The sequence below is a fragment of the Microbacterium hydrothermale genome, from assembly GCF_004854025.1.
In the GTDB taxonomy this organism is placed as follows: domain Bacteria; phylum Actinomycetota; class Actinomycetes; order Actinomycetales; family Microbacteriaceae; genus Microbacterium; species Microbacterium hydrothermale.
In genome coordinates this window covers 343906-454898 of record NZ_STGM01000003.1, presented here as the reverse complement: position 1 = coordinate 454898, position 110993 = coordinate 343906, and the positions used below count along the sequence as shown (strand labels likewise).

At 72.0% G+C, this 110993-nt stretch carries 111 protein-coding genes and 1 tRNA gene (2 of these 112 only partly in view); 61 read left to right on the top strand and 51 right to left on the bottom strand.

Translation table 11 applies throughout. The features are described 5' to 3' along the window. The 7 genes from nusG to FB047_RS08950 all read left to right on the top strand — a co-directional run. On the top strand, nt 1–1031 hold the 3' portion of the coding sequence (gene nusG / locus FB047_RS08980) for a transcription termination/antitermination protein NusG (protein ID WP_136586816.1). Its footprint begins 91 nt before the window's first position; the window shows 1031 of its 1122 coding nt (coding positions 92–1122); its start codon lies beyond the left edge, outside the window; it ends in the stop codon at nt 1029–1031. A 259-nt stretch (nt 1032–1290) separates the two neighbouring features. Further along, a complete protein-coding gene (rplK, locus tag FB047_RS08975; protein WP_058232721.1) occupies nt 1291–1722 on the top strand; it encodes a 50S ribosomal protein L11 in 432 nt (143 codons plus the stop codon). A gap of 11 nt (nt 1723–1733) precedes the next feature. Continuing rightward, nucleotides 1734–2426, top strand: a complete 693-nt coding sequence (rplA, locus tag FB047_RS08970) for a 50S ribosomal protein L1 (RefSeq protein WP_136586815.1) — start codon at nt 1734–1736, stop codon at nt 2424–2426. A 196-nt stretch (nt 2427–2622) separates the two neighbouring features. Then, nucleotides 2623–3429, top strand: coding sequence for an amino acid ABC transporter substrate-binding protein (locus tag FB047_RS08965; protein ID WP_136586814.1), 807 nt, complete (start codon nt 2623–2625; stop codon nt 3427–3429). Nucleotides 3430–3563: 134 nt separating this feature from the next. Then, nucleotides 3564–4229: an amino acid ABC transporter permease gene (locus tag FB047_RS08960; RefSeq protein WP_136586813.1), complete on the top strand. Its 666-nt coding sequence runs from the start codon at nt 3564–3566 to the stop codon at nt 4227–4229. Then, nucleotides 4216–5001 carry an amino acid ABC transporter ATP-binding protein gene (locus FB047_RS08955; RefSeq protein ID WP_136586812.1) on the top strand — a complete coding sequence of 262 codons (786 nt, stop codon included), beginning with the start codon at nt 4216–4218 and terminating at the stop codon, nt 4999–5001. Before FB047_RS08960 ends, FB047_RS08955 begins: the two co-directional genes overlap by 14 nt. 94 nt (nt 5002–5095) lie before the next feature. Continuing rightward, on the top strand, nt 5096–6136 hold the full coding sequence (locus FB047_RS08950; protein WP_136586811.1) for an NAD(P)H-dependent flavin oxidoreductase: 1041 nt from the start codon (nt 5096–5098) through the stop codon (nt 6134–6136). Here the strand turns inward: FB047_RS08950 and FB047_RS08945 are convergent. Both FB047_RS08945 and FB047_RS08940 read right to left on the bottom strand, forming a co-directional pair. Then, the gene (locus tag FB047_RS08945; protein WP_136586810.1) at nt 6133–6414 is read right to left on the bottom strand and encodes an acylphosphatase; all 282 of its coding nucleotides are present in this window, start codon (nt 6412–6414) and stop codon (nt 6133–6135) included. The two genes, FB047_RS08950 and FB047_RS08945, sit on opposite strands and share 4 nt — an antisense overlap. A 165-nt stretch (nt 6415–6579) precedes the next feature. After that, nucleotides 6580–7230, bottom strand: a complete 651-nt coding sequence (locus tag FB047_RS08940; RefSeq protein ID WP_136586809.1) for a LysE/ArgO family amino acid transporter — start codon at nt 7228–7230, stop codon at nt 6580–6582. A gap of 69 nt (nt 7231–7299) precedes the next feature. Here FB047_RS08940 and FB047_RS08935 point away from each other — a divergent pair, with 69 nt between their 5' ends. Next, nucleotides 7300–8187, top strand: coding sequence for a LysR family transcriptional regulator ArgP (locus tag FB047_RS08935; RefSeq protein ID WP_136586808.1), 888 nt, complete (start codon nt 7300–7302; stop codon nt 8185–8187). A gap of 39 nt (nt 8188–8226) precedes the next feature. Here the strand turns inward: FB047_RS08935 and FB047_RS08930 are convergent, their stop codons facing one another. The 4 genes from FB047_RS08930 to FB047_RS08915 all read right to left on the bottom strand — a co-directional run bounded on the left by FB047_RS08930 (nt 8227) and on the right by FB047_RS08915 (nt 12461). Next, the gene (locus FB047_RS08930) at nt 8227–9246 is read right to left on the bottom strand and encodes an NADP-dependent oxidoreductase (RefSeq protein WP_136586807.1); all 1020 of its coding nucleotides are present in this window, start codon (nt 9244–9246) and stop codon (nt 8227–8229) included. 280 nt (nt 9247–9526) lie between these two features. Continuing rightward, a complete protein-coding gene (locus FB047_RS08925; protein ID WP_319801380.1) occupies nt 9527–9988 on the bottom strand; it encodes a MarR family winged helix-turn-helix transcriptional regulator in 462 nt (153 codons plus the stop codon). Between the two features lie 4 nt (nt 9989–9992). Beyond that, nucleotides 9993–11687: an MDR family MFS transporter gene (locus tag FB047_RS08920; RefSeq protein WP_136586805.1), complete on the bottom strand. Its 1695-nt coding sequence runs from the start codon at nt 11685–11687 to the stop codon at nt 9993–9995. A gap of 99 nt (nt 11688–11786) precedes the next feature. Further along, nucleotides 11787–12461 (bottom strand): YqaJ viral recombinase family protein, encoded by a 675-nt coding sequence (locus FB047_RS08915; RefSeq protein WP_136586804.1) that lies wholly within the window; start codon nt 12459–12461, stop codon nt 11787–11789. A gap of 102 nt (nt 12462–12563) precedes the next feature. Between FB047_RS08915 and FB047_RS08910 the strand changes: the two genes are divergently transcribed. The 4 genes from FB047_RS08910 to FB047_RS08895 all read left to right on the top strand — a co-directional run bounded on the left by FB047_RS08910 (nt 12564) and on the right by FB047_RS08895 (nt 19122). Then, the gene (locus FB047_RS08910; RefSeq protein WP_136586803.1) at nt 12564–12965 is read left to right on the top strand and encodes an SIP domain-containing protein; all 402 of its coding nucleotides are present in this window, start codon (nt 12564–12566) and stop codon (nt 12963–12965) included. A 298-nt stretch (nt 12966–13263) separates the two neighbouring features. Then, nucleotides 13264–13779, top strand: a complete 516-nt coding sequence (gene rplJ, locus FB047_RS08905) for a 50S ribosomal protein L10 (protein WP_058232707.1) — start codon at nt 13264–13266, stop codon at nt 13777–13779. 38 nt (nt 13780–13817) lie between these two features. After that, a complete protein-coding gene (rplL, locus tag FB047_RS08900; protein ID WP_136586802.1) occupies nt 13818–14204 on the top strand; it encodes a 50S ribosomal protein L7/L12 in 387 nt (128 codons plus the stop codon). A 298-nt stretch (nt 14205–14502) separates the two neighbouring features. Beyond that, a complete protein-coding gene (locus tag FB047_RS08895) occupies nt 14503–19122 on the top strand; it encodes an ExeM/NucH family extracellular endonuclease (protein ID WP_136586801.1) in 4620 nt (1539 codons plus the stop codon). Nucleotides 19123–19221: 99 nt separating this feature from the next. On the opposite strand, the gene FB047_RS08890 is transcribed toward FB047_RS08895, so the two are convergent. Further along, complete coding sequence (locus FB047_RS08890; RefSeq protein WP_136586800.1) at nt 19222–20232, bottom strand: LacI family DNA-binding transcriptional regulator; 1011 nt, start codon at nt 20230–20232, stop codon at nt 19222–19224. 239 nt (nt 20233–20471) lie between these two features. On the opposite strand from FB047_RS08890, the gene FB047_RS08885 reads away from it, so the two are divergent. The 3 genes from FB047_RS08885 (at nt 20472) to FB047_RS08875 (ending at nt 24256) form a co-directional block, all read left to right on the top strand. Further along, nucleotides 20472–21803: an ABC transporter substrate-binding protein gene (locus FB047_RS08885; protein WP_136586799.1), complete on the top strand. Its 1332-nt coding sequence runs from the start codon at nt 20472–20474 to the stop codon at nt 21801–21803. 126 nt (nt 21804–21929) lie between these two features. Then, nucleotides 21930–23282 (top strand): carbohydrate ABC transporter permease, encoded by a 1353-nt coding sequence (locus tag FB047_RS08880; protein WP_420812649.1) that lies wholly within the window; start codon nt 21930–21932, stop codon nt 23280–23282. Further along, entirely contained in the window at nt 23279–24256 is a 978-nt protein-coding gene (locus FB047_RS08875; protein WP_136586798.1) for a carbohydrate ABC transporter permease, read from the top strand. The genes FB047_RS08880 and FB047_RS08875 overlap by 4 nt, the downstream gene beginning before the upstream one ends. Before the next feature lie 222 nt (nt 24257–24478). On the opposite strand, the gene FB047_RS08870 is transcribed toward FB047_RS08875, so the two are convergent. After that, entirely contained in the window at nt 24479–25150 is a 672-nt protein-coding gene (locus FB047_RS08870; protein ID WP_136586797.1) for a DUF305 domain-containing protein, read from the bottom strand. 1 nt (nt 25151) lies between these two features. Next, nucleotides 25152–25859 carry a DUF3105 domain-containing protein gene (locus FB047_RS08865; protein ID WP_136586796.1) on the bottom strand — a complete coding sequence of 236 codons (708 nt, stop codon included), beginning with the start codon at nt 25857–25859 and terminating at the stop codon, nt 25152–25154. Between the two features lie 230 nt (nt 25860–26089). Here FB047_RS08865 and FB047_RS08860 point away from each other — a divergent pair, with 230 nt between their 5' ends. From FB047_RS08860 to FB047_RS08850, 3 genes are all read left to right on the top strand, one after another. Continuing rightward, nucleotides 26090–27427, top strand: a complete 1338-nt coding sequence (locus tag FB047_RS08860) for a multidrug effflux MFS transporter (protein ID WP_205822813.1) — start codon at nt 26090–26092, stop codon at nt 27425–27427. A 116-nt stretch (nt 27428–27543) separates the two neighbouring features. Beyond that, nucleotides 27544–28242 (top strand): phosphatase PAP2 family protein, encoded by a 699-nt coding sequence (locus FB047_RS08855; RefSeq protein ID WP_136586794.1) that lies wholly within the window; start codon nt 27544–27546, stop codon nt 28240–28242. A gap of 10 nt (nt 28243–28252) precedes the next feature. Next, nucleotides 28253–30283, top strand: coding sequence for a helicase HerA-like domain-containing protein (locus FB047_RS08850; RefSeq protein WP_205822811.1), 2031 nt, complete (start codon nt 28253–28255; stop codon nt 30281–30283). Between the two features lie 372 nt (nt 30284–30655). Here the strand turns inward: FB047_RS08850 and FB047_RS08845 are convergent, their stop codons facing one another. Together FB047_RS08845 and FB047_RS08840 are read right to left on the bottom strand one after the other, a co-directional pair. After that, on the bottom strand, nt 30656–32125 hold the full coding sequence (locus tag FB047_RS08845; protein WP_136586793.1) for an MFS transporter: 1470 nt from the start codon (nt 32123–32125) through the stop codon (nt 30656–30658). Between the two features lie 62 nt (nt 32126–32187). Next, on the bottom strand, nt 32188–33762 hold the full coding sequence (locus tag FB047_RS08840; protein ID WP_136586792.1) for a carboxylesterase/lipase family protein: 1575 nt from the start codon (nt 33760–33762) through the stop codon (nt 32188–32190). Nucleotides 33763–33976: 214 nt separating this feature from the next. Between FB047_RS08840 and FB047_RS08835 the strand changes: the two genes are divergently transcribed. The 3 genes from FB047_RS08835 to FB047_RS08825 are packed head-to-tail and all read left to right on the top strand — an operon-like array spanning nt 33977 to nt 36556. Continuing rightward, complete coding sequence (locus FB047_RS08835; protein ID WP_136586791.1) at nt 33977–35590, top strand: SDR family oxidoreductase; 1614 nt, start codon at nt 33977–33979, stop codon at nt 35588–35590. Nucleotides 35591–35648: 58 nt separating this feature from the next. Beyond that, entirely contained in the window at nt 35649–36131 is a 483-nt protein-coding gene (locus FB047_RS08830) for a MogA/MoaB family molybdenum cofactor biosynthesis protein (protein ID WP_136586790.1), read from the top strand. Then, nucleotides 36128–36556, top strand: a complete 429-nt coding sequence (locus FB047_RS08825) for a molybdenum cofactor biosynthesis protein MoaE (RefSeq protein WP_136586789.1) — start codon at nt 36128–36130, stop codon at nt 36554–36556. The genes FB047_RS08830 and FB047_RS08825 overlap by 4 nt, the downstream gene beginning before the upstream one ends. Before the next feature lie 129 nt (nt 36557–36685). Here the strand turns inward: FB047_RS08825 and FB047_RS08820 are convergent, their stop codons facing one another. The 6 genes from FB047_RS08820 to moaA all read right to left on the bottom strand — a co-directional run bounded on the left by FB047_RS08820 (nt 36686) and on the right by moaA (nt 41815). Further along, a complete protein-coding gene (locus FB047_RS08820) occupies nt 36686–37684 on the bottom strand; it encodes an endonuclease/exonuclease/phosphatase family protein (protein ID WP_136586788.1) in 999 nt (332 codons plus the stop codon). Between the two features lie 140 nt (nt 37685–37824). Next, on the bottom strand, nt 37825–38061 hold the full coding sequence (locus tag FB047_RS08815) for a MoaD/ThiS family protein (RefSeq protein WP_136586787.1): 237 nt from the start codon (nt 38059–38061) through the stop codon (nt 37825–37827). After that, on the bottom strand, nt 38058–38546 hold the full coding sequence (gene moaC / locus FB047_RS08810; protein WP_136586786.1) for a cyclic pyranopterin monophosphate synthase MoaC: 489 nt from the start codon (nt 38544–38546) through the stop codon (nt 38058–38060). Before moaC ends, FB047_RS08815 begins: the two co-directional genes overlap by 4 nt. Further along, nucleotides 38543–39766: a molybdopterin molybdotransferase MoeA gene (locus tag FB047_RS08805; protein WP_136586785.1), complete on the bottom strand. Its 1224-nt coding sequence runs from the start codon at nt 39764–39766 to the stop codon at nt 38543–38545. Before FB047_RS08805 ends, moaC begins: the two co-directional genes overlap by 4 nt. A gap of 61 nt (nt 39767–39827) precedes the next feature. Further along, nucleotides 39828–40610, bottom strand: coding sequence for a HesA/MoeB/ThiF family protein (locus FB047_RS08800; protein ID WP_136586784.1), 783 nt, complete (start codon nt 40608–40610; stop codon nt 39828–39830). Continuing rightward, complete coding sequence (gene moaA, locus FB047_RS08795; RefSeq protein WP_240752686.1) at nt 40607–41815, bottom strand: GTP 3',8-cyclase MoaA; 1209 nt, start codon at nt 41813–41815, stop codon at nt 40607–40609. Before moaA ends, FB047_RS08800 begins: the two co-directional genes overlap by 4 nt. Nucleotides 41816–42114: 299 nt before the next feature. Between moaA and FB047_RS08790 the strand changes: the two genes are divergently transcribed. Continuing rightward, nucleotides 42115–42510 (top strand): TOBE domain-containing protein, encoded by a 396-nt coding sequence (locus FB047_RS08790; protein WP_136586783.1) that lies wholly within the window; start codon nt 42115–42117, stop codon nt 42508–42510. Between the two features lie 70 nt (nt 42511–42580). Here FB047_RS08790 and FB047_RS08785 read toward each other — a convergent pair whose 3' ends face one another. Both FB047_RS08785 and FB047_RS08780 read right to left on the bottom strand, forming a co-directional pair. Further along, the gene (locus FB047_RS08785; RefSeq protein WP_136586782.1) at nt 42581–43495 is read right to left on the bottom strand and encodes an SDR family oxidoreductase; all 915 of its coding nucleotides are present in this window, start codon (nt 43493–43495) and stop codon (nt 42581–42583) included. A gap of 89 nt (nt 43496–43584) precedes the next feature. After that, nucleotides 43585–44424, bottom strand: a complete 840-nt coding sequence (locus tag FB047_RS08780) for a helix-turn-helix transcriptional regulator (RefSeq protein ID WP_136586781.1) — start codon at nt 44422–44424, stop codon at nt 43585–43587. A gap of 210 nt (nt 44425–44634) precedes the next feature. Between FB047_RS08780 and modA the strand changes: the two genes are divergently transcribed. From modA to FB047_RS08765, 3 genes are read left to right on the top strand one after another with little or no spacing between them, the layout of a single operon-like run. Beyond that, nucleotides 44635–45405, top strand: a complete 771-nt coding sequence (gene modA / locus FB047_RS08775; protein ID WP_136586780.1) for a molybdate ABC transporter substrate-binding protein — start codon at nt 44635–44637, stop codon at nt 45403–45405. Beyond that, entirely contained in the window at nt 45402–46178 is a 777-nt protein-coding gene (gene modB, locus FB047_RS08770) for a molybdate ABC transporter permease subunit (protein ID WP_136586779.1), read from the top strand. Before modA ends, modB begins: the two co-directional genes overlap by 4 nt. After that, the gene (locus FB047_RS08765; RefSeq protein ID WP_338095125.1) at nt 46175–47335 is read left to right on the top strand and encodes a sulfate/molybdate ABC transporter ATP-binding protein; all 1161 of its coding nucleotides are present in this window, start codon (nt 46175–46177) and stop codon (nt 47333–47335) included. Before modB ends, FB047_RS08765 begins: the two co-directional genes overlap by 4 nt. Nucleotides 47336–47492: 157 nt before the next feature. Here the strand turns inward: FB047_RS08765 and cydC are convergent, their stop codons facing one another. Genes cydC through FB047_RS08745 form a run of 4 tightly spaced genes read right to left on the bottom strand, consistent with a single transcriptional unit; the run spans nt 47493 to nt 53340 of the window. Then, nucleotides 47493–49178, bottom strand: coding sequence for a thiol reductant ABC exporter subunit CydC (gene cydC / locus FB047_RS08760; protein ID WP_276606274.1), 1686 nt, complete (start codon nt 49176–49178; stop codon nt 47493–47495). After that, complete coding sequence (cydD, locus tag FB047_RS08755) at nt 49175–50857, bottom strand: thiol reductant ABC exporter subunit CydD (RefSeq protein ID WP_136586778.1); 1683 nt, start codon at nt 50855–50857, stop codon at nt 49175–49177. Before cydD ends, cydC begins: the two co-directional genes overlap by 4 nt. 4 nt (nt 50858–50861) lie before the next feature. Then, nucleotides 50862–51887, bottom strand: coding sequence for a cytochrome d ubiquinol oxidase subunit II (cydB, locus tag FB047_RS08750; protein WP_136586777.1), 1026 nt, complete (start codon nt 51885–51887; stop codon nt 50862–50864). 13 nt (nt 51888–51900) lie between these two features. Beyond that, nucleotides 51901–53340, bottom strand: a complete 1440-nt coding sequence (locus FB047_RS08745) for a cytochrome ubiquinol oxidase subunit I (protein WP_136586776.1) — start codon at nt 53338–53340, stop codon at nt 51901–51903. 156 nt (nt 53341–53496) lie between these two features. On the opposite strand from FB047_RS08745, the gene FB047_RS08740 reads away from it, so the two are divergent. After that, a complete protein-coding gene (locus FB047_RS08740) occupies nt 53497–54048 on the top strand; it encodes a PadR family transcriptional regulator (RefSeq protein WP_136586775.1) in 552 nt (183 codons plus the stop codon). A gap of 155 nt (nt 54049–54203) precedes the next feature. Continuing rightward, entirely contained in the window at nt 54204–54467 is a 264-nt protein-coding gene (locus tag FB047_RS08735) for a hypothetical protein (RefSeq protein WP_136586774.1), read from the top strand. Here FB047_RS08735 and FB047_RS08730 read toward each other — a convergent pair. After that, nucleotides 54457–54786: a heavy-metal-associated domain-containing protein gene (locus FB047_RS08730; RefSeq protein ID WP_136586773.1), complete on the bottom strand. Its 330-nt coding sequence runs from the start codon at nt 54784–54786 to the stop codon at nt 54457–54459. The genes FB047_RS08735 and FB047_RS08730 overlap by 11 nt on opposite strands. Nucleotides 54787–54795: 9 nt before the next feature. Next, the gene (locus FB047_RS08725) at nt 54796–55086 is read right to left on the bottom strand and encodes a metal-sensitive transcriptional regulator (RefSeq protein WP_240752685.1); all 291 of its coding nucleotides are present in this window, start codon (nt 55084–55086) and stop codon (nt 54796–54798) included. 222 nt (nt 55087–55308) lie between these two features. Between FB047_RS08725 and FB047_RS08720 the strand changes: the two genes are divergently transcribed. Continuing rightward, on the top strand, nt 55309–55671 hold the full coding sequence (locus tag FB047_RS08720) for a hypothetical protein (RefSeq protein ID WP_240752684.1): 363 nt from the start codon (nt 55309–55311) through the stop codon (nt 55669–55671). Nucleotides 55672–55680: 9 nt separating this feature from the next. Here FB047_RS08720 and FB047_RS08715 read toward each other — a convergent pair whose 3' ends face one another. Together FB047_RS08715 and FB047_RS08710 are read right to left on the bottom strand one after the other, a co-directional pair. Continuing rightward, nucleotides 55681–56373 (bottom strand): ABC transporter ATP-binding protein, encoded by a 693-nt coding sequence (locus tag FB047_RS08715; protein ID WP_136586772.1) that lies wholly within the window; start codon nt 56371–56373, stop codon nt 55681–55683. Next, nucleotides 56370–57431 (bottom strand): ABC transporter permease, encoded by a 1062-nt coding sequence (locus FB047_RS08710; RefSeq protein WP_136586771.1) that lies wholly within the window; start codon nt 57429–57431, stop codon nt 56370–56372. The genes FB047_RS08715 and FB047_RS08710 overlap by 4 nt, the downstream gene beginning before the upstream one ends. A gap of 145 nt (nt 57432–57576) precedes the next feature. Between FB047_RS08710 and FB047_RS08705 the strand changes: the two genes are divergently transcribed. The 5 genes from FB047_RS08705 to FB047_RS08685 all read left to right on the top strand — a co-directional run bounded on the left by FB047_RS08705 (nt 57577) and on the right by FB047_RS08685 (nt 61767). Continuing rightward, on the top strand, nt 57577–58740 hold the full coding sequence (locus tag FB047_RS08705) for a sensor histidine kinase (RefSeq protein ID WP_136586770.1): 1164 nt from the start codon (nt 57577–57579) through the stop codon (nt 58738–58740). Then, nucleotides 58737–59357 (top strand): response regulator, encoded by a 621-nt coding sequence (locus FB047_RS08700; protein WP_136586769.1) that lies wholly within the window; start codon nt 58737–58739, stop codon nt 59355–59357. Before FB047_RS08705 ends, FB047_RS08700 begins: the two co-directional genes overlap by 4 nt. A 59-nt stretch (nt 59358–59416) precedes the next feature. Continuing rightward, nucleotides 59417–59917: a bifunctional nuclease family protein gene (locus FB047_RS08695; RefSeq protein ID WP_136586768.1), complete on the top strand. Its 501-nt coding sequence runs from the start codon at nt 59417–59419 to the stop codon at nt 59915–59917. Between the two features lie 87 nt (nt 59918–60004). Continuing rightward, nucleotides 60005–61066 (top strand): phosphogluconate dehydrogenase (NAD(+)-dependent, decarboxylating), encoded by a 1062-nt coding sequence (gene gnd, locus FB047_RS08690; RefSeq protein ID WP_136586767.1) that lies wholly within the window; start codon nt 60005–60007, stop codon nt 61064–61066. A 137-nt stretch (nt 61067–61203) separates the two neighbouring features. Continuing rightward, entirely contained in the window at nt 61204–61767 is a 564-nt protein-coding gene (locus FB047_RS08685) for a ribonuclease H family protein (RefSeq protein ID WP_136586766.1), read from the top strand. Between the two features lie 10 nt (nt 61768–61777). On the opposite strand, the gene FB047_RS08680 is transcribed toward FB047_RS08685, so the two are convergent. Continuing rightward, a complete protein-coding gene (locus FB047_RS08680; protein WP_167494189.1) occupies nt 61778–62935 on the bottom strand; it encodes an acyltransferase family protein in 1158 nt (385 codons plus the stop codon). A gap of 102 nt (nt 62936–63037) precedes the next feature. After that, on the bottom strand, nt 63038–63994 hold the full coding sequence (locus tag FB047_RS08675; RefSeq protein WP_136586904.1) for an NAD-dependent epimerase/dehydratase family protein: 957 nt from the start codon (nt 63992–63994) through the stop codon (nt 63038–63040). 181 nt (nt 63995–64175) lie between these two features. On the opposite strand from FB047_RS08675, the gene FB047_RS08670 reads away from it, so the two are divergent. Further along, nucleotides 64176–64388 (top strand): hypothetical protein, encoded by a 213-nt coding sequence (locus FB047_RS08670; protein WP_136586764.1) that lies wholly within the window; start codon nt 64176–64178, stop codon nt 64386–64388. A 42-nt stretch (nt 64389–64430) separates the two neighbouring features. Here FB047_RS08670 and FB047_RS17410 read toward each other — a convergent pair whose 3' ends face one another. Both FB047_RS17410 and FB047_RS08660 read right to left on the bottom strand, forming a co-directional pair. After that, nucleotides 64431–65105, bottom strand: a complete 675-nt coding sequence (locus tag FB047_RS17410) for a DUF4440 domain-containing protein (RefSeq protein WP_205822803.1) — start codon at nt 65103–65105, stop codon at nt 64431–64433. Nucleotides 65106–65164: 59 nt separating this feature from the next. Continuing rightward, nucleotides 65165–66568 carry a glycoside hydrolase family 113 gene (locus FB047_RS08660; protein ID WP_136586763.1) on the bottom strand — a complete coding sequence of 468 codons (1404 nt, stop codon included), beginning with the start codon at nt 66566–66568 and terminating at the stop codon, nt 65165–65167. Between the two features lie 231 nt (nt 66569–66799). On the opposite strand from FB047_RS08660, the gene FB047_RS08655 reads away from it, so the two are divergent. Continuing rightward, nucleotides 66800–67168, top strand: a complete 369-nt coding sequence (locus FB047_RS08655) for a hypothetical protein (protein ID WP_136586762.1) — start codon at nt 66800–66802, stop codon at nt 67166–67168. Continuing rightward, entirely contained in the window at nt 67165–67689 is a 525-nt protein-coding gene (locus FB047_RS08650) for a hypothetical protein (protein ID WP_136586761.1), read from the top strand. The genes FB047_RS08655 and FB047_RS08650 overlap by 4 nt, the downstream gene beginning before the upstream one ends. 92 nt (nt 67690–67781) lie before the next feature. Here the strand turns inward: FB047_RS08650 and FB047_RS08645 are convergent, their stop codons facing one another. After that, a complete protein-coding gene (locus FB047_RS08645; protein ID WP_136586902.1) occupies nt 67782–68816 on the bottom strand; it encodes an LLM class flavin-dependent oxidoreductase in 1035 nt (344 codons plus the stop codon). An 89-nt stretch (nt 68817–68905) separates the two neighbouring features. On the opposite strand from FB047_RS08645, the gene FB047_RS08640 reads away from it, so the two are divergent. The 3 genes from FB047_RS08640 (at nt 68906) to FB047_RS08630 (ending at nt 73001) form a co-directional block, all read left to right on the top strand. Then, nucleotides 68906–69685: a hypothetical protein gene (locus tag FB047_RS08640; protein WP_136586760.1), complete on the top strand. Its 780-nt coding sequence runs from the start codon at nt 68906–68908 to the stop codon at nt 69683–69685. A 128-nt stretch (nt 69686–69813) separates the two neighbouring features. Further along, nucleotides 69814–72405, top strand: coding sequence for a DEAD/DEAH box helicase (locus FB047_RS08635; protein WP_136586759.1), 2592 nt, complete (start codon nt 69814–69816; stop codon nt 72403–72405). 116 nt (nt 72406–72521) lie between these two features. Further along, complete coding sequence (locus FB047_RS08630; RefSeq protein WP_136586758.1) at nt 72522–73001, top strand: hypothetical protein; 480 nt, start codon at nt 72522–72524, stop codon at nt 72999–73001. A gap of 101 nt (nt 73002–73102) precedes the next feature. Here FB047_RS08630 and FB047_RS08625 read toward each other — a convergent pair whose 3' ends face one another. Beyond that, a complete protein-coding gene (locus tag FB047_RS08625) occupies nt 73103–73663 on the bottom strand; it encodes a Dps family protein (protein ID WP_116536354.1) in 561 nt (186 codons plus the stop codon). 169 nt (nt 73664–73832) lie between these two features. Here FB047_RS08625 and FB047_RS08620 point away from each other — a divergent pair, with 169 nt between their 5' ends. Together FB047_RS08620 and FB047_RS08615 are read left to right on the top strand one after the other, a co-directional pair. Next, on the top strand, nt 73833–75641 hold the full coding sequence (locus tag FB047_RS08620; RefSeq protein ID WP_205822801.1) for a glycoside hydrolase family 15 protein: 1809 nt from the start codon (nt 73833–73835) through the stop codon (nt 75639–75641). A gap of 53 nt (nt 75642–75694) precedes the next feature. Beyond that, entirely contained in the window at nt 75695–76588 is an 894-nt protein-coding gene (locus FB047_RS08615; RefSeq protein WP_136586757.1) for an SDR family oxidoreductase, read from the top strand. 127 nt (nt 76589–76715) lie between these two features. Here the strand turns inward: FB047_RS08615 and FB047_RS08610 are convergent, their stop codons facing one another. Beyond that, complete coding sequence (locus tag FB047_RS08610) at nt 76716–77180, bottom strand: GNAT family N-acetyltransferase (RefSeq protein WP_136586756.1); 465 nt, start codon at nt 77178–77180, stop codon at nt 76716–76718. 86 nt (nt 77181–77266) lie between these two features. Between FB047_RS08610 and FB047_RS08605 the strand changes: the two genes are divergently transcribed. Next, on the top strand, nt 77267–78196 hold the full coding sequence (locus tag FB047_RS08605; protein WP_136586755.1) for a helix-turn-helix transcriptional regulator: 930 nt from the start codon (nt 77267–77269) through the stop codon (nt 78194–78196). A gap of 1 nt (nt 78197) precedes the next feature. On the opposite strand, the gene FB047_RS08600 is transcribed toward FB047_RS08605, so the two are convergent. Beyond that, on the bottom strand, nt 78198–78458 hold the full coding sequence (locus FB047_RS08600; RefSeq protein WP_136586754.1) for a hypothetical protein: 261 nt from the start codon (nt 78456–78458) through the stop codon (nt 78198–78200). 142 nt (nt 78459–78600) lie between these two features. Between FB047_RS08600 and FB047_RS16895 the strand changes: the two genes are divergently transcribed. After that, a complete protein-coding gene (locus tag FB047_RS16895) occupies nt 78601–78759 on the top strand; it encodes a hypothetical protein (RefSeq protein ID WP_167494188.1) in 159 nt (52 codons plus the stop codon). A gap of 102 nt (nt 78760–78861) precedes the next feature. On the opposite strand, the gene FB047_RS08595 is transcribed toward FB047_RS16895, so the two are convergent. After that, nucleotides 78862–79884 carry an epimerase gene (locus FB047_RS08595; protein ID WP_136586753.1) on the bottom strand — a complete coding sequence of 341 codons (1023 nt, stop codon included), beginning with the start codon at nt 79882–79884 and terminating at the stop codon, nt 78862–78864. Nucleotides 79885–80003: 119 nt separating this feature from the next. On the opposite strand from FB047_RS08595, the gene FB047_RS08590 reads away from it, so the two are divergent. The 6 genes from FB047_RS08590 to FB047_RS08565 all read left to right on the top strand — a co-directional run bounded on the left by FB047_RS08590 (nt 80004) and on the right by FB047_RS08565 (nt 86329). Next, nucleotides 80004–80606 (top strand): hypothetical protein, encoded by a 603-nt coding sequence (locus tag FB047_RS08590; protein ID WP_136586752.1) that lies wholly within the window; start codon nt 80004–80006, stop codon nt 80604–80606. A gap of 254 nt (nt 80607–80860) precedes the next feature. After that, nucleotides 80861–81415: a copper resistance CopC family protein gene (locus FB047_RS08585; RefSeq protein ID WP_136586751.1), complete on the top strand. Its 555-nt coding sequence runs from the start codon at nt 80861–80863 to the stop codon at nt 81413–81415. Between the two features lie 10 nt (nt 81416–81425). Next, nucleotides 81426–81959 (top strand): copper chaperone PCu(A)C, encoded by a 534-nt coding sequence (locus FB047_RS08580; RefSeq protein ID WP_136586750.1) that lies wholly within the window; start codon nt 81426–81428, stop codon nt 81957–81959. Continuing rightward, entirely contained in the window at nt 81959–83182 is a 1224-nt protein-coding gene (locus FB047_RS08575) for a Dyp-type peroxidase (RefSeq protein ID WP_136586749.1), read from the top strand. Before FB047_RS08580 ends, FB047_RS08575 begins: the two co-directional genes overlap by 1 nt. After that, nucleotides 83140–84648: a PepSY-associated TM helix domain-containing protein gene (locus tag FB047_RS08570; RefSeq protein ID WP_136586748.1), complete on the top strand. Its 1509-nt coding sequence runs from the start codon at nt 83140–83142 to the stop codon at nt 84646–84648. The genes FB047_RS08575 and FB047_RS08570 overlap by 43 nt, the downstream gene beginning before the upstream one ends. 352 nt (nt 84649–85000) lie before the next feature. Further along, nucleotides 85001–86329, top strand: coding sequence for a serine hydrolase (locus FB047_RS08565; protein ID WP_136586747.1), 1329 nt, complete (start codon nt 85001–85003; stop codon nt 86327–86329). A 99-nt stretch (nt 86330–86428) separates the two neighbouring features. On the opposite strand, the gene FB047_RS08560 is transcribed toward FB047_RS08565, so the two are convergent. After that, complete coding sequence (locus tag FB047_RS08560; protein WP_136586746.1) at nt 86429–86878, bottom strand: hypothetical protein; 450 nt, start codon at nt 86876–86878, stop codon at nt 86429–86431. Nucleotides 86879–87030: 152 nt separating this feature from the next. On the opposite strand from FB047_RS08560, the gene FB047_RS08555 reads away from it, so the two are divergent. Continuing rightward, on the top strand, nt 87031–88023 hold the full coding sequence (locus FB047_RS08555) for an aldo/keto reductase (protein ID WP_136586745.1): 993 nt from the start codon (nt 87031–87033) through the stop codon (nt 88021–88023). Nucleotides 88024–88117: 94 nt separating this feature from the next. On the opposite strand, the gene FB047_RS08550 is transcribed toward FB047_RS08555, so the two are convergent. Together FB047_RS08550 and FB047_RS08545 are read right to left on the bottom strand one after the other, a co-directional pair. Then, nucleotides 88118–88570 carry an SRPBCC family protein gene (locus tag FB047_RS08550; protein ID WP_136586744.1) on the bottom strand — a complete coding sequence of 151 codons (453 nt, stop codon included), beginning with the start codon at nt 88568–88570 and terminating at the stop codon, nt 88118–88120. 205 nt (nt 88571–88775) lie between these two features. Beyond that, the gene (locus FB047_RS08545; protein WP_136586743.1) at nt 88776–89984 is read right to left on the bottom strand and encodes an NAD(P)/FAD-dependent oxidoreductase; all 1209 of its coding nucleotides are present in this window, start codon (nt 89982–89984) and stop codon (nt 88776–88778) included. Nucleotides 89985–90189: 205 nt separating this feature from the next. On the opposite strand from FB047_RS08545, the gene FB047_RS08540 reads away from it, so the two are divergent. After that, entirely contained in the window at nt 90190–90549 is a 360-nt protein-coding gene (locus FB047_RS08540; RefSeq protein WP_136586742.1) for a sugar ABC transporter ATPase, read from the top strand. Between the two features lie 150 nt (nt 90550–90699). Here FB047_RS08540 and FB047_RS08535 read toward each other — a convergent pair whose 3' ends face one another. Continuing rightward, nucleotides 90700–91161, bottom strand: coding sequence for an Hsp20/alpha crystallin family protein (locus tag FB047_RS08535; RefSeq protein ID WP_136586741.1), 462 nt, complete (start codon nt 91159–91161; stop codon nt 90700–90702). Between the two features lie 240 nt (nt 91162–91401). Between FB047_RS08535 and FB047_RS08530 the strand changes: the two genes are divergently transcribed. Beyond that, on the top strand, nt 91402–92229 hold the full coding sequence (locus FB047_RS08530) for a UbiA family prenyltransferase (protein WP_136586740.1): 828 nt from the start codon (nt 91402–91404) through the stop codon (nt 92227–92229). 66 nt (nt 92230–92295) lie between these two features. Here FB047_RS08530 and FB047_RS08525 read toward each other — a convergent pair whose 3' ends face one another. From FB047_RS08525 to FB047_RS08505, 5 genes are all read right to left on the bottom strand, one after another. After that, nucleotides 92296–93405: an FAD-dependent oxidoreductase gene (locus FB047_RS08525; protein ID WP_136586739.1), complete on the bottom strand. Its 1110-nt coding sequence runs from the start codon at nt 93403–93405 to the stop codon at nt 92296–92298. Then, nucleotides 93398–94057: a methyltransferase domain-containing protein gene (locus FB047_RS08520; protein ID WP_136586900.1), complete on the bottom strand. Its 660-nt coding sequence runs from the start codon at nt 94055–94057 to the stop codon at nt 93398–93400. Before FB047_RS08520 ends, FB047_RS08525 begins: the two co-directional genes overlap by 8 nt. Before the next feature lie 47 nt (nt 94058–94104). Continuing rightward, entirely contained in the window at nt 94105–95199 is a 1095-nt protein-coding gene (locus FB047_RS08515; protein ID WP_136586738.1) for a type III polyketide synthase, read from the bottom strand. Between the two features lie 79 nt (nt 95200–95278). Continuing rightward, the gene (locus FB047_RS08510; RefSeq protein ID WP_136586737.1) at nt 95279–96475 is read right to left on the bottom strand and encodes a glycosyltransferase; all 1197 of its coding nucleotides are present in this window, start codon (nt 96473–96475) and stop codon (nt 95279–95281) included. Nucleotides 96476–96648: 173 nt separating this feature from the next. Then, nucleotides 96649–96834: a hypothetical protein gene (locus FB047_RS08505; protein WP_136586736.1), complete on the bottom strand. Its 186-nt coding sequence runs from the start codon at nt 96832–96834 to the stop codon at nt 96649–96651. Nucleotides 96835–97041: 207 nt separating this feature from the next. Here FB047_RS08505 and FB047_RS08500 point away from each other — a divergent pair, with 207 nt between their 5' ends. Further along, nucleotides 97042–97494 (top strand): MarR family winged helix-turn-helix transcriptional regulator, encoded by a 453-nt coding sequence (locus tag FB047_RS08500; protein ID WP_240752683.1) that lies wholly within the window; start codon nt 97042–97044, stop codon nt 97492–97494. Nucleotides 97495–97536: 42 nt separating this feature from the next. On the opposite strand, the gene FB047_RS08495 is transcribed toward FB047_RS08500, so the two are convergent. After that, on the bottom strand, nt 97537–97881 hold the full coding sequence (locus FB047_RS08495) for a hypothetical protein (RefSeq protein ID WP_136586735.1): 345 nt from the start codon (nt 97879–97881) through the stop codon (nt 97537–97539). A 442-nt stretch (nt 97882–98323) separates the two neighbouring features. On the opposite strand from FB047_RS08495, the gene FB047_RS08490 reads away from it, so the two are divergent. Continuing rightward, a complete protein-coding gene (locus FB047_RS08490; RefSeq protein ID WP_205822799.1) occupies nt 98324–99259 on the top strand; it encodes an AraC family transcriptional regulator in 936 nt (311 codons plus the stop codon). Between the two features lie 85 nt (nt 99260–99344). Here FB047_RS08490 and FB047_RS08485 read toward each other — a convergent pair whose 3' ends face one another. Next, nucleotides 99345–100838 (bottom strand): SulP family inorganic anion transporter, encoded by a 1494-nt coding sequence (locus FB047_RS08485; RefSeq protein WP_136586734.1) that lies wholly within the window; start codon nt 100836–100838, stop codon nt 99345–99347. 116 nt (nt 100839–100954) lie between these two features. Here FB047_RS08485 and FB047_RS08480 point away from each other — a divergent pair, with 116 nt between their 5' ends. After that, complete coding sequence (locus FB047_RS08480) at nt 100955–101326, top strand: MerR family transcriptional regulator (RefSeq protein ID WP_136586733.1); 372 nt, start codon at nt 100955–100957, stop codon at nt 101324–101326. Then, nucleotides 101323–101892 carry a GNAT family N-acetyltransferase gene (locus tag FB047_RS08475; RefSeq protein ID WP_136586732.1) on the top strand — a complete coding sequence of 190 codons (570 nt, stop codon included), beginning with the start codon at nt 101323–101325 and terminating at the stop codon, nt 101890–101892. The genes FB047_RS08480 and FB047_RS08475 overlap by 4 nt, the downstream gene beginning before the upstream one ends. Before the next feature lie 194 nt (nt 101893–102086). On the opposite strand, the gene FB047_RS08470 is transcribed toward FB047_RS08475, so the two are convergent. Next, complete coding sequence (locus FB047_RS08470) at nt 102087–102827, bottom strand: FadR/GntR family transcriptional regulator (RefSeq protein ID WP_136586731.1); 741 nt, start codon at nt 102825–102827, stop codon at nt 102087–102089. A gap of 78 nt (nt 102828–102905) precedes the next feature. Here FB047_RS08470 and FB047_RS08465 point away from each other — a divergent pair, with 78 nt between their 5' ends. The 5 genes from FB047_RS08465 (at nt 102906) to FB047_RS08445 (ending at nt 106812) form a co-directional block, all read left to right on the top strand. Continuing rightward, on the top strand, nt 102906–103796 hold the full coding sequence (locus tag FB047_RS08465) for a proline iminopeptidase-family hydrolase (protein ID WP_136586730.1): 891 nt from the start codon (nt 102906–102908) through the stop codon (nt 103794–103796). 47 nt (nt 103797–103843) lie between these two features. Further along, nucleotides 103844–105265 (top strand): APC family permease, encoded by a 1422-nt coding sequence (locus tag FB047_RS08460; protein WP_136586729.1) that lies wholly within the window; start codon nt 103844–103846, stop codon nt 105263–105265. Continuing rightward, nucleotides 105262–106191 carry an acetamidase/formamidase family protein gene (locus FB047_RS08455; RefSeq protein WP_136586728.1) on the top strand — a complete coding sequence of 310 codons (930 nt, stop codon included), beginning with the start codon at nt 105262–105264 and terminating at the stop codon, nt 106189–106191. Before FB047_RS08460 ends, FB047_RS08455 begins: the two co-directional genes overlap by 4 nt. Nucleotides 106192–106203: 12 nt before the next feature. Continuing rightward, nucleotides 106204–106671, top strand: coding sequence for an NUDIX hydrolase (locus FB047_RS08450; RefSeq protein WP_136586727.1), 468 nt, complete (start codon nt 106204–106206; stop codon nt 106669–106671). Nucleotides 106672–106720: 49 nt separating this feature from the next. Beyond that, nucleotides 106721–106812, top strand: a tRNA-Ser gene (locus FB047_RS08445). 46 nt (nt 106813–106858) lie between these two features. On the opposite strand, the gene FB047_RS08440 is transcribed toward FB047_RS08445, so the two are convergent. The 3 genes in view from FB047_RS08440 to FB047_RS08430 are tightly spaced (at most 8 nt apart) and all read right to left on the bottom strand, a layout consistent with a single transcriptional unit that may run on beyond the window. Continuing rightward, nucleotides 106859–109168 (bottom strand): transglutaminase TgpA family protein, encoded by a 2310-nt coding sequence (locus FB047_RS08440; protein ID WP_240752682.1) that lies wholly within the window; start codon nt 109166–109168, stop codon nt 106859–106861. Continuing rightward, nucleotides 109155–110393, bottom strand: a complete 1239-nt coding sequence (locus FB047_RS08435; protein WP_136586726.1) for a DUF58 domain-containing protein — start codon at nt 110391–110393, stop codon at nt 109155–109157. Before FB047_RS08435 ends, FB047_RS08440 begins: the two co-directional genes overlap by 14 nt. Nucleotides 110394–110401: 8 nt before the next feature. Next, nucleotides 110402–110993 carry the 3' portion of an AAA family ATPase gene (locus tag FB047_RS08430; RefSeq protein WP_240752681.1) on the bottom strand. It continues 452 nt past the right edge of the window, so 592 of the gene's 1044 nt are visible here — the last part of the coding sequence; its start codon lies beyond the right edge, outside the window; its stop codon occupies nt 110402–110404.

The following is a 110993-nucleotide window of genomic DNA, read 5'->3' as shown; positions in this document are numbered from 1 at the left end:
CGTCGCAGGAGCGCGCCTCCGACTCGGCCGAGCACACCGCCGTCCACATCGTCGACGACGAGACCGACACCGATGACGCCGACCTCGGCGACATCGACATCACCGACCCGGAGGCGGACGCGATCGTGAACGACGCTCTCGAGATCGACGAGACCAGCGAGGCCGAGGCCGCCGCCGAGGTCCTGACCGACTCCCTCGCCGAGGAGCAGGCCGAAGAGGCCGCCGAGGCCGCTGACGAGGTCACCCCCTACGACGGTCCCGACGTGAACGGCGAGCCCGACGCGCCGGTCCTCGACGAGGACTTCGTCGACGAGGTCTCCGCCGCGGCATCCGTGGTCGACGAGGTCGAGGCCGAGGAGTCCCCGGCCGACGCGGCGACCGACGTCGACGCCACCGACGACGAGGATGCCGACCCGTACGAGACGTTCCGCACCGAGCTGCGCATGCTCCCGGGCAAGTGGTACGTCATCCACTCGTACGCCGGTTTCGAGCGCAAGGTGAAGGCCAACATCGAGCAGCGCAAGTCGACGCTCGAGGTCGAGGACGACATCTACCAGGTCGAGGTCCCCATGGAGGACGTCGTCGAGATCAAGAACGGCCAGCGCAAGATGGTCAACCGCGTGCGCATCCCCGGCTACGTGCTGGTGCGCATGGACCTCAACGAAGACACCTGGTCGGTCGTGCGTCACACCCCGGGTGTCACCGGCTTCGTGGGCAACGCCCACAACCCGACCCCGCTGCGCTTCGAAGAGGCCTTCAACATGCTGAAGAGCTTGGTCGAGGTCAAGGAGTCCGCTCCCGCCAAGTCCGGTGCCGCCAAGGGCGCCCCGGCCGCGCAGCGCGTCATCCCCGCCGAGGTCGACTTCGAGGCCGGCGAGACGATCACGATCAAGGAGGGCTCGTTCGCGGGTCTTCCCGGCACGATCAGCGAGATCAAGCCCGAGAGCGGCAAGCTCACCGTGCTCGTCTCCCTCTTCGAGCGCGAGACCCCCGTCGAGCTGTCGTTCGATCAGGTCACCAAGATGATCTGACGCGCGCTCTGTGCGTCTTCGCGAACGCCCCGCCCGGCTCCGTCCGGCGGGGCGTTCGCCGTTCGTGCGCGCTCGACTCGCCACGAAGGACGTTCGGCGAGCGGGCATCGGGGAGCCAGGGCGCGGGATGCCGGGGCGGCCGGCATCGCGTATGATGAGGAGGTTGCGTGCGCCCGCGCGCGCGACGACCGCTGCCCGGAACCGCCGGGTCGCGGGAGAGAGGGACCCGCGAGGATCCCGCTCGAGAGAGGAAAAGGATATGGCACCCAAGAAGAAGGTGACCGGCCTGATCAAGCTCCAGATCAAGGCGGGTGCGGCCAACCCCGCGCCGCCGATCGGTCCGGCGCTCGGTCAGCACGGCGTCAACATCATGGAGTTCTGCAAGGCGTACAACGCGGCGACCGAGGCCCAGCGCGGCAACGTCATCCCCGTCGAGATCACCGTCTACGAGGACCGCAGCTTCACGTTCATCCTGAAGACGCCCCCGGCTGCAGAGCTCATCAAGAAGGCCGCCGGCCTCGCGAAGGGTTCGCCCACCCCGCACACCACCAAGGTCGGCAAGCTGACCAAGGAGCAGGTCCGCGAGATCGCCACCACGAAGCAGCCCGACCTGAACGCGAACGACATCGAGGCCGCCTCGAAGATCATCGCCGGCACCGCCCGCTCCATGGGCATCACGGTCGAGGACTGAGGGAGATAACAATGGCTACCAAGTCCAAGGCATTCCGCGCCGCTGCTGAGAAGATCGCGGCCGACACGTTCTACACCCCCGCCGAGGCCGTCGCCCTGGCGAAGGAGACCGGCTCGAAGAAGTTCGACTCGACCGTCGAGGTCGCGCTGAAGCTCTCGGTCGACCCCCGCAAGGCGGACCAGATGGTCCGCGGCACGGTCATCCTGCCCCACGGCACGGGTAAGACCGCCCGCGTCATCGTCTTCGCCAACGGCCCCGCGGCCGAGGCGGCCCTTGCCGCCGGCGCCGACGAGGTCGGTGGCACCGAGCTCATCGAGAAGGTCGCCGGCGGATACACCGCGTTCGACGCGGCCGTCGCCACCCCCGAGCTCATGGGCCAGGTCGGTCGCCTCGGTAAGGTCCTCGGACCCCGCGGCCTCATGCCGAACCCCAAGACCGGCACCGTGACCCCCAACCCGGCCAAGGCCGTCGAGGAGATCAAGGGCGGAAAGATCGAGTTCCGCGTCGACAAGCACGCCAACGTGCACTTCGTCGTCGGCAAGGCCTCGTTCTCGGCCGAGCAGCTCGACGAGAACCTGAAGGCTGCGCTCGAGGAGATCGTCCGCCTCAAGCCGTCCAGCTCGAAGGGCCGTTACATCCAGAAGGGCGCCGTCTCGACCACCTTCGGTCCCGGCATCCCCCTGGACGTCAACGCCATCGTCTGACGTTCGTCACCGGAAGCCCCGTCGTGTGCGCTCTGCGCCGGCGGGGCTTTCGCGTTCCCCGAGGCGGTGCCCACGGCCCCTCGTCTGCACGGACGTGCAACACAGCGTCATCCGGGAAGACGATCGCGCCCCGACGTGTTGTGCTGGGGGGTCGCGCATCGCGACCCGCCCCCGATCACACATGTCTGGAACAGCTATGCCCCGTCGTCGTCTGACCGTCCTCGCCGCCACCCTGGGCCTGAGCGCCCTCGCGCTGACCGCCTGCAGCGGCGGAGCCACCTCGGGCGCCTCCTCCGACGCCGGTTCGGAGTACGGCCTGGTCTCGGGCGGCACCCTCACCGTCGCCACCGAGGGCACCTACCGTCCCTTCTCGTACCACGAGGGCGCGGGCGAGCTCACCGGCTTCGACGTCGAGATCGCCAAGGCCGTCGCCGACAAGCTCGGTCTGCAGGTGAAGTTCCAGGAGACCCAGTGGGATGCCATCTTCGCGGGCCTCGACGCGGGACGCTTCGACGTCATCGCGAACCAGGTGTCGATCAACCCCGAGCGCCAGGAGAAGTACACCTTCAGCACGCCCTACACTGTCTCGCGCGGCGTCGTCGTGACGACCGAGGGCGATGACTCCATCTCGAGCTTCGCCGACCTGTCGGGAAAGACCACGGCGCAGTCGCTCACGAGCAACTGGTACGAGCTCGCGACCTCCAGCGGCGCTCAGGTCGAGGCCGTCGAGGGCTGGGCTCAGGCGGTCGCTCTCCTCAAGCAGGGCCGCGTGGATGCCACGATCAACGACCAGCTCACCTACCTCGACTATGAGAAGACCAACAGCCCGACGGGCCTGAAGATCGCCGCCGAGACCGAGGACACCTCCGAGAGCGCCTTCGCGTTCAAGAAGGGGCAGGACGCCCTCGCGAATGCCGTGGACTCGGCGCTCGAGGAGCTCCGCGCCGACGGCACCCTGGCCCAGATCAGCGAGAAGTACTTCGGCGCCGACGTCACCCAGTAAGACGTCGCTGTAAAGCCCCGCGGATCGTCCGCCCCGCACCTCTAGCGTGGGGGCGGACGATCCGCGCGTGAGCGGGAGCCTTTCGCGCTCCGCGTCGATCGTGCGGGCGGAGGTCCGCGAAGGAAAGGAGGCCCATGAACGACCTGTGGACGCTGTTGCTCGACTCGTTCTGGCCGATGTTGCTGGCCGGGATCACGGGCACCATCCCGCTGTCGTTGGCCTCGTTCGCGATCGGTCTCGTGATCGCGCTGCTCATGGCTCTGCTGCGCCTGTCGCCGAATGTCGTGCTGTCGGGCTTCGCGCGCTTCTACATCTCGATCATCCGCGGCACGCCGCTGCTGGTGCAGCTGTTCGTGATCTTCTACGGGCTGCCCGCCGTCGGCGTCGTGATCGACCCGTTCCCCGCGGCCGTGATCGCCTTCTCGCTGAACGTCGGGGGATACGCCGCCGAGGTCATCCGCGCCGCGATCCTCTCCGTCCCGCGCGGGCAGTGGGAGGCCGCCCACACCGTCGGGCTCTCGCCGCGCAAGACGCTGACGCGCATCATCCTCCCGCAGGCCGCCCGGGTGTCGGTGCCGCCGCTGTCGAACACGTTCATCTCGCTCGTGAAGGACAGCTCGCTTGCATCCCTCATCCTCGTCTCCGAGCTGTTCCGCCAGGCGCAGAACATCGCGGCGTTCTCGTACGAATTCATGGCCGTCTACCTCGAGGCGGCGCTCATCTACTGGCTCTTCTGCCTCGTGCTGTCGTTCGGGCAGAACGCCCTCGAGAAGAGGTTGGACCGTCATGTCGCCCACTGAGACCCCCCTGCTGCAGGTCACGGGGCTGCAGAAGAGCTTCGGGACGAACCGCGTCCTCGACGGCGTCGATCTCGAGGTGCGCCGCGGCGACGTCCTGGTGCTGATCGGGCCGTCCGGGTCGGGCAAGACGACGGTGCTGCGCTGCCTCAACGGTCTCGAGACACCGGATGCCGGTGTCGTCGCGTTCGCCGACGGTCCGCGCGTCGACTTCGCGGGCAAGGTCGCCAAGACCGACCGGGCGGCGCTGCGCGACCGTTCGGCGATGGTCTTCCAGCACCACAACCTCTTCCCCCACCTGACCGTGATCCAGAACGTCATCGAGGGCCCGGTGCAGGCGCACGGCGTCCCCCGAGCCGAGGCGATCGCCACGGCCGAGCGTCTTCTCGCGCGGGTCGGCCTCGCCGAGAAGCGCGACGCCTACCCGTCGGAGCTATCGGGCGGCCAGCAGCAGCGCGTCGGGATCGTGCGCGCCCTCGCCCTGGAGCCCGACCTTCTGCTCTTCGACGAGCCGACCAGCGCTCTCGACCCCGAGCTGGTCGGCGAGGTGCTGAAGGTGCTGCGCGAGCTCGCGAACGAGGGCTGGACGATGGTCATCGTCACGCACGAGCTCGGCTTCGCGCGAGAGGTCGCCGACGAGGTGCTGTTCTTCGACGAGGGCGTCATCGTCGAGCGCGGGGCTCCCGAGACCCTCTTCACGCGTCCCGAGAAGGAGCGCACGCGTCGCTTCCTCGACCGTCTGCTGCGCCCGCTCGACGGGCCCGACCCGGCCTGAGTCGGCGGCATCCGTCGGATCGTTCCGCGAAGCGCGCGGACCCGCCGGGGGACCCGCAGAGCGACCCGGTGGCCGACCGTGGCACCCTGGGACGATGAACCGCCTGACGCCTCTCCTGGGTATCGAGCTGCCGATCGTCCTCGGTCCCTTCGGCGGCCTGTCATCGATCGCGCTGACGGCGGCGGTGAGCGACGGGGGAGGCCTGGGCTCGTTCGGGCTCTACGGTTACGCCCCCGCGCGCATCGCCGAAACCGTCGCCGCCCTGCGCGCGGCGACGCCGCGACCCGTCGCGGTGAACCTGTGGATGCCGCGCGGAGACGAGATCACCCCCGACGACATCGACCTGGAACCGTACGCGGATGCCGCGCGTCCGCTGTTCGAGGCGGCGGGGGCATCCGTGCCCGCCGCGCCGGAGAGCTTCGTGCCCCCGGTCGAGGCGCAGATCGACGCCGTGCTCGAGGCCCGTCCCGATGTGCTCAGCGTGGTCTTCGGCGTCCCGGACGCCGCGCTGCTCGCGCGCGCCCGTGAGCGGGGGATCGCCGTGATCGGCACGGCCACGTCCGTGGCCGAGGCGCGGGCGCTGGATGAGGCGGGCGTCGATGCGATCGTGGCGACGGGCTCGGAGGCAGGCGGCCACCGCGTCTCGTTCCTCCGTGAGCCGGCCGACTCGCTGGTGGGCACGTTCGCCCTCGTCCCCCAGGTGGTCGATGCCGTGTCGGCTCCGGTCATCGCGGCCGGCGGCATCGCCGATCGCCGCGGCGTCGCGGCGGCGTTCGCGCTCGGCGCGGAGGGCGTGCAGGTCGGCACGGCGTTCTTGCGGACGCGTCAGTCGGCGGCCACGCCCGGGCATCGCGCGGCGATCGCCGGGGCGGCCGACACCGACACGCGCCTCACCCGTGCCATGAGCGGACGGCTCGCTCGCGGCATCCCGAACCGGGCCATGCGCGAGCTCGAGGCGGGGAGGATCGCGCCGTTCCCGGCGCAGAACTGGCTCACGGGCGTCTTCCGCGCGGCCGCGACGGCCGCGGGAGACGCCGACCTGGTGTCGCTGTGGGCGGGGCAGTCCGCCGGCCTCAGTCGTTTCGACGACGCCCGCGAGGTGCTCGACGAGCTGCGGGCGGGACTGCCGGTCTAGACGGTCTCGCGGATGTCGAAGCCGGTGGGGATGCCGTCGGCGACGTTCGATTCGAGCACGTCGACATCGTCCACCCGGGCGGACGGGGGCCCGTCGTGCGCCCAGGCGATGACGGCCTCGACGGCGTCGGGGTCGCCCGCGACGAAGGCCTCCACCGCGCCGTCTCGGCGGTTGCGCACCCAGCCCCGCGTCCCGAGGCGCTGCGCCTCCGCGCGCAGGGCGTAACGGAAGCCGACGCCCTGCACCCGGCCGGTCACGGTGATGGTGACGGTTCGCATGCGTCCATTGTCGTCGGGGATGAGGGGGCGGCGCACTCGCGCGCCGGAGGGAGCCGCGTCCCGTGCCGATCGGCGCGGCACGGCGCAGGAGGCTCAGCGCGCGGCCAGACCCGCCTCCCGTGCCGATCGGCGTGGCACGGTGCGGCATGGTGCGGCACCGCACGCTCAGTGCGGAAGCACCAGCGAGACCGCGATCGCGAGCATCACCACGGCGATCAGCGCGTCGAGGATGCGCCACGCCCGGGGCGTGTCGAGCCGACGTCCGAGGGAGCGCGCGCCGAAACCGAGCGCGGTGAACCACACGAGGCTCGCGAGGCACGCGCCGAGCGCGAACGCCCAGCGCCCCTCCCCGTGCGTCGACGCCACGGATCCGAGCAGGAACACGGTGTCGAGGTACACGTGCGGGTTGAGCCAGGTAAGGGCGAGGCACGTCGCCACGGTGGCGGCGAGGGTGGTGCGCGTGCGCACGGCCGTGCCGGCGGCATCCGGAACCGGGGTGGAGGTCGCGGCGTCGACGCGGAGGGTCTCGCCACTCGGGCGCAGGGCACGGCGCGCGGCGAGCAGGGCGTAAGCCGTGAGGAAGGCCGCTCCCGCCCACCGCACCACCATGAGCAGCCAGGGGATCGCCTGCAGCGCGAGGCCGATCCCCGAGACGCCGACGACGATCAGCACGGCGTCGGAGGCCGCGCACACGGCGACCACGGCCACGAGGTGCTCCCGCCGCATTCCCTGGCGCAGCACGAAGAGGTTCTGTGCACCGATCGCGACGATGAGGGAGAAGCCGAGACCGAGACCGGCGAGAAGAGAGGCGAGCACGCCTCGACGTTAGAGGCCGGCCGACATCAAGACCAGCTCAGGATTCTGCAAGACCATTAGCATTTCTTCATGTCCATCCCCCTCGATCTCGCCCGCACGCTCGCCGTGGTCGTCGAGGAGGGGACCCTGGATGCCGCGGCCCGCCGCCTGCACATCACTCCGTCGGCGGTCAGCCAGCGGCTCCGTGCCCTCGAGGACCGGGTCGGCCGGGTAGTGCTCGTGCGGTCCAAGCCCGTGCGCACGACCGAGGCGGGCGACGCGATCGTGCGGCTCGCTCGTCAGCTCGCCCTGCTCGAACACGACGCCCTGACGGCGATCGGCGCGGAGGAGGGGACCACCGCGTCCCTCCCGCTCGCCGTCAACGCGGACTCGCTCGCCACGTGGTTCCTCCCCCCGCTCGCGCGGGTCGCGGCGCGGCACGCGGTCGTGTTCGACCTGCACCGCGACGATCAGGACTTCACCGCGGGCCTGCTCGAGTCGGGCACGGTGATGGCGGCGGTCACCTCGCGCGCGGCACCGGTTGCGGGATGCCGCGTGCGACCCCTCGGCATCCTGCGCTACGAGCCCGTGGCCACGACGGCGTTCGCCGCCCGCTGGTTCGCCGGGGGAGCGGATGCCGCGGCGCTCGCCCGGGCGCCGCTGGTCGACTTCGACCGGCGCGACGACCTGCAGACGCAGTGGCTCTCGCGTCGAGGCGTGGCGGCGGAAGATCCGCCCCGGCATCGGGTTCCGGCGTCGCAGGATTTCGCCACCGCGATCGAGCTCGGGCTGGGCTGGGGACTTCTCCCCGGGTTCCAGTCGGCGGAGGGGCTCGCCGCGGGGACCCTCGTGCGCCTCGCCGACGACGCGGTGGACGTGCCGCTGTACTGGCAGCAGTGGAACCTCACCTCTCCGCTGCTCGACCTCGTCGCCGACGAGGTGGTGGCCGAGGGACGACGCCGGCTGGCGGGATCCTGAGGGTGCGGCCCGACCCGGCTCCCGCCCGTGGCGCCCGGATCAGTCGTCGCTGACCCGCAGCACGACCTTGCCCCGGGTGTGTCCGCGCTCGATCGCCGCGTGCGCCTCGGGCGCCTCGTCGAGACCGAACACGCGCTCGATGTAGACGCGGACGGCACCGGAATCGAGCAGGCGTCCGATCGTCGAGAGGGCGCCGCCGTCGGGGATCGTCTTGTAGTCGGTCGAGCGGATGCCGCGCGCCGCCGCCGCCTCCCGGAAACCCGGCCAGGCGCCGGTCGGAACCTCGATGAGCAGACCGCCGGGGCGCAGCACGTCGAGCGACCGGGTCCCGGTGTCGTCGGAGACGTTGCCGATCAGGTCGATGACCACGTCGACGGTGTCGACGACGTCTTCGAAGCGCGTGGTGGTGTAGTCGACGACCTCGGCCGCCCCCAGTTCGCGCAGCCAGTCGAGGTTGCGGGGCGAGCCGGTCGCGATCACGTGCGCCCCGAAGTAGGCCGCGAACTGCACGGCGAAGTGTCCGACGCCGCCGCTGCCGGCGTGGATGAGGATGCGCTGCCCCTGGTGGGCGAGAGCGGTCTCGACCACCAGCCCCCACGCGGTGAGGGCGGCGACCGGCACGCCGGCGGCCTCGACGTGCGAGAGCGAGACCGGCTTGCGGGCGAGTGAGAGCGTGGGGACGACGGCGTACTCGGCGTAGGCGCCGGGCGTGCGCGGAACCGCGACCATGCCGTAGACCTCGGTTCCGACCGGGAACGGATGGGCGTCGAACGGGGCGCGCACGACCACGCCGCTGACGTCGAGCCCGAGCACGGCGGGCCACGCCTCGATCGCCGACGACATCCCGCGCCCCGCGCGGGTCTTCGCGTCGATCGGGTTCACCCCCGCGGCCACCACGCGCACGAGCACCTCGCTGAGGACGGGGGTCGGGACCGCCACGCGATCCACGCGCAGCGCCTGGGCCGATCCCGGTTCGTCGAGGACGACGGCATCCATCGTCTCGGGCACCGCGGGGGCGGGCTGGAAGGCGGCCTCGGGACGCGTCGATCGGAATCTCATCGGGCGCTCTCTCTCGCGTGCGGCGTGTCCGCGGCGGCTCCGCCGCGGTCTCCACAGTCAAGCGCGCCATTGTCTCGCCGGTGTTACACCTCGGTCACCGTGTCGCGAAGCCGCGGGCGCCCGTCGGGCGGGGCGGGAACCCGGGCGTTCGCGGCGGCGGGACGGGGCGCGGGGCAGGACCGGTGCGCTCGGCAAGACGGGCCCGCGGCGATCGTTTCCGCGCTCGGCGGGTCGCGTGGCGCGGAACCGTGACGACTGCGAGGCCCGACCGGCCGGGCGCTCAGTCGCGCGCGGGGACCTCTCCGACCGCGAGGGCGTGGAGCAGCGTCGACAGGTGACGGATGTCGTCGATCGACCAGTCCGCGATCGCGTCGAACAGTCGGCTCTCGTGCGGAGCGCGGGCATCGGCCAGACGGCTGTGCCCGAGTTCGGTGACCGCGATGAGCCGGGAGCGGCGGTCGTTCGGGTCGGGCGTGCGGGTCACGAGCCCCAGGTCTTCGAGCTCGGTGATCGACCGGCTGAGGAACCCCTTGTCGGCGGCGAGGCGCTCGGCCAAGCCCGACAGGGTGAGCGGTCCGAAGCGGCTGACCACGGAGAGCGCCTTGAACGTGGCCGGGAGCATTCCGGGACTGACCCGTTCCGCCGCCTCGGAGACGAAGCGGCGGAACACGGTCATGAGTTCCGAGAACGACGACTCCAGGGCCTGCACGGCCTCACGGCGGTCATCGTCCACATCGCTCATCACGTCAGACATCTTCTCCCATCCCGGCGTCTCGGCGTGCGCGGCGCGAGGACGCGGCATCCTGGGTCGGCACGGTTCCGGTCGCGGCCAGGGTGGCCATGCCCTCGGGCACCGACACGGTGGCGAGATCGGCCTCGCTCGCGGCGACCCGCTCGGAGGTCGTCATGCGCGTCAGCGGGCGGTTGGGCAGGAACAGGATCGCGATCAGGCTGACCACGGCGACGGGCACCGCGATGAGGAAGGAGTGCGCGATCGACTGGGCGTAGATGTCCTCGACGATCACGCGCACGCTCTCGGGCAGCGTCGACACCTGCGGGATGGCGCCGGACTGCAGCGACTGGGCGACGGCGGCGCCCTTCTCGCCGAGCCCCATGATCGCGGTCTTGAGGTCGTCGGCCCGGTCGGTGAACAGGCTCGTCGCCATGCTCGCCAGCGCCGCGCCCATGACCGAGACGCCGATGGTGCCGCCGAGGCTGCGGAAGAAGGTCACTCCCGAGCTCGCCGCGCCCATCTGGGCGGGATTCGCGGTGTTCTGCACGACCAGGACGAGGTTTTGCATCGTCATGCCGACGCCGGCGCCCAGCAGCGCCATGTAGACCGAGACGAGAGCGAAGTTCGTGTCGTAGTGGATGGTCGACAGCAGGAACGATCCGGCGATGAGCAGGATGCCGCCGGCGATGAGGAACGGCTTCCACCGACCGAAGCGCGAGATCAGCGCGCCGACGACGATCGACGACACCAGCAGGCCGCCGATCATCGGGATGGTCATGATCCCGGCCTCGGTGGGCGTGGCGCCGCGGGCCATCTGCATGTACTGGCTCAGGAACACCGAGGTGCCGAACATCGCCAGGCCCGTCGCGATCGAGGCGATCGTGGCGAGGGTGAAGGTGGCGTCGCGGAAGAGGGTGAGCGGCACGAGCGGCTCGGACGAGCGCAGCTCGACGATCACGAAGAGGATTGCGGCGATCACGGCACCGCCGACCATCAGCAGCGTCTCGGTGCTGGCCCACTCGAAGGTGCTGCCGGCGTTGGTGACCCAGATGAGCAGCAGCGACACGGCGGCCGACAGCAGCACGATGCCGAGGTAGTCGATCTTGACCGCGCGCTTCGCGCGGACGGGGAGGTGCAGCGTGCGCTGCTGGATGAGCAGGGCTGCGACGGCGAAGGGGAGCGCGACGAAGAAGTTCCAGCGCCACCCGAACGCGTCGGTGATGACACCGCCGAGCAGCGGGCCGCCGACGGTGGCGACCGCCATCACGGCACCGAACAGGCCCATGTACCGGCCGCGTTCGCGCGGGCTGATGATGTCGGCCATGATCACCTGGCTGAGGGCGGCGAGTCCGCCGGCGCCGAGACCCTGCACCGCGCGGAAGGCGATCAGCATGTCGGTGTTCTGCGAGAAGCCGGCGGCGGCGGTGGCGAGCACGAAGACCGCGATCGCGACCTGGATGAGCACCTTGCGGTTGAACAGGTCGGCGAGCTTGCCCCAGATGGGGGTCGAGATCGCGGTGGTGAGCAGGGTCGCGGTGATGACCCAGGTGTAGGCGTTCTGGTCGCCCGACAGGTCGTGCACGATGACGGGCAGCGACGTCGAGACGACGGTCGAGGCGAGCATCGACACGAAGGTGCCGAGCAGCAGGCCGATCAGGGCCGGCAGGACGCGCCGTTGGGCGGGCGCGTCCGAAGAGAGGGCTGTCATGCGGAGCTCCACGGAAAGGGGGACGGATGCCGCGACGACGATGGCGCGATTAGTTGACTGATGTCAACGATACGCCTGATGCTTGACTTCCGTCAACTATTAATCGAGGAGCGCGAGGGCGCGGTACCTCTCCGTGGGTTCCGGTCGGGCGGGGGCGGGCTGACGCGCCTGCATCGTGCGGCGGTACAGCTCGTCGATGAGGGAGGTCGCCAGGCCGACCAGCTTCGAGATCTCGCGCTCGTCGCGCTCGACCCACTGGCAGCGCGGTTCGTCGTGCAGGGGGACGAAGCCGTCGTGCTGCTCCCAGGCGACCAGGGTCCGCTCGGCGCCCAGGACGTGCTGCTGCCACCAGATCTGCCGCATGTAGGTCTTCGGGATGGACTGCCACGCCTTGTTGGTGGTCTTGATCTCGGCGAGGATCACCCGGCCCTCGCTGTCGACGACGACACCGTCGGGTGTCGCGAGGTGCCTCTTCTCGACGACCGCGTGATACAGGGCCGACGAGGGGCGGATGCCGTGCGTCGCCGCGACCCAGGCGGCGATCTCGGGCTCGCGTCGACGGCCGTGCGCCGTGAAGGCGTTGCCCGAGAAGTTCGAGCCCATGAGCTTGGCATCCGCTGCCCGCGCGATGGCGTTCGCACTGGTGAGGGTCGCGACGTCGGTGGCGGTGATTCCGCGACTGCGCGCGCGGATCCAGGCGACGCGATCGCGCGAGTCGGCGACGATCCGGGCGTCGAGGTCGGCGCTGCGGGAGGCGACGAGCTCGGGGGACATGCGTTCGACCCTAACCCCGCCGGCCCGTGCATCGCATGCGAGGCGCGGCGCGTCGGCATCCGGGGTCTTGCGCCCCAGGTAAGGGTGACCTAAGTTGTCCGCATGACTCCGGATGCCGCGCCCCTCCGCCGGCCCGACGGCGGCCGCTGGAGCGACCTCGAGGGCGCGGTGCTTCTCGGTGGCGACGCGAGCAGTGTCCCCCGGATGCGCCGGATCGTCGCGGTCCTGCCTCCCTCCGCGCACGTCACGGTGCTGGTCGAGGTGTGCGGGGCGCACGAGATCGGGGTGATCGACGCGCGGGAGGCGCGCGTGAGCTGGCTCGACAGGTCGATCGACGGCGAGTTGCGCCCGCGGGGCGAGCGCCTCGCGCAGGCGGTCCACGCCTGGTGCGCCGAGTGGGCGTGCGGCGACGACGCGGTGTGCACGGTCTGGCTCGGCGCGCGGACCCCGTCGCGCATCGTCCGCATGACGCAGGCGATGCTCCCCGCGTCGCGGGTGTCGTAGCCGCGCGCGCGCGGCGCGCGGCCCTCGCGGCGATGGGGGAGTGGGGCCGCCGGGCGGGCGGATTGGCGTGGGGAGCGCGGGTCGGGTACAGTGGGGATCAAGCCAAAGACCGTCGGTCATCGTCGTGCTCGCATGTCGATCGAAGCGTCTGCTGAAAAGCAGGGGACCTACGCAGGTAAACGAAACTCTCCCGAGCTCCGTGCGCCTGCGCCGGAGCTCTTCTTTTTTGCCCAGACCCCGGGTGTCTTCGGCCGGCGCCCCGCCTCCGCGGAGCGCCTCGTACACACAAGGAGTGGCCATGGCGCAGAAGGATGCATCGGTCGCCGAGCTCACGAAGAACTTCGAGAACTCGACCGCCGTTCTGCTGACCGAGTACCGCGGTCTGACGGTTGCCCAGCTCAAGCAGCTGCGCAACGACATCCGTCAGGACGCGGATTACGCCGTGGTGAAGAACACGCTGACCAAGATCGCCGCGTCCAACGCGGGGGTCACGGGACTGGACGACGAGCTCAAGGGCCCGTCTGCCATCGCGTTCGTGCACGGCGACCCCGTCGCCGTCGCGAAGAGCCTGCGTGCCTTCGCCAAGGCTAACCCTCAGCTCGTGGTGAAGGGCGGCTACTTCGATGGCGCCCCCCTGACCGCTGCTGAGGTCAACAAGCTCGCCGATCTCGAAAGCCGTGAAGTCCTGCTGGCGAAGCTCGCCGGCGCGATGAAGGCGACGATGACCAAGGCGGCATACGTCTTCCAGGCGCTTCCGTCGAAGGCCGTTCGCACGGTCGACGCGCTGCGCGAGAAGCAGGACACCGCGGCCTGACCCGGCCCGGCTGATTAACCCGATCAAGGAGATACAACATGGCTAAGCTCAGCACCGAAGAGCTGCTCGACGCGTTCAAGGAGCTCACGCTCATCGAGCTGTCCGAGTTCGTCAAGGCGTTCGAGGAGACCTTCGACGTCACCGCCGCCGCCCCCGTGGCCGTGGCCGGCCCCGCCGCCGGTGGCGCCGCCCCCGCCGAAGAGGTCGAGGAGAAGGACTCGTTCGACGTCGTCCTCGAGGCCGCCGGTGACAAGAAGATCCAGGTCATCAAGGTCGTCCGCGAGCTCACCTCGCTCGGCCTCGGCGAGGCCAAGGCCGTCGTCGACGGTGCCCCCAAGGCCGTGCTCGAGGGCGCGAACAAGGAGACCGCCGACAAGGCCAAGGAGGCGCTCGAGGGCGCCGGCGCCACGGTGACCCTGAAGTAATTTCAGCAACACCGTCGCTTCCGCGACACACGAAGACCCCGGATGCCACTGGCATCCGGGGTCTTCGTCGTTTCGGCGTCGCAGGGCGCGCCGAGGCGGGTGACGAACGCCGGAGTGCGCGCGCGATGACACCGGGTCTTCGCCGTCGAGGAACCGGAATTCACCGGATCGAAACGAAAAGATCCTGGGAGAACCGTATGGGCATCGTTTACGGTCGATGAGAACACCCCCCGTCGATCCCCCCATCCGACGTCGTTCTCGTTCACACGCTTGTTCGTGCGTCGGTACTTGGAGACCCATGCCCAACGCTGCATCGCGCGTGCCCGCACGCCGTTTCACGACCGCCCTCAGCGCCGCCCTGGGCGCCGCTCTGCTCGGTTCCGCCCTCGTCCCCCTTCCCGCCTTCGCGGCCGACGGCGCGAGGGTGGTGATCAACGAGGCCTACCTGAAGGGCGGGAGCGCCGGCGCTCCGTACGCGCAGAAGTTCGTCGAGTTGTACAACGCCGGCGACACCGCGCAGGACCTGAGCGGCTGGTCGCTGCAGTACCGCTCCGCCGCCAGCGTCGCCGCTCCCACCGGCGCGAACACGCAGACCCTGAGCGGATCCATCGCCGCGGGCGGCTACTACCTCATCGCGCTCCCCGGCAACGGCAACGGCGACGTCGGTGCACCGCTGCCCACCGCGGACGCCACCAGCACGGGGCTGAACCCGTCGGGGACGACCGGCCAGCTCTTCCTCGCGAACGTCGCGGAGCCGCTCGCCCTGCCGGCCGGCTCCGTCGACGACGACCGCGTGGTCGACTTCCTCGGGTACGGCGCCGGCGTCAGCTTCGAAACGGCCCCCGCCGTCGTCGACGGCCCGAACGGTACGCCGAACGCGCTCGTGCGCACCGACTTCGTCGACACCGACGACAACTCCGCCGACTTCACCAACACCACCACGGTGACGCCGCAGGGATCCGGGGGAGCAACCCCCGAGCCGCAGCCGACCGAGGAGCCGTCGCCCGAGCCGACCACGCCCGTCCCCGGCGAGATCACACCCATCCGCGACATCCAGGGGCCCGGAGCGACCACGCCCCTCGCCGGCACCGTCGTCACCACCCGTGGCGTCGTGACCGCCGCCTACCCCACCGGCGGATACAACGGCTTCTTCCTGCAGACGGAGGGAACCGGGGGCGCCATCGACCAGGCCGCCCACACCGCCTCGGACGCGATCTTCGTCTACGGCACCGCCGCCGCGGCATCCGTCTCCATCGGCGACCACGTCGAGGTGACCGGAACCGCGGGCGAGTACTACGGTCAGACGCAGCTGACCGCCGACGCCGCGAGCGTCCGCATCCTCACCGACGCGGCTGCAGAAGTCGCCCCGGCCGAGATCACCTGGCCCAAGACCGACGAGGAGCGCGAGCGGTTCGAGGGCATGCTGCTCGCCCCGCAGGGCGACTTCACCGTCACCAACACGTACTCCACGAACCAGTACGCCGAAGTGGGACTCGCCGCCGGCACGACGCCGCTGCGCACCCCCACCGACGTCGCGCGGCCGGACACCCCCGAATACGTCGCCGCCGTCGCCGACAACAACGCGCGCGCGGTCGTGCTCGACGACGGAGCGTCGCTCGACTTCCTCCGCTCCGCCCAGGACGTCCCGCTGCCGTACGTCTCGCTCACCGACCCGGTTCGCGTCGGCGCGCCCGTGACCTTCACGCGCCCGGTCATCCTCGACTACCGCAACAACGCGTGGAAGTTCCAGCCGACCGAGCAGCTCACGGTCGACAACGCCGCCACGGTCCAGCCGGCGACCTTCGCGAACACCCGGACGGCGTCGCCCGAGCCGGTGGGCGGCACCGTCAAGATCTCGAGCTTCAACGTGCTGAACTACTTCACCACCACGGCGGAGAGCGTCGGCTGCACCTCGACCTACGACGACCGCGACGGCAACCCCGTGACGGCCGACACGTGCCCCGCGCCCGGCCCCCGCGGCGCCGCCGACGACGCCAACCTCCAGCGCCAGCAGGCGAAGATCGTCGCCGCGGTCAACGGTCTCGGCGCCGACGTCGTCTCCCTCGAGGAGATCGAGAACTCCGCCGTTTTCGGCAAGGACCGCGACGACGCGCTGTCGACGCTCGTCGACGCCCTGAACGACGCGCTCGGCTCGGAGGCCTGGACCTTCGTGCCCTCGCCCGCCGAGCTGCCGGCCTCGGAGGATGTCATCCGCACCGCCTTCATCTACAAGGAGGCCGTCGTCGCCCCGGTCGGCGACAGCGTCATCCTCGACGACCCGGCGTTCGCGAACGCCCGGCAGCCGCTCGCGCAGGCCTTCGCCCCCGTCGACGATCCGGATGCCACCATCCTCGCGATCGTGAACCACTTCAAGTCCAAGGGCGACAGCCGCCCCGCGGCCACGGGTGACAACGCCAACGGCATCCAGGGCGCCTTCAACGGCGACCGGGTGCGGCAGGCGCAGGCGCTCGGCGCGTTCGCCGCGGAGAGGTCGGCGGCCATCGGGACCGACGACGTGTTCCTGCTCGGCGACTTCAACGCGTACACGCAGGAGGACCCGATCCAGACGCTGCGGTCGTTCGGCTTCGAGCCGCTCGAGGCGGGCACGGGCAAGTACTCGTACTCGTTCAGCGGTCAGTCGGGCTCGCTGGATCACGTGCTCGCCTCGCCCTCGGCGCGCGAGCTCGTCACCGGCACCGACATCTGGAACATCAACGCCGTCGAGGCGCTCGCTCTGGAGTACAGCCGATACAACTACAACGCGCTGAACTTCTACGACGAGACGCCCTACCGCTCCAGCGACCACGATCCCGTGGTGGTGGGTCTCGACCTGTCGTCGACGACCGAGCTCAACCTGCTCAACATCAACGACTTCCACGGCCGCATCGACGCCAACACCGTGAAGTTTGCGGGCACGATCGAGTCGCTGCGCGCGGAGGGCGGGGAGGGCTCCTCGGTGTTCCTCTCCAACGGCGACAACATCGGCGCTTCGCTGTTCGCCTCGTCGAACGCCGGTGACAAGCCGACGATCGACGTGCTCGACGCGCTCGACCTGGCGGCATCCGGAGTCGGCAACCACGAGTTCGACAAGGGCGCCGACGACCTCGTCGGACGCGTCGGTGACCTCGCCGACTTCCCCTACGTGACCGCGAACGTGTACCGCGACGGAGAGCCGTTGCTCCCCGGCTACGAGATCATCGAGGTCGGTGGACTGCGGGTCGGCGTCGTCGGCGCCGTCACCGAGGAGACCGCGTCGCTGGTCACCCCCGGCGGCATCGAGGGCGTGGAGTTCCGCGAGCCGGTCGCCGAGGTCAACCGCGTGGTCGACGAGATCCGCGACCAGGTCGACGTCATCGTGGCCGAGTACCACGAGGGCGCGGCCCAGGGCGGCTCCCTCGACGACGCCCTCGCCGCGGGCGGCGCCTTCGAGCGCATCGTGACGCAGACCGATCCCGACGTCGACGCCATCTTCACCGGCCACACGCACGAGGAGTACGTCTGGGACGCGCCGATCCCCGGCGCCGACGGCACGCGCCCGGTGCTGCAGACCGGCAGCTACGGCGAGAACATCGGCCAGATCGTGCTGAGCGTGGACCGCGAGAGCGGTGACGTCGTGGGTCACACCGCGCGCAACGTCCCGCGCCTGGCCGGCGAGGTCGTCGAGGACGACCCGGAGAAGACGGCGGAGAACAGCGCGGCCCTCGACGCCGAGCTCATCGCCGAGTACCCGCGCGTCGCCGAGGTCGCCGACATCGTCTCGGCCGCCCTCGCCGATGCGGAGCGCGTCGGGTCGCAGCCGGTGGGCTCGGTCGAGGCCGACATCACCACCGCCTTCACCGGCGGGGCGTACGTCGACGGCGTGTACACCGGCGGCAAGCGCGACGACCGGTCCCGCCCGTCGGCGCTCGGTTCGCTCGTGGCCGACGCGCTGCGGGAGACGCTGAGCGACCCCGACCGCGGGGGCGCCGACATCACGGTGGTCAACCCGGGCGGCCTGCGCGCGGAGCTGCTGCGCGACGGCGACGGGGTGATCACCTTCGCCGAGGCGAATGCCGTGCTGCCCTTCGTCAACAACCTGGGCACCACCACGCTCACGGGCGACCAGGTGCGCCGCCTCCTCGAGCAGCAGTGGGGCGACGCGGCCGGCCGCGAGGCCGACCTCGCCCTCGGTGTGTCGGAGAACGTCCGCTACACCTACGACGCCGCCCGTCCCGCGGGCGAGCGCATCACGGGCGTCTGGATCGACGGACAGGCGATCGATCCGGCCGGGTCGTACCGGGTGGGTTCGTTCAGCTTCCTCCTGCAGGGCGGGGACGCCTTCTCGGTGCTCGCCGAGGGCACCGATCCGCGCGACTCGGGCCTGATCGACCGCGACGGCTGGATCGCCTACCTGCAGCAGAACCCGGGCCTGAGCCCCGACTTCGCCGTGCGTTCCGCTCAGGTGCAGGACGTGCCCGCCGAGGTCGCGCGGGGCTCCCGCGCCGCCTTCACCGTGTCGGGACTCGACCTCACCTCGCTGGGCAGCCCGCTCACGACCGAGGTCTCGGCGTCGGTGGGAACGGGCGAGCCGGTGTCGTTCGCGGTGACCGACGGTGCGGCGCAGATCGCGCTGGACGTCCCGGCCGATGCGCCGGCCGCCGTCGACGTCACCCTCACCACGGCGTCGGGGACGACCGTGACCGTCCCGCTGCGCGTCACCGACGCGGCTCCGGGCGGAGGGTCGGGGGCCGACGACGGTTCCGGTGACGGCGCCGACGAGGGCGGGAACGCCCCCGGCCGCCCCGGCGCGCTGCCGGTGACCGGCACCGACACCGCCTGGATGGGCGCGGGCGTGCTCGCCGCCCTGGCCCTGCTGGGCCTGGGGGTGGCGCTGCGGCGTCGTCGCAGCAGCACCGGTTCTGCGCACGGCGCCGACTGACCGCGCACGACAGGACAGAGGGGCCCGGATGCCAGGACATGGCATCCGGGCCCCTTCGCGGTCCAGGACGCCACGCGGGGCGCCGTGCCCTCCGGGCGGTCAGGAGGGGCGCGGGGGAGCGGTGGAGGAACGCACGACGAGCCGCGTGTCGGCCTCGGTGCGCCGGGCGACCTCGCCCGTGCCCTCGATCATCCGCACGAGCATGCGTGTGGCCTCGATGCCCTGGGCCTGGGGGAACTGCTCGATCGTGGTGAGCGAGAACATCTCGGCGTAGTCGTGACCGTCGATGCCCACGACGCTGAGCTCGGTCGGGACCGAGATGCCCATCCGGCGCGCGGCGATGATCACGCCGATCGCGACCTCGTCGCACGCGGCCACGACGCCGGTGGGCCGCGATGCGGCGTCGGCGAGGAACGACGCGGCCGCGGCGTAGGCGTCGGTGATCGTGAGGGTCGACGGGACGTTGCGGATGCGGATCGCCAGGCCGTTGTCGTTCATGGCGTTGCGGTAGCCGATCGACCGCTCGTCGACGTCTTTCGCGGGGGCGTCGGTGGGGGGTGTGCTGCCGACGAAGGCGATGTCGGTGTGCCCCAACGAGATGAGGTGCTGCGTAATGATGCGGGTGATCGCGATGTTGTCGAGCCCGAGCGTCGGGACGCCCGACAGCGCGTTGCCGATGCTCACGACGGGCTTTCCGATGTTCGCCAGGCGCTCGAGGTCGGCGTCGTCGGGTTCCAGAGCGACGGCGATGATGCCGTCGAACCTCTTGCGCGCCAGGTAGGTGGAGTAGAGGCTCTCGCGGTCGCGCGAACCGGGCTCGGCCACGTAGAGCGTCACGTCGTAACCGAGGGGGATGAGCGTGCGCTCGACCCCTTCGACGATCGAACCGAAGTACCAGCGGTTGACCTTGGGGACGATGAGCGCAATGGTCCGCGTGCGGCCGGTGGCCAGGCTCACCGCGCTCGTGGACGGGACGTAGCCGAGGGATGCCGCGGCGTCGGCCACGCGCTGACGCGTGCCGTCGGAGACGTAGCCGCCGCCCGTGAGAGCGCGGCTCGCCGTCGACTTGGACACGCCCGCCAGGCGTGCCACATCGGCGATTCCGCTCATTCGCTGGTCTTCCTCGTGATGCGTCGACGTCCGTGTCGACGTCGAAGAAGAGTATCCGACAATCGAGGAAAGTGGAACCGGTTCCGGGATGCGGCGTGCCGCTTTTCCGCCGTCTTTCCGCTAGTTATCGGTTCGTGACCTGACGCTTGTTGCAACTCTTGTGGATTGCCTCTACGGTTGCCTGGAATCGGTTCCCGACAGGGTCCGATGCACCACCGAACTCAAAGAGGAGAGACCACATGGGTATGTCACAGCGGTATCGCCTGCTGGCTCCCGTCGGGCTGCTGGCGGTCGGAGCGATCGCACTCGCGGGCTGCGCCGAGGGTGACAGCAGCGGATCGGGCGGATCGGGCGGCGGCGAGACCACCGTGCGCATCGCCGGCGGTATCACCGGCACCGAGGCCGACGCGCTGAACCAGAGCTTCGAGCAGTTCACCAAGGACACCGGCATCAAGGTCGTGTACACCGGCGACAAGAGCTTCGAGGGCAACATCGTCACGAAGGTGTCGGGTGGCGACGCCCCCGACATCGCGATCGTCCCGCAGCCGGGTCTGCTCAAGACCCTCATCGGCACCGGCGAAGTGCAGAAGGCCTCCGACGCCGTCTCGTCGAACGTCGACCAGTACTGGGGCGAGGACTGGAAGTCCTACGGCACCGACGACGGCACGTTCTACGCCGCCCCGATGCTCGCCAACCTCAAGGGCTACGTCTGGTACTCCCCGGCGAAGTTCAAGGAGTGGGGCGTCGAGGTCCCCAAGACCTTCGACCAGCTGATGACGCTCACGCAGACCATCCAGCAGAAGACCGGCGCCGCCCCGTGGTGCGCCGGCTTCGCCTCCGACGCGGCCTCCGGCTGGCCCGGAACCGACTGGATCGAGGACATGGTCCTGCGCCAGTCCGGCCCCGACGTGTACGACCAGTGGGTCGCCAACGAGGTCAAGTTCACCGACCCGCAGATCAAGCAGGCCTTCGACGCCGTGGGCGAGATCCTCCTCAACCCCTCGTACGTCAACGCCGGCTTCGGTGACGTCAAGAGCATCAACTCCACCGCGTTCGCCGACGTCGCCGCCAAGGTCGCCGACGGCAGCTGCCCGATGACGCACCAGGCGTCGTTCCTCTCCGCGAACTTCCTCACGGTGAAGAACGCTGCCGGCGAGACGCCCACGATCGCCCCCGACGGCGACGTGTACGCGTTCCTGCTCCCCGGCGTGAAGGAAGGCGAGCTGGCGGTCGAGGGTGGCGGCGAGTTCGTCGCGGCCTTCTCCGAGGACGCCAACGTGCAGAAGGTCGTCGAGTTCATGTCGACGCCCGACTTCGCCAACGCCCGCGTGAAGCTCGGCGGTGTGATCTCCGCCAACAAGGGCGCCGACCCGTCGCTGGCCTCCAGCGAGTTCCTCACCGAGGCCATGAAGACGCTGCAGGACCCCAACACCACCCTGCGCTTCGACGCCTCCGACCTGATGCCGGCCACGGTCGGTGCCGGTTCGTTCTGGAAGGGCATGGTCAGCTGGATCGACGGCACGCCCACCGACCAGGTGCTGAGCAACATCCAGGCCGGTTACGACAACTGATCGACCTGAACCAATCGATGGGCCGCCCGCGACGCGGGCGGCCCATCCGGTCCATACTCATATTCCGCCCCAGGCACCACACGGGCACTCATCGATGAGCACGAAGGCGTGTTCGGGAGGGACGTCATGACCGATATCAAGAACGCGGAGACGACGCCGGCGGCGTCGCCCCCGCCGACCGGCCGGGGCAAGGCCGCGTCGCGCGGGTCCGCGGCATCCAATCGGACCACGCTTCTCGTGGTCCTGGTGGGGCTCATCCTCGTGGTGGCGCTCTTCCTCTTCATGGTGACGCGCGCCCCCGCCGACACCAAGCCGACCACGCTCGGCTTCTCCCTCAACAGCTTCTTCATCTGGCTCGGCGGGCTCAGCCCGATCGTGCAGATCCCGCTCGTCCTCGTGGTCTTCGGGGCGGTCGTGGGACTGCTCCTGCTGCTCATCGAGTACGCGCCCCGCTCGGGCAAGGGCTACTTCTGGCTGCGCCTGGTCGCGTGCTTCGCCGTGCCGATCCTCGCGTTCATGCTGCTGCGCCCGTACCAGAACGCCGTCGTCTACGTGCTCGGCATCGCGGTGATCCTCGGCGCGATCCTCTTCTACGCCGACTACCGCTCCCGCCAGGGAGCCGGCTACCTGTTCCAGCTCATCCTCTTCGCCGCTCCCGCCGCGATCCTGCTGCTGATCGGCCTCGTCTACCCGGCGATCACCACCTTCTTCCAGTCGTTCTTCGACAAGACCGGCGACAACTTCGTCGGCTTCGAGAACTACATCTGGACCTTCACGAACCCCGAGGGCTTCTGGTCGGTCATCAACACCCTCATCTGGGTGCTGCTCGCACCGACCATCGCGACCGCGATCGGTCTCGCCTACGCCGTCTTCATCGACCGTGCGGCGGGGGAGAAGTACCTCAAGGTGCTCATCTTCATGCCCTTCGCCATCTCGTTCGTGGGTGCGGGCATCATCTGGAAGTTCGTCTACGACTTCCGCCAGGGCGACCAGCTCGGCATCCTGAACGCGATCGTCACCGCCTTCGGCGGCCAGCCGATCTCGTGGCTGTCGGCCTCTCCGCTGATCAACACCCTGTTGCTGGTCGTGGTCTTCATCTGGAGCCAGACGGGTCTGGCCATGGTCATCCTGTCGGCCGCCATCAAGGCGGTTCCGCCGGAGCAGAACGAGGCCGCCGAACTCGACGGGGCGAGCGCCTGGGAGCGTTTCATCAACGTCACCGTGCCCGGCATCCGCTCGTCGCTCATCGTCGTGCTCACCACGATCGCCATCGGCGCGCTGAAGATCTACGACATCGTCGCCGTCATGACCGGCGGTCGCAACGACTCGACCGTGCTCGCCTTCGAGATGGTCAACCAGCAGCAGCGGTTCCAGAGCTACGGCCACTCCGCCGCGCTGGCCGTGGTGCTGTTCGTCTTCGTGCTGCCGCTGATCATCTTCAACGTGCGCCAGATCCGGAAGCAGAGGGAAGTGCGATGACCACCTCCACCGTGGTGCTCGAGCCCACCACCGACACCCGTTCGGCCCGCCAGGTCGCCCGCGACACCCGAAAGCACGAGGCGATGGCGCGCAAGCGCCTGACCTCGAAGGGTGCCACGATCGCGGCGATCGTGATCGCGTTCTTCTGGACGATCCCGACGTTCGGACTGTTCATCACCTCGTTCCGCCCCGGCTCCGACACGCAGTCGACCGGATGGTGGACGGTGTTCGTCGACCCGTCGTTCACCCTGGAGAACTACCGGCTCGCGCTGACGTCGGGCGGCACCGCCCTGACGCTCGCGCAGTCGTTCCTCAACTCGCTCGCCATCACCATCCCGGTGGTGCTGTTCGCGCTGGCGATCGCCTCGCTCATCGCGTACGCGTTCGCGTGGATCGACTTCAAGGGCCGCAACTTCTTCTTCATCTTCATCTTCGCGCTGCAGATCGTGCCGCTGCAGATGGCCCTCGTGCCCCTGCTGAGCCTGTTCTCGCGCGGACTGACGATCAACGACGTGACGATCTTCCCGGGCTTCGATCTGCGCGGGGTGGAGCACAGCTTCGCCACCGTGTGGATCGCGCACGTGATCTTCGCGATGCCGCTGGCCATCTTCCTGCTGCACAACTTCATCGCCGAGATCCCGCACGAGGTGATCGAGGCGGCGCGCGTCGACGGCGCCGGTCACGGGCAGATCTTCTTCCGCCTGATCCTGCCGCTCGCCGCTCCCGCGCTGGCGTCGTTCGCGGTGCTGGAGTTCATCTGGGTGTGGAACGACCTGCTGGTGGCGACGATCTTCGCGCCATCGTCGTCACTGCCCCTGACGCAGTCGCTGAACTCGCTGTCGGGCACCTGGGGCGACCAGTGGTTCCTCCAGTCCGCAGGTACCTTCATCTCGATCCTGGTGCCGCTGATCGTGTTCTTCCTGCTGCAGCGCTTCTTCGTGCGCGGCCTGCTGGCGGGGGCCACGAAGGGCTGAGGTCCGTTCGACGAGAGGGGCACGGCATCCGGAAGGGTGTCGTGCCCCTCTCGCGTGTGCGGGGCGCGGGTGCGGGGAGGGGCGGATGCCGACGGCGCGGTGACCGCGTCACGGGTCACGAGAAACGGCATCCGTGACGAGACACGCGGTGCGGGGGCGTTCCTCGTCACGGATGCCGTTCATCGCGGTGTTACGGGCACCCGGGGGCGGTGGGCGGGGCGGTCAGGTGGTGCAGGCGAGGCGCGACTGGATGTCGCGCATGGCGTCGAGCTCCGACGACTGACCGGTCACGATCGCGCCCGCGACCTCTTTCACACGCGCGTCGTCGCCCAGCTCGATCACCGCCTGCGCCATGGGGATGGCGCCCTCGTGGTGGCGGATCATCAGATCGAGGAAGAGGCAGTCGGCCGGTCGGCCCTCGGCGCTGCGCAACGCGTCGAGCTGAGCGTCGGTGGCCATGCCCATCTCGGACAGCAGCTCGTCCTGCGTTTTGGCCGCGGTGTCGCCGTGGCTGTGCGCGTCGGACTTCTCCATCCACGTCATCAGCGGCTGGCTCGAGGCCTGGGGGAGACCCCACTCGACCAGCCAGCCGAACATCTCGCCCCGCTGACCCGACTGGGTCACGGCGATGTCGTACGACAGCGTGCGCAGCTCGTCGTCGGAGGTCTTGCGGTAGATCTCCATCGCCATCAGCACCGCCTGCGTGTGGTGCACCTGCATGTCGCGGGCGAAGCCGGCATCCGCCGACGTGTCGGCCGGGTGCGCGGGGGCCGCCGTCGCGCCGAACGCCGTGAAGCGTCCGACGGCGAAGGCGACCGCCATCACGGCGACGGCGACGAGGGCGACGACGGCCCACCGGACCGCGGGACGCGCGACCGGAGTGTCGTCGCTCATCTCAGGCCCTGCCCGGCCCGTTCACACCGCCCGAGCACGGGGCGTTCGGCTCGGGGGCGTTCTGGCTGCGCCAGTACTCGGTGAAGAACTCCGCGATACGCGGGTCGTCGGCGCTGTCGACCTTGAGCTGGTGGTCCCACGCGCTGACGGCGATCGGGGTGTCCATGCCGGGGTAGGGCGAGAGCAGCGCGTAGCTGGAGGGCATGACGGCCTTCAGAGCGTCGATGCCGGCCTGGTCGACGCGCTCCGGGTCGTAGGTGATCCAGATGGCGCCGTGCTCGAGGGCGTGCACCGCGTTCTCGTTCTGCTGCGGCTCGGTGTACACGCCGCAGTTCAGCCACACGGGGTTGTGCGGGCCGCCCGCGGGCGGGGTCTGGTCGTAGGTGACGGTGCCCTGCACGTGGTCGGAGCGGTTGTCGAAGCTCTGCACGCCGTCGATCTCGAGGCCCGTGCTGTTGCCCGCCTGGTAGCTGGGCGGCGGCGCCGGGGCGAAGGCGAAGGATGCCACGACGAGACCCACCACGGCGAGGGCGGCCGTGGAGCCGACGACCCACCACACGAGCTTCCCGCGCTTCCGGCGGGCGACCTGCTTCTGGTACTCGGCCAGCTTCTCCTGGCGCTTCTGCTCGCGCTGCTGCTTGACGGTGAGGTCGATCTGGGCCTGCTTCGCGGGGTTTCCGCTCGCGCGCTTGTCGGAGGGGGAGGTCATGCGCTGTGTTCGTCTCTCTTCGGGGCGGGACACATCGGCATCCGCCGACCTGTCCAGACTATTCGGGTGAATGGGCCGTGGGCCTGGGAGGAAACTCCGAGACCGGGATGGTGGCCCGTGGGGGAGTCGCGATAGTATGACGATGTCGAATCGATTCGAGGTTCGACGTTCCCCCCTTTTTCCCAGCCCGGCCCGCACCGGGCTGTCCGTGTTGCGAAACGAAACCAGACGTGCTCGATACTGCCTCCCACCCCGTCGTCCCGACATCCTCGTCCGCCGTGCCCACCAGCACCGGCGCCATCCGCGCGCTCGGGAAGAACCCCGCGACCGCCCCGATCGTCCTGCACCCGGGCGACTCCATCCCCGCGTCCCGGCGGGTGCTGTACATCCTGGTGCTGGGCGCGCTGACGGCCCTCGGCCCCTTCACGATCGACCTCTACCTGCCCGCCTTCCCGGTGCTGGAGGCCGACTTCCAGACGACCGCCGCCGCGATCCAGCTCACCCTGACCGGCACGATGATCGGCTTCGCGCTCGGCCAGCTGATCGTGGGGCCCCTGAGCGACAAGGTCGGTCGGCGCATCCCCCTGCTCTCGGTGACCGCTCTGCACGTGGCCGCGAGCATCTTCGCCGCGCTCGCCCCCACGCTCGAGACCCTGTCGATCGCGCGCGTGCTCATGGGAGCCGGTGCCGCCGCGGGCGGTGTCGTGGCGGCCGCCATCATCCGCGACCTCTTCGGCGGGCGGCGGCTCGTGGTCATGCTCTCGCGCATGGCGATGGTCTCGGGGGTCGCTCCCGTGCTGGCCCCCCTCGCCGGTTCGGCCCTGCTGCTGGTGATGAACTGGCGCGGCATCTTCGTGGTGCTCGCCGTGTACGGGGCCGTCATGCTCGTCTCGGCGATCCTCTTCGTGCCCGAGACGCTCCCGGCCGCCCGTCGCGGGGGACCGGGCTCGAGCACGGTGTGGCAGCGCTACGCGAGCGTGTTCCGCGACCGCGTGTTCATCGGCGTGCTCATCATCGGCGCGATGACCTTCAGCGGACTCTTCTCCTACCTGTCGGCGTCGTCGTTCCTGTTCCAGGTGACCTACGGGTTCAACGCGCAGCTCTACGGCGTGCTGTTCGCGGCCAACTCGATCGGCGTGGTCGTCGGCGTGCAGGTCGCCTCGCGCCTGGCCGCCCGCTTCGGCCCGCAGTGGGTGATGGCGTTTTCGACCGCGGTCCTGGTGCTCGCGGGAGGCGCGATCGTCCTCTTCGACCAGCTCGGTCTCGGTCTATGGGGAACGGTCATCCCCCTGTTCTTCTTCATGACCGCGTGCGGGTTCACCTTCCCGTGCGCCCAGGTGCTCGCCCTCGACCGTCACGGCAAGGCCGCGGGTACGGCGCAGTCGATCATCGGCGCGGCCAACTTCGGCGTCGCGGGCATCATCTCGCCCGTCGTCGGTCTGCTCGCGACGGGGTCGGGCATCACCGCCACGACCATGGCATCCGTGATGGTGGGCTGCGCGGTCATCGGAGTGCTGTCGCTCTGGCTGCTGGTGCGCCCGCGCACCGTGGAGCGCCTCGCCCCCTGAGCCCCGTCTCGGCGGGTCGACACAGTTCCGTGCCGGCCCGGTCGCGAACAGTAGCAGGACGGGCGGTCGGCGCGTCGACCGTTCCGTCGGCGGTGCGGACACGGCATCATGAGGCGATGGATGCCGCTGCGATCGAAGACGTTCTCGACACGCGCCCGCAGCGTTTCCGCGCGGTCGTCGGGGTCGTCCTCATCGCCCTCGCCTGCGGCCTGGGCGCGTGGGTCTTCTTCCGCGGACCCAGTCCGTTCGCCGTCGACGTGTGGTGGAACCAGCTCTTCGCCGCGGCACCCTCGCAGCCCGTGTACGTCTTCGCGCTGGCGATGGACACCGTCGGCGGGCACCTCACGGCGGTGCTCATCGTGCCGGTGCTGGGCGCTCTGGCGCTCTTCTTCGTGCGCCGGCGATGGTCGGCGCTGTACTTCCTGGCCGCATCCGTGGGCAGTGCGCTGTTGGTGCAGGTGCTGAAGCACACGTTCGGGCGGGCACGTCCCGAAGACATCCTCATCCTCAGCGACTACGGCTCGTTCCCCTCGGGGCACACCGCGAACGCGGCGACGATCGCCGTGGTCGCGGCGGTGCTCTTCCCCCGCGCGTGGGTGCGCGTCGTGGGCGTCGCGTGGGTGGTGCTGATGGCGTTCAGCCGCACCTATCTGCACGCGCACTGGCTCTCGGACACCGCCGGCGGCGCGCTCGTGGGAGCGGGGGCCGCGCTCGTGCTCGCCGCCGCGTTCTCGCGCCTGCGGGCGCGCGACGAGGATCGACTGACCATCCGTCGCCTGCGCAAGACGGATGCCGCGCGGGAGAGCTCGTCGTAGGCTGACGCGCATGAGCGAGCCCGGCGCCGTGCCCTCCGATCCCTCCGCGACCGATGCCGAGGTCGCGCGCCTCCGGGCCGAGGCCGAGGCCGCCGAAGCGGAACTCCGACTCGCCCGAGCGCGCGCCGACCTGGCGGCGGCCGAGGCCGCGGCGGCGGCGGCGCGCGTGCGCGCGGCGGGAGGCGGCGGTGCGACGTCTGCGGGGGACGGTGCGACGCCGGCGGGAGGCGGCGGTGCGACGCAGGGTGGGGGGCCGGTCGCGGCATCCGCCCCGATCGCTGCGGCGTCCGGCTCTGCGACGCCCGTCCCCGACGTGCAGGGCGCCACCACCGGCCCGTCTTCCGCTACCCCGTCTTCCGCGGCCCCGGCTTCCGCCGACCCGGCCTCCGCCGCCCCGGCTCCCGCCGCGCCCCTCACCGACGCGCAGGTCGCCGCGATCGCCACCGGGTACTCCGCCGACGGTGCGGCCCTCGACCTCGGCGTCCTCGTGAACGGCGGGCCGGTGGCATCCGTTCCGATCCGCATCCCCCTGGCCATGACGAACCGGCACGGTCTGATCGCGGGAGCCACGGGAACGGGCAAGACGCGCACGCTGCAACTGCTCGCCGAGCAGCTGTCGCAGAACGGGGTGCCGGTCTTCGCGGCCGACATCAAGGGCGATCTGTCGGGACTCGCGGCGGCCGGCACGCCGAGCGAGAAGCTCGCCGCCCGCACCGCCGCACTGGGCCAGGAGTGGACGCCCCGGGCGTACCCGACCGAGTTCTACGCGCTCGGTGACGACGTGGGATCGGGTATTCCCGTGCGGGCCACCGTCTCGGGGTTCGGTCCGCTGCTGCTGAGCCGCGTGCTGGGGCTCAACGCGACGCAGGAGTCGAGCCTCGGCCTGGTGTTCCACTACGCCGACGAGAAGGGTCTGGCTCTGGTCGATCTGTCCGACCTGCGCGCGGTGCTGACCTACCTCACGGGCGACGAGGGCAAGGCCGAGTTGAAGGGCATCGGCGGCCTGTCCGCGGCGACCGCCGGTGTCATCCTGCGCGAGCTCGTGGCCTTCTCGGCCGCCGGAGCGGACACGTTCTTCGGCGAGCCCGAGCTCGACGTCTCGGTGTTCCTGCGCACGGACGCCGATGCCGGCGGCGCGGGCATCGTGAGTCTGCTCGAGGTGCCGAACGTCGCGGCGCGACCCGAGCTGTACTCGACGTTCCTCATGTACCTGCTCGCGGAGCTGTACGAGGTGCTGCCCGAGGTCGGCGACCTCGACAAGCCCAAGCTGGTGTTCTTCTTCGACGAGGCCCACCTGCTGTTCCGCGACGCCTCCAAGGCCTTCCTCGACGCGATCACGCAGACCGTGCGCCTGATCCGCTCGAAGGGCGTCGGGGTGTTCTTCGTCACGCAGACCCCGAAGGACGTCCCCGGCGACGTGCTCGGCCAGCTCGGTTCGCGCGTGCAGCACGCGCTGCGCGCGTTCACCCCCGACGACGCCAAGGCCCTCCGGGCGTCGGTGCGCACCTACCCCGACTCGGGATACGACCTCGAGCGCGTCCTGCAGGAGCTGGGAACGGGCGAGGCCGTCATCACGGTGATGAGCGAGCGCGGCGCTCCGACGCCCGTGGCCTGGACGAGGCTGTTCGCCCCGCGCGCGTCGATGTCGCCCGTGACGGCGGATGCCATGGCCGCGGCCGTGGCGGCATCCTCCCTCTTCTCCGTCTACGCGACGCCCATCGACCGCGAGTCCGCGCGCGAGATCCTCGGGGCCCGCATGCAGGCGGCGACCGACGCGCGGCTCGCGGAGGAGCGGGCGAAAAAAGCCGCGGCCGATCAGGCGGAGTACGCGAAGCAGAAGGCGGCGATCGACAAGGCCAACGCCGAGGCGCAGAAGAAGGCGCAGCGCGAGTACGACCGCATCCTGAAGAGCACCGCCGCTCCGCGCGGCCGTTCGAGCGCGCCGGCCGCGGGCCTCGACGGACTGCTCGGACGCGGGGCGACGAAGAGCATCGTCAACGGCGTCATCCGGGGGTTGTTCGGCAACAGCCGTCGCCGCTGAGGCGGGGGCCGGTGGCGGCTCCGGGGTCGCGCGGGGTGGGGGGTCTGCGCGGGCTCAGGGGTTTGCGCACGCTCAGGGATCTGCGCAAGGTCAGTGGGATCCGCGAATTTCGGGCTGAGGCTGTGCGAATCGGTGAGGTTGTGAGGTGGTGCGGTTCTCGGGTTTGCGCACGTTCAGGGATCTGCGCAAGGTCAGTGGCATCCGCGGGATCCGGGCTGAGGATGTGCGGATCGGTGAGGGTGTCGGGGCGCCGCGGGCTCGAGCGACGAGGGGCGCCGCGGGCTCGAGCGACGAGGAGCGAGGCGCGCGCGCACCACACGCGGAAGGGGGGCGGATGCCGGGAGGGTGGCATCCGCCCCTCCGCCGGTCACATCACGAGCGGCGGATCGCCAACGGCATCGTCGTGGTGTCGATGAGGGGGTCGTCCTCCTGACGTTCGACGAGGGCCTCGGCCTCGGCGGGGGTCTCGACGGTGGGCACCGAACCCAGGAGCGGACGCTTCGCGGTCTCGCGCATCGACAGCAGGGCGACGAGCCCGAGGGCGGCGAAGAACATGATGTAGAACGCCGGCATGAGGGTGTTGCCGGTCAGGTCGATCAGCGCCTGGCTGAACAGCGGCGTCGTTCCGCCGAAGAGCGAGACGGCGACGTTGTACGCCACGGCCATCGCGCCGAAGCGCGAGGCCGTCGGGAACAGCGCGGGAAGAGCGGATGCCGAGATCGCGACGTAGAACGCGACCGGGACCGCCGCCATGAACAGCGCGATGATCACGGCCCACAGCTCGCCGATCTGCATGATGAGGAAGGCCGGGACGAGCAGAACCAGGGCCGATCCGGCCGCGATCGCGTAGACGGGCTTGCGGCCGATGCGGTCGCTGAGGCGGCCGATGAAGGGCAGGGCGGCCGACATGATCAGCAGCACCGGCACCGTCGCGATCGCCGCGGACAGGTTCGAGACGCCGACCTCCTTCTCGAGATAGGTCGGCATGTAACTCGTGAGGGCGTACCCGGCGGTGTTGGTCGCCGCGACCAGCGCGATGCCGATCAGCAGCGCCTTCCAATGGTGGCGCACGATGCCCACGAGGCCCTGACGCGCCATGGGGTCGTTCGCGTCGGTCTCGACCGTCCCCGCCTGCTCGAAAGCGGGCGTCTCGGGGATGCGCAGGCGGAAGTAGATCGCGACGATGCCCAGCGGGATCGCGAGGAGGAACGGGATGCGCCAGCCGTAGTCGATCATCGCGTTCTCGCCCGAGATCGAGGTGGTGATCGCCGTCGTGATCGCCACCGCCGACGCGCCCGCGGCGAAGCCGACGTACGAGCCGACGTCGAGCCACGACGACCAGAAGCCGCGACGCTTGTCGGGGGAGAACTCCGACACGTAGGTCGTGGCCCCGGCGTACTCGCCGCCGGTGGAGAAGCCCTGGACCATCTTCAGCAGGTAGAGCGGGATGATCGCCCAGAGTCCGATCTGGGCGGAGGTGGGCAGGATGCCGATGAGGGCGGTGGCCGTGGCCATCATCGCCATCGTCAGGAAGAGCACCTTCTGACGGCCGATGCGGTCGCCGAGCGGGCCGAGCACGAACCCGCCGAACGGACGGACGAGGAAGGAGATCGCGAAACCGAGGAGCGTGACCAGCAGGCCCCACGGGGCGGGGACGTCGGACGCGAAGACGGTGGTGAGGGTGACCGCGAGGTAGCCGTAGATGCCGAAGTCGAACCACTCCATGAAGTTGCCGACGACGGTGCCGCCGATGGCGGTGCGCACGCGCTTCTTGTCGACGACGATGACGTCGTCGACCTCGAGCCGGGGGGCTCCGGATGCCGAGGGGGTTTTCTCGTTCATCCTTCTAGCGTTACCCCGATCGGGCTCGCGTTTCCAGTCCAGGCGCTGCGCGCGCGGGAATGCTAGCGGAAGCTGAGGGTCTCGTCGCCCCAGGCGGCGCGCAGATCCCGGTCGAGGTCGTCGACGACGCGGTCGGTGCGGTCGATGACGAGGGTCGCGCGGTCGCCGGCGGCACCGGTGCGGGTGTCCGCGTCGAAGGGTGTCCACGACGGCGAGGCGACCGCGTCGGGGGACTCCCCGCGGGCGAAGGCCGTCCACCGGGCCTGCATGCGCGCGGAGATCTCGCGCGCCACGCGCAGGCCGCCGAGGCGGAAGGTGAGGTCCTTCGGACCGCTGACGAGCGCACCCCAGAGGTACGGCAGCTCGCTCGCGTGGGTCGCGCCGAGCCCGATGAGGCGCAGGAAGGGCGCCGCGTGGTCGAAGCGGTACAGCCAGGTCGGAGCGACCCGGGCGTGCCCCTCGGCCACCCAGAGCGTCGGCAGGCGGAAGCCGATGTCGCGGGCCACGCCGAGTCCGATCGCGCGGTGCCGGACGTGCTCGTACGCCGTGAGCACCTGTTCGCGGCTGGGCAGCTCGACCCCCGGGTTCTCGGCCGCCATCGCGGCGAACATCTGCTCGATGCGCTCGGAGGTGATGGGGATGAGCGGCGACTTCATGAACGAGAACAGCGAGGCTTCGTCCTTATTGGTCCCGATGAGCAGCGGCACGGGCAGACCGCGACCCTCGCGGAGGACCGCGATGGGCGCCTCGGGGAGCAGCTCCCCGTCGATCACGGGGGCGAAGGCGAGGGTGCCGGGGTCGGTCGTGGGCACCTCGGTGTACACCGCCATCCCCGCGGCTACGACGTCGTCGACGGGAGCCGAACGCACGGCATCCGGTGCTCCCGGATCCGCCGGATCGATGCCGAGGATCTCGAGGAACCGGTCGGCCACGCGGCGGGCGCGCTCGGGTCCGTAGACGCTCGAGGCCGGAGACGACTGGGCGATCGCCCGGTGGAAGAGTCCCTCGGCAGAGGGGGTGGCCAGAAGCGTCGTGACCAGGCCGCCGCCGGCCGACTCCCCGAAGACCGTCACCCGCTCGGGGTCGCCGCCGAACGCGGCGATGTTGCGCTGAACCCACCGCAGGGCCGTCAGCACGTCTTTGAGGGCGAGGTTGCCGTCGAAGCCTCCCCCCGGGAGCGCCGTCGACAGGTCGATGAAGCCCAGCGCGCCCAGGCGGTAGTTCAGCGTGACGACGATCACGTCGCCCTCCGCCGCCAGCGTCGTGCCGTCGTACAGGGGCTGGGTCGACGACCCGAACGTGTAGGCACCGCCGTGCAGCCACACCATGACCGCGCGGCCCGGACGCTCGTCGTCGGGTGCCCACACGTTCAGCGACAGGCAGTCCTCGTCGCGGACGACGCCCTCGCCGAGCGGGATCGCCGGGTTCGCGGGCTGGGGGCAGGCGGGGCCGAAGTCCGCGGCATCCGTCTCGTCGGTGAGATCGGGCGCGGGGACGGGGTCGCGGAAGCGTCGCTCGCCCACGGCGGCCAGGGCGAAGCGGATGCCGCGCCACACGCGCACGCCGCCGGGTGCGGCGGTGCCGAGGAAGACGCCGGCGGGGGCGACGGCTCGAGGGGCGGAAGCGGTACCGGTCATGGGATCCTCACACGAGTTGGTGGACGAGGTGCGCGGCCTCGTTGGCCGCGAGGACGGCGAACAGAACGGTCATGATGACGGCGTTGTGCTCGATCATCTCGCTCTTCAGGCGGTCGAGGGCGGAAACGATGCGCGGGATGCCGGTCGCCCCGAGCGCGGTGGGGTCGTCGTCAAGCCCCCGGCGATGTCGGAGGGGCGGCGTACCGTGTCGGGCATGACCGAGCTCTCCGCCCCCACCGGCCGCGAACCGTCCCTCGTCGCGCAGCCCCGACCCGACGGGTCGGCGCCGCGCGCCCTCGTTCTGGGGGCGACCGGCTACCTCGGTGGCCGACTCGTTCCGCGCCTGCTGTCGGCGGGCTATCGCGTGCGCGTGCTCGCGCGCGACCCGCGCCGGGTCGGGGCGTTCCCCTGGGGCGACGAGGTCGAGATCGCCGCCGGCGACGCCACCGACCGCGAGGCCGTGCGGGCCGCCGTCGAGGGCGTCGACGTCCTCTACTACCTCATCCACTCGATGGGCAGCGCGCGCGACTTCGAGGCCACCGACCGCGTGGCCGCTCAGACCGTCGCCGATGCGGCATCCGCGGCATCCGTCTCGCGCATCGTCTACCTCGGCGGCCTGCACCCCGACGACGCAACGCTCTCGGCGCACCTGCGCTCCCGCGTCGAGGTCGGTGAGATCCTGCTGCACAGCGGTGTCCCGACGCTCGTGCTGCAGGCCGGCGTCGTGATCGGTTCGGGGTCGGCGTCGTTCGAGATGGTGCGTCACCTCACCGACGTGCTGCCCTACATGCCGGCGCCCAAGTGGGTGCGCAACCACATCCAGCCCATCGCCGTGCGCGACGTGCTGCACTACCTGCTCGGCGCCGCCCGCGTCGCCCCGAACGTCAACCGCGCCGTCGACATCGGCGGCCCCGACGTGCTGCGGTACGGCCAGATGATGAACGGCTACGCCATGGAGGCGGGGCTCCCGCAGCGCGCGATCGCCTCGCTGCCCGTGCTCACCCCGCGCCTCGCGTCGCACTGGGTCAATCTCGTCACCCCGATTCCGAAGTCGATCGCCCGTCCGCTCGTGGAGTCGCTGCAGAACGACTGCGTCGTGAAGGACCGCGCGATCGACGACCTCGTTCCCCGGCCCGAGGGCGGGCTGATGCCGTATCGCGAGGCCGTGCGTCGCGCGCTGGGGCGCGTGAACGACGACGCCATCGAGACGAGTTGGCAGGATGCCGAGGTCTCGGGCGCCCCGAGCGACCCGCTGCCCAGCGACCCCGAGTGGGCGGGTCGCCTGGTCTACACCGACATCCGCACGATGGCCACCAAGGCGAGCGCGGCGCAGCTGTGGTCGGTGATCGAGGGCATCGGCGGCGAGAACGGCTGGTACTCCTCGCCGCTGCTGTGGGCGATCCGCGGGTGGATGGACCGGCTCGTGGGCGGGGTCGGCCTCGCGCGTGGTCGTCGCAGCCGCTCGGTGGTCACCGTCGGCGACGCCCTCGACTTCTGGCGCGTCGAAGCCATCGAGCCCGGCCATCTGCTGCGCCTGCGGGCCGAGATGAAGGTGCCGGGCGGGGCGTGGCTCGAGCTGCGCGCGACGCCGGAGGGCGACGGCGCACGGTTCGATCAGCGCGCGCTGTTCTTCCCGACCGGTCTGGCCGGGCGCCTCTACTGGCTCTCGGTGCTGCCCTTCCACGGCCTGATCTTCAGCGGCATGGCGCGGCGCATCACCGCGGCCGCCGAGCACGTGCAGCGCGAAGACCTCGAGCCGAAGGCGAAGGCGGGGCGCATCGCCCCCGAGATCGCCGAGGTCGAGACCACCGCGGCGCCCTCGGCGTGAGGCCGTGCCCGACGGAGCGGCCGCCCGGCACCGGCGTCACGCCCCTAGGCTGAGCCCCGTGCCCCACCACGCTCGCGTCCTGACCGTGTCCGATCGCTCGGCCGCGGGCCTCCGTGAAGATCGCGGTGGCCCTCTGGCCGTGTCCTTGCTGCGCGAGGCGGGATTCGACTGCGCCGACCCGGTCGTGGTCGCCGACGGGGCCGACAGCGTGGAGGCCGCCCTGCGCGCGCTCCTCGCCGAAGGGCCGGGGCTCATCGTCACGACCGGCGGCACGGGCATCGCCCCCACCGACCGCACACCCGAGGGAACGGCCCGCGTCCTGGATCGCGAACTCCCGGGTATCGCCGAAGAGCTGCGGCGCCGGGGCCTCGCCGACACCCCGATGGCCGTCATCTCACGCGGCCTCGCGGGGATCGTCGACCCCGGCACCCTGATCGTCAACCTTCCCGGATCGACCCGTGCCGTGGCATCCGGCATCGCCGTCATCGCCGAGCTCGCCCCCCACGTGCTCGACCAACTCGCCGGAGGAGACCACGCATGAGCGCCGTCCGCATCGCCCGCCTGTCCGACACGCCCCTCGACCTCGACGACCACCTCGACGCGGTCGAGGACTCGTCGTCGGGAGCGGTGACCACCTTCGTCGGACGCGTCCGCGACATCGACCCCGACGCCTCGGGGGCGGTCGTCGCGCTCGAGTACAGCGCGCATCCCGATGCGGAGCAGACCCTGCACCGCATCGCCGAGGACGCCGCCGCCGGGACCGACGCGATCGTCGCCGTCAGCCACCGCGTGGGCCGGCTGGCCGTGGGCGAGGCCGCGGTCGTCATCGCCGTGGCATCCGGTCACCGCGCCGAGGCGTTCGAGGTGTGCCGCACGGTGATCGAGACGATCAAGACCGACCTGCCCGTCTGGAAGCGTCAGGTCGAGGCCGACGGCACGACGGAGTGGAAGGGCCTGGGGGGCTAGGCGCTCAGGCGCAGCGGATTCGGACGATCGCCCCGAAAGCGAACGTTGCCGGGCGTCGCGCCCGATGACGATCTCGGGCGTCTCGCCCGATCCTGCTGCGAGTCTCCGACTCTGCCGCGGGCGTGCGGATCAGCGATGCGACAGCGTCGCGACGATCGGGCGATGATCGCTGCCGGCATCGTCGAAGTCGGTGCGGACCTCGAACGAGCGCACATCCCACGCGGACCCGACGAGCACATGGTCGATGGGAGCGGCGAAACCTGTTGGCAGACGCACGGGCCACGTGCCGAGAGCGGCCGCGCCCGCTTCGGCTGCGGCATCCCGGCACCCGCCCACCGTCGCCTCACCGTCGCCGAGGCCGGCGAGGTGGTCGAGGGTCGAGTTGAGATCGCCGGCGAGGATGACCTGGGCGCCCGAGCAGCGCATCGCGACCCAGTCCATCCCGTCTGTCCAGTCCCTCATGATGAGCGGCAACGGCGGCAGAGGATGCGCCGCCACGATCGTCGGTCCGTCTCCGTTCACGGGACGGTACACCCCGCTCGGGACCCCCGGCGTCGAGCCGGCTGTCTCGTCGAGGGCGTACGGCCCCATCGATTCCGCGATTAGCAGGGAGGTCGGGACGGGGTCGTCCCCCGGGTCGGCTTGTCGGGTGGCCGCGGTCATCCCGATGCCGTCACCGGCGAGGAGGGAGACCACGGAGGCCGCCGCGACCTCATTGGTTTCGGGCAGGACGACCACCTCGGCTCCCGTCACGCGCACCAGTCGGGCGATGCTCTGAGGTGAGGCGGCGCCACCGTAGGTGTTCCAGGAGGCGACGACGAGGTCGCCCTCGGTGGCCGACGCGCCGAAACCTCGGCTCAGCAGCACCGCGCCGTTGCCGAGGGATGCCGCGGCGAGCACGATCGCGAGCGCTGCGGCCACCGACCAGCGGCGTCGAAGCACCGCGAAGATCCCCGCGGCGACCGCGAGTACCGCGAACGCCAGCGCGAGCAGCCCCCGGAACGGGATCAGCTGCGCGATCCCCAGCATCCGTTGCGCGCCGATGAGTTGCGGCCAGACCGCGAGCACGGCCACGGCGGCACCGATGACGAGCGTGGCGAGGAAGGCCGTGCGGCGAGCGGTCGACATACCGCCCAGTAAAACAGGGCGCCGGCCACCCGCCCGACGAGCAGATCCGCCGGAGTGACGGATGGGCACCGACTGTCGCGCGGCCGCGCGGTCGGGCTGCGTGCAGAGCGTGTGATCGGCGATCGTCCCGAGGGCGGGGCTCAGCCCCCCGCGAAGGGCGGCAGCACGTCGACGTAGGTGACCCCGGCGAGCGGGGCGTCGTCGTCGTGACGCGTGCCGTCGACGAGGACGGCGCAGCGGTCGAGGATGCCGCCGAGGGCGGGGTGGTCCGCGACGACCCCGGCCCGCAGCGCGGCGAGGCTGTGCTCGGCGCGGTCTTCGGCATCCGTTCCGGCGGCCTCCGCTGCGGCGGCGAAGTAACGCACGCGGACGCTCACGCGAGGGCTCCCGGCTCGCCCGGGCGCACCCAATCGCCCGACTTGCCCCCGGTCTTCGACACGATGCGCACGTTCTCGATGCAGGTGCCCTTGTCCATGCCCTTCACCATGTCGACGATCGCGAGCGCGGCGACCGACACGCTCGTGAGCGCCTCCATCTCGACGCCCGTGCGGTCGGCCGTGCCCACGGTGGCCTCGATCTCGACGCCCGCGTCGGTGATCTCGAGATCGACCGCGGCGCGGTGCACCCCGATGACGTGGGCGAGCGGAAGCAGAGCGGGGGTGGACTTCGCGGCCTGGATGCCGGCGATCCGCGCGACCGCCAGCACATCGCCCTTGGGGGCGGTGCCGTCGCGCAGGGCCGCGACCACCTCGGGGGCGCAGCGCACGAATCCCCGCGCGGTGGCGGTGCGCACGGTGGGCTGCTTCAGGGTGACGTCGACCATGCGGGCGTGGCCCGCGGCATCCAGGTGGGTGAAGGTCATGGAATCAGCATGACATCGAGGGCGTCGCCCGCCGACACGGTGGACACCTCGGCGGGCACGATCGCGAACGCTTCGGCGCGGGCGAGGGATGCCGCGAGGTGCGAGCCCGAGCCGCCGGCGGTCGCCGGGCGCACGGTGCCGGCGACGAGGTCGATCGCGGCGGGGAGGTACTGGCGTCGACCGGGCGGGGTGGTCCAGGACTCGGAGGCCGTGAGGCGCGCGATGCGCCGATCGACGACCGCACGCCCCTGGAGCGCCAGCAGGGCGGGCCGCACGAACACCTCGAACGACACCGCGACGCTGACCGGGTTGCCGGGGAGGCCGAAGACGAGTCGCCCGTCGTCGAGCGCGCCGAAGGCCTGCGGTTTGCCGGGCTGCATCGCGACCTTCTCGAACGCGATGCGCTCCGACAGGGCCTGGCGCACGGGCTCGTAGGCGCCGGCGCTCACGCCCCCGCTGAAGACGATCACGTCGACGTCGGCGGCGTGTTCGAGCAGGGCGTGGATCGCGTCCGCGTCGTCGCGCAGCGACGAGATCACGGTCACCTCGGCGTCGGTACCGGAAACCAAAGCCGCCAGCAGCGTCGAGTTGGAGTCGGGGGTCTGGCCGCGCCCCGGCGCGACGCCCGGCGCCACGAGCTCGCTCCCCGTCGACACGACGGCGACCCGCGGGCGCCGGTGCACCTCGAGCTCGGCCACGCCCGCCGCCGCGGCCGCGGCCAGCGCGAACGGCCCCAGACGCTCACCGGCCGACAGCACGACGTCGCCCGCGCGGGTGTCGCCGCCGCGACGGCGGATGAAGGCCCCGGATGCCGCGGGTGCGCGCCTCACCTCGACGGTGCCGAGGGAGTCGGCGAGGCCCCCGGTCGTGTCCTCGAACGGGACGATCGCGTCGGCCGCGGCGGGGACGGGCGCGCCCGTCATGATGCGCACCGCCTCGCCCGCGCCGAACGACGGGTCGTCGGACGAACCGGCCGGCAGATCGGCGACGACGCGCAGGGTGACGGGGTTCTCGGCATCCGCCCCCTCGACGTCGGCGAAGCGCACGGCGAATCCGTCCATCGAGGAGTTGTCGAAGCCGGGGAGGTCGTGCGCGGCGAGAACGGGAGCGGCGAGCGTGCGTCCGACCGCCTCCGCGAGGGGCACGGTCTCGACGGGGAGGGTCGTGACGGCGGCGAGTACGCGGGCGCGGTGTTCCTCGACGGTGAGCAGCGGGGTCATCTGAGTCTCCGGGGTCAGGGCGAAGCGGCGGGGCGGGTGCGGGTCTCAGCGGTCGGCGCGGTCAGGGCGCGGCGGTGGGGCGGGCGGCGGGGATCAGGGGGATGACATCGTGTCGGGCGCGCAGCGCGTCGATGACGACCAGGCGTCCGAGCAGCGGCTCTCCCGCGCCCGTGACGAGCTTGATCGCCTCGGTCGCGAGCAGGCCGCCGACCTGCACGCACAGCGACCCCAGCACGCCGACCTGCGCGCAGGTCGGCGGTTCGCCCGCGGAACCGGAGGGGAACAGGTCGCCGAGCACGACGGGGGAGTGGCCCTCGGGTGGGTGCGACCAGAACACGGTCACCTGCGCGGCCCACTCCTGCACCGCGCCCCAGACGAGGGGGATGCCGAGGTGCTCGGCCGCGGCGGCGACGGCCTCGCGCGTGTCGAAGGTGTCGCTGCCGTCGATGACGAGGTGCGCGCCGGCGAGCAGGTCGACGGCGTTGTCGGAGGTCAGTCGTAGCGTTCGCTCATGGACGACGGTGAGCGGGGAGAGATCGCGCACGGCACGCGCGGCGGAGGCGGTCTTCGCGGTGCCGATGTCGTCGATGCGGTGCGCGAGCTGACGCTGCAGGTTGGTGCGCTCCACCGTGTCATCGTCGATGATCACGAGCTCCCCGACCCCGGCGGCGGCGAGGGCGAGCAAGACGGGCGACCCGAGTCCGCCGGCGCCGATCACGGCGATGCGGGCGGCCGCGATCCTCCGCTGACCCTCCTCGCCGATCGCCGCGAGGACGGCATGACGGGCCGTGCGGATGAGCTCTTCCGGGGCCAGGGCGGCCACCGGCTCGACGAGCGGCCTCATCCGCCGATCGCGCTCATGGTGCGCTCGGGCTGCACGAAATCGGCGCGCGCGAGGCCGACGCGGTCGGAGCCGTGCGCGCGGGGCTTGGCCCACATGGCATCCCGCCAGACCTGGGCGAGACCCTCGTCGTCGGCGCCGTCGCGCAGCGCCGTGAGCAGGTCGGTCTCTTCGTGCGAGAACAGGCACGAGCGGATCCGGCCGTCGGCGGTGACGCGCGTGCGCGTGCACGCCGCGCAGAAGGGTTCGGTCACCGACGAGATGATGCCGACGTGACCGGCCACCTCGGTCTCGCCGGGGCGGCGCACCTCCCACCGCTCGGCGGGGGCGGCCCCGCGACCGCGGGGATCGGCGGACAGCGCGAACGCCTGCTCGATGGCCGCGCGGATGTCGCGCGCCGGAATGACGTTCTGCGCCGACCACGAGCGGTCGCCGTCGAGGGGCATGTCCTCGATGAAGCGCATCTCGAACCCGTTGGACACGGCCCACTCGACCAGGGGGACGATCTCGGTGTCGTTGACGCCGGCGAGCAGGACCGCGTTGATTTTGATCGGTCCGAGGCCCGCGGCGCGCGCGGCCTGCAGGCCCGCGAGCACCTTATCGAGGTGGGGGCGTCGGGTGAGTTCGGCGAAGGTCTCGGGGTGCAGGGTGTCGAGCGAGACGTTGAGCCGCGTGAGCCCTGCGTCCTTCAGGGCATGGGCGCGCTTGTCGAGGCCGACCGCGTTCGTGGTCATCGAGATCGGCAGGTCGGGGTTGTCGGCCCGGATGCCGGCGATGATGTGCTCGAGATCCTTGCGCACGAGCGGCTCACCGCCCGTGATGCGCAGTTCCTCGGCGCCGAGGGAGTGAACGGCGACACGCACGATGCGGCGGATCTCGTCGGCGCTCATGAGCTGCGTCTGCGGGAGCCACGGCATCCCGTCGGCCGGCATGCAGTACGTGCAGCGCAGGTTGCACTTGTCGATCACCGAGACGCGCAGGTCGGTCGCGACGCGCCCGAAGCGATCGAGGAGACCTCCCTCGCGGGGAGCTCCCGTGGCGGGCAGCGCCGTCGCGCCCGCGGCACCGTGCACACCGGCCGTCGCCCCCGCGCGCGCGGGGGGCGGGGCCCCGGTGGAGGGGAGCGCCGTCGCGCCCGAAGCGGTCACGGTCGCGCCGAGCGACACGGCGACCGGCCGTCGCGTCGCGCTCGCGTGCTCGGCATCCATGGGTCGAGCCTAGGCGAGTGCGTAGGGGGTGAGGGCGGCCGGGCGGGTGGTGCCGTGCGAGCGGCCGGGCGGCTGGTGCCGTGCGACGGCCGCCAGACTGCATTTCGCTGACAATTCGGTTGCAGGGTGTCGCCGACTCGTCCGCGGGATGCTGTCTCGGCGCTCGGCGCTCGGCGCTCGGCGCTCGGCGGTCGGCGCGCGGCGCTCGGCGCTCGGCGCTCGGCGGTCGGCGGTCGACGCGCGGACCCGGGCCGCGGACGCGGGGCCCGGTGCTCGGCCGCGCCGGGTACGGTCGTCGCATGCCGAACACCTTCCGCATCGCCACCGCCGCCCGTCTGCTCGGCGTCAGCGACGACACCGTGCGTCGCTGGATCGACCAGGGTCTGCTCGCGACGACCGGGTCCACCCCGGTGGAGATCCCGGGGACGGCGCTCGCCGAACGCGCGGTCGCGCTCGCCGATGAGCCCGACGACCCCACGGGCATCGCCTCGAGCGCCCGCAACCGGTTCACCGGCGTCGTCACGCGCGTGCAGATCGACGGCGTCATGGCGCAGGTGGACCTGCAGTGCGGCCCGCACCGGGTGGTCTCGCTCATGTCGGCCGAGGCCGCTCGCGAGCTCGCCCTCGAGCCGGGCTCGCTCGCCGTCGCCTCGGTGAAGGCGACGGTGGTGACGGTGGAGACGCCCCGCGGCTGACGCGTCCGGCTCGCTGATCCCGCGAGTCAGCCTCGGGCGGTGCGGTGCGATGACGCCCGGTGCCGGCGACTCACACGGAGAAGCGGGAGCCCACCGCGCGGAGGGTCTCATCCCACACGCGGCCGGCCTGCTCGACGTCGAGGAAGGGATCCCACGGTGCGATCGCGCGCGCCGGGCCCCCGATCAGGCGCGACGGGCCGAAGAACGTGCCGTCGCTGAGGGGGGACGTGGCCGCGAGGACGGCCGGTTCGGCGGCGGATGCCACGGTGCCGGTGACGTGCAGGCGGGACAGCAATCGGATGACCCGGCGTGCACCGAGCTCGCGCTCGCGACCCACGCCGGGCTGCGCGGCGAGCAGGTTGGTGGGCGAGACGCCGGGGTGTGCGAGCGTGCTCGTGAGTCCCCAGCCCTCGGCCCGGCTGCGTTCCTGCAGTTCCCGGGCGAAGAGTCCGACCGCGATCTTCGACTGCACGTACGACGCCATGGCGTCGTAGGGCTGGGCGGCGACCACGGTCTCGTCGAAGCGCCCGCGACGGGCGGCGATGCTCGTCTGGTGCACCACGCGTCCCCCGCCGGCGCGCAGCAGCGGCAGCAGCCCGAAGGTGAGGGCGGCGTGACCGACGTGATTCGTGCCCCACTGCAGCTCGAACCCGTCCGCGGTCTCCTGTCGGGACGGCGGCGTCATGACCCCGGCGTTGTTGACCAGCAGGTGGAGGGGGCGTCCCTCGGCGCGTATCTCCCGTACGAGGGCGTCCACCGAATCGAGGCTGGACAGATCGAGGACGCGCGTCGAGGCGACGGCATCCGGAACCTCCCGGCGGACCACGTCGAGGGCGCGTCGCCCCTTCTCGGGGGAGCGGACGGGCAGGAGCACCTCGGCGCCGAGTCCGGCGAGGCGCGTCGCGATGACGGTGCCGATGCCGTCGCTGGCGCCGGTGACGACGGCGAGACGGCCGAGCAGGGGGCGGGGGGAGTCGGGGGACATGGTCGATCCTTTCGTGGGATGCTCCGATGCTCCCGCGGGAGTCGCGGGCGGGCCAGTGTCCGCTCACCCGCTGATCGCCGGTCCACCCCTCAGCGGGCGGTCGTCTCCGCCAGCACCGCCAGCAGTCGCAGCTTCTCCGCGCTCTCGCTCCCCGGCTGGGCGGTGTAGACGAGGAGGCGATGCGAGTGGTCGGGATCGAGCAGGGTCTGGCAGGACAGCTCCAGCACGCCGACCTCGGGGTGCAGGAACCGCTTGGTCGCGGGAGGCCGCGCCCCGACCTCGTGCGAGAGCCACAGGGCGTCGAACTCCTCGCTGCGGCTCCGCAGATCGTCGGCCAATGCCGCGACGCGCGACGCGGGGCCGTGGGCGGCGACGAGTTCGCGCAACCCCGCCGCGTAGACGCGCGACAGCGCTGCCTGTTCGTCGGGTGGATAGGCGGCGCGGGCCGACGGATCCGTGAACCAGCGATAGCCGATGCTGCGCGCGGGGCCCGAGCGCAGGGACGCATCGCCCAGCAGGGCGATGCCCAGGCGGCTCTGGCGCAGGGTCTCGCCCAATTCCGTGACGATCTCGGCGGGGGTGTCGTCGAGGCGATCGAGCACCCGGAGCATCCCCGGACCGATGTGGTCCGTACCGGAATGGCGCGCGGGGGGACGGTGGCCGGCGAGGTGGAACAGGTGATCGCGCTCGGCGAGGCTCAGGTGCAGTCCCTGGGCGAGCGCGGTGAGCATCTGCTCCGACGGCGTCGGTCCGGTGCCGCGCTCGAGCCGGGCGTAATAGTCGGTCGACATGTGGCTGAGCAGGGCGACCTCCTCGCGGCGCAGCCCGGCCGTGCGACGGCGCACCCCGCGCGCCAGTCCGACATCCTCCGGTTGCAGGGCCTCCCGCCGGCGCTGCAGGAAGTCGCCCAGGCTGGACAGGTCGCTCACGTGATTCTCCGCATCCCCCGTTCCTACCCGTTCGTGGGAGGTCCTGCCAGGACACGACGATCCACCCCTGCGGGGAGCGCGTCGAGGGCACTCGGGGAGCACGCGCGCGGTCACAAAAATGTCATTTTCTGCGACATAAGGGGCTCGATACCTCCGCAGATACGGAAAGATGGGCGTCGGGGCCCGCCGGGCGCCGTCGAAAGGACACCCATGCACCGCTCCCTCCGCCTGCTGGCCGCCCTCGGCGCGATCGCCCTCCTCTCGGGCTGCGCCTCCCCGGACCCGACCGGCGAGACCGCGGCGTCGGCATCGGGGTCGTCGCTCTCCGGCACCGTCGAGGTCTACGCGGCCGCATCGCTGCAGCGGTCGTTCGACGAGATCGCCTCGGCGTTCGAGCAGCAGAACCCCGGCGTGACGGTCAGCCCGGTGTACGACGGATCGAGCACCCTCGCGACCCAGATCGGTGAGGGCGCGCCCGCCGACGTGTTCGCGTCGGCCGACGAGAAGAACATGGCGAAGGTCGTGGCGCAGGCGCCCGACCCGCAGGTCTTCGCGGCGAACACGCTGGTCATCGCCGTCCCCGCCGGAAACCCCGCGCAGGTCTCCGCGCTCGCCGACCTCGCCCGGGTCACGACGGTGCTGTGCGCGCCCGAGGTGCCCTGCGGCGCCGCGTCGCAGACGCTGCTGTCCAACGCCGGGGTCGCCGTCACCCCGGCCAGCTCCGAGCAGAACGTCACCGCCGTGCTCACGAAGGTCGCCGCGGGCGAGGCCGATGCGGGACTCGTCTACGCGACCGACGTGGTCGGTCGCGACGACGTCGAGGCCATCGTGCCGGCGGGCGCGGACGCCGTGGTGAACCGCTACCCGATCGCGACGCTGACCGGCGCGCCGAACCCCGCGGCCGCCGACGCCTTCGTGGCGTTCGTGCTGTCGGACGCGGGGCGCGCGATCCTCGCCGACGCGGGCTTCCGCGCACCGTGACGGGCGGTTTCCTCCCTCGCTGGCTCGCGGTGCCGGCCGTCGTCGGGCTGCTCTTCCTGCTCGTTCCGCTGACCGCCCTCGTCGCGCGCGTGCAGTGGGCGACGCTGTGGAGCGACGTCACCTCGCCCGCCGCGCTGTCGGCGCTGGGGTTGTCGCTGGGCACGGGTGCGGTCGCGACCGTGCTGTGCGCGCTTGTCGGCATCCCCCTCGCCCTGCTCATCGCCCGGAGTCCCGCCCGCACCGCGGCGGTGCTGCGCGCGCTCGTGACGGTGCCGCTGGTGCTGCCGCCAATGGTGGGTGGTGTCGCCCTGCTGTACCTTTTCGGCCGTACCGGCCCCCTCGGCGCTCTCGGCCTGCCGTTCACCACCCCCGCGGTGGTGCTGGCCCAGGTGTTCGTCGCCCTGCCTTTCCTCGTGCTCGCGGTGGAGGGCGCCCTGCGTGCCACGGGCGTCGACTTCGAGCGCACGGCCGCCTCGCTCGGGGCCTCGCGCGTCACGATCCTGCGGCGCATCACGCTTCCCCTCGCGGCTCCCGGCATCGTCGCGGGGGTCGTGCTGTGCTTCGCTCGGGCGATCGGCGAGTTCGGGGCGACGGCGTTGTTCGCGGGCAACCGTCCCGGCGTGACACAGACCATGCCGCTCGCGATCTACACGGCCTTCAACGGCGCCGGGGTCTCGCAGGGCACCGCGGTCGCTCTGTCGCTGCTGCTGCTCGTGACGGCGATCGCGGTGCTGCTGCTGGTGCGCGGGTGGCGCCCGGGGGTGGGGCGATGACGGGCCCGGATGCCGCGACGCCCGCGCCGCTCGGACGCCGCGATGCCCAGGGAGCCGGTGCCGCCCCCGCGCCCGAGGGCCCGGCTGCGCCGGGGACCCGGATGCCCGAGCCGGGCGAACCCCGCGATGCCGCCTCCCTGCGCGCCCGCGTCGTCGTGCGTCGCCGCGACTTCACCGTCGACATCGGGCTCGAGGCGGCCCCGGGAGAGACCGTCGCCGTGATGGGCCGCAGCGGCGCGGGCAAGTCGACGCTGCTCACGGCGCTGGCCGGGCTCACCGCCCTCGACGAGGGCGAGATCACGCTCGACGGGCGGGTGCTCGATCGGGCTCCGCGTGTGCGCACCGCCCCGATGCACCGCGGCATCGTGCTGCTCGGGCAGGACGCCCGGCTGTTCCCGCACCTCACCGCGCGCGAGAACGTGGCCTTCGGTCCGCGCGCGGCCGGGGTGGCGGCATCCGTCGCCCGATCGTCGGCCGAAGACTGGCTGGCCCGCGTGGGGCTGCCCGGCGCGGTCGATCGCCTCCCGGCGCAGTTGTCGGGCGGAGAGCAGCAGCGGGTCGCGGTGGCGCGGGCGCTCGCGGCGCAGCCGCGGGTCGTGCTCCTCGACGAGCCGCTCGTCGCTCTCGACGCGGTGACGGCGTCGGAGATCCGGGCGATGCTGCGCGAGCGCCTCACCGGTGTCACGACGATCGCGGTGACGCACGACGCGGTGGATGCCGCCGCCCTCGCCGACCGGCTGATGATCGTCGAGAGGGGCACGGTGACGCAGGTCGGTCCCGTGCGCGAGGTGCTCGCGGCCCCCGCGACGGAGGTGGCCGCGCGGATCGCCGGGCTGGAGCGACTGGTCGGCATCGCCGCGGGCGGCGCGTTCGTCCGCGACGGGCGGCGACTCGAGACGACGGATGCCGCCTCCCTCGCTCTCGCGGCGCGCGACGGCGTGGAGCTCGCGGCGCTCTACCGCGCGAGCGACGCCCGGCTCGGTGAGGGCGCACCGGCGACGGTGTCGCACCTCGAGCCGACGCCCGCCGGGGTGCGGGTCGTCACCGACTCCGGGGTCGTCGAGGTGCCCCCGGCCGAGGCCGCGGACCTCCGCCCCGGCGACACCGTGCGCTGGAGCGTCCCTCCCGCCTCCGTGCGGTTCGTGCCGGCATCCTGATTCCCGGCCCCTCCGCCCGCCCCTCCGCCCGCCCCTGCTCCGCAAACCGAACGAGCGTCCAGAACACCCGGAGGCGGAGGGAGGATCGCCCGGGTGTTTCGGACACTCGACCGCGCGCGACGAGCCCGCGGCCGGAGGCGCGTCGAGCCCCGCGGGGTCAGGCCGCGACGACCCGCCCGCCCTCCAGCCGCACCTCGCGGTCCACCAGACCCGCAGGCACGTCGACGTGCGACACGACCACCACGGCCTGTTCGTCACCGACCGCGTCCAGCAGATCGGCGAGGAGGGCGTCGGATGCCGCGGGGTCGACGCCCGCGGTCGGCTCGTCGAGCACGAGCACGGGGAAGCCGCGCAGCAGCGCGCGGGCAAGGGCGAGGCGCTGGGCCTGCCCGCCCGAGACGAGACCGCCGCGGTCGCCCACGCGCGCGTCGAGGCCGCCGCGCTCGCGCGTCCAGTCGGCGAGGCCGACACGTGACAGCACGGACCACAGATCGGCGTCGGTCGCGGTGTCGCGGGCGAACAGGAGGTTCTGCCGGATCGACTCGTCGAACAGGTACGGCGACTGCTCGATCAGTCCGATCGTGCGGCGCAGGTCGTCGCCCGCCAGCTCGCGCACTTCGACGCCGCCGATCCGGAACGACCCGGTGTAGTCGAGGAAGCGCACCAGCACGTGCGCCAGCGTCGTCTTCCCGGCGCCGCTCGGACCCATCACCCGCACGCGCTCGCCCGGCGCCACGCGCAGGTCGACGTCGGTGAGCCGTCCGGCGTCGCCCTCGGCGTCGGAGCGGGCCGGCCACGACGCCCCGACCCCGCGCAGCTCGAGCCCCGCGCCCAGCTCGGGTGCGCGACCCGTCGCCGCCGGCTCGTCGCGGGGGAGCCCGTCGGGAACGTGCTCGGGCACGGCATCCGCGATCCGCTCCGCCGCGGCGCGCACCTGCCGCCACGACGCGAGCGCGAGGGGGACGGGTCCGAACACCTCGAACACCGCCATCGGCAGAAGGACGACCACGGCCAGGCCCGGCCCCGACAGTGAGCCGCCGGTGACGGCCGGGGCGGCGACCAGCAGAGCCGCGAGCGAGGCGATGCCCGCGAGCACCGAGACGGCTCCCGAGGTCAGCCCCTGCGCCCCGCCGCGGCGGATGACGGCGCGACGCAGCGCGGCATCGGCGTCGCGCACGCGTCGGCGGGCGGCATCCACCGCTCCATACGCGGTGAGCACGTCGAGGTTCGTCAGCAGGTCGTGGACGGCGTCGGCGACCGCGGCGCGCAGCGGCGCGATCGAGCGTTCGGCGCGGGCGCCGGCGGCCCAGCCGAGCGCTCCGGCAACGGCGAAGGCGAGCAGCAGGCAGACCAGCATCGACAGTGCCGCGGGCCACGACACGAACGCGGTGAACACGACCGCGGCCAGGGCGGTCGTCGCCGCCGTCACCAGCGGCAGCACCACGCGCAGCGGAAGATTCTGCAGCTCCTCGACGTCGTCGACCACGCTCGAGAGCAGCCCGCCGCGACGCGAACGGGCGAGGCCGTCGGGGGCGAGCGGCACGAGGTCGCGCACGAGGTCGGCGCGCACGCCGGCGAGCTGGTGCAGCGCGGCATCGTGGCCGCTGAGCCGCTCGAGGTAGCGGAACACCCCGCGCGACAGTGCGAACGCGCGCACCCCCACGACCGCGACCGAAAGGTACATCACGAGGGGCTGCTCGGCGGCGCGGGCGATGAGCCACGCGCTGGCCGCGAGGAGGGCCACCGCGCTCGCCGCCGTGCCGAAGCCGGCCAGCAGCGCGGGGGCGAACCGCCGCCGCGACGGCATCGCCGCGCTCAGGATGCCGCGCACCCGCCCGTTCACGAACGCACCTCCCGTGCCTCCGCGCGCGAGCCGCGGGAATCCGTCGCGACCATCCCCGGCGCCTCGTGCGGGGGCGACAGCTCGACCACGCGATCGGCGATCGCGCGCGCGGAGGGACGGTGCGACACCAGCAGCACGCCGCGGCCGGCGTCGGCCTCGCGACGCAGGGTCGCCCACAGGTGCGCCTCGGTCGCGGCATCCAGCGCGCTCGACGGCTCGTCGAGCACGAGCACCGGCACCCCGCCGATGCGCGCACGGTACAGGGCGCGGGCGACCGCGACGCGCTGGGCCTCGCCGCCCGAGAGTCCGGCCCCGCCCGCGCCGAGGACCGTCGCGGGGTCGATCGCGGCCGCGCCCGCGTCGGCCAGGGCCGCGGCGACCGCGGCGTCGTCGGCGACGGCGCCGACCGCCACGTTCTCGGCGACCGTGCCCGACAGCAGCCCCGGTCGCTGCCCCGCCCACGCCACCGACGCGCGGGCGTCGGCCACCGCGACGCCGTCGACGCGCACCTCGCCGTCGTGCTCCGCGAAACCGAGCAGCGCGGCGATCAGCGACGACTTGCCCACGCCGCTCGGTCCCGTCACCACGACGACCTCCCCGGGCCACACCGACAGCGACACCCGCGGTAGAGCGTGGCCGGCGCGGTGCACGCGCACGCCCGCGAGCGCGATCGTCGATCCGAGCGTCGGGGCGGCGGCATCCGGGGTCGGCTCGGGCGCGAGGTCGCGCGCCGCGTCCAGCGCGTCGAAGATCTCCTCGGTCGCCGCGACCCCCTCCGACGCCGCGTGGAACTGCACCCCCACCTGCCGCAGCGGCAGGTACGCCTCGGGCGCGAGCAGCAGCACGAACAGTCCCACGAGTAGCGAGAGGTCGCCGGCGAGCAGGCGGAAGCCGATGGTCACCGCGATGATCGCGACGGAGATGGATGCCAGGAACTCCAGCGCGAAGCCGGAGAGGAACGACACGCGCAGCACCGTCATCGTCTCGCGCTTGTAGTCGCGCGTGACCTTCTCGATCGAGTCGGCCGCGCGGTGCTGGCGGCCGAAGGCGGTGAGGGTGCCCAGGCCCTCGACGGTGTCGGCGAAGCGCGCGGCGAGGCGTCCGAGCGTGGCGTACTGCTTTTGCTGCACCCCGCGGGTCGCCAGACCGATCAGCACCATGAACAGCGGGATGAGCGGGATCGTCAGGATGACCGTCAGACCCGAGAGCGGGTCGGCGAGGGTCATCGCGCCGATGAGGATCGGCATCGTGATCGCGGTGGCGACCAGCTGCGGGAGGTAGCGACCGAAGTACGCGTCGAGCGCCTCAAGACCGTGTCCGGCGGTCACCGAAAGGGCGGCGGCGTTGCGCTCGCCGAGCCAGCGCGGACCGAGACGGCCCACCGCGGCGATCAGGGCCTCGCGCAACTGCGCCGAGGCCGCCGCTGCCCCGCGAGCCGAGGTGCGCTCGGAGGCGGCGATCAGCAGCCCCCTGAGCAGGGCGAAGGATGCCGCGGCCCCGATGGAGCCCCACAGCTCGCCGACCGGCTGCCCCTGGATCGCGCCCACCAGCGCGCTCGTGAGCGCCCACGCGAAGCCGACAATCGCGCCCGTCTGGGCGAGGACGATCGCCGCGCTCACCGCGAAGAATCCGCGGGAGGCGGTGGCGTAGCGGAGCAGTCGCGGGTCGACGGGTTTCATGGGATCAGTGCGCGACGAGCGCGGCCTTCTCGATGCGGGCGCGCGTGACGCGCTTGCGGAAGACCCAGTACGTCCAGCCCTGGTACGCCAGGATCAGCGGCAGGAAGATCAGGGCGGCCCAGCTCATGATCGTGAGCGTGTACGGGGTGCTCGAGGCGTTCTCGATGGTGAGACCCGCCCCTCCGGCGAGAGTGGTGGGCATGACGTTCGGGAAGAGGGCGAAGAACAGCGCGGCCACCGCGGTCACGATCGTCACCGCCCCGAGCGCGAAGGCGGTGCCCTCGCGATCGCGGCTGTTCGCGACCCACGAGCCGATCAGGGCGAGCGCGGCGGCACCCGACAGGGCCACGACGCCGAGGAACAGCGGGGCCGCGGTGGCCTGGGCGATCGTCCAGCCCAGGAAGATCGCCGCGAGGGCGATCGTGACCAGACCGGCGCGTCCCGCCAGCCGGCGGGCGTCGGCGCGGACCTGTCCGTCGGTCTTCAGCGCGACGAAGTACAGCCCGTGCACGAAGAACAGGCTCAGCGTCGTCAGACCGCCCAGGATGCCGTAGGGGTTGAGCAGCGTGAGCACCGTCCCGGCGTACTCGTGATCGGCGTCCAGGGGCACGCCCTGCACGATGTTCGCGAAGGCGACGCCCCACAGGAAGGCGGGGAGGGCGGATCCCACGACGATCATGCGGTCGAACGAGCGCTTCCACCGCAGCGAGTCGCGCTGGTGGCGGTACTCGAACGAGACGCCGCGGGCGATGAGGGCCAGCAGGATCGCCAGCAGCGGCAGGTAGAAGCCGCTGAACAGCGTCGCGTACCACTCCGGGAACGAGGCGAACAGGGCGGCGCCGGCGACGATGACCCAGGTCTCGTTGAGGTCCCACACGGGACCGATGGTGTTGATGATCTGCCGACGGGCGATGTCGTCCTTGCCCAGGAAGGGCAGCGACATGCCCACGCCGAAGTCGAATCCGTCGAGCACGAAGTAGCCGACGAACAGGAACGCGACGATCCAGAACCAAAGCTGCGCGAGATCCATGATGACGGGGCTCCTAGTAGACCGTGGTGGGGGTGTTCTCGACGGAGTCGTCGCGTTCGGCGTCGGGGTCGGGCAGCGGCTCGGGGCCCTTCTGCGCGAACTTCACGATGAGGCCGAATTCGACGACGGCGAGGCTGAGGTAGACGAGCGTGAAGGCCACGAGCGACACGAGCACGCTCCAGCCCGGGACGCTGGGCGAGACGCCGTCCTGCGTGAGCATGAGACCGAAGACGATCCACGGCTGACGGCCCATCTCGGTGAACACCCAGCCCACCAGGCTCGCGAGCATCGGCAGCGGGGCCGTCCAGATCGCCACGCGCCACATCCACCCGGCGACGGGGCGCTTGGCGTTCTTGCGCGTGACCCACAGGCCCACGACGCTCACGAGCGCCGCGATGCCCCCGAGGGCGATCATCCAGCGGAAGGCCCAGTAGGTGACCCACAGGACGGGGGCGAAGTTGCCGTCGACCTGGTCGGCGAACTGGGGGAACATCTGCTGGCTGTACAGCGTGTTGAGGTCGTTGATGCCCTCGACGCAGCCGTCGAGGGAGTGCGTCGACAGGATGCTGAGCAGGAACGGCACGCGGATGCTGAACAGCTCGCTCGTGCCGTCAGGGGTGCCGAGCGTGAAGATCGAGAACGAGGCGTTCGCGCCGCACACGGTGTTGAACGTGGCCTCGGCGGCGGCCATCTTCATCGGCTGGGTCGCCACCATCACCAGGCTCAGCTGGTCGCCGACGATCGCGACGAGGACGAACGACACCACGGTGGCCCAGAGGCCGAAGCGCAGGGTCTTGCGCATCATGTCGGTGTTGCGTCCGCGGGCCATGTGCCAGGCCGACACGGCGACGACGACCATCGCGGCGAACATCCACCCGGCGAAGATCGTGTGGGGGAAGGCGGCGAGGGCCACGGGGTTGGTCAGCAGCGCCCCGAAGTCGACGAGCTCGGCGCGGTGCCCCTCGGCCGACATCTGGTAGCCGACGGGGTTCTGCATGAAGGCGTTGGCGGCGATGATGAAGTACGCCGAGAGGGTCGCCCCGATCGACGCCATCCAGATGCTCGCCAGGTGGGCGAGGCGGGGGAGCTTGTCCCAGCCGAAGATCCAGAGGCCGATGAAGGTCGCCTCGAGGAAGAAGGCGAGCAGGCCCTCGAAGGCGAGCGGGGCGCCGAAGACGTCACCGACGAAGCGCGAGTACGCCGACCAGTTCATGCCGAACTGGAACTCCTGCACGATGCCGGTCACGACGCCCATGGCGAAGTTGATGAGGAAGATCTTCCCGAAGAAGCGGGTGAGGTGCAGCCACCGCACGTCGCCGGTCCGGTACCAGACGGTCTGGAAGATCGCCACGATCAGCGACATCCCCAGCGTCAGCGGGACGAAGAGGAAGTGGTACAGGGTCGTCAACCCGAACTGCCAGCGGGCGAGAGCCAGGGGGTCGAGCCACTCCATCAGGAGCCTCCGATCGAACCGGATTATGTGGTCAGACCACATGCTACGCCGGGCGCTCCCGCGCCGCCCGGCGATGATTCGGCGTCGAACGACCTCCCCGGTCTACGCTGAGACTTACCGGGGAAGTCTTTTCCCGCGAACCCGTCCGGAGGCGGCATGTCGGTGCGTCAGAGCCTGCTCGCGATCCTCGATCGCGGCGCCTGCTACGGCTCCCAGCTGCGCGCCGAATACGAGCGGCGCACCGGGGCCGCGGTCAACGTCGGCCAGGTGTACACGACGCTCGAACGGCTCGAGCGCGACGGACTCGTCGAAGGAGCGGGCGTCGACGACGAGGCTCGCGTGCTGTGGCGGCCGACCGACGCCGGTCGCCTCGAGGCGCGGTCGTGGTTGACGACCGCGTCCCTCGCGGAGGGGCGCGACGATGTCGCCCTCAAGATCGCCCTCGCCGTGACCCTCCCCGAGACGGATGTCGAGGCGGTGCTCTCGGCGCAGCGCGACGCGGTGCGCGCGGCCCTGGCGGCGACAGACGTCGAGGACGACCCGGAGGATGCCGTCGCGGTGGCGATCGTGCGCGCGGCGCGCCGGGCGCGCCTCGAGGCCGACCTGCGCTGGCTCGACGAGGTCGAGCGTCTCACCGCCGGCGCGGAACCCTTCGACCTCGCGGTCGAGCGTCCCCGTCGCGGTCGCCCCGCGCGCTCGGCGCTCTGAGGCCCGCGGCCCGTCCGACGCGGCCCGTCCGACGCGGCCCGTCCGACGCGGCGGGGGCGCGAGTACCTCTACCCCGCCGATCCGTCAAGGGCCGCCCCTTTCATCGGATGAACGCGCACGCTGAGAGAACCCCGGACGAGCTAAGGAGTTCTCGCATGGTCATGGAAGCACCGCTCAGCCGCCGGGGTTCGAAGAACGTCGGAACGCCGCCGATCATCACCGAGATCCCCTGGACGCGCATCGACCTCGACCTGTACGAGGTCGCGCGCGAGGGATACATCGTGGGCTACGTCGAGGTCGTCGGCGCCGTGTTCGTCGCTCTCGGCGGTGCCCGGTACGACCGCGCGGTCGAGGTGTCCCAGCACCTCACCTTCCACTCCGCGGTCGACGCTCTCGTGCGCCGCGCGGTCAGCGCGTGAGGCGGTAGCCCGCCTCGTCGATCGCCGCGGCGATGTCGTCGTCGCTCACGGCGCCCGTCCGGGCGATGCGCACGAGCGACGCCTCTCCGGCCCGCAGGTCGACCCGGACGACGTCGACGCCCTCGAGCGCCGACAACTCCTCGGTGACGGCGCGCACGCAGTGGTCGCACGTCATGCCCTCGACGGTGAGCACGTCGTTCGCCGCGGGCGTCGCGGCGGGGGAGGAGGCCGCGCGGTGACCGCACCCGCAGCCGTCGCCGCAGCCTCCGTCAGCGGGAGCGGATGCCGTGAGTCCGAGGTCGATGCGCTGTTCGGTCATGGGGTCTCCTTACGAGCGGACCAGGCGGGCGATGGCCTGGTTGGCTTCTCTGAGCTTCTCTTCGGCGACGGGGCCGCCCTGCGCGGCCGCTTCGGCGACGCAGTGCGAGAGGTGGTCGTCGAGCAGCGAGAGGGCGACGTTCTCGAGCGCCTTCGTGACCGCCGACACCTGGGTGAGGATGTCGATGCAGTACTGATCGTCGTCGACCATGCGGGCGATGCCGCGCACCTGACCCTCGGCGCGACGCAGGCGTTTGAGCAGGTCGTCCTTGTGGCCCTCGTATCCGTGCACGACATTCATCATACCCCCGTGGGGTATGCATATCACCGTTCGCCGAGGTGTCAACCCCCTCGGCACGACGTCGCGACTGACGGAGGGTCGAAGCATCAGGAGGTCGACATGCTGTTGCGTCAGACCGGTGGTGGTCGGCGATGACCACCGAACCCTCCCCCACCGGACCCCACCGCCCCGTGCGCATCCCGCACCTGCCCCCGCTGCGTTCGCAGCGGCGAGAATCGAAGGATGACGCGAACACTGGCAGCGCTTCCGGGCGCCGCCCGGAGGCTGTGCCTCAGCCGAAGAAACGGCGAGATCTGCACCCGTGAGGACGGGCACCGGGGCCTTCACCACCGTACGGGCGGGCGTCTGCTCTGGAGCGACCTGCAGGCCGATCCGCCCGAATGCCCCGGCGCGGGCTCGGCCGCTTCGCCGGCCGCGACGCTCGACGACGGGTTCCCCGACGGTCGCGCGGTCTGCCCCGTCTGCTGGGCGTTCGTCGAGGTGACCGCCGAGGGCACGCTCGCGCCGCACGACTCCTGGCGCGGTGACGAGTCGCGCCAGGAGGCCGATCGACGGCGCGAGTGGTTCAACGCCTTCGGCTGGTGACCACCCCGCTCACGCGGGCGCCGCGACCAGGGCGGCCCGGCCGTCGACGACCTCGACCGTCTCGTCGAGCGCGCCCGCGTGCACGAGGTCGTGCGTGACCAGCAGGGTCGCGGTGTCGCGCTCGTGGGTGAGTCGGAAGATCAGCGCCATGATCTCGGCGCCGCGCGCGCTGTCCAGCGCGCTCGTGGGCTCGTCGACCAGCAGCACGCGGGGATCGTGCACGAGCGCGCGGGCGATCGCGACGCGTTGACGCTGCCCGCCCGACAGCTGCGCGGGGCGACGGTCGGCGTGGGCGCCGAGGCCCACGGCATCCAGCAGCTCGTCGACGCGTCCGCGCACGGCGGAGCGGCGCTCGCGGCGACCGCGTCCGCCGAGCTCCGCCATCACCCGCAACTGCTCGCGGGCGGTGAGGGCGGGCAGCAGCTGCGGCTGCTGGAACACGATGCCGATGCGTTCGCGGCGCAGCGCGGTGCGGCTCGCGGCGCTCAGCGGGGTGGCATCCACCCCGTCGATGATGACGCGACCGGAGTCGGGGCGCACGAGCGTCGCGGCGAGGGCGAGCAGGCTGGACTTGCCCGACCCCGACGGGCCGGTGATGCCGGTGACCCGCCCGCGGCGGCCCTCCAGCGTGACGTGGTCGACGGCCGTGACGCGGGCGTCGCCGTCGGGGTAGGTCAGGGTGACGTCGTCGAGAAGGATCATCGGGTGCTCCCCAGAGCGGTGAGAGGGTCGGACGAGGTGACGGTGCGCAGCGACACGGCCGCTCCGGCGAGGCCGAGGGCGATCATGACGGCCGCGGGCGCGAGGGTGGTCAGCGGGCTGAGCAGGAAGGGCAGGGCGGTGCCCGCGAGGGCTCCGAGGATCGCCGTGAGGGCGATGCCCACTCCCACGCCGGCGACGAGCACGACCAGGGCCTGACCGAGGGCGTCGCGCACGAGAGCGGGGGTGCTGGCGCCGAGGGCTTTGAGCACGGCGACGTCTCCCGCGCGCTGCATCGTCCACACCGTGAAGAACGCGCCCACGACGAGCGCCGAGACGCCGAAGAGCATCGCGATCATCAGCCCGAGCGAGCCGATCTCCGAGCGGAACGTGGGCAGCGCCGACAGGCTCGCCAGGGGAGAGGATGCCGTGGTCCCGGTGCTCTGCGCGAGATCGTCCCACGCGGGGGTGCCCGAGACGGCGAGCACGGTCGCCGCGCCCGTTCCGCCCAGACGCTCGTCGAGGCTCTTCCAGGCGCTCGGGCTCAGGGCCACGACGGGGGTGTGGCTGTACGACAGGTCGTCGCCGACGGAGGCGACGCGGAACGTCTCGCCCGCGATGGTCACGTCGTCGCCGACCGCGGCTCCCAGGGTCGTCGCGGCGCCGGCGGACAGCGCCGCCTCGCCGTCGGACGGGGCGTTCAGGGCGAACGAGGGGGCGTCGAGGCCGAACAGGGCGACCGCTCCGGAGGCGCCGGGGCCCTCGGCGCGGGACTGCAGGATGCCGACCGGCACGACGCCCGTGACACCCGGGGCGTCGCGCCACGCGGCGACGGTGGCGTCGTCGATCGCCGACTCCCCGAAGGTCGCCGCCGCATTTCCCGCCGGCTGGAGCACGAGCCGATCGCCGGGCAGGGCCAGCACGGCCGAGACGTTCTGGGCGGCGAGGCCGCCGGTCAGGCCCGCGAGGAAGCCCACGAGCAGGGTGATGAGGGCGACGACCGCCCCGATGAGGGCGAACCGCCCGCGGGCGAACCGCAGATCGCGCCATGCGACGTACACGTCGCCTCCTTCCGCCGGTGTCTCTCACCGGCACGTCTCCAGCGTCGTCGGGCGGGCGCCGCGGGTCATCGGCGCAAGGGGCGTTCTTGCTCTCCACCTTTCGGATGATCCGCCGGGGCCCCGGCATCCGTAGCCTGGGAGGGTCATGCCGCACCGCACCCTCGCTCCCGTGTTCGCGGGCCTGCGCGTCGGACTCCACGTCCTGTTCGCCGCGCTGCTCACTCTCGTCGTGGTGCGCGTGCTCGTCACCGGCGGGTCAGCGCTCGCTCTCGTGCTCGCCGGCGTCCTCGGCGCCGTCTATCTCGCGGGGCTCGGCGTCGCGCGCTCCCGGCGGCGGGCGGCGGCGATCGCGTGGGTCGCGGTGCTGACGGCGGTGTGGGCGGCGCTGGTGTGGCTGGTCCCCGAGGCGGCCTACCTCGTCTTCCCGCTGTTCTTCCTCTACCTGCACGTGTTGCCCGGCGTCGCCGGCCCCCTCGCCGTGCTCGGCACCACGGCCCTGACGATCGCGGCGTTCGCGGTGCACGGGGGACTGACCGTGGGCGGTGTCGTGGGACCGCTCGTCGGCGCCGGCGTCGCGCTGCTCATCGGCCTCGGGTACGCCGCCCTCGATCGACGCGCCGCCGAGCGCGAGGCGCTCATGGCCGAGCTGCTCGCCACGCGCGACCGGCTCGCCGCCGCCGAGCGCGAGCAGGGCGTGCTCGCCGAGCGGGCGCGCCTCGCCCGCGAGATCCACGACACCGTCGCCCAGGGACTCTCGAGCATCCAGATGCTCCTGCACGCGGCGGAGCGGGCGGATGCCGACAGCCCGGGCCTCGTGCACGTGCGCCTCGCGCGCGAGACCGCGGCCGACGGTCTCGCCGAGACGCGGCGCTTCATCCGCGAGCTCACGCCCCCGCACCTCGACAGCGGCCTCGGCCCCGCGCTCGAGCGCCTCGGCCGGGAGTGGTCCGCGCGCGAGGGGATCTCCGTCGAGATCGAGACCGACGACGACGCCGAGCTGCCGATGGACGCGCAGACGGCCCTGCTGCGCATCGCGCAGGGGGCGCTCGCCAACGTCGCCCAGCATTCCGGCGCCGCGCACGCCGGCATCCACCTGACGCACAACGGGGAGGGGGTGCGTCTGCGGATCAGCGACGACGGCCGCGGGTTCGACCCGCGCCTCGCCGAGGACGCGGCGGCGCACACCGACTCGTTCGGGCTGCGCGCCATGCGGGAGCGGGTGGAGCAGCTCGACGGCCGACTCGACGTCGAGGGCGCGCTCGGCGCGGGCGCGTCGATCACGGTGACTTTGCCGGGGAGCGCGTCGTGATCCGCGTCGTCATCGCCGACGATCATCCCGTCGTGCGCGCGGGGGTGCGGGCGCTGCTCAACGCCGAGACCGACATCGAGGTCGTCGGCGAGGCGGCGACCCCCGACGAGGCCGTCGCCCTCGCGGGCGCCCTCGCGCCCGAACTCGTGCTGATGGACCTGCAGTTCGGCGATCGCGCCGCCGGTGCCGAAGCGACCCGTCGCGTGCGCGCGCTCGCCGCGCCGCCATACGTCCTCGTGCTGACCAACTACGACACCGACGGCGACATCCTCGGCGCGGTCGAGGCGGGCGCGAGCGGATACCTCTTGAAAGACGCCCCGCCCCACGAGCTGCTCGCGGGCGTGCGCGCCGCGGCGGCCGGTCAGAGCGCCCTCGCCCCGGCCATCGCGGGCCGGCTGCTCGCGCGACTGCGCGAACCCCGCGTCACGCTCTCGGCGCGCGAGATCGAGGTGCTGCGCCTCGTCGCCCGCGGGGCGTCGAACGCCGAGGTGGCCGCGCGCCTGCACATCACCGACGCCACGGTGAAGTCGCACCTTGCACACATCTTCTCGAAGCTCGGGGTGACCTCGCGCACCGCCGCCGTGTCGTCGGCCCGGGCCCTCGGCATCCTGCGCTGACGGGGCCGCCCGACCCGGGCGCCCCGACGACGGCGCGCCCGCGACGTACGATGGGCCTCATGATTCGGGTGCGCGTGGTCGGTGTCGCCCTCGATCCGGCGCAGCAGCACGTCATCCTGCTCTCGCCCCTCGACGCCGACGCCGACGGAGAACGCGTGCTCCCCGTGTGGATCGGGCCGCAGGAGGCGATGTCGATCCTCGTCGCGGTCGAGAACACCCCGCCGCCGCGGCCGCTCGCGCACGACGTCATGACCGCGATCCTCGGCGAGCTGTCGGCGACCGTGGCCCGCGTCGAGATCACCCACCTCGACGACGGCACGTTCTACGCCCGGCTCGTGCTCGACACTCCGCGCGGACAGCGCTCCTTCGATGCGCGCCCCTCCGACGCGATCGCGCTCGGCGCGCGCGCCGACGCCCCGATCTGGGTCGCCGAGGCGGTGTTCGCGGAGGCGGGCGTCCCCGCCGACGACGTCGACGTGCAGCCGTCGCCCGAGGAGGAGCGCGTGCGGGAGTTCCGCCGCTTCCTCGACGACGTCGATCCCGACGATTTCCAGGGCTAGCACCGATGCCACCTGTCGGTGGACGCTCCTAGACTCGCGGAGGGGGCCGCTCGCCGCGGTCCGTGATCCACGACGAACGGGGAACCAATGCAACTCGCCATGGTCGGACTCGGACGAATGGGCGCCAACATCGTGCGCCGACTGATGAGGGACGGTCACGACTGCGTCGTCTTCGACGTGAATCAGGATGCCGTGGCCTCGCTCGTCGAAGAAGGGGCCACCGGGGCGACGAGCATCGCCGACCTGGCCTCGAAGCTGCAGAAGCCGCGCGCCGTCTGGCTCATGATCCCCGCCGGCCTCACCGGGAAGGTCGTCGACCAGGTCGCCGAGGTGCTCGAGCCCGGCGACATCATCATCGACGGCGGCAACTCGAACTACCGCGACGACGTGCGCCGCGCGAAGAAGCTCGACGACAGCGGCATCCACTACGTCGACGTGGGAACCAGCGGCGGGGTCTTCGGTCTCGAGCGCGGCTACTGCCTCATGGTGGGCGGCCACGACGAGGCCGTCGCGCACCTCGAGCCCGTTCTGCGCACGATCGCACCGGGTCCCGGAGAGGTCGAGCGCACGCCCGGTCGCACGGGCGACTACACGACGGAGGAGCGCGGCTACCTGCACTGCGGCCCGTCGGGCGCCGGGCACTTCGTGAAGATGGTGCACAACGGCATCGAGTACGGCATCATGGCCGCGCTCGCCGAGGGCCTCAACGTGCTCAACAACGCCGACGCGGGCCTGCACCAGGGCGAGCACTCGGCCGAGGTCGCGCCGCTCGAGGAGCCCGAGTTCTACCAGTTCGACATCGACACCGCCCGGGTGACCGAGCTGTGGCGTCGCGGCTCCGTCATCTCGTCGTGGCTGCTCGATCTGACCGCGGCCGCCCTGGCGCAGAACCCCACGCTCGACGGTCTCGCCGGTCGGGTGTCGGATTCCGGCGAGGGCCGCTGGACGGTCAAGGCCGCGGTCGACACCGGGGTTCCCGTGCCGGTGCTCGCCGCCTCGCTGTTCGAGCGTTTCGCCTCGCGCGGCGAGGACCACTTCGCGAATCAGGTGCTCTCGGCGATGCGCCTGCAGTTCGGCGGCCACCAGGAGCTGCCCGCCGGAGACGTGCTCGAGGCCGGTCAGAAGAAGGCCGAGAGCGGCCGCGACTGACGCCGCGTCAGCGCGTCAGCAGGATCTGGCAGATGTAGGGGGACGGGGGATCCCGGCCGAGGATTCACCCGCGTTCTCGCCCCGGGGCACGGCACCGCGCGTCTCTCCGCCCGCGGCGGGCGGGGGAGACTAGAGGGATGAGCAGTTCGGCATCCACGCCCTCCGACCGTTACGTCGTCGCCACCGACGGCGCCTGCAAGGGCAACCCGGGTCCCGCGGGCTGGGCGTGGGTCGGAGAGGACGGGCACTGGGCGGCGGGGTCCATCCCCTCGGGCACGAACAACATCGGCGAACTGCTCGGTCTCCTTCACGCCATCACCGACCACGCCGACGTCCGCGAGCTCGTCGTCCAGGCCGACTCGAAGTACGCGATCGACACCTACTCGTCGTGGATGGACGGCCACCGTCGACGCGGCTGGGTGACGAGCGCGAAGAAGCCCGTCGCGAACCGCGGCATCCTCGAGGCGCTCATCGCCGCCCGCGACGCGCGCCGCGAGGCGGGGCTTCCCGACGTGGTGCTCGAGCACGTGCGCGGTCACTCGGGCCACGTGCTCAACTCGTGGGCCGACGAGCGGGCGGTCCGCGCGTCGCAGCACGCGGCCAAGGGCGAGGAGCTCATCTGGACGTCGCTGCGGGGCCTCGACCGGCTCGAGGTGCAGAAGGCCCCGCCCCGGTCCGCCGCGGACCGCAACGGCCGCTGACCCTCGGCGGCTACGCGCGCGTGATCTGCGCCGCCGCCCGCGCTGAAGCGCGCTCACCGGCGCGCTTCGCGAGCGATGCGGACGGCTCCTCGACGAACCTCGCGAACAGCGCGGCGACGACGAGCGACAGCGGGATGCCGATCGCCACCGCCCACAGGGGATGACCGGGCACGATGTGCGCCATCGTGAGAAGGAGCGGCACGTGCACGAGGTACAGGCTGAAGGAGATGCGCCCGAGGAACCGCATCGGCCGCGATTCGAAGAGACTGCTCGCGGATGACTGCACGGTGAGCCCTCGGATGAGCACTGCCGCTCCCAGCACGACGCTCCCCGTCAGCGCGAGGCCGACCGTTTCGTACGGGAGACCGCCGAGAAGCGTGCGGTACATGTCCGGTACGCAGATGAGCAGGATGCCGCCGACGATCAGCACCCACGAGAGAGGCGCACGACGGGGTCGGCGTCGGTGGACGAGCACGGCGATGAATCCGCCCGCGAGGAACATGGGCACGTACTGCACCTCGCCGACCGCGACGACGGCGCCCCACCCGGACAGGCCCGCGCAGCACACGATCGCCACCCAGGGATGGCGCCGCACCCCCACGACGACGAGGAAGACCACGGGGAGCAGGAGTGAGAAGAGCATCTCCCACTTCACCGACCACAGGGGGTTGTTGTACATCGGATCGCGCGTCACGAGGAAGAACGAGGAGAGGGCGGTGCTCAGATCGACTTCGGGGAAGGAGAAGGTCTTCGCCCACACCGAGACGGCGTCCTCGGGTCTCTGCGGGATGGCCGCCATGAGGAGGAGGGCGAGCGCGACTGATGCCGCACACGGCGGCCAGAGGCGCAGGACCCGCCGAGGGTAGTAGGCCCACAGGTCCAGCCCGCCGCGTAACAGGGGCAGGACCAGCACGACCCCGCTGAGCACGAAGAAGACGGTGACGGCGGGAGTGCCCATGGTCAGAAGCCGCAGCGGGGTGTCGAACAGGATCCTTCCCGCGTCGTCTCGGGGTGGGGCGGGCCACCCGGAGAGCTGCCCGAGGATCGAGTCGCCGAAGCGCGTGGCGAGCGTCGAATGCCAGAGGAGGACGACCACGGCCGCCGCCCCGCGAAGTCCATTGAGCACCGTCAGCCGCTGCGAGGCCGGATGAGGAGGGAGGATCGTCACCCGGTGACCGTAGGCGGCACGTGCCGCGCCCGCCGCCCGCGGGTCGATCCGTCGCGTCGGGTGAAGTCCGAGACGGAGAACCTCGGACCGACGGGTCCGTCCTCACCCCGCCAGGACGTCGGCCTCCTCGGCGAGGGTGAGTCCGGCGCGTCGGGGGCGGTCGACGCCACGATCCCGTTCGTCGGCGAGCACGCGTCGCATCGTCTCGGCGAGCGGACGACGTCGACCCCCGGATGCCACGAAGGCGGCGTCGCTGCGCCGGGAGAAGCCCTGCGCCTCGGCGGGAAGCCACAGCGGCAGCGACCGGGGGCCCATCCAGTGCTGCACGCCCCGGGAGAGGAGGGTCTCGTCGTCGAGGGCGACCGGCTCCGCGTCCGCTCCCGCGGCCTCGCGCGCCGCGGCGAGCACGGCGGCCAGCGGGAGCTCCTCGCCCACGGCGTTGACGGGACCGATCGTGCCCGCGGCGCCCGCGCGCACGATCCACTCCGCGAGGTCGTCGACGTCGATGCCCTGCGCGTGGCGACCGGCGGTCTCGGGCACGACGACGCGTCCGCCGCGATCGAAGCGCGCCGGCCAGTACCCGAAGCGATCGGTCGGGTCGCCCGGTCCGACGATGAGCCCCGCGCGCGCGTGCAGGGCCCGATCGCCCGCGCGCGCCGTCGTCAGCTGCTCGGCGTGGACCTTGGCATCCGCGTATCGGGTCGTGTCGAGCGGGTCGACGAGGTCCGCCGACTCGTCGGCGAACGGTGCGTCGGAGCGGGCGTAGACCGAGACGCTCGACACGAGCGTCCAGTGCGCCGCGCGATCGGCGAGGGCCTCGAGTCCGGATGCCACGAAGCCCGGTTCCCACGACAGCTCGACCACGTCGTCCCAGTCGCCGTCGAGGCCGGCGTAGGCGTCGCGTGCGCCGCGGTCGGCGCGCACCAGCCGCGCTCCGGGCGCGACGGCCCCCGACTCACCGCGGGCGAGGCAGGTGACGTCGGCGCCGGAGGCCAGCGCCGCCGCCGCGATCGCGCGGCCGAGCCACGCGGTTCCGCCCAGGATGAGGATGCGTCGCATACGACTCACCCAAGCAGCCCTCGCCTCGCGGGGCGAGGGGGTTCGCGCTCGGCGGACGCAACCCCTGTCGCACCACCCCGAGTGCTGACAGAAAGAGAGGATGCCGCCCGCCGCGCCCCCTCCGTCCCTCATCCAGCAGCGTTTCGCTCTCGAACGTGCACGAGCATGGGCGAGGTGGGGAGTGGCCGCAACGTCGATCCTCGCGGTCGGGATGGCGGTGCAGATCATGCTCGAGGGTGGGGATGCCTCCTGGTGGCGCTGGGGCGGGCTCGTGTTCTGGGTGATCATGGGCGCTCTCAGCGTGCGCCGCGCCGTCGGGGCGGGGCGATCGCTGCGGGCCTTCGAGGCCGCGCACGGACGCGACGCCGGAAGGCAACGACCCATCGGCGCCTGAAACGACGTCTGAGTGGTGCGATGCAGAGCGCGAGAGCCGCTGCTACGTGCCGGCGCGACCTCTCGGGGGTACCGGGGTGCCCTGATGGAAAACGAGCCGCGGGGGAACGCCCCGCCACAGCGACGAACGCCGGCTGACGCGTCCCTCGAACGCGAGCACGTAGTCGAGCAGCACCGTGTCGGGGGCGACGACCCGGCTGGAGCGTTCCCCGATCTCGCCCGCCGACGCCCCGGGGTCCGCGTGCAGGGCGGCGAGGATGTCGTCGCGGGTGAAACGCCGCCCCGACTGCCCGATCTCGACGACGTCCTCGCTCAGGAGCGGCTCGACCTCGGCGGGGTTCCGGCGCACCACGGGGTCGAGCAGTCGTTGCTCGGCCGCCCACGCCGCGGCAACGAGCGCGGCGGCATCCCGACTCCGGCCGCGGATCTCGTAACGGCGGTCGATGCCGGCCGTCGCGGTGCCCCACGCGCTCGCCGCGACCCGGCGCTGATGCGCGTCGAAGGCGGCTTCGTCGGCGAAGCGCTCCTCGACGCGCCACACGAGGGGATCGTCGGTGGGATCGACGTCGAAGGCGAGGCATCCCGGCTCGGCCCGGGTGAGGGCGAGGTGCGCCGGCAGGTGCGCCCGCACGCGCGCGGCCTCGGCCTCGTCGGCGCAGCGGAGCTCGCCCGACAGCGTGACCTCGGTTTCGCGCAGAGGTGTCGATCGAGACGTCATCCGCCCACGCTACGCGGTCACCTGGCCGCGTTCACCTGGCCGCGTTCACGTGGCCGGGGTCACGTGGCGGAAGACGCCAGCGACGGGGTCTTCGCGATGGCATCCCTCAGCACCTTCTCGCCGGGGAAGAGGGGGTCGTGGTAGACGTCGCCGAAGGCGAAGGGGGCGCGCATATGCCAGATCGACGCGCCCGTGCACCACGGCGACTGCAGCGGCGCCTTCAGCACCGAGCGGTAGAGAAGCGCCTGCACGTCGTGGTTCGGCGCACCCGTGGGCGGGGTGCTGCCCTCCTGCTGGGCCAGGCCGTCGACGCGCGGTTGCACCCCGACCTCCGTGATGAGGAACGGGATGCGCAACTGTTCGCAGACATCCTCGAGCTTGCCGAGGTGGTCGTCGGTGCGGCCGCCCGCTCCGCGCCATCCGGCGGCGAGCTCGTCGACGGTGATGTTCGGCGCATCGGGGGTGTAGACCTTGTCGGTCAGGCGGATCCACGAGTTGATGCCGAAGACGTCGAGCAGCCGGGCCATGTGCGCGGTGCCCTGTGGGAGCCAGTACGTGTGCAGCAGGTAGAGCTCGAGCGTGGTGAAGGCCGCCGTCAGCTTCACCCCGGGTTCGGCCGCGCGCACGGTCTTCACGAGGTCGACCCAGTTCGCGTACTGGGCGGCTTCGGTCTGCGCGGGCTGCTCGCACGCGAGGGAGAGGTATTCGACGTCGTTGTCGGCGCAGAGGCCCGCGAAGTGCACCATCTGCTCGGTCCACCGGGAGAAGAAGCCGTCGACGGATGCCGGGGCGTAATTCGCGCGGTAGAAGCCGTCGCCGTCCTCCTCGGTGGCGATGTGGGGTTTGAGCAGCGTGATGCGGACGCCGCGATCCTTCGCGAGCGCGAAGACCTTGCGGATGCGATCGTCCGACACCCGGGTGAAGGTCGTCGAGGTCGGATCGGGGATGTAGCACAGCACGACGAGGGTCGCGTGGGCGCCGAGGCGCGCGATGCGATCGAGCTCGCGCGCCGTGGCGGACAGGGGCGTCTTCTCATCGAGGCTGAGCGAGATGCTCAGGTCGCGCCTGATGTCGCCGACCGTGCCGGCGAAGCGTCGCCGCCATCGATCGTCCCCCCGGCGCACCTCGATCGCGAAGGCGTACGTCTCCTGGGTCGTCGGTCGCCCCGAGAGGGTCGCGCCGACGATCGCGAGACCCGCCGGGAGCTCCCCGTCGACGAGGGTCAGCGTGGCGTCGTCGCTCGTGGACAGCGGACGGCGGACGGTGTCCCACACGTGCAGACCGAGGTCTGTGGGAGTGCTCGGGCTCGGCGACGGCGACGCGCCGGAGGTGCTGTCCGACGGCGAGAGCGACGGCTGCCCCGCGGTGTCGCCGGTGATCAGGGTCGCCGCCGCGGCGCTCGCCGCACCCAGCGTGACCACGCCGAGCCCGCCCAGCAGCAGGCCGCGTCGAGAGACGTCCATGGTGGTCCCCTCCCGGTGCGGTGCCGTGTGCGGTGTGCGAGATGCACGGTGTCGACGTCGACCGATGAGGGCGGCGCGTCGGGTGCGCCCCCTCGCACCAGGCTAGAGGGGCGGAGGAGGTGGGCGGAGGGACCGGGGCGGAAATCTGCGGCGACTCCCGGGGACTTCTCGGCAACCGCAGCCGATCGAAGGCGGCGGATACGCTGGACGTTCCGATACCCGAGGAGCCCCGTGTCATCCGTCTATCGTTCGAGCCGCGTTCGTCTCCTCCGCACCGCCTCCCTCGGGATCGCGGGAGTCGGGGCCTCGATCGTCATGGGGACGCTCGGGTCGTGGTGGACGCCCCTCATCCTCCTGATCGCCACCGCCGGGGCGCTGCTGGTGGTCTGGAGAACCGACGGCGGGGCTGCGGCATCCGGGGGTGTCGTCCCGGTGCTCGCGGTCGTGGTCGCGCTCACGGTGGCCGGGCTCTTGGGCGTCGCAGGTGCGCTGGCGCCGGTCTGGGTGTGGGCCGCTCTCGGCGCGTACGCGGTCGCGTGGGGCGAGTATCTCGTTTCGCAGACCATCGCGCGCTCGCGCGGGGTGGCGGGTTCCCGGTGACCGGGGCGCCGTTCCTCCTCGTCGCGGCCGTGTCGCGTGCGCACGAGCGGGGGTGGCAGGGCATCCGCATCAACGCGAATCTCTACGCGACGGGACACTGGCGGTGCCGCGTTTTCGTCCCCGAGCCGGGCGAGGTCGACGAGGGCTCCGTGCCACGCGAGAGCAACGTCCTCCTCGCGTACTCGAGTGCGGGCCGGGACGACGTGTTCCACGACGGGCGGACCGATTGGACGGTCGAGACCCTCGCCGATCGGTTCATCGAACTGGCGCGGCCGTTCGCGCCGGCATCCGGATCCGACCCGGCCTACGCCGCGTGGCTCGACGAGCTGCGTCGCCGCACCGGTGGAGGAGCGTTCTGGATGTACGAGGACTCGATGAGCCGCCAGACGATGTGGCGTGAGCGCGGACTCGTGAGCCTCTTGTACGCCCACCCCGAGGCGGCGGCAGCGGATGCCACGGGCGCGGTGGACGAGAACGGGTGGACGCTCGACGGCACCATGCCCGTTCCGCCCGCTCGCTGAGCACCGAACGTCACCCGTCCGCCTCTCGCGTCACGAAACGACGAACGGACCCGGATGCCGAGGGGGCGGCATCCGGGTCCGTTCGGGGGGCGTCAGACCGTCGCGAGCGTCGACTGCCAGCCGAGGGCGGGGGCGACGTGCTTCGCGAAGTTCTCGACGAGGCGGAGGTTGAACTCCACGCCCATCTGACTCGGGATCGTCAGCATGAGCGTGTCGGCGCTCATGACGGCGGCGTCGTTCTGCAGCTGCTCCACGAGCACCTCGGGCGGTGCCGCGTACGTCTTGCCGAAGGTGGACCGCATGCCGTCGATCACGCCGATCTGGTCGCTGCCCGCGGATCCGCCGAAGTACATCTCGTCTTCGGCCGTGACGATGGGGAAGATGCTACGGCTCACCGAGGTGCGGGGCTCGCCCGCGTGACCGGCCTCGCGCCAGGCCGCGCGGAAGGCGTCGAGCTGCTGGGCCTGCAGGATGTCGAACGGCGTGCCGTCGGCCTCGGTCAGCAGGGTCGACGACATGAGGTTGACGCCGATGCGACCCGCCCACTCGGCGGTGGCCGTCGTGCCGGCACCCCACCAGATGCGCTTCTTCAGGCCGGGCGAGTGCGGCTCGATGCGCTGGAGTCCGGTGCCGCCGCCGAAGGGGCTCATCGGGTCGCGCTCGGCCAGCCCCTCGCCCTCGATGGCGCGCAGGAACAGGTCGAAGTGCTCGCGGGCGATATCGGCGCCCCGGGCGTCCTGCGATCCGGTGTAGCCGAACGCCTCGTAGCCGCGCTGCACCGTCTCGGGTGAGCCGCGGCTGACGCCGAGCGCGAGGCGGTTCCCGCTGATGAGGTCGACGGATGCCGCCTCCTCGGCGAGCATGAGCGGGTTCTCGTAGCGCATGTCGATGACGCCGGTGCCGACCTCGATGCGCGAGGTGCGCGCGGCGATCGCCGCCAGCAGGGGCATGGGGGCTGCCTGCTGTCGCGCGAAGTGGTGCACGCGGAACGAGATGCCGTTGACGCCGAGGTCGTCCATGCCCTGGGCCAGATCGATCGCCTGGAGCATCGAGTCGCCCGCCGACAGGTGGTGCCCGCCGCCGAGGGGGCCGTAGTGGCCGAAGGAGAGTGTGCCGAAGGAGCGCATGCTCGGTGCAACGCGCGGCATCCTGATCTATTCCCGCGCATGTACCGGAGACGACCCTCGGGCGCGCGAGGTGTGGAAGCATTTCGAGGGTGGACGATGGCGTGCGGGAGGAGCTGCGGCGGCTGCGCGCCCGGGCGTACGGTCCCGGCGCCGACATCGACACGGACCCCGCCGCCTACGCCCGGCTGACGACCCTTGAAGAACTCGAGCGCGCCGAGCGAGCGGCCCCCGCGTCGGCTCCGCCGGCGCCTCCGGCCGCGGACCCGTTCGCACCGATCGTCCGAACCGATGTCGCGCCGGAGACCGACGGCGAAGACGACGAAGACGACGAAGACGACGACGCCCCGCGCCCTCGCGAGCGCGCCCCCCTCGTGCGCTCGCGGCGCACGCTGTGGATCTGGGCGGCGTCGCTCGCCGTGGTCGCCGCGGTCGCGAGCGCGGCGACAACCGCGGGGGTGGGTTTCGTTCCGGTCTCGACGTCGCGGGGAGCGCCGCAGGTGGCCACCCTCACCGAGGATCCGGGCACGCAGACCCCCGCGATCTTCGGGCAGCGCACGGGCGACGAGCGGGCGTTCGCCGACTTCTACGGCGTCACGGCGTTCGTCGGCACGGCGCAGATCGACGCGAGCGAGAACCGCAGCCCGTGCCTCTACCTGCTCGACACCGACGAGGTCGGGCAGGACGGCGGCAACGGCTTCCGCGGCAACTTCGTCTATGGGGGATGCGGGGCCGGCATCTTTCCCGCGACCGTGCAGTTCGTCGTCGCCGACGGCATGCCGGCGGAGTTCATCGCGCGCTTCCCGATCGGTACGAGCGTGCAGTTCGTCTACGACGGCGACAACGTCGGCGTCTTCAGCGACAAGGGCTGAGGCGGGGCGGGGCCGTGGGCGCGGTGCGCGCGGGAACGCTCTCGCAGCGGGGCGCCGAGCGGGTCGCGATCGCCGCCTGCCGCGGCATCCGCTCCGCCGATCGACCGGTCGGATGAGAGGCTGGGGGAGTGATCCCCCTCCTCGAGCACGTCCCCGCCGGCGTCGACCCGGATGCCGCCTACCTGGGCTTCGTGGAGTGGGCCGCCTCGCGCGGGCTGACGCTCTACCCCGCGCAGGACGAGGCGGTCATCGAGATCGTGTCGGGGGCGAACGTCATCCTGTCCACCCCCACCGGTACGGGCAAGTCGCTCGTCGCGATCGCCGCGCACGCGGCATCCCTCTCCCGGGGTGGCCGCACCTACTACACGGCACCCATCAAGGCGCTCGTGAGCGAGAAGTTCTTCGCCCTCGTCGACATCTTCGGCGCCGAGAACGTCGGGATGGTCACGGGCGACTCCTCGGTCAACTCCGATGCCCCGATCATCTGCTGCACCGCCGAGATCCTCGCGAACCTCGCCCTGCGACAGGGGGCCGACGCGGACGTGGACCAGGTCGTCATGGACGAGTTCCACTACTACGGCGAGGCCGATCGCGGCTGGGCGTGGCAGGTGCCGTTGCTGCTGCTGAACCGCGCGCAGTTCATCCTCATGTCGGCGACCCTGGGCGACGTCGACGACATCGCCGATGACCTCTCGCGCCGCACCGGTCGGCCCACCGCGCGGGTCACCGGCGTCGAGCGTCCCGTGCCGCTGCACTTCGAGTACGCCCGCACGCCCGTGCACGAGACGGTGCAGGAGCTGCTCGACACGAAGCAGGCGCCCGTCTACGTCGTGCACTTCTCGCAGGCCGCCGCGATGGAGCGCGCGCAGGCGCTGTCGTCGATCCGCATCATCGGGCGCGAGCAGCGCGACGAGATCGCCGAGGCCATCGGCGGGTTCCGCTTCACCACCGGTTTCGGCAAGACGCTGTCGCGTTACGTGCGCGCGGGCATCGGCGTGCACCACGCCGGGATGCTGCCGCGCTACCGGCGCCTGGTCGAGACGCTCGCGCAGCGGGGACTGCTGCGTGTCATCTGCGGAACCGACACCCTCGGCGTCGGCATCAACGTGCCGATCCGCACCGTGCTCATGACGGCGCTCACCAAGTACGACGGCACGCGCATGCGCCAGCTCTCGGCGCGCGAGTTCCACCAGATCGCGGGACGTGCGGGCCGCGCCGGCTACGACACCGCGGGGACCGTGGTCGTGATGGCGCCCGATCACGAGATCGAGAACGCCGCGCAGATCGCGAAGGCCGGCGACGACCTCAAGAAGCAGAAGAAGATCGTGCGCAAGAAGGCGCCGCAGGGCTTCGTCAACTGGACGGAGCAGAGCTACGACCGCCTGGTCGCGGCCGAGCCCGAGCCGCTCGTGCCGCAGATGAAGCTGAGCGCGGCGATGCTCATCAATGTCATCGCGCGCGGCGGCGACGTCTTCGGCAACGTCCGCTCGCTCGTGTTCGACAACCACGAGCCCCGCGCCCGCCAGTACGAGCTCGCCCGCCGCGCGATCGCGATCTTCCGCACCCTGGTGCAGGCCGGAGTGGTCGAGGTCGTCCCCCCGCGTGAGTCGCCAGATCTTGTCGCTTCCGGTGGTGCCGAGGCGACAGATCCTGGCGACTCGCGCATTCGGCTCACCGTCGACCTGCAGCCGAACTTCGCCCTCAACCAGCCGCTGTCGCCGTTCGCGCTCGCCGCGATCGAGATGCTCGACCCCGACGTCGAACTCGGCAGGGGGCCGGATGCCGCGCCCCCGGCGTCGTCGGTCGGCACGGGGCACTACGCGCTCGACGTCGTCAGCGTCATCGAGGCGACCCTCGACGACCCGCGGCCGATCCTGTCGCAGCAGCAGTTCCGCGCGCGCGGCGAGGCCGTGGCGGCGATGAAGCGCGAGGGCATCGAGTACGACGAGCGCATGGAGCTGCTCGAGGAGATCACGTGGCCCAAGCCCCTCGACGATCTGCTCGCGCAGGCCTACGAGGTGTTCGCGTCGAGTCAGCCGTGGATCCGCGACTTCGAGCTGTCGCCCAAGTCGGTCGTCCGCGACATGTTCGAGCGAGCCTGCTCGTTCGGCGAGTACGTCTCGCTGTATCAGCTCGCCCGCAGCGAGGGTCTCGTGCTGCGCTACCTCAGCGACGCCTATCGGGCGATCCGCCAGACCGTGCCGGTCGACGCGCAGACCCCCGATCTGCTCGACCTCATCGCCTGGCTCGGCGAGCTCGTGCGGCAGGTCGACTCGAGCCTCGTCGACGAGTGGGAGCAGCTGATCAACCCGGCGGAGGATCCGTCCGCCCCCGTGGTGCCGCCCGCGCCGCCGTCGATCCTGACCAACCGGCGCGCGTTCGTCGTGCTCGTGCGCAACGAGATGTTCCGGCGCGTGCAGCTCGCCGCGCTGCAGCGCGACGAGGATCTCGTCGAACTGGATCCGGATGCCGACTGGCCGGACGCTCTCGACCGCTACTTCGACGAGCACGACGCGATCGGCACGGACGGCGCCGCGCGGTCGTCGGCCTACGTCGACATCGACGAGTCGGCCGCCGCCGACGGCGTGTGGCGCGTCGAGCAGACCATCGACGACCCCGCGGGCGACCACGACTGGCGCATCCGCGCCGAGGTCGATCTCGCCGCTTCGGAAGAGGAGGGCACCGCGATCGTGCGGGTCACCGAGGTGCTGCGGCTCTGACGGGTTCTCCCCCGCCGCACGGAGGGTGAAGTTCTCCACCGATCGCATGTAGGCATGCGACTCCCGCTTGGCGGTGTCGTAAATTGGACCCACCCCGCGAACAGGAAGGACGGCCCATGACCCTCGACACCGCGCAGATGTTCGTCGCCCTCGCCGCCTTCTTCCTCACGTTCTCGGCGGCGATCCTCGGGGGCATGAAGTGGATGCTCGACCGGGTCGAGCGTCGCACCGATCGCAACTTCGCGCAGGTCGATCAGCGGTTCGCGCAGGTCGATCAGCGGTTCGCGCAGGTCGACCGGCGGTTCGAGCAGGTCGACCAGCGGTTCGAGCAGATCGACCACCGGTTCGACCGTCTCGAGTCCCGCATGGAACGCGCCGACGCCCGCATGGATCGTGCGGACGCCCGGTTCGACGAGCGCATGGCCCGCATCGACGCGCGCGAACGGCAGATCGACGACCGGCTCCTCAAGATCGATGCCAACATCCTCGACATCACCGCGAAGATCGCCGGGATGAACGACAGCATCGTCGAGATGAAGGCGTCGCTCGCACGACTCGAGGGGCCGCAGCCGCCGCTGCTGATCGCGCGCGGCTGACGGCGCGCGTCCGCGCCGACCAGCGGCGCGGCGCCCGGACCCGGCACGAACGACGGATGCCGAGGCCCTGAGGCCCCGGCATCCGGTGTGTTCGTCGTCTCTCAGGACTTGCGGGCGACGCGGTTCTCGGCGCTGACCATCCACGAGAGCTGCTCGAGGCGCTCGAGCACGCCGTGCAGGATGTCGGCGCTCGTGGGGTCCTCGTCGTCGACGTCGTCGTGCACGTCGCGGACGGTGCCGACCACGGCGTCGAGACGCTCGGTGATGAGGTCGATGACCTCGGCCGTGTCGACCTCGCCCTGCGGGAACTCGGGCAGGGTGGTGGTCTCGGCGACGGTGTCGCTGCGGCCGTCGGGCAGGGCGTGCAGCGAGCGCATGCGCTCGGCGATCTCGTCACCGAATTCGCGGGCGGCGTCGATGATCTCGTCGAGCTGCAGGTGCGTGTCGCGGAAGTTCTTGCCGACGACGTTCCAGTGCGCCTGCTTGCCCTGGATCGACAGCTCGATGAGGTCGACCAGCACGGCCTGCAGCGCGTCGGTCAGCTGCTCCGACGCCTGGAAGCCCTTCTCGGCGTTCTGCTCGTCGGTGGTCTCGGGACCGCTGCCTCCGCGCGCGGGGCGGCGGCGGTTCTTGGTGGGGGCGTCCTTCGTGGTGGTGGACATGCGCGTTCCTTTCGCTCACGGTCGATAGCGACGTTAGGCGGGGTCCTCTCACGCGCGGCGGGGGTTGCGAGGGCGTCGGTGGAGAGGTAACCGGCCGATCCGTAGCCGCTCCGGACGCGGACGACAACCCCGGGGGAGGCTCGGGGCGGCCTTTCATAGCGTGAGGCTCGTGCCCCTGACACCGCCCGCCCCCTCCCGGCCCCTCCGCGACTACGCCGCGATCGGCGACGGCCGCACGGTCGCGCTGATCGGGTTGGACGGTTCGGTCGACTGGCTGCCGCTGCCGAACATCCACTCGCGGCCGGTGTTCGCCCGTCTCGTCGACGAGGGCGCCGGCGGATGCATCGGACTCGCACCGGCGGGGGAGTACGAGGTCACTCGTCGCTACATCCCGCACACCAACGTGCTCGAGACGACCTTCACCACCGCGACGGGCGTCGCGACGGTCACCGACGCGATGGTCACGGGTATCGCCGGTCGACTGCCCTGGGCCGAGCTCGCCCGCCGCGTCGACGGCGTGAAGGGCGAGGTCGAGTTCTCGTGGTGCGTGCAGCCCGGGACCATGCTGCGCTCCGCGGCCCCCTGGACCGAGCGCATCGACGGGTTCTCGATCATGCGCATCGGGCACGTCTCCCTCGCGGTGACGGGGCACGAGCACGGACTCCACGGCGATCCGGATGCCGGTAACGAGAGCATCGAGGGGAGCTTCACGACGACGAAGGGGTCGCGGCACCTGCTCGTCGTCGCCGCGACCGAGGGCGAGCCCCTGCGCATCCCCGACGCGAAGAACGTCGACCGCGGCATCGACCGCACGATCGGCGGTTGGGAGATGTGGTCCGACGAGTTCTCGTACGAGGGTCCGTGGGCCGACGACGTGCAGCGCAGCGCCCTGGCCCTGAAACTCCTGCTGTTCAGTCCCACCGGCGCCATCGCGGCCGCCGCGACCACGTCGCTGCCCGAGAACCCCCGCGGGGGCAAGAACTGGGACTACCGCTTCGCCTGGGTGCGCGATCTCGCCTACACGGCGCACGCCTGGGTGGGCTTCGGCCTGCGCGAGGAGACGCACGCCGCGATCTCGTGGCTGCTGCGCACGATCCGCAAGAACGGCCCCGAGGTGCAGGTGATGTACACCCTCGACGGCGACGCCGAGATCGGCCTCGAGAAGCACCAGGTGCCCGGCTGGAACGGCAATCAGCCGGTCGTCACCGGCAACCCCGCGCAGGGTCAGCTGCAGCTCGGCGTCTACGGCGACCTCATCGCGCTGTGCCGCACCTACGTCGAAGCCGGCAACCGCCTCGACATCCAGACCGGACGGCTGCTGGCCGACGTGGCCGACCGCACGTGCGACCTCTGGCGCCGCGAGGACTCGGGCATGTGGGAACTGCCCGAGCTGCGCCACTACACCTCGTCGAAGATGGGGTGCTGGAAGGCCCTCGACGACGCCCAGTGGCTGGCAGAGGGCGGGCACATCCCCGACAACGGCGACCGCTGGCGGGCCGAGCGCGATCGCATCCACCGCTGGGTCGAGGAGCGCTGCTGGTCGGAGACGCTGCAGGCCTACACCCTCGCCCCCGGAACCGACGACCTCGACGCCTCCGTACTGCTGCACGCGCCCACGGGGTTCGACCGCGGCGAGCGGATGTCGAAGACCCTGGATGCCATCACCGAGCGCCTCACCACGGAGAACCACCTCGTCTACCGGTACACCGGGATGGACCAGGAGGAGCAGACTTTCGTCGCCTGTGCGTTCTGGCGCGCGACGGCGCTCGCGTGCGTGGGACGTCACGCGGAGGCCCTCGAGGCGATGGACGCGCTCGTCGCCCAGGGCAACGACGTCGGGATCTACTCGGAGATGATCGCCGAATCCGACGGGGCCTTCTGGGGCAATCTCCCGCAGGCCCTCAGCCACCTCGCCCTCATCAACGCCGCCCTCGTCATCCGCGACCTCGTCGACGACGCCGAGCTCGCTGACCGCTGATCCTCCGCCGGGGCGGTCCCCGCCTCGGCATCCCCCCTATGAAAGGACTCGCCATGAGCACGCAGTACACCTTCACCGACCCGGCGAAGCTCTACGCCGACATCGATCCGCAGTCCCAGGATGCGAAGGAGCCCGGCCTCGACGCCGACCTCACCCCGAAGGCCGCGCTGGGCGAGGACACCTACGTCGGCAGCGACCGCCTGAAGGGGCGCAAGGCGCTCATCACCGGCGCCGACTCCGGCATCGGCGCGGCCACCGCGATCGCCTTCGCCCGCGAGGGGGCGTCGGTCGCGATGTCGTACCTGCCCGAGGAGAAGGTGGATGCCGACCGCATCGCCGGCATCCTGCGCGACGCCGGCGCGACGGTGGTGCAGATCCCCGGCGACCTGCGCGAGCGCGAGTACGCCACGACGCTCGTGAAGGAAGCGGTCGACGGCCTCGGCGGCCTCGACATCGTCGTCAACAACGGCGGCAAGCAGATCTTCAACGAGGACGTCACGACGCTGACCGACGAGCAGTTCGACGACACGTTCAAGACGAACGTGTACGCGATGTTCTGGATCTGCAAGGAGGCGGTGCCGCACCTGAAGCCCGGCTCGACCATCATCAACACCACGTCGATCCAGGCGTACTCGCCCGCGCCCATCCTCGTTGACTACGCCTCGACGAAGGCGACCATCAACACCTTCACCAAGGCGCTCGGCCAGCAGCTCGCGCCGAAGGGCATCCGCGTGAACGCGGTCGCCCCCGGCCCCATCTGGACGCCGCTGCAGGTCACCGACGGCCAGCCCGACGAGAAGGTCGACGAGTTCGGCGAGGAGACCCCGCTGGGACGCATGGGTCAGCCGGCCGAGCTGGCGCCGGCGTACGTGTACCTCGCCTCGGCCGAGTCGAGCTACGTCATCGGCGAGACGCTGAACGTCAACGGCGGCATGCCCACGCCGTAAGCGCCTCGCGCCGAAGGGCCGTCGTCCGGGATCGGGCGGCGGCCCTTCTGCGCGTCTCGGTCCCTTCGACGAGCTCAGGGACCTGGGTGTGGGGGTGGCTGAGCCTGTCGAAGCCACCCGGGGCTCGTCAGACGCCGAGCGGCTTGCGGTAGAAGATCTCGCCGTCGGCGGTGGTCTCGGTGCGCTCGTACCCCTCGCGCTCGTACAGCCGCTGGTTGGCCTCGCTGAGCCCGCCGGTGAACAGCTCGGCCGTGCTCGCCCCGGCCGCGCGCCCGCGCTCCTCGACCGCGGAGAGCAGCAGCGTGCCCAGGCCCTCGCCCTGCTGGTCGGGGGCGATCGCCAGGCGTCCGATCAGCAGCAGGTCGCCGTCTCGCCGAGCGCGTACGGCTCCGACGAGACGTCCGTCGGTCACCGCCACGCAGCCCAGGTTCTCGACGAGCTCGGCCGCGAGTTCTTCGAGGGTCTGCGTCAACGGCGGCATGTCGGGATCGCCGTAGATGAGGGCTTCGCTCGCGAACGCGGCGCGCTGGATCGTCAGCACCTCGCCGGCGTCGTCGGGCGTGATGGGGCGGATGACGGGTTCACCGGTCATGAGGCTCTTTCCAGGCTGTTTCGAAGCGGGGGTTAACTATCATGGGCCTTGTCGCGACGTCTTTCCGGGGACGAGCGCCCCTCGCCATGAACGACTTCTTCGATGCGCGCGTCCGCACCACCGACGCCTCCGACACGCAGGCCTGGCTCCAGGCGCACTACGGGCGCGTCGATCTGCTCGCCGACCGCGCGGCGATCGCCGAGCACGCGGTCGGAGATGCCGGCTTCGCGCTGCGGAGGCTGACGTGGGCCTGCCGCGCCGAGATCGCCTACGAGGCGGACCGGTTCTTCTTCGCCACCTCGGGTCCCGGTCTCGCGTGGCGCATCGGGTCGTGCGCGGGGGACTACAGCGTCGAGCCCGGTCTCGTGCAACCCGGCCAGGAGCTCTCGGGCCGGCCGAACCAGACCGAGGTCGATCTGCTGACCTTCGACGCGGCATGGCTCACCGAGGCGGCGCGGACGATGTACGGCGACGACGAGCTCGAGGTGCGTTTCGACGGCACCGGCCCGGTGTCGCGACGGATGCGCGACTACTGGCTGGCCACGATGCGGTGGGCGCTCACGCAGACCCCCCTGCTCGCCGAGCCCCTGGTCCGCGCCCAGGTGCGCCGCTCCCTCGCCGCGGCGACGCTCGAGACGTTCCCCCTCGCCGGCGACCCCCGCGAGCGTCGGGCGTCGGCGATCGAGCAGGCGTCGGTCTACACGTCGGCGACGTCGTGGATCGACGACCACGCCTCGCTCCCCGTCACGATCGACGATGCCGCCCGCGCCGTGGGGACCTCGACGAAGGGTCTGCGCCGCGCGTTCCTCGCGAACGGACATCTGGCATCCACCCCCGAGGACTATCTGTCGCAGGCGCGTGTGAGCGCCGCGCACGCCGACCTGATCGCGGCCGATCCGAGCTGCTCGAGCGTGGCCGTCATCGCCGCGCGATGGGGCTTCGCCGATGTCGCCGCGTTCGAGCGGGCCTACCGCGAGATGCATCGCGTCACCCCCGCGGAGACGCTGAACCGCTGACTCAGCGATCGCGGTCGGTGTACTCGCCCGGGTCGTCGACGTCTTCGCGCGCCTCGTGGCCGCTGGGCTGCTGCACGTCGGTGTAGGCCCCGGCCTCGTCGACGCGCGACCGGCTCTCGCTGCCGTCGGCGTTCTGGCGGTCGACGTACTCGCCGGCCTCGTCCGCGCTGCCGTGGTCCATCTTCCCGTCGGGGAGCTGGACGTCGGTGTACGCGCCCTCACCGGGTTCCGTGCCGTGTCCGTTGACGTCGCGCTCGGCCATTGCCGCCTCCTCGGGGTCGTGGTGATCCCGACGCTAGTGGGCGGATGCCGCGTCCGCGACCGTCTTGACACGTCCCTGTCGCGCGGCCCCACGCGTGTCAAGGCCGCCGCGCGCGTCGGCCCGGGGGTGCAGGGTGGACCGCATGCCAGCTCTCGCCATCATCCTCGTCATCGTCGGCCTCGTGCTCCTCTTCCTCGGCGTCTTCGTCGAGGCCGTGAAGTTCCTGCTCTGGATCGGGATCGTCATCCTGATCATCGGCGTCATCGCCGCGCTCATGCGCTTCATCCGCCGACAGGTCTGACCGCCGCACCCCCGTCGTCGCGCCGCTCCGCGCGTCCCGCCCTCGGCCGGACGCGTCGGGGCGGCGACGTCGTTCCGCGGGGTCTCGACCCCGCCCCGCCGCTCAGGCGGAGAAGAGGTCGCGCGCCCGCGGCCGCCGCGTCGCCGCGACGTCGTCGAGGGCGGCCCCCAGCTCGGGGAACGCGAAGGTGAATCCGGCGTCGGTGAGCACGCGCGGGACCGCCCACCGGCTCTTCAGCACCAGCTCGGGCTCGTTGCGCAGGATCGCCATCGCGGGGTCGAGCATCCACCGCCAGGCCGGCAGGCCCCACGGCATCCGGGCCACCCGGCGCAGTTCGCGCATGAGCGTGCGATTGTCGCCGACCCCCGGCGCGGCGAGGTTCACCGGCCCCGAGAGCGTGTCGTGATCACGGAGGAAGCGGACGGATGCCACGACGTCGTCGATGTGGATCCAGCTGAAGCGCTGGTGACCGCGCGTGCGGTGCCACGACGACCACACGGGACCGGTGGGGTGGGCGCCGATCCCGCGGTAGCGGCGGTGCGGGAACCACCAGCTGTCGATCTGCGGACCACCGAGCCCGAGACGCGCGAGGGCGAAGAGCATGCGGGTGGCGGGGCCGTCGCCGAGCACGATCGCCATGCGCAGGGCCACGCGCCGGGTCTCGGGAAGATCCCCCGCGAAGAACGCGCGCTCCCAGCTCGTGGCGACGTCGACCGAGAAACCCTCGCCGATCACGCCGTCGATCTCGTCGTTGCCGCTCTCGGTCTCGTGCCGGTAGATCGTGGCGGTGGAGGCGTTCATCCACACGCGCGGCGGTCGCTCTGCCGTGCGGACGGCGGTGTGGAGAGCCCGTGTGGTGTCGACACGGGAGCGCAGGATCTCGTCGCGGTTCGCGTCGGTGTATCGGCACGACACGATCTTGCCGGCGAGGTTGACGAGCACGTCGGCGCCGTCGACGAGACGCGCGATGCCGTCGGGATCGGCCCAGGTCGCGTCGCCGGAGCGGCCCACGGTGACGACGTCGAAGCCGTCCTGCGCGAACGCGCGGGTCAGCGCTCGCCCGACGAATCCGCTCGCGCCGGTGACGACGGCGCGGGGGTGCGCAGCAGGCGGGTGATCGGCCACGGGGACTCCTGTCGTCGCAGCCGATCGTAGCGAGCCGGTCGTCCTCGGGGGCGCGCGGTCGCTCGACGTCGCGACGATCCGGTCGGGCGGGTGCGCCGTTGACTGACACAATGGAGGCCATGCGACGACACGGCCGGGGCACGCGCGTCGCGCGCGGTGCCGCCGCCGCTGCCGTCGCGACCTTCGTCGCCCTGCTGTCGCACGTCTCCGGCGGCGGTGAGGTTCCCGGCATCCTGGGCATCGTCGTGCCGCTCGCGCTCTCGTTCGTCGCGTGCACCGCGCTGGCCGGCCGCCGCACCTCGGCGCTGCGGCTCGGCCTGGCGGTCGCGGTGAGCCAGGTGCTGTTCCACACTCTCTTCGTGCTGGGCAGCTATCGGCCGGGAGCCCAGGGGCATGTCCACGGAGCCGTGCCCGCCGCCGTCACCAGCGGCGCCATGCCGCACGTGATGACGACGGATGCCGGGATGTGGGCGTGGCACGCCGTCGCGGCCCTCGTCACCACCGTGGCCCTGCACCGCGGGGAACGCACGCTCGCGGCGCTGCGCGAGCTCGCCCAGCGCTCGATCGCCTGGGTCCGCGCGCGCGCCCGGATCATCGCGGCGACCTTCGGCCCGGCGCCGCTGCGCCGCGTCTCAGCCGAGGTGGTGGCCGTCGTGCGGCCCGTCTCGGCGCTCACCGTCGCATCCGCGAGGCGGCGCGGGCCACCGGCACGGACCGCGTGAGTTCCGCCCCGTCGGCCTGAGTCGGCGACGGGGTGGTCGATCCCGACGGGGCCTCGTGCGCCCGGGCGGGGTCGTTCGACGTCGTCCGGACGTCTTCTCGTTCCCGTGCCCTCGTGCGCCGGCCACGGACGCCACGCCGATGCCTCCCCGCATCGCCGCGCGTGCTGCTCGTCCGCCGTGCTCGCGAGGCTGCGGCCCCGTGCCTGCGCACGGGCGCCGATGTACGGGTGCCGCGTGCACCCGGAGAGTGCCCCATGTTCCGTTTCCGTGCCCTCGCGGGCGGGATCGTCGTGGCCGTCGCCGTCGTTCTGGCGTCGATCGTCCCGGCATCCGCCCACGATCAACTCCTGTCCAGTACACCCGCCGAGGGTGAGCGTCTGGCATCCGCCCCCGATGAGATCTCCTTGAGCTTCTCGGCCGACGTGCTCGACGTGGGCGCCGAGGTCGTCGTGGCCGACGCCGACGGCGTCGACTGGGCGGGCGCCGACCCCCTCCTCTCCGCGGGGGTGGTCACCGTGCCGTTGCGCGGTGAGCTGCCCGCGGCGGGGTACGAGGTGCGGTGGCGCGTCGTCTCGAGCGACGGTCATCCCATCTCGGGCGTCGTGCCCTTCACCGTCGGCGACGGCGCTCCCCTCGAGCGCGCCGCCGCGGTCCCCGCCGCCGAGGCGGCACCCGATCCGGTGGTCGACGATGCGGCCGGGATCCCCCGCGTCGTGTTCGTCGCCGCAGCGGGAGCGGCCGTCGCCCTCGCGATCTTCATCGTGTTCTTCTTCCTCCGCCGTCGCGCCGCGCGCGACGCACAGTCCTGAAAGGCTTCTCATGACCCTTCGTACCCTGCGCTTCAGCGCCCTCGCCGCCGCCGCCGTTCTCGCCCTCGCGGGCTGCTCCGCCCCGGCATCCACCACCCCCACCTCGTCACAGGCCGACGCGTTCTCCTCGACCGACGTGTGGGTCAAGGCCGCCGACAGCGGCATGACCGCCGGCTTCGGCCAGTTGCGCAATGACGGCGACACCGATCTCACGGTCGTCTCGGCGACCGATGAGGCGACCTCCGCGATGGAACTGCACGAGACCGTGCCGAACGAGTCCGGTCAGATGGTGATGCGCGAGGTCGAGGGCGGCTTCGTCATCCCCGCGGGCGGATCGATCGAGCTCGCGCCCGGCGGCAACCACCTCATGTTCATGGACGTCACCTCGCCGCTGCGCGCCGGCGAGGAGACGACCATCACGCTCACCTTCGCCGACGACTCGACGGCCGAGATCACCGCTCCCGTGAAGGAGTTCTCGGGCGCGAACGAGAACTACGAGGGCGGCGACATGGGCGACATGGGCGACATGGACATGGGTCACTGATGGCCCGCCGAGACAGAAGCCCCGCCGACAGCGGAGGTGCGACCAGACGCACCTTCCTGCTCGGCGGGGCGGTCGCGGGCGTCGGGGCGGCGGCGGCGATCGGGATCGACGCGGCCGTGTCCGCCCGCGCGCAGGACCCCGGGGCGTCGACGCCGCTCAACGGCGAGACGACCGTGCCGTTCTACGGGACGCATCAGGCCGGCGTCGACACCGACGCGCAGGCGCACGTCTCGCTCATCGCGTTGGACCTTCTCGCCGAGGTCGATCGCGACGGGATGCGACGGCTCATGCGCACCCTCACCGACGACGCCGCCCGGCTCACCCAGGGGCGCGGCGCCCTGGCCGACACCGAACCCGAGCTGGCCGTCGCCCCCGCGCGACTGACGGTGACCTTCGGGTTCGGACCGGTCTTCGTCTCGCGCGCCGGAGCGTCGGCCCCGGCGTGGCTGCAGCCGCTCCCGGCGTTCGGGATCGACCGCCTCCGGCCGGAGTACGGCGACGGCGACCTGCTGCTGCAGGTCGCGGCCGACGACCCCGTGACCGTCGCGCACGCGGCGCGCATGCTGCTCAAGGACGCGCGGGGGTTCGCCGCCGTGCGGTGGGTGCAGCAGGGCTTCCGTCGGGCGCACGGCACCGAGCGCCCCGGGACGACGATGCGCAATCTCTTCGGCCAGGTCGACGGCACCGCCAACCCGGTGCCCGGGACCACCGCCTTCGACGACATCGTCTGGGCGCGGGAGGGATGGCTCGCCGGGGGAACCGGGATGGTGGTGCGGCGCATCGCGATGGACCTCGACAAGTGGGACCACCTCGACCGCCCCGGCCGCGATCAGGCCGTCGGGAGGTTCCAGTCCACGGGCGCCCCTCTCACCGGCACCGACGAGTTCGACGAACCCGACTTCGACGCGACGGATGCCATCGGCTTCCCCGTCATCGCCGAGTTCTCGCACCTGCGGCGCTCGCGTCCGGATGACCCCACGCAGCGGATCTTCCGCCGCGGCTACAACTACGACCAGACGCCGCTCGCCGGCGCGGTCAGCGACGCGGGCCTGCTGTTCGTGTCGTTCCAAGCAGACATCGAAAGGCAGTTCGTGCCCATCCAACGCAGACTCGACGAGCTCGATCTCCTCAACGAGTGGACGACCCCCATCGGATCGGCGGTGTTCGCGGTGCCACCGGGATGCCGCGAAGGCGGCTTCATCGGAGAGGGGATCCTGTCGTGACCACGACCATCGAACCCGCCGAGCCCGCCGCGGAGGCACCGGCTCCCCGCCCGGGTGCGGCCAGGCGTCCCGGCCGCGGCGGATGGTTCACCCCGCTGCTGCGGCGCCTGCACTTCTTCGCAGGTCTCCTCGTGGGACCGTTCATCCTCGTCGCGGCGGTGAGCGGAGCCCTCTACGCCGTCACCCCGACGCTCGAGAAGGTCGTCTACGCGCACGAGCTGACCGCGGCCTCGGATGCCGCCGGGGTGCCGCTGGCCGCGCAGATCGAAGCGGCCGAGGCGTACCTCGGCGACGGATCGACGCCCGTCGCCGTGCGCCCCGCCCCCGAGGCCGGGGCGGCCACGCGCGTCATGTTCGCCGACGAGACACTGCCCGAGAGCACCACGCGGGCGATCTTCGTCGATCCGGCCACGACCGAGATCCGCGGCGACCTCCCCGCCTACGGCACGAGCGGCGCCCTGCCCCTGCGGCACTGGATCAGCGACCTGCACCGTTCGCTGCACCTGGGCGATGCAGGGCGCTGGTACAGCGAGCTCGCGGCATCCTGGCTCGGGATCGTCGCTCTCGCGGGACTCGGGCTGTGGCTCGGACGCTTCGTGCGCTCGCGCCGGGGACGCCGCGACCTGCTGCGCCCCAACCGCCGTCACACCGGGTACCGACGGCTGTCGGGATGGCACACCTCGGTCGGGATCTGGGTCGTGCTCGGCGCGGTGTTCCTCTCGGCGACAGGCATCACCTGGTCGACGTTCGCGGGAGCCCACGTGTCCGACCTGCGCGCCGCCGTCGGAGAGGGTACTCCCGCGCTGACGACCTCGCTCGACGGCGCGGCGGCCGCGGGCGGTGAGCACGCCGGGCATGCCGGACACGGCGGCGCGGCCTCGTCGCCGACGGGTGCGGCCAACCCCGCGACCTTCGACGCGGTCCTCGCGATCGCGCAGCGCATCAACGTCAACAGCGGAGACGTCGAGATCAAACCCCCGGCCGCCGCGGGGAAGGCGTGGGTGGTGCAGGAGATCCACCGCAGCTTCCCGACCGAGGTGGATGCCGTCGCGATCGACGGATCGAGCATGCAGGTGACCGACCGGATCGACTTCGCCGACTTCCCGCTGCTGGCGAAGCTGTCGCGCTGGGGGATCGACCTGCACATGGGGACGATGTTCGGCCTCGTGAACCAGCTCGTGCTGTTCGCGCTCGCTCTCGGTATCGCGGCCCTGGTGGTGCTGGGATACGCGATGTGGTGGAAGCGGCGGCCGACCCGCGGTCTCGCCACCGCCCCCGCGCGCGGGGTGCTCGGTCGCGCGCCGTGGTGGGGGATCGCGGCGGTCCTCGTCGTCGCGATCGCGATCGGGCTGTTCCTGCCGCTCGTGGGCTGCACCCTCGCGGCGTTCGTGGTGATCGACCTCCTGCTCGGGTGGCGGGCGCGCCGCGCCGTGGCCGCGGGATCGCGCGGCACCGCGTCGCGCTGAGCGCCCCGGGGCGGCATCCCGCGGACACGCCGCATCGGCGGCCGTCCGCGGGGTGTCGCCCCGCGCCCCGGTGTCCGCGCCCCGGTGTCCCGCGCCCCGACGTCTCGCGGTGGGGTGCCGTCGTGCGGAGTGGGGGGTTGTCGGGGTGGTGGGGGATGCCGTGGCTCGGCGTGTCGGGGTCGGACTCCGCGGGACGGCGGCGGGGGCAGGGGTCCGAGGGCCTGACTCCGCGGGACTGCGGCCGCCGGCGCGCCGGAGGCCCGGCCGGCCGCTTCGCGCACCTCCGCCGTGAGAGGGAGGCGGGAGACGCCGCGCGCTCGTAGCGTGGGAGGACCCCGCCGGAAGGACCCCCGTGACTCTCGCCCGTCGCCTCGCCGCCCTCGTCTCGCTCGTCGCCGTCGCCGCCCTCACCGCGTGCGCGAGCGCGAAACCCGCTCCGAGCGGGAGTCCCGCGGCATCCGTCGACATCCCCGCCACCCCGGTGGGAGAGCGCATGACGTGGATCATCGACGTGTTCGAGGCCGAGGACGACACCACCCCCGGCGCGTGGGCCCGCGTGCTGGACGAGAACTTCCAGAAGCAGGTGCCGGCCGAGCAGGTCGCCGAGATGGTGAACCGGCAGATCCGTCCGGCGGCGCCCTTCACCGTGACCGCCTACACCGGGACCGAGACGCAGGCCCGTGCCACGCTCGCCGGTGCCCTCGGCGACCCGTTCGACCTCACGCTCGCGATCGACTCCGCGGGGCGCGTCACCACGATGCTGCTGGGTCCGGTCGCCCCCGCGTGGGAACCCTCGACCTCGCTCGACGAGGTGGAGCAGCGGCTGCGCGAGCTGCCCGGCCAGGTGAGCGCGCTCGTGCAGCGCGGCGACGAGACGGTCGTGTCGATCGACGCCGACCGCTCCGCGCCCCTGGCATCGGTGTTCAAGCTGTACGTGCTCCTGGCGGTGGCGGATGCCGTGGCATCCGGCGATCTGTCGTGGGACGAGACGCTCGTGCTCGACGACGACGACCGCAGCCTCCCCTCGGGCGAGCTGCAGGATGCGCCCACCGGCACCGAGGTGTCGGTGCGCGAGGCGGCCTCGGCGATGATCCGCATCAGCGACAACACCGCGACCGACCTGCTGATCGCCCGGCTCGGACGCGAGCGCGTCGAGGCGGCGGTGGCGCGCAGCGGTCATTCCGACCCCGCCGCGCTGCGGCCCTTCGTCTCGACCAAGGAGCTGTTCACGCTCGGCTGGGGCGACCCCGCCGTCCGCGCCGAGTGGGAGGCGGCCGACGAGGCGGGAAAGCGCGCGCTCCTCGACCGCATCGACGCGGCCCCGCTCGCCGTCGAAGGCGAGAAGGTCGTCACCCCCGAGTGGCAGGACGGTTTCGACTGGTTCGCCTCGGCCGCCGACGTCGCCGCCGTGCATCGCGCGCTGCAGCAGACGCAGGATGCCGAGGTGCTCGCCATCCTGAGCGAGAACCCGGGGCAGGGACTCGACGTCGGAACGTGGCCGTACGTGGCGTTCAAGGGTGGATCGAGCCGCGGCGTGCTCACTGGCAGCTGGTTCGTGCGCGATGAGACGGGGGAGGCGACGGTGGTGCTGATGATGGCCGACACCGACGCTGTGGCGGTGTCGGGGGCGATGTCCGACTTCTTCCACCTCGCCGAGGACGCGCTGCGTCTGGCGCACTGACGGCACGGGCTCGACCTCCGGCGAGGAGGGGGATTCGCGAGCCCGTCGGGGGGACCGGGCGCGGGAGGCGCCGGCGGCGGAACCTCCCGCGCGAGCCGGTCAGGCGTCGTCGGGGTCGGGCAGTCGCTGGGCGATCTTGCTGGATGCCGCCGAGTCGCGGCCGACGCCCGGTTGGAACGCCGCGATCGGGTCGTCGGCGTCCACGTGCGCCTCGCCGCCGTCGGCGTCGCGCGGGGGAGAGGCGGGCGTCCTCTCGGTCGTGTGGTGATCGGTGCCCTGCGTGTCCTCGGTGTGGCGCGAGGTCGACCCGCCCTCGCTCGAGTCCCGCTCGGTGAGGCCGTCGGCGGCGCGGGTGCCGACGCCGGGCAGGTCGTTCTGGCTCGAGATGTTCTGCAGGCGCGCTTCGTCGTCGGGATCGATCCGCGCCGTTCCGACGGCGCCGGAGTCGGCCCCCGCGGCGCCGGCGGGGATGTCGGCGGCCAGACCGTCGGACTCGGGGACGAGGTTCTCTTCGTCGGCTCCGGGGAGCCGCTCGGCGGGGGTGTCCATGCTGATCCTTCCGTGGGTGTGACGCCACGCTAGGTCGCCGCCCGGCGGGCGGGGGCGGGGTTGCGCGACGCCGGTCCGCGGCATCCGGTCCCGTTCGACCCCGGTGTCGGAGGGGCTGGATAGGCTCGACGGAGCTTCGAAAGGAAACCGCAATGCAGCAGCGTCCCCTCTCCCGTACCGGCCGCGAGGTCTCGGCCATCGGCCTCGGCACCTGGCAGCTCGGCGCCGACTGGGGTGATGTCAGCGAAGACGACGCGCGCGCCGTCCTGGCGGCCTCCGCCGATGCCGGCGTCACCCTCTTCGACACCGCCGACGTCTACGGCGACGGCCGGTCCGAGCAGATCATCGGGGCGTTCCTGAAGAGCCGGGATGCCGACGACATCACCGTCGCGACCAAGATGGGCCGTCGTGAAGATCAGGTGCCCGAGAACTACGTGATGGAGAACTTCCGCGTCTGGCTCGACCGGTCGCGGCGCCTTCTCGATACCGAGACGCTCGACCTCGTGCAGCTGCACTGCCCGCCGTCGGCCGTCATCGACGACGACGCCACGTGGGACGCTCTCGATCAGCTGGTGTCCGAGGGGGTCATCGCGGCCTACGGTGCCTCGGTCGAGACGATGGATCAGGCTCTCTCGGCGCTGCGGCGACCGAACCTGACCAACCTGCAGATCATCTTCAACCCCTTCCGGCTCAAGCCCCTCGACGAGGTGCTGCCGCTCGCGGCCGAGAAGAACGTCGCCGTGTTCGCGCGCGTGCCGCTGGCGAGCGGACTGCTCTCGGGCAAATACTCCCGCTCGACGACATTCGCCGAGAACGACCACCGCTCCTATAACCGCAACGGTGAGGCGTTCGACAAGGGCGAGACGTTCTCGGGCGTCCCGTTCGACGAGGGCGTCGCCGCCGCCGACGAGCTGAAGGCGTCCCTCCCCGAGGGGGTCGGCCTGCCCGCGGCGACCCTGGCGTGGATCGCCTCGTGCGAGGGGATCACCTCGGTGATCCCGGGGGCCCGGTCGACGGCGCAGGCGCAGGCCAATGCGGCAGCGGCCGATCTTCTCGAGGGAGGGTTCGACCTCGACGCGTTCGACGCCCTCGTGCACGACGTGTACGACCGTCGCCTGCGTGCGGAGATCCACCCGCAGTGGTGACAGCCGTTGCGCAGCGGATGCCGCGGCATCCCGCGTCCTGATACGACGAAGCCGGGCCCCTCGCGGGACCCGGCTTCGTCGGAGGGAGCGGTCGTCAGCTGACGTCGCCGCGCCAGGCGCCGGATTCGGCGCCGCGGGACTCGATGTACTCCTTGAAGTTGGCGAGGTCCTTCTTCACCGAGTGGTCGTCGGCACCGAAGACCGCACCGAGCTTCTCGAGGGCGCCGGCGGGCTCCCAGTCGATCTGCACGGTGACGCGCGTCTCGGCGTCCGACAGGCGGTGGAAGGTCACGACGCCCGCGTGGTTCTCGTCGCCGCCGACGCTGTTCCACGCGACGCGCTCGTCGGGGTGCTGCTCGGTGATCTCGGCGTCGAACTCGCGCTCGGCACCGGCGATCTTCACCTTCCAGTGGGTGAGCGTGTCGGTCTTCTGCGTGATGGACTCCACGAAGCTCATGAAGTGCGGGAACTCCTCGAACTGGGTCCACTGGTTGTAGGCGACGCGGACGGGAACGTCGACGTCGATGGTTTCGATGACCTGGGCCATGATGCGTGTCCTCTTTCGTGTGGTTTCCGGGGCTGCTGCCAGTCTTCGCGGGATGCCGACCGCCCGCCCCCGGGGTTGAGCGATCGGCGTTCGTGCCCTATAGGCGGGGCGCCTCCACGCCTCGGTGGCGAGGAGGCCGAGCCTGTCGACGTCTCCGGGTGCGTCGCGGATGCCCGTCCCTTCGACGGCCTCAGGGACCCGGGGCTCAGGCGCGGCCGCGCAGGATCAGGTGCCAGTACACCCACGGCAGCACGTGGCGATCCGCGATCCACGACAGGCGGCGCTCGCGATACAGCGAACGCCAGAACGGCACGCTCGGTCGCAGCCGTCCCCGACGGTCGAACTCCGCGAACACGACCGTGCCGCGCGACACCGTGAACGGCACGACGCTGTAGCCGTCGTACCGCGCGGACGGAGCGCGGCCGCCGAGCGCCGCCGTCAGGTTCTTCACCAGCGCCTTGACCTGCTGCCGGATCGCTCCGCCCGATCGCCGTGTCGCGACCGTCGCGGCGTCGCCGACCGCCCAGATCTCCGGATGGCGCACGTGCTGCAACGTCTCGGGGTCGACGTCGACGAACCCGTGCGGGTCGTCGGATGCCGCCAGCCCGCTGCCGGCGATCCACTCCGGCGCGCGCTGCGGCGGGACGGCGTGCAGCACGTCGTACGCGATCGTCTCGCGGGCGCCACCGTGGCCGACCTCGACCGTGCGGGATCCGGCATCGACGCTCAGGAGCTCGCGCTGGTACCGCACCTCGATGCGGTATTCGTCGAGCTTCCGCTGCAGCTCGTGATCGATGGCCGGGATGCCGAAGGGCACCGGGTCGGGGCAGACGAACACGACGCGGATGTCGTCGCGCACGCCGATCGCGCGCCACCAGTCGCACGCGAGGTACATCGGTTTCTGCGCCGCGGCGCCGCACGACGCGGGCTCGGGAGGCTGGGTGAACACGACGGTACCCCGGCGGAGGTCGCGCAGCACGGGCGAGGCCTTCGCGGCGAGCTTGTCGTCGTAGTTCGAGATGCCCTCCGGGGCGGCCATGGCCTCGGTCAGGCCGGGGATCTGTTCCCATGCCATGCGCATCCCGGCGCAGACGACGAGCTGGTCGTAGTCGATGCGTCCGCCCGAGACGAGGTGCACGCGCCGGGTCTCGGCATCCACGGTGAACGCCTCGTCGCGCAGCCACCGCACCCCCGGAGGGATGACGTCGGCCTGAGGTCTCATCGCCTCGGACGCGCGCGCGGTCCCTCCGGCGATGTGCGATTGCAGCGGAGCGAACACGTGCTGCTCGCGCGGCTCGATCACGGTGATCTCGCCGACGCGGGCGCGATGCAGCCGCCCCGCGACGGAGAGCCCGGCGTTGCCGCCGCCGATGACGACGACGCGCACGGGGGCGGGGGAGGGAGAAGGGGTCATGGGCCCCACGCTCCGCCGCCGGATGCCGGGATGCCAGCGCCTTGACAGCGATGTGCGGTGGCACAGGGGGTCTCGCACGCGCTGCCGCGTGGCCGGGAGCGCACGGCGGCGCCTGTCAAGGGTCCCGGGGAGGCCGCAGGGGGCCGCGTTGGATGGAGATCACCGCCGATCCCGGCGGCCACCCGCGTCCGACGGAAGGACCCCCATGAGCGACGCCTCGATCGACCCGACCCCCGACGCGACGACCCCGCTGGGTGAGGAGGGGATCGCGGGCGTGCAGCCGCTGCGCGACGGCGACACCTCCATCGAGCCGGATCCCGCCCTCGACCCCGCCCAGGCGGAGTGGGACGCGACCACGGCGCTCGACGAGGGCGCCGACCCCGACGACATCAACCCCGTCACCGCGACCGGAGCCGACCCGGCCGAGATCCCGGCCGACGACAGCGACATCCCCCTCGAAGACATCCACCCGGAGTCGACGGGCACCGACTCGCAGGGCGAGGACCCCGGCGTCGTCGAGCTGGGGGAAGAGGGTCAGGGCGACCTGGCCCCCGAAGACCTCTGATCACGGCACGATGCCCCGGTCGCGTGCGGCGACCGGGGCATCGCCGTTCCCGGGCGGGCGTCGCGGCGTCGCGCGCGGTCGGTGGTGCGCCCGACAATCCACCGCAGCGGGGGCGTGGGAACGTCCGGTGCCGCCCCGCCCCGAGATCACTTACTGCTCGATCGGCTGCGGCTCACTCTCGTGCGCCTCGATCACCCCGTCGCCGTGGTCGCTCTCGGTCGAGACGGAGATGCGGCGCGGCTTCGCCTTCTCGCTGACGGGGATGGTGACCGAGAGCACCCCGTTGCGGTAGGCCGCGCTGATGCGCTCGGTGTCGATGCCCTGACCGAGGTTGAGCTGACGGACGAAGGATGCCGTCTCGCGTTCGCGCGTGATCCACTTGACGCCCTCGCCGGAACCGAGGGTGCGCTCGGCGCGGATCGTCAGCAGCTGGCCGTCGACGTCGATGTCGACCGAGCCGGGGTCGACGCCGGGCAGGTCGGCCGCGAGCACGTAGTGGTCGCCGTCGCGGTACAGGTCCATCGGCATCCGGCGCGGACCACCGCCGCGGCGGGCGTCGAGGAGCGTCGACGCGAGGCGGTCGAGGTCGCGGAAGGGGTCGTAGGTGGCCATGGTCGTTCTCCTTTTCGATCGGTCCGGACGTGGCATCCGGGTCGTGAAGTTGAGTCGTCTTCGCTCAACTTGGCAGAAGATTAGCACTCTCCCCCTGAGAGTGCCAAGACTCTTGGGTTTCCCTTGTCGAGCGGTCGATGCGCTCATTCCGCTCGGCCGGGAACCCGGGCCTTCCGACGGCCGCGGTGCGGAATCCGGGCACGGTGCCTCGCGAGAGGCAGGGCGCGATAGCGTCATCGGATGACGGATGCCGCGGCGAAGCCGCCCCTCGTGAGGGCGCTGTGGGGAGCCACTCATCCGGGTCCGACTCTTGTCGTGACGGTTCTGTCGCTCGCCCTCGGGATCGCCGCCGGTGTCGACCCCGGCCGGCTCGTGCTGCTGGTCGTGGCCGTGTTCAGCGGGCAGGTGTCCGTCGGTCTCTCGAACGACGCGATCGACGGCGCCCGCGATGCGGCCGTCGGCCGCACCGACAAGCCCATCGCCGGGGGAGCGGTCGCCCCGGAACGCGCGCTCGCCGTGGCCGTGGCATCCGTCGTCGTGGCGCTGGCCCTGTCGGCGCCGCTCGGGACGGGACTGCTCGCGGCGCACGCCCTCGCCCTCGCATCGGCCTGGGCCTACAACGCCGGACTGAAGTCGACGCCGTTCTCCATCGCGCCGTTCGTGCTGAGCTTCGGGCTGTTCCCCTCGTTCGCGACGCTCGCGCTGCCCGCCCCGGGCCTCGCCGCCCCGTGGGCGTCGCTCGCCGGCGCCGCGCTGGGCGCCGCCGTGCACCTCACCAACGTCGTGCGCGACCTCGACGATGACCGGCGGACCGGCGTGCGCGGACTCCCGCACCGGCTCGGCGCGCGCGCCTCGGTCGTTCTCGCCGCGGTCGGGATCGTCATCGGCGCGATCGCGGTGCTGACGGGGACGGATGCCACGGTGGTCGGCATCATGTTCTTCGCGGCGGTGCTCGTGGTCGCGGCCGCCGCCGTGACGACCGCGTTCGTCCGCGCGCCGGGGCGCTCGGTGTTCCAGCTGACGATGCTGGCGGCGCTGCTGCTCGCCGCGCAGCTGGTCGTCGCCTGAGAGCGCTGCGTCCGCACCTGGCCTCCCGCCCAAGCTCCGAACCCGTGCGCGTCTCGGCGACCCTCCTCAGCCCCGCGCCGCGCGGTCGAATCGCATCGCGTACGCGCGCGTGAACACCGCGCCCCCGGGTCCCCGTAGGGCCGTGCGCAACGACGCCGTGCGCACGGCGTGGGCGGCCGGGGCGGCGGCGCGACCGAGCAGCGTGTTGAGGAAGGCCAGGCGGGCGGCGTGGCGGGCCGAGGCGAGGCGGTCGCGCTCCCACCGGGCGAGCCCCGCGTCGTCGCCGCGCCGCACCCACGGGGCGAGCAGGGGTGCGAGGGTGAGGGCGTCGAGCAGACCGAGGTTCATCCCCTGGCCGCCGATCGGGCTGACCTCGTGCGCGGCGTCGCCGACGACGACGATCCTGCCCCGCCGCAGCGCGGGGGCGACGGCCCGCCGCACTCCGAAGGACGACGCGCCCGCGATGTCGAGGTCGGTGCCGGTGCGGGCCGTGACGGCGTCGCGGAGGAAGGCGTCGGCATCCGCCACCGGCGCCGCCCCCGCCCACGCGACGAGCCGGCGGCGGCCGTCGGGGAGCGGGAACGACTCGACCACGCCGTCGCGCTCGAGGTGCACGCGGGCGATCGGACCCCCGGACGCCGCGACGTCGGCCATCACGTACCGATCGGGGTAGGCGTGAGTCCGCACCGCTCCGGGGCGGTAGACGAGGGAACGACCCGCCCACCCCGTGGCGACGACGACGACGCCCGCCCGGATCTCGGTCCCGTCGTCGAGGTGCGCCCGCACGCCGTCGTTCCCGGGGTGCAGGGAACGCACCGCCGCCCCGCGCCGCACCGGGGGCGCCAGGGCCGAGAGCACGGCGATCGTGTCGGACTGGGGCAGGGCGGCGACGTAGGGGTGGCGTGCGCGCAGACTGTCGAAGCGGATCTCGGCGACAACGCGACCGTCGGCGCGCGCCTCGCCGCGGGAGATGCGCACGGCGCGCTCGCGAATGCCGTCCGTCGCGCCCGAGCCCTCGAGCAGGGCCAGGGCGGGGGAGTGGATGCCGATCGCCCGCGTCCCCGCGCCGGGGTCGACGCGCCGGTCGACGACGTCGACCTTTACGCCCCGCGCCCGCAGATCGGCGGCGAGCGCGAGTCCGACGGGTCCCGCTCCGACGACGAGGACCTCAGGCACGGGCCCGCCCCCTCGCCGTCGCCAGGAGGCGGAACGGGGCCGGCGTCTGCACCCGCCAGGGCGCGCCGAGGGCGGCCGACAGCTCGGCGGCGCGATAGCTGCGTCGGATCGAGCGCAGTCCGTCGACCCGCAGGAACGTCCCGACCGAGAGCGGGGTGATACCCACGGCGTAGAGCCCGTAGGCGAGGCGACCGCGGGCGATGTCGGCGTGCAGCACGGCGCCGTGCGAGAGGGCCAGCGAGTCGTCGGCGAACGCGCGCAGCGACGCCGCGTCGAGGTGGTGCAGCACGTGGTTCGACAGCACGAGGTCGAACGTCTCTCCCGCGTCGATCAGCTCGCGCGACCCCTGCGACACGAAGCGCACGCCCGGGCGTTCCCGCTGACGCGCGGCCTCGTGCGCCCGGGGGTCGGGATCGGCTCCCACCCACTCCACGTCGAGGCCGTCGCGGGCGGCGAGGGCGGCGAGACGCGCGACGACGTCACCGCCCCCGGAGCCGAGGTCGAGCACGCGGGCGGGGCGGCCGAGGGCCGCGAGCTCGGGCCGCACGCGGGTGCGGTACACGTGGCCCCACGCCGACACCAGACGATTCACGACGTCGAAACGGCGGTACGTCGCCGCGAGCGCGCGCGGGTCGCAGTCGCGGTCGTCCATGAGCTCGGTCAGGGCCGTGTCGCGCCGGGCGAGGCCGTGTCGCGCGCTCACGTGGTCGCACGGCGCACGGTGAGGTCGGCGGCCTCCACCGTGAGTCCCGGTCCGAACGCGAGGGCCGCCACGCGATCGCCCTCGACGCGTGCCGCGTCGGCCAGCAGATCGCGCAGGATGAACAGCAGCGTGGCGCTCGACATGTTGCCGTGCGCGCGCAGCACCTCTCGCGAGGGGGCGAGGGCCGCGGCATCCAGGCCGAGGGCGCTCTCGACGCGGTCGAGGATGCTGCGGCCGCCCGGGTGCACCGCCCACGCGTCGACGCTCGCCGTGTCTCCCAGCACGTCGGCGGCGATCGCCGAGATCTCGCGGCCGATGATGCGCGGCACCTCGGGGGTGAGGGTCATCTCGAAGCCCGAGTCGCCGACGGTCCAGGCCATGTCCTTCTCGCCCTCGTCGGTGACGTGCGTGGCGAAGCCGTCGAGGTCGAGACCTCCGCGGGAGGGATCGCCGGATGCCACGATCGCGGCGCCCGCACCGTCGGCGAACACGGAGGCCGCGACGATCTGGTCGGGGTGCGACGAGGTCTGCCAGTGCAACGAGCACAGTTCGGTGCAGGCCACGAGCACGATCGCGGCGGGGTCGTCGCCGACGATGCGCGCCGCGAGGCGGAGCGCGGGGATCGCGGCCGCGCAGCCGATGAAGCCGAGGTGGTAGCGCTCCACCGAGGGCATCAGGCCGAGGTCGCGCACGAGGTGGTAGTCGGGTCCCGGCGCGAACATCCCGGTGCACGAGACGGTGACCACGTGCGTGACGGCCTCCGTGTCGTACCCGGATCCCTCGATCGCCGCGCGCGACGCCGCGGCGAAGAGCCCGGGAGCGGTGCGGCGGTACTCGTCGTTGCGCGCGCCCGTGGACGGCATCAGCAGCGTGTCGCCGTCGCGCACGGCGAGGCCGTCATCGGCGGCGCCGGCCAGCTGCGGGAGCACGACGTGACGGGTGTCGATCGCCGCGGCGTCGAACGCGGCACCGACCAGGCGCTGCGCCTTGCGGTCGAAGCCCGGTTGCGCGGCGAACAGGTCGCGCAGCGCTGATTGGGTCACGCGGGTCTCGGGCAGGGCCGTGCCGATCGACACGATGCGGGCGGTCATGACTCACTGTAGACATGCTTCGGCGGGCCGGGCGCGGGGATGGTGCGTCGGCGGCACGGCGCCTAGGGTGATCGGCCGGTCACGCCGCGAGGGCGTCGCGCAGCAGGAGCCCCGAGATCGCGCCGCCGTACTCGGCGATCATACGACGTCGATCCAGGCGGCCGCGCGCGGCGAGAGCGGCCGCTCGCAGTGTCGGGCGCTGGGCGAGCGCCTCCTCCCACGACCGGGCGATCGCGTCGACGTCGCGCGGGGTCACGAGGCCGAAGCCGGCGACCACGCGGGCCGCGTCGCCGACGTCGGTGGTGACCGGGACGGCGCCGGAGGCCGCTCCCTCCACCAGGCAGAGGGGGGAGGCTTCGCCGAAGGCGCTCGTCAGGGCCACCACGTCGGCGATCCGGTACAGCTCGGGCATGTCTTCGCGCAGACCGAGCGCGTGCACGGCGACGTCGGCGCCGACGCCGCTCTCGGCCCGGAGCGCGCGGAAGGCGGGGTTCTCGGGCGTCATCCCCGACCCGCACAGCACGTAGTGCGCACCGGGGGCGCGTCGCGCGTGCGCGGCGACGGCGCGCAGGAAGAGGCCGGGGTCCTTCATCGCGTCGAAGCGCGCGGCCAGCAGGATCACGGCGGCGGTCTCGGGGATGCCGAGTCCCGCGCGGATGCGACGGCGCTCGGCGCGCGTCCCCGGACGGAATCGCCGCGTGTCGATGCCGTTGTCGATCACGTGTGCCTCGCTCGCGTGAACGCCGGCCCGCGCGTAGGCCTCGGCCGTGGAGGAGGCGCACGAGATGGTGGCCGTCACGGCCCCCGAGGCGGCGGCATCCGCCAGCCACGACAGGGCGGGACCGGAGTGCGTCGGGTCGGAGCGGTGCAGGCACGCGGCGAGGGGCACGTCCGGGAGCATCCCGGCCCGCTCGAGGGCGACGACGAGGCTGAGCGGCTGCTCCTTCAGCGACAGGATCACGTCGGCCTCGGCGAACAGCGTTGCGGCGTGATCGAGCTCGGCGGGGGTGAAGTCCTCCGGAGCGATGGGGCGGTCGCCGGCGACGCGATCGAATGCGTCGATCTCCACCCCGGCGGCGCGCAGGCGCCGATAGCGGGTGTCGTCGCGGGCCCACTGCAGCGACGCGTCCCGACGTGCCGACGCGGTGAGCGAGAGGACGCGGTGCTCCTGAGATCCCTCCCGGGTGAGCCCCGCGACCACGTCGGAATGCAGGATGCGGGCCCCGCCCGCGAAGAAGCCCTCGTACAGCGAGAGCACACGGATGGATCGCGTCATCGGGGTCTCATTTCGGCCGGGGAGAGGCACCGCGGGTGCGGTCGTCCCATGCTGAAGGGTCGACCCCTCGGGGTGGGTTACGCCCGAAAGACCATCGTGTGAACGCCCGGACACGAGCCGACGCGCCGGCTCCCGGGGGAAGGAACCGACGCGTCGGGTGAAGGGGCGGTGGATCAGGCGCGGGGCGCGACCACCATCGCCTCGCCGGCGCGACGTGTGCGCGACCAGGGCCAGCGCAGCGCCGTGCGCTCGCGCGGTTCGTCGGTCGAGCGCGGCACGATGCCGTTGCCCATGGCGGTCGACATGGCGATGCTCCACACCGAGCCCGCCTGCTGTCCGCTCTGCTGTCCGTAGATCATGGTTCTCTCCTCACTCCCGTCTCCCGACGGGATGCACCCCGTCTCCCGACGGGCGTCTCGATGTCCGTCCTATCTCCCGGCGACGGTGAGCGATGCCCTCTTGACAGCGGTCACATCGTGCGCATGCGGTCGGCGGCGCGGATATACCGCGACACGGGCGCCGCAAGGGACGACGGCGCAGAGGGGAGGTCGCTACGATCGTGGGTCGTGCAGCCGTCTTCCGAAGCGTCGTCGACGCCCTTCCCGGCATCCGAACTCGGGCGGGCCCTCCTCGCCTACGGTGAGGAACGGCGCATCGCCGCCGGCGAGGCCCGGCGTGAGCTCGGACTCAACGAGCTCGACGCCCGCGCCCTGCTGTTCGTCGCCGAGAACCCCGGCGCGCGGCCCTCGCACGTCCGCGACCATCTCGGCATCACCTCGGCGGGGGTGACGACCCTCATCGATCGACTCGTGCAGCGTGGTGCCGTGCGTCGCGACCTCGACGCCGAGGACCGCCGGGTCAACCACATCACGGCCATCGTCGATCTGGACACGCCGCCGTGGTGCGCGCTGCGGGCGTTCGACGCGCGCATCGAGGAGGCCGTCGCGCGGATGGATGCCGCGGAGGCGGGCCGGCTGGCGGCGCTGCTCGATCAGCTCGTGGCATCCGCCCGCGGCTGACACGGGCGGGCCCGGTCGGGCTCTGCGCTCGGACCGCCGGGATCAGTCGGCGGCGGCGAGGAACGCCTCGGATCGCGCCTGCAGGAACGAGCACAGCGCGGCGAGTGTCGCGAGTTCTCCGGCGAGTGCCATGACCCGACCCGCGGGGAGGGGTGCCGCGTCTTCTCGGGGCTCGAAGGTCACCGACCAGTCGGTCGCGCCCGGCTCGGACCCCGGCGCGACGTAGAACGTGGTCGACACGCTGCGCAGTTTCGCCGCGATGAGGCCGGCGTCCTCGCCGTTCTCGCTGTCCTGCGGGATGACGCGCAGGATGTCGGCGTCGTCGTAGCCCAGGGCGCGGAAGTCGTCGATCCAGGACTGCAGGGTCGTCACGGTACGGAACGGCATCGGGATCCCCTCGGGCGAGTGGGCACCGAACGGGTGCCTCCCTCATTATGACGGGCTCCCGACGTCTCGGCGCGGGGTCACGAGCTCCGCGCCGAGACGCCGCCGACCACCGCGCCGGGGAACGGGAGCGGTCGAGTCCGGCACCGAAGTGCCGCCTGCGAATGCTCGCCGCGGCCTCGACGCAGGTCAATCGCCGCGGCGTCATCCTGCGCTTCGCGGCTCATCCGTCGCGTGCCGAGGCCGACGGCGCCGAAATGCGCATTTCCGGCGCTGCGGGGGATACGGTGAAAACGGGTGGGGGGTCATCCACGCCGACCATCGCCGGTCGGAGGGGAACAGTGGCATCCGCCGTACGCGGTGCGTGAGAGCGTTCCCATACCGGGCGAGCGCCCTCAGGCGCAATGGTCTTGCCGCACATTCACGGACGATTTAGGAAACCTGCGTGGAGCATACGAACATCGAGACGCGCGACGCCGAGACGGTGGAGCACCTGTGGCAGACGATCGTCCCCGGAGCGCGGATCGCCCGAGCGGATGCCATCCAGCCGGCGCTGGCGTGGCACGCCGCGTCCGAGCCCGGATTCGGCTTCTGCGACTACACGATCGGCTCGACCATGCTGGTCGAATCCGACCCCCTCGACCAGGTGGTCGTGGGCCGGATCGCCGGTCCCCGAGTCGCCGGCACCTATCGTCGCGAGCGCATCGACACCTCGGTGCCGTTCATGGTGGTCGATCGTCCCCTCGAGATCGCCTTCACCGGCCGCATCGCCGGCACCGCGGTGTCGTTCTCGCGCACGGAGTTCGACGACGCCGCGCGACGGCTGTCGGGCGACGACGGATTGCGGGTGCGCGCGACCGGCTACGCACCGGTGAACGAGCAGCGCCTGCGGTACTGGTCGCGGACCTGGGAGTACACGCGCGACGTGCTGCTGCGCTCTCCCGAGCGCACCCCGCTCATCCAGCAGCAGGCGCGCACGCTCATGCTCGAGGCGTCGCTGATGACCTTCCCCACGACGTTCACCGACGCCCTCGCGGCCGGGCGCCCGTCGCGCCCGCTGCCCGCTCCGGTGCGCCGCGCGAAGGCCTACGTCGAGGCCCACGCCGCCGAGCCCGTCGTGCTCGCCGACATCGCCCAGGCGGCGCGGCTGTCGCCCCGCGGTCTGCAGTACGCCTTCCGGGCCGCGACGGGACGCACCCCGATGCAGTACCTGCGTCGCGTGCGTCTGGACGCGGCGCGCGCCGAGCTGCGCAGCGCCGATCCGTCGGTCGAGACGGTCGCCGCGATCGCCGCGCGCTGGGGCTTCTCCAATCTCGGCCGCTTCGCCGCGATGTACCGCGGGGAGTTCGGCGAGACGCCGTCGACGACGCTGCGGTCCTGACGCCGGTCAGAGCATCGATCTGCCGACGCGTTCGTGCTCGCGCAGGCGGAGTGTGCGGTCAGCCCCGTGTGACGGGGACCCGGCCTCAGTGCCCGGCGCCGAGGCCCCCGCTGAGACGGCCGTGGAAGCGGGCGGCGGCGTCGTTCATGCCCGCGAGCTCCACGGTGGTCCCGAGGTGGGCGTACTTCGTCTGCACCGCGTCGAGGGCGGCGACCGTCGAGGCGTCCCAGACGTGCGAGCGCGACAGGTCGATCACCACGCGCGCCGGATCGTCGTGGTACGCGAACTTCGTGGTGAGGTCGTTGCTCGAGGCGAAGAACAGCTCGCCCTCCACGACGTAGCGGGCGGTGTCGCCGTCGACCGTGCGGGTGACGTCCGTCAGGCTCGCGACGCGCCGGGCGAACAGCACGGCCGCCGCGATCACGCCCACCCCCACGCCGATCGCGAGGTTGTGCGTCCACACCGTGATCGCGACGGTCAGCACCATCACGATCGTCTCGCTCAGCGGCATCCGTCGCAGGGTCGAGGGCCGGATGCTGTGCCAGTCGAAGGTCGCGATCGACACGACGATCATCACCGCGACGAGCACCGCCATCGGGATGATGGCGACGACGTCGCCGAAGGCCAGGACGAGCACGAGCAGGAAGACGCCGGCGAGGAAGGTCGAGATGCGCGTGCGCGCGCCCGAGGCCTTGACGTTGATCATCGTCTGGCCGATCATCGCGCAGCCGCCCATGCCCCCGAACAGACCCGACAGCACGTTCGCGGCGCCCTGGCCGAGCGATTCGCGGGTCTTCGACGAGGGGGTGTCGGTGATGTCGTCGACGAGCGCCGCGGTCATGAGCGACTCGAGCAGCCCGACGATCGCCATCGCGAGGGCGAAGGGCAGGATGATGCCCAGCGTCTCGCCGGTCAGCGGGACGTTCGGCACGAGCAGCGCCGGCAGGCTCTCGGGCAGGGCGCCCTGGTCGCCGACGGTCGGCACCGAGATGCCGAAGACCACGGCGGCGCCGGTGAGCAGCACGATGGCGACCAGGGGAGCGGGCACGACCTTCGTCACGCGGGGGAGCAGGTACATGATGGCCAGTCCCGCCGCGGCGATCGGGTACACCGCCCACGGGACGCCGATCAGCTGCGGCACCTGCGCGATGAAGATGAGGATCGCGAGGGCGTTGACGAAGCCGACCATGACGCTGCGCGGGATGTAGCGCATGAGCTTGGCGACGCCGAGCAGACCGAGGATCACCTGCAGGATGCCGCCGAGGATCACGGTCGCGAGCAGGTAGTCGACCCCGTGCTCGCGGGCGACGGGGGCGATCACGAGCGCGATGGCCCCGGTCGCCGCCGAGATCATCGCGGGGCGCCCGCCGAGGAAGGCGATCGCGACCGCCATCACGAACGACGAGAACAGCCCGAGGCGCGGGTCGACGCCGGCGATGATCGAGAACGCGATGGCCTCGGGGATGAGCGCGATCGCGACGACGAGGCCGGCGAGCACCTCGCGGGTGAGCAGGCGCGGCGAGCGCAGGGCCTGCAGCACGGTCGGTTCGGGGCGCGGGCGCGCGAGGACGTCTGTCATGAGAGATCTCCAGGACGGGGAGGGAACCCGCGGCGACGCGGGGAAGAATAGGGGGGTCGCGATCGCGACCGCCACCAACTCTACCGTAACGTGAGGTTTGCGGGATCGGGGATGCCATGACCGACGACCGGCCGATGCAGATCGGCGAGCTCGCCGAGCGGACGGGCCTGTCCATCCGCACGCTCCGCCACTACGACGAGATCGGCCTGCTCCGCCCCTCCGCCCGCACCGACGGCGGCTTCCGCCTGTACACCGCCGACGACGAATCGCGGCTGCTGCTGATCCGTCGCATGAAGCCGCTCGGGTACTCGCTCGAGCAGATGGGCGAGCTGCTCGCGGTCGTCGACGGGCTCGAGGCGCGCCCCGACGACGCCGACCTGCGCGCGCGCTTCGCCGACATCCGCGACGAGGCGCTGCAGCGTCGCGAAGACCTGCGGCGCAAGGTCGCCGCGGCCGACGAGTTCGTGGCCCAGCTGGAGGCGCGATGACCGCGCACGACATCGTGCTCGAGGGCCACGGCATCCGTCTCGTCCCCGCCGATCCCTCCCACGCCGCGGCGGCATGGCCGCTCACCGACCCCGAGCTGTGGAGCCGCATGACCACCCCCTGGGCCGACTCGGTCGAGGCCTACGCCGCACGCGTCGAACAGCAGCGGGAGACGCCGGGACTGTACGCCTTCACGGTGCAGGATGCCGACACCGGCACCGTGCGCGGGGCGACGACCTTCTACGAGTACGTGCCCGCGCAGGGTCGGGTCGAGATCGGCACCACCTGGTACGGCCGCGCCTTCCAGGGTGGGCGCACCAACCCCGCGGCCAAGCTCCTGCTGCTCGGGCACGCGTTCGACGCGTGGGGCGTGAACCGTGTCGCGCTGCGGTGCGACGCCCGCAACGAGCGCAGCGCGCGGGCGATCGAGCGCCTCGGCGCGACGCGCGAGGGGCGCCTGCGCCGGCACCGCATCGCCCCGGACGGCTCTGTCGCCGACACCCTGTACTTCTCGATCCTCCGCGAGGAGTGGCCCGCGGTGCGGGCGGGGCTCGAGGCGCGCCTGTAACCCGCCGGGTCCGGCGCGCACGGCGCGGGCGGGGTTAGACCGCCCGGAGGCCGCGAGACTGCATGCTGCTGACAACTCGGCGGCATGCTGCAACCGAGACGTCAGCCGGATGCAGTTTCGGCGGGTGCTGCGGACGGCAGGCGCGGCGGGCGCGGCGGGCAGGAGGGGCGGCGGGCAGGCGCGGCGCGGCGGGGTCAGTCGCGCGCGGCGGCGGCGCGGCGGCGCGCGAAGGCGCGCGCCTCGGCGAACAGCTCGAGATCGATCTGCACGTGGCGGCGGGCGAGCTCGGCGGCCTCGTCGGGGGCGGCCGTGACGATCGCGTCGACGATCGCGTCGTGCTCGCGGGCGGCGCGCGACTCCATGCGGCGGTGACTCTCGCGGTCCCCCCAGGGGTGCGCGGGGGCGGAGAGCGAGAGGTGGCGCTCGTGATCGAGCAGGATGTCGCGCAGGGCGGTGTTGTGGGCCGCGTCGATGATCGACAGGTGCAGCAGGCTGTCGGCGCGCTGCTTGGGGTCTCCCGACTCCGCCGCGTGGAACGCGCCCAGGCGCTCGCGCAGGATCGCGATGTCGGCATCCGTCCGGCGCTCGGCGGCCAGGCGGGCCAGCGACGCGTGGAGCATCGAGCTCGCCGTGCACGCGTCGACGAGGTCGCTCCAGCGCTGCTCGAACCACCTGTCGACGCCGACCACGACCGAGTCGGGCCACTGCTCGGCCACGAAGGTGCCTCCACTGCGGCCGCGGCGGCGCTCGATGAGGCCCCGCGTCGAGAGGTCGTCGAGGGCGGCGCGGACGGTCGTGCGTCCCACCCCGAGGAGGGGGGAGAGGTCGCGCTCGGCGGGCAGACGCGTGCCGGGGAGGAACTCGCCCACCGCGACGGCGGTGATGAGGCGCTCGGTCACGCGCTCCACCAGGGAGGCGTCGTCGGTCTCGGCCATGGGCTCCCGTCGTTTCCTCCATGTTAAATCCGCAGAAAAGGTTTGCCAACGCACCTTTAACGGGTCCACGATGACTCCATGCAACGCGAGATCACCGTCCCGTTCCTCGACGGTTTCACCTGGGCCCGACTGACCGAACCCGCCGAGTCGACGGGCCGCGCCCCGCTGTTCGTGCTCCACGGCGGCCCGGGGATGGCCCACGACTACGTGTCGAACCTCGACGCCCTCGCCGACATCACCGGTCGCACCGTCGTGCACTACGACCAGATCGGCTGCGGTCGCAGCTCGCACCACCCCGACGCGCCCGCCGAGCGCTGGGTGCCGCAGCTCTTCGTCGACGAGTTCCACAACCTGCGCGAGACGCTCGGCTTCGACGAGTACCACGTGCTCGGCCAGTCGTGGGGAGGGATGCTCGGTGCCGAGATCGCCGTGCGCCGCCCCGCGGGGCTCGAGGGGCTGATGATCTGCAACTCCCCGGCATCCATGCAGCTCTGGCTCGACGGCGCGGCCCGGCTGCGCGCGGAACTCCCCGCCGAGAACCGCGAGGCCCTCGACCGCCACGAGGCCGACGGCACCCTCGACCACCCCGACTACGTCGAGGCCACGCGCGTGTTCTACGAGCGTCACGTCTGCCGCATCACGCCCATGCCGCAGGACTTCGTCGACAGCGAGGCCCAGATGCTCGCCGACCCGACGGTCTACCACACGATGAACGGACCGAACGAGTTCCACGTCGTCGGCACCGGGCGCGACTGGACGATCATCGACCGCCTGCCGCAGGTGGCGGTGCCCACCCTCGTCGTCGCCGGCGAGTTCGACGAGGCCACGCCTGAAACGTGGGCGCCGTTCGTCGAGAAGATCCCCGGTGCGCGCTCGCACGTCTTCGCCGGAGCGAGCCACTGCACCCACCTCGAGATGCCCGACGTCTTCCGCGGCGTGATCGCCGACTTCCTCGCCCCCCTCCCCTGACCCGTCCGCCCCGACCCCGCCACACCCCACCCGAATCAGGAGCCTCGATGTCGAAGAACGCCCCCGAAGCCCAGCAATCGCTGGAGGCCTTCGGCTACACGCAGGAGCTCAAGCGCTCCATGTCCACCCTCGACCTGGTCGTCTACGGCCTCGTCTTCATGGTGCCGATCGCCCCGTGGGCGATCTTCGGCGTCGTCTACAACGCCGCGAGCGGCATGGTCCCGCTGGTGTACATCACGGGCGTCGTGGCGATGATCTTCACCGCCCTGGCCTACGCGCAGATGTCGAAGGCGTTCCCCATCGCCGGCTCGGTCTTCTCGTACGTCGGTCGCGGCATCCACCCCACCGTGGGCTTCTTCGCCGGCTGGGCGATCCTGCTCGACTACCTGCTCGTGCCCACGCTGCTCTACGTCTTCGCCGCGTCGAGCATGGCCGGCATCTTCCCCGACGTGCCGCAGTGGATCTGGGCCGTGGCGTTCGTCATCATCAACACCGTCATCAACGTGCTCGGCATCGGCTCGATCAAGATCGCGAACCGCGTGATGCTCGGCATCCAGCTCGCCTTCGTCGTCATCTTCGTCGTCATCGCGATGGTCGCCCTCTCGAGCGGGGCGATCCCCGGCGCGGAGTTCTCGATCGCCCCGGTGTGGGATGCCGAGAAGGTCAACCCCGCACTGATCGCGACCGCCCTGTCGATCGCGGTGCTGAGCTTCCTCGGCTTCGACGGCATCTCGACGATGGCCGAGGAGTCCACCGGCGACCGCAAGTCCGGCGGACGCGCGATGATCATCGCCCTGCTCGTGGTCGCAGTGCTCTTCATCGCGCAGACGTGGTTCGCCAGCGCCCTGGCCGCCGGCACGATCGCCTTCTCGGACGACGACGTCAACAACGCGTTCTTCCTTCTCGTGGCGCAGGCCGCCGGTTCGGGGTGGGCCACGGCGTTCCTGGCGGTGAACGTGGTCGCGGTCGGTATCGCCAACGCCGTCGCCGCGCAGGCCGCCACCTCGCGCCTGCTGTACTCGATGAGCCGCGACCGGCGACTCCCCGCCTTCCTGTCTAAGGTGAACTCCCGCCAGGTGCCGCTCGCGGCGATCCTGTCGGTCAGCGCGATCTCGCTCGTGCTCGTGCTGTTCTTCGTCGGACAGATCGCGGTGATCTCGTCGCTGGTGAACTTCGGCGCGCTGCTGGGCTTCCTCCTGCTGCACGTGTCGGTCGCCGTGTACTACCTCGGCAAGAAGAAGTCGAAGAACTACCTACTGCACCTCGTCGTCCCGGTCATCGGGTTCCTCATCATCGGCTACGTGCTGCTCAACGCCGACATCACCGCCAAGATCGGCGGCATCCTGTGGCTCGTCGTCGGCGGTGTCGTCTACGCCATCTTCGCCCGCAAGAACGGCGGCGCGACCGGGCCCCTGCCCGAGCACGCGACCGCGACGGCCGGCGAGGGCGGCGGCGAGGTGGCCTCGTGACGAGCGTCACCCACGCGCTCGGCAAGGAGCTCGGTCGCCCGGGCTTCGACGCCGGGGTTGATCCGGTGCTGCGGATCCACCCCGGCACGGGGGAGACCGTCTCGTTCGAGACCGACGACGCCGTCTACGCCGAACTGCACGACCACGGCGACCTGGCGGCGCTGCGCGCGCCGATCAACCCCGTGACCGGTCCCGTCTTCGTCGAGGGCGCGATGCCCGGCGACGCGCTCGCGGTGCACGTGCACGAGATCCGGCTCGGCGCATACGGCTGGTCGCAGAGCCTCCCGGGTGCCGGGGCGCTGCAGCACCGCATGCCCGATCGCGTCGTCAGCCGCCACATCCCGATCGACGCCGAGGGCGTGCACCTCACCGATCGGCACGTGGTGCCCGCGCGCCCGATGATCGGATGCATCGGCACCGCCCCCGCCGCGGGGACCCACTCCACCGTCATGCCCACGACCGCGCTCGGCGGCAACATGGACCTCACCGACGTCGCCCCGGGCGCCACCGTGTACCTCCCGGTCGCGGTCGAGGGGGCGCTGCTGTCGATCGGCGACATCCACGCCGTGATGGCGCGCGGGGAGTCGTCGTTCGTCGCGATCGAAGCAGCCGGTGTCGCGGTGGTCTCGATCGACCTCGTGAAGGATGCCGGCCTGCGCGCGCCGCGGGTGGAGACCGCCGAGGAGTGGATCTTCGTCGGCCTCGGCGACCCGGTGCAGGAGAGCATCCGCCGCGGCTACGAGGACGTGTTCGACCACCTCGTCGACGAACGCGGGTGGGAGGCGATGGACGCGTACGCGGTGATGAGCGCGGTCGTGCACAGCGAGCTGGGAGGCCCGACGGGGTCGGAGAACCCCGACCCGCTGCATCCGTTCCGCGCGATCGGGGCGGTGACGCTGCACCGCCTGCCCAAGAGCGTGCTCTGACAGAATCCTCCCGTGACCGACGAGACGACCCCGAGAACGCGCGACACGGCTCGCGTCCTGGTGTTCGACGAGGACGGCGCCCTGCTGCTGATGAAGCAGCACTGGGGCCGGCGCGTGCGTCCCGCGCGCTGGCTCACGGTGGGCGGCGGAATCGACCCCGGTGAGGATGCCGCGACCGCGGCGATCCGCGAACTGTACGAAGAGACCGGGCTCCGCGTGGACGCCGTGGGCGAGCCGGTCGCGTTCCGCGAGATCGAGCTGCCCCCGGCCGAGGAGTACGGGCGTCGGACCGCGGTGTACTTCGTGCTGCGCACCCCTCGTTTCGAGATCGCCCGGGATGCCTGGACCGAGGGCGAACAGGACGACATCGTCGACGTGCGCTGGTTCACCCCGGCCGAGCTCGCGGCATCCGACGATGTCTTCGACCCGGAAGACGTCCGCCGAATCATCGCGGAGATCGGGAGAGCGCCGCGCGACTGACCTCGGCCCCGATTCGGTCGAGCCTGACAGCCGTGTAAGCTTTCCTGTTGGAAGTGTGTCCGAGCGGCCTAAGGAGCATGGCTGGAATCCATGTAGGCGGGGTAACTCGCCTCGCAGGTTCAAATCCTGTCACTTCCGCCACACGAAGAGCGTCACCCTCGATATCGAGGGTGACGCTCTTCGGCGTTCAGCCCACGCTCTTGCGCTCGACCTCCGCCGCGCCCGGGCGCACCACGAGCGAGCGCGGCAGCACGCGCGCGAGCACGCGGCGCACCGGGGTCGCCCGGGCGAGAAGACCCGCCCGGATGCCGTCGACCGTCGCTACCAGTGCGGGTCCGCGCGCGGCATCCGGCGCATCGCCGGCGTAGCTCACGCGCTCGAGGGCCTCGCGCAGAAGGTCGACGTCGTCCGCCTCGACGCCGTGCTCGTCGACGAGACGCGCGGCGAAGGCGCGGGGCGACTCGGCCCCGGGGGCCGGGATGCCGAGGTCGACGGCATCCTCCTGCAGGGCCGTCCACGCGGCGACGGCGTCGCCGGCGCGCGCCGCGCCGAGCCGACGACGGCGCCGGGCGGTGCGCAGCAGGGCCGGAACGACGGCCGCGGCGAGCAGGGCCAGCACGACGATGCCGACGGGCACCCACGCGGCTCCCTGACGCGCGGTCGTCGCCGCGGCGCCGGTGTCGACGGCCCCCACGTCGCCCCGATCGGCCTGCGAGGGCGCGGCCGAGGGCTGGGCGTCGGGGGCGGCGGCATCCTGTTCCGGGGTGTCCGGGGTCGTCCCGCCGTTCGAGGTCGACCCGGAGGCGAAGTTGGTGGGCACGCCCAGGCTGTTCGTCGGCTCGAAGGGGACCCAGCCGATGCCCTGGAAGTACACCTCGGGCCACGCGTGCAGCTGGCTCGACGTCACGGTGTACTCTGTTCCGCCCTGCTGGGGGATGCTCGAGGCCGTTCCCGGCAGGTAGCCGACCACGATCCGCGACGGCATGCCGAGCGAGCGGGCCATCACGGCGAAGGCCGAGGCGTAGTGCACGCAGTAGCCCGCGCGCACCTGCAGGAAGTCGGCGACGGCGTCGAGTCCCGCGCCGTCGAACCCGGAGTCGACCGGCGCATCGAGCGAGTAGCGGAAGGCGCTGCTGCGGAACCACGTCTGCAGGGCCAGCAGCGCGTCGTAGGGGGTCGCGGCCGAGGCCGTCACCTCGCGCGCGGTGTCGCCGATGATCGAGGGCACATCGGCGGGCAGGGCCGTGACGTCGGCCCCGAGGCCGGGGTCGCCCACGGCGCGGCTGCGGATCTGTTCGAGAGTGGGCCGCGGCACGCTCGCCTGCACCTCGTACTGCTGGTCGCGCGTGGAGCCGGCGCGGGTGACGACGGTGCGGTTCTGCGGCATGCCCAGCCAGTCGCCCTCGAGACCGGTGACCGTGGATGCCGGGTAGGGCACGGGGAGCCACGGACTGTCGAGCGCGTCGACGGTGACGTCGGTCGTCCAGTCGGCGCGGGCGATCTCGGCGTCGGCCTCGACCGGGCCGAACACGGGCGCGTCGCCGGAGACGGGAACGGTGTCGCCGCTGTCGGGCGACCAGACGGCGCCGTCGAAGCGCGACAGCGTGACCGCGCGCAGGTACGGCGCCGTCGGGGCCGTCGTGCGCACGGTGAGGACGTCGACCTCCCGCGGCTGACGCAGGTCGTTGCCGAGCTCGAGGTTGGGGTTGATCGTCGTGCCCGTCCCACCCGACCCGCCCGTGGCGAAGCGCAGACCGGGCTGGGGGAGCAGGGGGGTGGCGACCACCGCGACGATGACGGCGACCACGGCGACCGCGACGGCCGTCGCCGACACCCCGAGCCGCCCGGGCGATCGCCGTGCCGTGGTGCGGCGGGGGTTCTGCGCGGCGGTGCGCGCCCGCGTGTCGACGCGCAGGAGGAACAGCAGGGCGGCGGCGAGGAGGACGAAACCGGCGACGTCGACGTCGGAGGGGATCGCGATCGTCGGGATGAGCGACACCGCGACGAGACCGACCCCGGCGAGCAGCGGCATGCGCGCCGTGAGCACGACATGGTCCAGGACGAGGGCGAGAGCGCCGACCGCGGCCACCAGGAGGAAGCTCAAGCCGGCCTCGGGGGGCACGGGGGCTACGCCCAACCGGATTTCCTCCGACGCGCCGGAGAGCAGCCCCGGCACGGACGCGAAGGTCGCCGGCGTCGGGATGACGCCGAGCAGGGCGGTCGAGCGTCCGAACAGCGCCGTGAGCACCACGACCCACACGACGGCCTCGACGACGCTGGCCACCACGGCGGGAAGCTGCGCGAGGCGCACCAGCAGGCCCGCTCCGAGCACGGCGGCCGCCAGCCCGGCCGCTCCGGCCACCCAGGCACCCGGGGCGATGACCGAGAACGCGGGAAGCAGGGCGGCGACGATGGCGACGTACAGTCCGCCGGTCAGCATCGCCGCGTCTCGGCGACGCCGGGCGGTGCGCAACCGGGTGACGTCAGCGGCCGACACGGGCGTACCCCTGTTCGATCGCGTCGTCCCACGCCGCGGCGACGTCGCCGCCGGGGCGCACGTGCGCCGCGCGCCAGCCGCCCGCGCGCAGGCGGTCCAGGTCGGCGTCGTCGGAGACGACCAGCAGAACGGGCAGGGCCGAGCGCTGCGCCACGGCGCCGAGGCTCGCGCGGTCCTCGGGGTGCAGGGCACCGGTGATCACCACCACGGGGCCCGTCAGTCCCGCCGCGGCGGCGGGGACGACGCGGTGCGACGGGTCGTCGGGGCGTGCGCGCAGGCTCGCGAACGCCGCGGCGGTCGCACGCGCGTCGGCGTCGTCTCCGCCCTCGACGGGGTCGGCGAGCAGTGCTCCGTCGCTGTCGATCACGTCGACGGTGTACCCCTCGCGCACCAGCCGGGCGACGGCCGAGACGCAGGCCGACATGGCCGTCTCGAAGGCGCGGTCGCTCCCCGGTGCGTGCGCGGCGAGCGGAGACCAGCGCGACACCGCGCGATCGAGCACGACCGTGGCGGCGGGGCTGGACTCCTGCTCCTCCTGCCGCACCATGAGCGTGTCGCGGTGCGCCGTCGCGCGCCAGTGGATGCGCCGCATCGAGTCGCCGGGGGCGTAGGGGCGGGCGACGAGGTTGTCGGCGCCCTGGCCGATCTGCAGGGTGGTGGTCTGGCGGGAGCCGCCGGCCTCGCCCGCGGCGCCGGGCAGCGCCGCGAGATCGCGGATGGTCGGCGCCACCGTCACGGTCGTCGTGCGCCCGAGCGCGATGCGGCGGCGGATGAGCCCGAACGGATCGGTGGTGGTCACCTCGAACGGCCCCAGCGCGTGCACGCCGCGCGCGACCCCCTCCACGTCGTAGCGCACCTCGATCGTCGACGACGCGCCGTTCGCCACAAGGGTCGGCGACGCCCCCTCGGCCGTTCCGGTGAGGCCCGCCGGCAGGCTGTCGCGCCATCGCCCGGGGGCCGTGGGCAGGGCGCTCTGGATCCCCGCGCGCACCGAGACGGTGGCGATGCCGCCCACCTCGGGCACCTCGGGCGAGACGACACGGGTCACCGCCCCCGCCCCCCGCGTCAGCAGCAGCGACACGGTCGAGGCCGCGAGGAGCGCGACCAGCAGCGTGCCGAAGTAGAGCAGCTCGGGGATGCCGGCGCGCTGCGCGATCACGAAGGCCGCCGCCGCGAGCAGCAGTGCTCCCGTTCCGCGGAGCGTGAAGGGCCAGAAACGCCTCACCCGGGCTCTCACGGTCGGGAGGCGAGGGGCACGCGTACGCTCGCGGCGATCCGCTCGAGGGCGTCGGCGACCACCGCGGCTCCCGCTCGGCCTCCGGCGGCGGAGCGGTTGGCGATCAGACGGTGGGCGAACACCGGCGAGAGCAGGGCCGTGATGTCGTCGGGGATGACGTACGACCGGCCGTCGAGGGCCGCGCGCACCTTCGCCGCGCGCACGAGCTGCAGCGTCGCCCGGGGGCTCGCGCCCAGCCGGATGTCGGGGTGGCTGCGGGTGGCCTGCGCGAGGGCCACGACGTACTCCTCGAGCGCCGGGGCGACGTGCACCCCGCGTGCCCACGCGACCATCGCGGTCACCTGGCGCGCCGAGACGACGGGGGTGAGTCCGTCGAGCGGGTTGACCGCGTCGCGCTGACGGAGCATGAGCGCCTCGGCCGCGGCATCCGGGTATCCCATCGAGATGCGCAGCAGGAAGCGGTCGCGCTGCGCCTCGGGCAGGGCGTAGGTGCCCTCCATCTCGAGGGGGTTCTGCGTCGCCACGACCAGGAACGGCGAGGGCAGCACGTGCGTGCGGCCGTCGACGGTGACCTGACGCTCCTCCATC

What these genes read in the sequence shown, in the direction of transcription:
- FB047_RS08890 (WP_136586800.1), bottom strand. Translation starts at nt 20,232, where the DNA reads ATGAGCGGAATCGCCGATGTGGCACGCCTGGCGGGCGTGTCCAAGTCG.
- FB047_RS08850 (WP_205822811.1), top strand. Translation starts at nt 28,253, where the DNA reads ATGAGCGAGCCCGGCGCCGTGCCCTCCGATCCCTCCGCGACCGATGCC.
- cydB (WP_136586777.1), bottom strand. Translation starts at nt 51,887, where the DNA reads ATGGATCTCGCGCAGCTTTGGTTCTGGATCGTCGCGTTCCTGTTCGTC.
- FB047_RS08840 (WP_136586792.1), bottom strand. Translation starts at nt 33,762, where the DNA reads ATGACCGGTACCGCTTCCGCCCCTCGAGCCGTCGCCCCCGCCGGCGTC.
- FB047_RS08470 (WP_136586731.1), bottom strand. Translation starts at nt 102,827, where the DNA reads ATGGCCGAGACCGACGACGCCTCCCTGGTGGAGCGCGTGACCGAGCGC.
- FB047_RS08705 (WP_136586770.1), top strand. Translation starts at nt 57,577, where the DNA reads ATGCCGCACCGCACCCTCGCTCCCGTGTTCGCGGGCCTGCGCGTCGGA.
- FB047_RS08530 (WP_136586740.1), top strand. Translation starts at nt 91,402, where the DNA reads ATGACGGATGCCGCGGCGAAGCCGCCCCTCGTGAGGGCGCTGTGGGGA.
- FB047_RS08600 (WP_136586754.1), bottom strand. Translation starts at nt 78,458, where the DNA reads ATGGCCGAGCGCGACGTCAACGGACACGGCACGGAACCCGGTGAGGGC.
- moaC (WP_136586786.1), bottom strand. Translation starts at nt 38,546, where the DNA reads ATGACCTTCACCCACCTGGATGCCGCGGGCCACGCCCGCATGGTCGAC.
- FB047_RS08575 (WP_136586749.1), top strand. Translation starts at nt 81,959, where the DNA reads ATGGCCCGCCGAGACAGAAGCCCCGCCGACAGCGGAGGTGCGACCAGA.
- rplK (WP_058232721.1), top strand. Translation starts at nt 1,291, where the DNA reads ATGGCACCCAAGAAGAAGGTGACCGGCCTGATCAAGCTCCAGATCAAG.
- FB047_RS08535 (WP_136586741.1), bottom strand. Translation starts at nt 91,161, where the DNA reads ATGGCCACCTACGACCCCTTCCGCGACCTCGACCGCCTCGCGTCGACG.
- FB047_RS08825 (WP_136586789.1), top strand. Translation starts at nt 36,128, where the DNA reads ATGAGCGCCGTCCGCATCGCCCGCCTGTCCGACACGCCCCTCGACCTC.
- FB047_RS08950 (WP_136586811.1), top strand. Translation starts at nt 5,096, where the DNA reads ATGAACCGCCTGACGCCTCTCCTGGGTATCGAGCTGCCGATCGTCCTC.
- FB047_RS08920 (WP_136586805.1), bottom strand. Translation starts at nt 11,687, where the DNA reads ATGACAGCCCTCTCTTCGGACGCGCCCGCCCAACGGCGCGTCCTGCCG.
- FB047_RS08835 (WP_136586791.1), top strand. Translation starts at nt 33,977, where the DNA reads ATGACCGAGCTCTCCGCCCCCACCGGCCGCGAACCGTCCCTCGTCGCG.
- cydD (WP_136586778.1), bottom strand. Translation starts at nt 50,857, where the DNA reads ATGAAACCCGTCGACCCGCGACTGCTCCGCTACGCCACCGCCTCCCGC.
- moaA (WP_240752686.1), bottom strand. Translation starts at nt 41,815, where the DNA reads ATGGATGCCGAGCACGCGAGCGCGACGCGACGGCCGGTCGCCGTGTCG.
- FB047_RS08630 (WP_136586758.1), top strand. Translation starts at nt 72,522, where the DNA reads ATGACCCTCGACACCGCGCAGATGTTCGTCGCCCTCGCCGCCTTCTTC.
- FB047_RS17410 (WP_205822803.1), bottom strand. Translation starts at nt 65,105, where the DNA reads ATGACGTCTCGATCGACACCTCTGCGCGAAACCGAGGTCACGCTGTCG.
- FB047_RS08925 (WP_319801380.1), bottom strand. Translation starts at nt 9,988, where the DNA reads ATGAGCGATGTGGACGATGACCGCCGTGAGGCCGTGCAGGCCCTGGAG.
- FB047_RS08510 (WP_136586737.1), bottom strand. Translation starts at nt 96,475, where the DNA reads ATGACGCGATCCATCCGTGTGCTCTCGCTGTACGAGGGCTTCTTCGCG.
- FB047_RS08605 (WP_136586755.1), top strand. Translation starts at nt 77,267, where the DNA reads ATGAACGACTTCTTCGATGCGCGCGTCCGCACCACCGACGCCTCCGAC.
- FB047_RS08800 (WP_136586784.1), bottom strand. Translation starts at nt 40,610, where the DNA reads ATGAGGCCGCTCGTCGAGCCGGTGGCCGCCCTGGCCCCGGAAGAGCTC.
- FB047_RS08695 (WP_136586768.1), top strand. Translation starts at nt 59,417, where the DNA reads ATGATTCGGGTGCGCGTGGTCGGTGTCGCCCTCGATCCGGCGCAGCAG.
- FB047_RS08960 (WP_136586813.1), top strand. Translation starts at nt 3,564, where the DNA reads ATGAACGACCTGTGGACGCTGTTGCTCGACTCGTTCTGGCCGATGTTG.
- rplL (WP_136586802.1), top strand. Translation starts at nt 13,818, where the DNA reads ATGGCTAAGCTCAGCACCGAAGAGCTGCTCGACGCGTTCAAGGAGCTC.
- FB047_RS08790 (WP_136586783.1), top strand. Translation starts at nt 42,115, where the DNA reads ATGCCGAACACCTTCCGCATCGCCACCGCCGCCCGTCTGCTCGGCGTC.
- FB047_RS08930 (WP_136586807.1), bottom strand. Translation starts at nt 9,246, where the DNA reads ATGAGATTCCGATCGACGCGTCCCGAGGCCGCCTTCCAGCCCGCCCCC.
- FB047_RS08965 (WP_136586814.1), top strand. Translation starts at nt 2,623, where the DNA reads ATGCCCCGTCGTCGTCTGACCGTCCTCGCCGCCACCCTGGGCCTGAGC.
- FB047_RS08520 (WP_136586900.1), bottom strand. Translation starts at nt 94,057, where the DNA reads ATGGACGACCGCGACTGCGACCCGCGCGCGCTCGCGGCGACGTACCGC.
- FB047_RS08785 (WP_136586782.1), bottom strand. Translation starts at nt 43,495, where the DNA reads ATGTCCCCCGACTCCCCCCGCCCCCTGCTCGGCCGTCTCGCCGTCGTC.
- FB047_RS08935 (WP_136586808.1), top strand. Translation starts at nt 7,300, where the DNA reads ATGTCCATCCCCCTCGATCTCGCCCGCACGCTCGCCGTGGTCGTCGAG.
- FB047_RS08730 (WP_136586773.1), bottom strand. Translation starts at nt 54,786, where the DNA reads ATGACCGAACAGCGCATCGACCTCGGACTCACGGCATCCGCTCCCGCT.
- FB047_RS08515 (WP_136586738.1), bottom strand. Translation starts at nt 95,199, where the DNA reads ATGACCGCCCGCATCGTGTCGATCGGCACGGCCCTGCCCGAGACCCGC.
- FB047_RS08480 (WP_136586733.1), top strand. Translation starts at nt 100,955, where the DNA reads ATGACCGACGACCGGCCGATGCAGATCGGCGAGCTCGCCGAGCGGACG.
- FB047_RS08735 (WP_136586774.1), top strand. Translation starts at nt 54,204, where the DNA reads ATGGTCATGGAAGCACCGCTCAGCCGCCGGGGTTCGAAGAACGTCGGA.
- FB047_RS08725 (WP_240752685.1), bottom strand. Translation starts at nt 55,086, where the DNA reads ATGAATGTCGTGCACGGATACGAGGGCCACAAGGACGACCTGCTCAAA.
- FB047_RS08895 (WP_136586801.1), top strand. Translation starts at nt 14,503, where the DNA reads ATGCCCAACGCTGCATCGCGCGTGCCCGCACGCCGTTTCACGACCGCC.
- FB047_RS08660 (WP_136586763.1), bottom strand. Translation starts at nt 66,568, where the DNA reads ATGGACGTCTCTCGACGCGGCCTGCTGCTGGGCGGGCTCGGCGTGGTC.
- FB047_RS08870 (WP_136586797.1), bottom strand. Translation starts at nt 25,150, where the DNA reads ATGAGCGACGACACTCCGGTCGCGCGTCCCGCGGTCCGGTGGGCCGTC.
- FB047_RS08855 (WP_136586794.1), top strand. Translation starts at nt 27,544, where the DNA reads ATGGATGCCGCTGCGATCGAAGACGTTCTCGACACGCGCCCGCAGCGT.
- FB047_RS08845 (WP_136586793.1), bottom strand. Translation starts at nt 32,125, where the DNA reads ATGAACGAGAAAACCCCCTCGGCATCCGGAGCCCCCCGGCTCGAGGTC.
- FB047_RS08570 (WP_136586748.1), top strand. Translation starts at nt 83,140, where the DNA reads ATGCCGCGAAGGCGGCTTCATCGGAGAGGGGATCCTGTCGTGACCACG.
- FB047_RS08915 (WP_136586804.1), bottom strand. Translation starts at nt 12,461, where the DNA reads ATGTCCCCCGAGCTCGTCGCCTCCCGCAGCGCCGACCTCGACGCCCGG.
- FB047_RS08585 (WP_136586751.1), top strand. Translation starts at nt 80,861, where the DNA reads ATGTTCCGTTTCCGTGCCCTCGCGGGCGGGATCGTCGTGGCCGTCGCC.
- FB047_RS08865 (WP_136586796.1), bottom strand. Translation starts at nt 25,859, where the DNA reads ATGACCTCCCCCTCCGACAAGCGCGCGAGCGGAAACCCCGCGAAGCAG.
- FB047_RS08820 (WP_136586788.1), bottom strand. Translation starts at nt 37,684, where the DNA reads ATGTCGACCGCTCGCCGCACGGCCTTCCTCGCCACGCTCGTCATCGGT.
- FB047_RS08745 (WP_136586776.1), bottom strand. Translation starts at nt 53,340, where the DNA reads ATGGAGTGGCTCGACCCCCTGGCTCTCGCCCGCTGGCAGTTCGGGTTG.
- FB047_RS08645 (WP_136586902.1), bottom strand. Translation starts at nt 68,816, where the DNA reads ATGCGCTCCTTCGGCACACTCTCCTTCGGCCACTACGGCCCCCTCGGC.
- FB047_RS08910 (WP_136586803.1), top strand. Translation starts at nt 12,564, where the DNA reads ATGACTCCGGATGCCGCGCCCCTCCGCCGGCCCGACGGCGGCCGCTGG.
- FB047_RS08955 (WP_136586812.1), top strand. Translation starts at nt 4,216, where the DNA reads ATGTCGCCCACTGAGACCCCCCTGCTGCAGGTCACGGGGCTGCAGAAG.
- FB047_RS08880 (WP_420812649.1), top strand. Translation starts at nt 21,930, where the DNA reads ATGACCGATATCAAGAACGCGGAGACGACGCCGGCGGCGTCGCCCCCG.
- FB047_RS08945 (WP_136586810.1), bottom strand. Translation starts at nt 6,414, where the DNA reads ATGCGAACCGTCACCATCACCGTGACCGGCCGGGTGCAGGGCGTCGGC.
- FB047_RS08580 (WP_136586750.1), top strand. Translation starts at nt 81,426, where the DNA reads ATGACCCTTCGTACCCTGCGCTTCAGCGCCCTCGCCGCCGCCGCCGTT.
- FB047_RS08560 (WP_136586746.1), bottom strand. Translation starts at nt 86,878, where the DNA reads ATGGACACCCCCGCCGAGCGGCTCCCCGGAGCCGACGAAGAGAACCTC.
- FB047_RS08555 (WP_136586745.1), top strand. Translation starts at nt 87,031, where the DNA reads ATGCAGCAGCGTCCCCTCTCCCGTACCGGCCGCGAGGTCTCGGCCATC.
- FB047_RS08875 (WP_136586798.1), top strand. Translation starts at nt 23,279, where the DNA reads ATGACCACCTCCACCGTGGTGCTCGAGCCCACCACCGACACCCGTTCG.
- FB047_RS08610 (WP_136586756.1), bottom strand. Translation starts at nt 77,180, where the DNA reads ATGACCGGTGAACCCGTCATCCGCCCCATCACGCCCGACGACGCCGGC.
- FB047_RS08765 (WP_338095125.1), top strand. Translation starts at nt 46,175, where the DNA reads ATGACGGGCCCGGATGCCGCGACGCCCGCGCCGCTCGGACGCCGCGAT.
- FB047_RS08485 (WP_136586734.1), bottom strand. Translation starts at nt 100,838, where the DNA reads ATGACAGACGTCCTCGCGCGCCCGCGCCCCGAACCGACCGTGCTGCAG.
- FB047_RS08675 (WP_136586904.1), bottom strand. Translation starts at nt 63,994, where the DNA reads ATGCGACGCATCCTCATCCTGGGCGGAACCGCGTGGCTCGGCCGCGCG.
- FB047_RS08885 (WP_136586799.1), top strand. Translation starts at nt 20,472, where the DNA reads ATGGGTATGTCACAGCGGTATCGCCTGCTGGCTCCCGTCGGGCTGCTG.
- FB047_RS08720 (WP_240752684.1), top strand. Translation starts at nt 55,309, where the DNA reads ATGACGCGAACACTGGCAGCGCTTCCGGGCGCCGCCCGGAGGCTGTGC.
- FB047_RS08540 (WP_136586742.1), top strand. Translation starts at nt 90,190, where the DNA reads ATGAGCGACGCCTCGATCGACCCGACCCCCGACGCGACGACCCCGCTG.
- gnd (WP_136586767.1), top strand. Translation starts at nt 60,005, where the DNA reads ATGCAACTCGCCATGGTCGGACTCGGACGAATGGGCGCCAACATCGTG.
- FB047_RS08685 (WP_136586766.1), top strand. Translation starts at nt 61,204, where the DNA reads ATGAGCAGTTCGGCATCCACGCCCTCCGACCGTTACGTCGTCGCCACC.
- FB047_RS08545 (WP_136586743.1), bottom strand. Translation starts at nt 89,984, where the DNA reads ATGACCCCTTCTCCCTCCCCCGCCCCCGTGCGCGTCGTCGTCATCGGC.
- FB047_RS08715 (WP_136586772.1), bottom strand. Translation starts at nt 56,373, where the DNA reads ATGATCCTTCTCGACGACGTCACCCTGACCTACCCCGACGGCGACGCC.
- rplA (WP_136586815.1), top strand. Translation starts at nt 1,734, where the DNA reads ATGGCTACCAAGTCCAAGGCATTCCGCGCCGCTGCTGAGAAGATCGCG.
- FB047_RS08505 (WP_136586736.1), bottom strand. Translation starts at nt 96,834, where the DNA reads ATGATCTACGGACAGCAGAGCGGACAGCAGGCGGGCTCGGTGTGGAGC.
- FB047_RS08460 (WP_136586729.1), top strand. Translation starts at nt 103,844, where the DNA reads ATGTCGAAGAACGCCCCCGAAGCCCAGCAATCGCTGGAGGCCTTCGGC.
- rplJ (WP_058232707.1), top strand. Translation starts at nt 13,264, where the DNA reads ATGGCGCAGAAGGATGCATCGGTCGCCGAGCTCACGAAGAACTTCGAG.
- FB047_RS08550 (WP_136586744.1), bottom strand. Translation starts at nt 88,570, where the DNA reads ATGGCCCAGGTCATCGAAACCATCGACGTCGACGTTCCCGTCCGCGTC.
- FB047_RS08495 (WP_136586735.1), bottom strand. Translation starts at nt 97,881, where the DNA reads ATGCCGTTCCGTACCGTGACGACCCTGCAGTCCTGGATCGACGACTTC.
- FB047_RS08740 (WP_136586775.1), top strand. Translation starts at nt 53,497, where the DNA reads ATGTCGGTGCGTCAGAGCCTGCTCGCGATCCTCGATCGCGGCGCCTGC.
- FB047_RS08805 (WP_136586785.1), bottom strand. Translation starts at nt 39,766, where the DNA reads ATGACCCCGCTGCTCACCGTCGAGGAACACCGCGCCCGCGTACTCGCC.
- FB047_RS08615 (WP_136586757.1), top strand. Translation starts at nt 75,695, where the DNA reads ATGAGCACGCAGTACACCTTCACCGACCCGGCGAAGCTCTACGCCGAC.
- modA (WP_136586780.1), top strand. Translation starts at nt 44,635, where the DNA reads ATGCACCGCTCCCTCCGCCTGCTGGCCGCCCTCGGCGCGATCGCCCTC.
- FB047_RS08625 (WP_116536354.1), bottom strand. Translation starts at nt 73,663, where the DNA reads ATGTCCACCACCACGAAGGACGCCCCCACCAAGAACCGCCGCCGCCCC.
- FB047_RS08475 (WP_136586732.1), top strand. Translation starts at nt 101,323, where the DNA reads ATGACCGCGCACGACATCGTGCTCGAGGGCCACGGCATCCGTCTCGTC.
- FB047_RS16895 (WP_167494188.1), top strand. Translation starts at nt 78,601, where the DNA reads ATGCCAGCTCTCGCCATCATCCTCGTCATCGTCGGCCTCGTGCTCCTC.
- FB047_RS08465 (WP_136586730.1), top strand. Translation starts at nt 102,906, where the DNA reads ATGCAACGCGAGATCACCGTCCCGTTCCTCGACGGTTTCACCTGGGCC.
- FB047_RS08590 (WP_136586752.1), top strand. Translation starts at nt 80,004, where the DNA reads ATGCGACGACACGGCCGGGGCACGCGCGTCGCGCGCGGTGCCGCCGCC.